At 53.2% G+C, this 115,343-nt stretch carries 88 protein-coding genes and 1 riboswitch (2 of these 89 running past the window's edge); of the genes, 38 read left to right on the forward strand and 50 right to left on the reverse strand.

Translation table 11 applies throughout. The annotated features are described in order from the left end of the window. The 3 genes from ACYVJM_RS10850 to ACYVJM_RS10860 all read right to left on the reverse strand — a co-directional run. Positions 1-552, reverse strand: the beginning of a protein-coding gene (locus ACYVJM_RS10850; protein WP_461148244.1) for a SusC/RagA family TonB-linked outer membrane protein. The gene continues 2,862 nt to the left of window position 1, outside the view; the window shows 552 of its 3,414 coding nt (coding positions 1-552); it begins with the start codon at positions 550-552; the stop codon falls past the left edge of the window. Positions 553-632: 80 nt separating this feature from the next. Next, positions 633-830: a hypothetical protein gene (locus tag ACYVJM_RS10855; RefSeq protein WP_461148245.1), complete on the reverse strand. Its 198-nt coding sequence runs from the start codon at positions 828-830 to the stop codon at positions 633-635. Positions 831-1,060: 230 nt separating this feature from the next. Continuing rightward, a complete protein-coding gene (locus tag ACYVJM_RS10860) occupies positions 1,061-1,603 on the reverse strand; it encodes an RNA polymerase sigma factor (protein ID WP_461148246.1) in 543 nt (180 codons plus the stop codon). Positions 1,604-2,100: 497 nt separating this feature from the next. Between ACYVJM_RS10860 and ACYVJM_RS10865 the strand changes: the two genes are divergently transcribed. From ACYVJM_RS10865 to ACYVJM_RS10890, 6 genes are all read left to right on the forward strand, one after another. Next, positions 2,101-4,332, forward strand: coding sequence for a hypothetical protein (locus ACYVJM_RS10865; protein WP_461148247.1), 2,232 nt, complete (start codon positions 2,101-2,103; stop codon positions 4,330-4,332). A 54-nt stretch (positions 4,333-4,386) separates the two neighbouring features. Further along, the gene (locus ACYVJM_RS10870; RefSeq protein WP_461148248.1) at positions 4,387-5,211 is read left to right on the forward strand and encodes an HpcH/HpaI aldolase family protein; all 825 of its coding nucleotides are present in this window, start codon (positions 4,387-4,389) and stop codon (positions 5,209-5,211) included. A gap of 9 nt (positions 5,212-5,220) precedes the next feature. Then, the gene (locus tag ACYVJM_RS10875) at positions 5,221-7,335 is read left to right on the forward strand and encodes a hypothetical protein (RefSeq protein ID WP_461148249.1); all 2,115 of its coding nucleotides are present in this window, start codon (positions 5,221-5,223) and stop codon (positions 7,333-7,335) included. After that, positions 7,332-8,201 (forward strand): glycerophosphodiester phosphodiesterase family protein, encoded by an 870-nt coding sequence (locus ACYVJM_RS10880; RefSeq protein WP_461148250.1) that lies wholly within the window; start codon positions 7,332-7,334, stop codon positions 8,199-8,201. The genes ACYVJM_RS10875 and ACYVJM_RS10880 overlap by 4 nt, the downstream gene beginning before the upstream one ends. Positions 8,202-8,221: 20 nt before the next feature. Next, entirely contained in the window at positions 8,222-9,604 is a 1,383-nt protein-coding gene (locus ACYVJM_RS10885; RefSeq protein WP_461148251.1) for a purple acid phosphatase family protein, read from the forward strand. A 62-nt stretch (positions 9,605-9,666) separates the two neighbouring features. Further along, positions 9,667-10,812, forward strand: coding sequence for an acyltransferase family protein (locus ACYVJM_RS10890; protein ID WP_461148252.1), 1,146 nt, complete (start codon positions 9,667-9,669; stop codon positions 10,810-10,812). 55 nt (positions 10,813-10,867) lie between these two features. Here the strand turns inward: ACYVJM_RS10890 and ACYVJM_RS10895 are convergent, their stop codons facing one another. The 3 genes from ACYVJM_RS10895 to ACYVJM_RS10905 all read right to left on the reverse strand — a co-directional run bounded on the left by ACYVJM_RS10895 (position 10,868) and on the right by ACYVJM_RS10905 (position 12,971). After that, complete coding sequence (locus ACYVJM_RS10895) at positions 10,868-11,008, reverse strand: hypothetical protein (protein ID WP_461148253.1); 141 nt, start codon at positions 11,006-11,008, stop codon at positions 10,868-10,870. Between the two features lie 50 nt (positions 11,009-11,058). Further along, positions 11,059-12,285, reverse strand: a complete 1,227-nt coding sequence (locus ACYVJM_RS10900; RefSeq protein ID WP_461148254.1) for an ice-binding family protein — start codon at positions 12,283-12,285, stop codon at positions 11,059-11,061. A 110-nt stretch (positions 12,286-12,395) separates the two neighbouring features. Then, positions 12,396-12,971, reverse strand: a complete 576-nt coding sequence (locus ACYVJM_RS10905; RefSeq protein ID WP_461148255.1) for a helix-turn-helix domain-containing protein — start codon at positions 12,969-12,971, stop codon at positions 12,396-12,398. A gap of 392 nt (positions 12,972-13,363) precedes the next feature. Between ACYVJM_RS10905 and ACYVJM_RS10910 the strand changes: the two genes are divergently transcribed. Beyond that, positions 13,364-15,793: a PAS domain-containing protein gene (locus tag ACYVJM_RS10910; RefSeq protein WP_461148647.1), complete on the forward strand. Its 2,430-nt coding sequence runs from the start codon at positions 13,364-13,366 to the stop codon at positions 15,791-15,793. Between the two features lie 204 nt (positions 15,794-15,997). Here ACYVJM_RS10910 and ACYVJM_RS10915 read toward each other — a convergent pair whose 3' ends face one another. From ACYVJM_RS10915 to ACYVJM_RS10935, 5 genes are all read right to left on the reverse strand, one after another. Further along, positions 15,998-16,828: a hypothetical protein gene (locus tag ACYVJM_RS10915; RefSeq protein ID WP_461148256.1), complete on the reverse strand. Its 831-nt coding sequence runs from the start codon at positions 16,826-16,828 to the stop codon at positions 15,998-16,000. 22 nt (positions 16,829-16,850) lie between these two features. Continuing rightward, positions 16,851-17,717, reverse strand: coding sequence for a hypothetical protein (locus ACYVJM_RS10920; RefSeq protein WP_461148257.1), 867 nt, complete (start codon positions 17,715-17,717; stop codon positions 16,851-16,853). A 4-nt stretch (positions 17,718-17,721) separates the two neighbouring features. Beyond that, on the reverse strand, positions 17,722-18,285 hold the full coding sequence (locus ACYVJM_RS10925; RefSeq protein WP_461148258.1) for a hypothetical protein: 564 nt from the start codon (positions 18,283-18,285) through the stop codon (positions 17,722-17,724). Positions 18,286-18,353: 68 nt separating this feature from the next. Then, a complete protein-coding gene (locus tag ACYVJM_RS10930) occupies positions 18,354-21,596 on the reverse strand; it encodes a cadherin-like domain-containing protein (protein WP_461148259.1) in 3,243 nt (1,080 codons plus the stop codon). 97 nt (positions 21,597-21,693) lie between these two features. Beyond that, positions 21,694-23,721, reverse strand: coding sequence for an Ig-like domain-containing protein (locus tag ACYVJM_RS10935; RefSeq protein ID WP_461148648.1), 2,028 nt, complete (start codon positions 23,719-23,721; stop codon positions 21,694-21,696). Between the two features lie 283 nt (positions 23,722-24,004). On the opposite strand from ACYVJM_RS10935, the gene ACYVJM_RS10940 reads away from it, so the two are divergent. Further along, positions 24,005-25,465, forward strand: a complete 1,461-nt coding sequence (locus ACYVJM_RS10940) for an ATP-binding protein (protein WP_461148260.1) — start codon at positions 24,005-24,007, stop codon at positions 25,463-25,465. Positions 25,466-25,511: 46 nt separating this feature from the next. Beyond that, a complete protein-coding gene (locus ACYVJM_RS10945; protein WP_461148261.1) occupies positions 25,512-26,858 on the forward strand; it encodes a sensor histidine kinase in 1,347 nt (448 codons plus the stop codon). A gap of 362 nt (positions 26,859-27,220) precedes the next feature. Here the strand turns inward: ACYVJM_RS10945 and ACYVJM_RS10950 are convergent, their stop codons facing one another. Beyond that, positions 27,221-27,685, reverse strand: a complete 465-nt coding sequence (locus tag ACYVJM_RS10950; RefSeq protein WP_461148262.1) for a hypothetical protein — start codon at positions 27,683-27,685, stop codon at positions 27,221-27,223. Positions 27,686-28,044: 359 nt separating this feature from the next. On the opposite strand from ACYVJM_RS10950, the gene ACYVJM_RS10955 reads away from it, so the two are divergent. Genes ACYVJM_RS10955 through ACYVJM_RS10965 form a run of 3 tightly spaced genes read left to right on the forward strand, consistent with a single transcriptional unit; the run spans position 28,045 to position 33,887 of the window. Beyond that, entirely contained in the window at positions 28,045-29,181 is a 1,137-nt protein-coding gene (locus tag ACYVJM_RS10955; protein WP_461148263.1) for an efflux RND transporter periplasmic adaptor subunit, read from the forward strand. Positions 29,182-29,236: 55 nt separating this feature from the next. After that, positions 29,237-32,455 carry an efflux RND transporter permease subunit gene (locus ACYVJM_RS10960; protein WP_461148264.1) on the forward strand — a complete coding sequence of 1,073 codons (3,219 nt, stop codon included), beginning with the start codon at positions 29,237-29,239 and terminating at the stop codon, positions 32,453-32,455. After that, positions 32,433-33,887: a TolC family protein gene (locus tag ACYVJM_RS10965; RefSeq protein WP_461148649.1), complete on the forward strand. Its 1,455-nt coding sequence runs from the start codon at positions 32,433-32,435 to the stop codon at positions 33,885-33,887. The genes ACYVJM_RS10960 and ACYVJM_RS10965 overlap by 23 nt, the downstream gene beginning before the upstream one ends. 6 nt (positions 33,888-33,893) lie before the next feature. On the opposite strand, the gene ACYVJM_RS10970 is transcribed toward ACYVJM_RS10965, so the two are convergent. The 3 genes from ACYVJM_RS10970 to ACYVJM_RS10980 form a co-directional block, all read right to left on the reverse strand. After that, a complete protein-coding gene (locus ACYVJM_RS10970) occupies positions 33,894-34,820 on the reverse strand; it encodes a dihydrodipicolinate synthase family protein (RefSeq protein ID WP_461148265.1) in 927 nt (308 codons plus the stop codon). Beyond that, the gene (locus ACYVJM_RS10975) at positions 34,817-36,406 is read right to left on the reverse strand and encodes a sodium:solute symporter family protein (protein ID WP_461148266.1); all 1,590 of its coding nucleotides are present in this window, start codon (positions 36,404-36,406) and stop codon (positions 34,817-34,819) included. Before ACYVJM_RS10975 ends, ACYVJM_RS10970 begins: the two co-directional genes overlap by 4 nt. 90 nt (positions 36,407-36,496) lie before the next feature. Further along, the gene (locus tag ACYVJM_RS10980) at positions 36,497-37,594 is read right to left on the reverse strand and encodes an acyltransferase family protein (RefSeq protein WP_461148267.1); all 1,098 of its coding nucleotides are present in this window, start codon (positions 37,592-37,594) and stop codon (positions 36,497-36,499) included. Between the two features lie 83 nt (positions 37,595-37,677). Between ACYVJM_RS10980 and ACYVJM_RS10985 the strand changes: the two genes are divergently transcribed. From ACYVJM_RS10985 to ACYVJM_RS11000, 4 genes are all read left to right on the forward strand, one after another. Then, positions 37,678-40,269 (forward strand): family 20 glycosylhydrolase, encoded by a 2,592-nt coding sequence (locus ACYVJM_RS10985; RefSeq protein WP_461148268.1) that lies wholly within the window; start codon positions 37,678-37,680, stop codon positions 40,267-40,269. Positions 40,270-40,311: 42 nt separating this feature from the next. Further along, positions 40,312-41,148 carry an ROK family protein gene (locus tag ACYVJM_RS10990; RefSeq protein ID WP_461148269.1) on the forward strand — a complete coding sequence of 279 codons (837 nt, stop codon included), beginning with the start codon at positions 40,312-40,314 and terminating at the stop codon, positions 41,146-41,148. Between the two features lie 85 nt (positions 41,149-41,233). Next, the gene (locus ACYVJM_RS10995; protein ID WP_461148270.1) at positions 41,234-42,487 is read left to right on the forward strand and encodes an MFS transporter; all 1,254 of its coding nucleotides are present in this window, start codon (positions 41,234-41,236) and stop codon (positions 42,485-42,487) included. 58 nt (positions 42,488-42,545) lie between these two features. Beyond that, a complete protein-coding gene (locus tag ACYVJM_RS11000) occupies positions 42,546-43,709 on the forward strand; it encodes a XylR family transcriptional regulator (RefSeq protein WP_461148271.1) in 1,164 nt (387 codons plus the stop codon). 28 nt (positions 43,710-43,737) lie between these two features. Here the strand turns inward: ACYVJM_RS11000 and ACYVJM_RS11005 are convergent, their stop codons facing one another. Together ACYVJM_RS11005 and ACYVJM_RS11010 are read right to left on the reverse strand one after the other, a co-directional pair. Further along, entirely contained in the window at positions 43,738-44,493 is a 756-nt protein-coding gene (locus ACYVJM_RS11005) for a LytR/AlgR family response regulator transcription factor (protein ID WP_461148272.1), read from the reverse strand. Then, positions 44,490-46,115, reverse strand: a complete 1,626-nt coding sequence (locus ACYVJM_RS11010) for a sensor histidine kinase (RefSeq protein WP_461148273.1) — start codon at positions 46,113-46,115, stop codon at positions 44,490-44,492. Before ACYVJM_RS11010 ends, ACYVJM_RS11005 begins: the two co-directional genes overlap by 4 nt. A gap of 330 nt (positions 46,116-46,445) precedes the next feature. On the opposite strand from ACYVJM_RS11010, the gene ACYVJM_RS11015 reads away from it, so the two are divergent. After that, positions 46,446-47,507, forward strand: coding sequence for a patatin-like phospholipase family protein (locus ACYVJM_RS11015; RefSeq protein WP_461148274.1), 1,062 nt, complete (start codon positions 46,446-46,448; stop codon positions 47,505-47,507). A 52-nt stretch (positions 47,508-47,559) separates the two neighbouring features. Next, a complete protein-coding gene (locus tag ACYVJM_RS11020) occupies positions 47,560-48,303 on the forward strand; it encodes a hypothetical protein (RefSeq protein WP_461148275.1) in 744 nt (247 codons plus the stop codon). 14 nt (positions 48,304-48,317) lie between these two features. On the opposite strand, the gene ACYVJM_RS11025 is transcribed toward ACYVJM_RS11020, so the two are convergent. The 4 genes from ACYVJM_RS11025 to ACYVJM_RS11040 form a co-directional block, all read right to left on the reverse strand. Further along, positions 48,318-49,046, reverse strand: a complete 729-nt coding sequence (locus ACYVJM_RS11025; RefSeq protein ID WP_461148276.1) for a DoxX family protein — start codon at positions 49,044-49,046, stop codon at positions 48,318-48,320. Positions 49,047-49,087: 41 nt separating this feature from the next. Beyond that, entirely contained in the window at positions 49,088-50,332 is a 1,245-nt protein-coding gene (locus ACYVJM_RS11030; RefSeq protein WP_461148277.1) for a hypothetical protein, read from the reverse strand. Between the two features lie 296 nt (positions 50,333-50,628). Beyond that, a complete protein-coding gene (locus tag ACYVJM_RS11035) occupies positions 50,629-52,995 on the reverse strand; it encodes a hypothetical protein (RefSeq protein WP_461148278.1) in 2,367 nt (788 codons plus the stop codon). A 22-nt stretch (positions 52,996-53,017) separates the two neighbouring features. After that, on the reverse strand, positions 53,018-54,238 hold the full coding sequence (locus ACYVJM_RS11040; RefSeq protein ID WP_461148279.1) for a DegT/DnrJ/EryC1/StrS family aminotransferase: 1,221 nt from the start codon (positions 54,236-54,238) through the stop codon (positions 53,018-53,020). Between the two features lie 126 nt (positions 54,239-54,364). On the opposite strand from ACYVJM_RS11040, the gene ACYVJM_RS11045 reads away from it, so the two are divergent. Further along, a complete protein-coding gene (locus ACYVJM_RS11045) occupies positions 54,365-54,961 on the forward strand; it encodes a thiamine phosphate synthase (protein ID WP_461148280.1) in 597 nt (198 codons plus the stop codon). Here ACYVJM_RS11045 and moeB read toward each other — a convergent pair. From moeB to ACYVJM_RS11120, 15 genes are all read right to left on the reverse strand, one after another. Then, entirely contained in the window at positions 54,958-56,004 is a 1,047-nt protein-coding gene (moeB, locus tag ACYVJM_RS11050; RefSeq protein WP_461148281.1) for a molybdopterin-synthase adenylyltransferase MoeB, read from the reverse strand. The two genes, ACYVJM_RS11045 and moeB, sit on opposite strands and share 4 nt — an antisense overlap. Then, positions 56,001-57,137 carry a 2-iminoacetate synthase ThiH gene (gene thiH / locus ACYVJM_RS11055; protein ID WP_461148282.1) on the reverse strand — a complete coding sequence of 379 codons (1,137 nt, stop codon included), beginning with the start codon at positions 57,135-57,137 and terminating at the stop codon, positions 56,001-56,003. The genes moeB and thiH overlap by 4 nt, the downstream gene beginning before the upstream one ends. Then, entirely contained in the window at positions 57,134-57,913 is a 780-nt protein-coding gene (locus ACYVJM_RS11060) for a thiazole synthase (protein WP_461148283.1), read from the reverse strand. Before ACYVJM_RS11060 ends, thiH begins: the two co-directional genes overlap by 4 nt. A gap of 5 nt (positions 57,914-57,918) precedes the next feature. Next, positions 57,919-58,542, reverse strand: a complete 624-nt coding sequence (locus ACYVJM_RS11065) for a thiamine phosphate synthase (RefSeq protein WP_461148284.1) — start codon at positions 58,540-58,542, stop codon at positions 57,919-57,921. A 57-nt stretch (positions 58,543-58,599) separates the two neighbouring features. Beyond that, entirely contained in the window at positions 58,600-60,477 is a 1,878-nt protein-coding gene (gene thiC, locus ACYVJM_RS11070; protein ID WP_461148285.1) for a phosphomethylpyrimidine synthase ThiC, read from the reverse strand. A 2-nt stretch (positions 60,478-60,479) separates the two neighbouring features. Then, positions 60,480-60,764 (reverse strand): sulfur carrier protein ThiS, encoded by a 285-nt coding sequence (gene thiS, locus ACYVJM_RS11075; RefSeq protein WP_461148286.1) that lies wholly within the window; start codon positions 60,762-60,764, stop codon positions 60,480-60,482. Positions 60,765-60,806: 42 nt separating this feature from the next. Continuing rightward, positions 60,807-60,899, reverse strand: a riboswitch (TPP riboswitch). 161 nt (positions 60,900-61,060) lie between these two features. Continuing rightward, the gene (locus ACYVJM_RS11080; protein WP_461148287.1) at positions 61,061-65,086 is read right to left on the reverse strand and encodes a putative Ig domain-containing protein; all 4,026 of its coding nucleotides are present in this window, start codon (positions 65,084-65,086) and stop codon (positions 61,061-61,063) included. 387 nt (positions 65,087-65,473) lie between these two features. Continuing rightward, positions 65,474-66,820: a Gfo/Idh/MocA family protein gene (locus tag ACYVJM_RS11085; protein ID WP_461148288.1), complete on the reverse strand. Its 1,347-nt coding sequence runs from the start codon at positions 66,818-66,820 to the stop codon at positions 65,474-65,476. Between the two features lie 9 nt (positions 66,821-66,829). Then, positions 66,830-67,546, reverse strand: a complete 717-nt coding sequence (locus tag ACYVJM_RS11090; protein WP_461148289.1) for a 3-keto-disaccharide hydrolase — start codon at positions 67,544-67,546, stop codon at positions 66,830-66,832. Positions 67,547-67,552: 6 nt separating this feature from the next. Then, the gene (locus ACYVJM_RS11095) at positions 67,553-69,091 is read right to left on the reverse strand and encodes a RagB/SusD family nutrient uptake outer membrane protein (RefSeq protein ID WP_461148290.1); all 1,539 of its coding nucleotides are present in this window, start codon (positions 69,089-69,091) and stop codon (positions 67,553-67,555) included. Between the two features lie 24 nt (positions 69,092-69,115). Then, positions 69,116-72,583 carry a SusC/RagA family TonB-linked outer membrane protein gene (locus tag ACYVJM_RS11100; protein WP_461148291.1) on the reverse strand — a complete coding sequence of 1,156 codons (3,468 nt, stop codon included), beginning with the start codon at positions 72,581-72,583 and terminating at the stop codon, positions 69,116-69,118. Positions 72,584-72,645: 62 nt separating this feature from the next. After that, positions 72,646-73,734: a FecR family protein gene (locus ACYVJM_RS11105; RefSeq protein ID WP_461148292.1), complete on the reverse strand. Its 1,089-nt coding sequence runs from the start codon at positions 73,732-73,734 to the stop codon at positions 72,646-72,648. Between the two features lie 15 nt (positions 73,735-73,749). Further along, positions 73,750-74,340, reverse strand: coding sequence for an RNA polymerase sigma factor (locus ACYVJM_RS11110; protein WP_461148293.1), 591 nt, complete (start codon positions 74,338-74,340; stop codon positions 73,750-73,752). A 256-nt stretch (positions 74,341-74,596) separates the two neighbouring features. Continuing rightward, positions 74,597-76,429 (reverse strand): RagB/SusD family nutrient uptake outer membrane protein, encoded by a 1,833-nt coding sequence (locus tag ACYVJM_RS11115; RefSeq protein ID WP_461148294.1) that lies wholly within the window; start codon positions 76,427-76,429, stop codon positions 74,597-74,599. Positions 76,430-76,449: 20 nt separating this feature from the next. Then, positions 76,450-79,590, reverse strand: coding sequence for a SusC/RagA family TonB-linked outer membrane protein (locus tag ACYVJM_RS11120; protein ID WP_461148295.1), 3,141 nt, complete (start codon positions 79,588-79,590; stop codon positions 76,450-76,452). Positions 79,591-79,980: 390 nt separating this feature from the next. Here ACYVJM_RS11120 and ACYVJM_RS11125 point away from each other — a divergent pair, with 390 nt between their 5' ends. The 3 genes from ACYVJM_RS11125 to ACYVJM_RS11135 all read left to right on the forward strand — a co-directional run bounded on the left by ACYVJM_RS11125 (position 79,981) and on the right by ACYVJM_RS11135 (position 83,584). Beyond that, on the forward strand, positions 79,981-80,541 hold the full coding sequence (locus ACYVJM_RS11125) for a gluconate 2-dehydrogenase subunit 3 family protein (RefSeq protein WP_461148296.1): 561 nt from the start codon (positions 79,981-79,983) through the stop codon (positions 80,539-80,541). 138 nt (positions 80,542-80,679) lie between these two features. After that, a complete protein-coding gene (locus ACYVJM_RS11130) occupies positions 80,680-82,389 on the forward strand; it encodes a GMC oxidoreductase (RefSeq protein WP_461148297.1) in 1,710 nt (569 codons plus the stop codon). A 163-nt stretch (positions 82,390-82,552) separates the two neighbouring features. Further along, positions 82,553-83,584 carry a YihY/virulence factor BrkB family protein gene (locus ACYVJM_RS11135; protein ID WP_461148298.1) on the forward strand — a complete coding sequence of 344 codons (1,032 nt, stop codon included), beginning with the start codon at positions 82,553-82,555 and terminating at the stop codon, positions 83,582-83,584. 35 nt (positions 83,585-83,619) lie between these two features. Here ACYVJM_RS11135 and ACYVJM_RS11140 read toward each other — a convergent pair whose 3' ends face one another. Beyond that, entirely contained in the window at positions 83,620-86,211 is a 2,592-nt protein-coding gene (locus tag ACYVJM_RS11140) for a hybrid sensor histidine kinase/response regulator (protein WP_461148299.1), read from the reverse strand. A gap of 312 nt (positions 86,212-86,523) precedes the next feature. Here ACYVJM_RS11140 and ACYVJM_RS11145 point away from each other — a divergent pair, with 312 nt between their 5' ends. Further along, positions 86,524-88,014 (forward strand): arabinose isomerase, encoded by a 1,491-nt coding sequence (locus ACYVJM_RS11145; RefSeq protein ID WP_461148300.1) that lies wholly within the window; start codon positions 86,524-86,526, stop codon positions 88,012-88,014. A gap of 15 nt (positions 88,015-88,029) precedes the next feature. Here the strand turns inward: ACYVJM_RS11145 and ACYVJM_RS11150 are convergent, their stop codons facing one another. Then, a complete protein-coding gene (locus ACYVJM_RS11150; protein ID WP_461148301.1) occupies positions 88,030-88,638 on the reverse strand; it encodes an NADPH-dependent F420 reductase in 609 nt (202 codons plus the stop codon). Positions 88,639-88,797: 159 nt separating this feature from the next. After that, a complete protein-coding gene (gene rocD / locus ACYVJM_RS11155; protein ID WP_461148302.1) occupies positions 88,798-90,051 on the reverse strand; it encodes an ornithine--oxo-acid transaminase in 1,254 nt (417 codons plus the stop codon). 116 nt (positions 90,052-90,167) lie between these two features. Here rocD and ACYVJM_RS11160 point away from each other — a divergent pair, with 116 nt between their 5' ends. From ACYVJM_RS11160 to ACYVJM_RS11170, 3 genes are all read left to right on the forward strand, one after another. Next, positions 90,168-90,338 carry a DUF5522 domain-containing protein gene (locus tag ACYVJM_RS11160; RefSeq protein WP_461148303.1) on the forward strand — a complete coding sequence of 57 codons (171 nt, stop codon included), beginning with the start codon at positions 90,168-90,170 and terminating at the stop codon, positions 90,336-90,338. Between the two features lie 61 nt (positions 90,339-90,399). Then, complete coding sequence (gene rpmB, locus ACYVJM_RS11165; RefSeq protein WP_461148650.1) at positions 90,400-90,639, forward strand: 50S ribosomal protein L28; 240 nt, start codon at positions 90,400-90,402, stop codon at positions 90,637-90,639. A gap of 112 nt (positions 90,640-90,751) precedes the next feature. Next, a complete protein-coding gene (locus tag ACYVJM_RS11170) occupies positions 90,752-91,474 on the forward strand; it encodes an RluA family pseudouridine synthase (RefSeq protein ID WP_461148304.1) in 723 nt (240 codons plus the stop codon). Positions 91,475-91,506: 32 nt separating this feature from the next. Here ACYVJM_RS11170 and ACYVJM_RS11175 read toward each other — a convergent pair whose 3' ends face one another. Then, positions 91,507-92,007: a DinB family protein gene (locus tag ACYVJM_RS11175; RefSeq protein ID WP_461148305.1), complete on the reverse strand. Its 501-nt coding sequence runs from the start codon at positions 92,005-92,007 to the stop codon at positions 91,507-91,509. A gap of 93 nt (positions 92,008-92,100) precedes the next feature. Between ACYVJM_RS11175 and ACYVJM_RS11180 the strand changes: the two genes are divergently transcribed. Next, a complete protein-coding gene (locus tag ACYVJM_RS11180; protein ID WP_461148306.1) occupies positions 92,101-93,072 on the forward strand; it encodes an NAD(P)H-quinone oxidoreductase in 972 nt (323 codons plus the stop codon). Here ACYVJM_RS11180 and ACYVJM_RS11185 read toward each other — a convergent pair. The 4 genes from ACYVJM_RS11185 to ACYVJM_RS11200 form a co-directional block, all read right to left on the reverse strand. Further along, a complete protein-coding gene (locus ACYVJM_RS11185; RefSeq protein WP_461148307.1) occupies positions 93,069-96,278 on the reverse strand; it encodes an efflux RND transporter permease subunit in 3,210 nt (1,069 codons plus the stop codon). The two genes, ACYVJM_RS11180 and ACYVJM_RS11185, sit on opposite strands and share 4 nt — an antisense overlap. 98 nt (positions 96,279-96,376) lie before the next feature. Further along, positions 96,377-97,336 (reverse strand): efflux RND transporter periplasmic adaptor subunit, encoded by a 960-nt coding sequence (locus ACYVJM_RS11190; protein ID WP_461148308.1) that lies wholly within the window; start codon positions 97,334-97,336, stop codon positions 96,377-96,379. 2 nt (positions 97,337-97,338) lie between these two features. Continuing rightward, the gene (locus tag ACYVJM_RS11195; protein WP_461148309.1) at positions 97,339-98,604 is read right to left on the reverse strand and encodes a TolC family protein; all 1,266 of its coding nucleotides are present in this window, start codon (positions 98,602-98,604) and stop codon (positions 97,339-97,341) included. 232 nt (positions 98,605-98,836) lie between these two features. Next, positions 98,837-100,492 (reverse strand): M28 family metallopeptidase, encoded by a 1,656-nt coding sequence (locus ACYVJM_RS11200; protein WP_461148310.1) that lies wholly within the window; start codon positions 100,490-100,492, stop codon positions 98,837-98,839. A gap of 177 nt (positions 100,493-100,669) precedes the next feature. Between ACYVJM_RS11200 and ACYVJM_RS11205 the strand changes: the two genes are divergently transcribed. Then, positions 100,670-101,608, forward strand: coding sequence for a nucleoside hydrolase (locus tag ACYVJM_RS11205; protein ID WP_461148311.1), 939 nt, complete (start codon positions 100,670-100,672; stop codon positions 101,606-101,608). 59 nt (positions 101,609-101,667) lie between these two features. Here ACYVJM_RS11205 and ACYVJM_RS11210 read toward each other — a convergent pair whose 3' ends face one another. Further along, positions 101,668-102,306 carry a hypothetical protein gene (locus ACYVJM_RS11210; protein ID WP_461148312.1) on the reverse strand — a complete coding sequence of 213 codons (639 nt, stop codon included), beginning with the start codon at positions 102,304-102,306 and terminating at the stop codon, positions 101,668-101,670. Between the two features lie 239 nt (positions 102,307-102,545). On the opposite strand from ACYVJM_RS11210, the gene ACYVJM_RS11215 reads away from it, so the two are divergent. The 8 genes from ACYVJM_RS11215 (at position 102,546) to ACYVJM_RS11250 (ending at position 109,362) form a co-directional block, all read left to right on the forward strand. Further along, complete coding sequence (locus tag ACYVJM_RS11215) at positions 102,546-103,811, forward strand: glucuronyl esterase domain-containing protein (RefSeq protein ID WP_461148313.1); 1,266 nt, start codon at positions 102,546-102,548, stop codon at positions 103,809-103,811. A gap of 19 nt (positions 103,812-103,830) precedes the next feature. Next, positions 103,831-104,403 carry an NUDIX hydrolase gene (locus ACYVJM_RS11220; protein ID WP_461148314.1) on the forward strand — a complete coding sequence of 191 codons (573 nt, stop codon included), beginning with the start codon at positions 103,831-103,833 and terminating at the stop codon, positions 104,401-104,403. A gap of 276 nt (positions 104,404-104,679) precedes the next feature. Continuing rightward, positions 104,680-105,852: a pyridoxal phosphate-dependent aminotransferase gene (locus ACYVJM_RS11225; RefSeq protein ID WP_461148315.1), complete on the forward strand. Its 1,173-nt coding sequence runs from the start codon at positions 104,680-104,682 to the stop codon at positions 105,850-105,852. 117 nt (positions 105,853-105,969) lie between these two features. Further along, positions 105,970-106,371 carry a GxxExxY protein gene (locus ACYVJM_RS11230; RefSeq protein ID WP_461148316.1) on the forward strand — a complete coding sequence of 134 codons (402 nt, stop codon included), beginning with the start codon at positions 105,970-105,972 and terminating at the stop codon, positions 106,369-106,371. A 70-nt stretch (positions 106,372-106,441) separates the two neighbouring features. Continuing rightward, entirely contained in the window at positions 106,442-107,299 is an 858-nt protein-coding gene (locus tag ACYVJM_RS11235; RefSeq protein WP_461148317.1) for a prephenate dehydrogenase, read from the forward strand. Positions 107,300-107,407: 108 nt separating this feature from the next. After that, positions 107,408-108,274, forward strand: a complete 867-nt coding sequence (locus tag ACYVJM_RS11240) for an aldo/keto reductase (protein WP_461148318.1) — start codon at positions 107,408-107,410, stop codon at positions 108,272-108,274. Between the two features lie 87 nt (positions 108,275-108,361). Then, a complete protein-coding gene (locus ACYVJM_RS11245) occupies positions 108,362-108,715 on the forward strand; it encodes a hypothetical protein (protein ID WP_461148319.1) in 354 nt (117 codons plus the stop codon). A gap of 116 nt (positions 108,716-108,831) precedes the next feature. Beyond that, complete coding sequence (locus ACYVJM_RS11250) at positions 108,832-109,362, forward strand: ferritin (RefSeq protein ID WP_012930978.1); 531 nt, start codon at positions 108,832-108,834, stop codon at positions 109,360-109,362. Between the two features lie 76 nt (positions 109,363-109,438). On the opposite strand, the gene ACYVJM_RS11255 is transcribed toward ACYVJM_RS11250, so the two are convergent. The 4 genes from ACYVJM_RS11255 to ACYVJM_RS11270 are packed head-to-tail and all read right to left on the reverse strand — an operon-like array spanning position 109,439 to position 112,821. Further along, a complete protein-coding gene (locus tag ACYVJM_RS11255; RefSeq protein ID WP_461148320.1) occupies positions 109,439-110,071 on the reverse strand; it encodes an HmuY family protein in 633 nt (210 codons plus the stop codon). Between the two features lie 28 nt (positions 110,072-110,099). Then, positions 110,100-110,306, reverse strand: coding sequence for a hypothetical protein (locus tag ACYVJM_RS11260; RefSeq protein ID WP_461148321.1), 207 nt, complete (start codon positions 110,304-110,306; stop codon positions 110,100-110,102). Positions 110,307-110,318: 12 nt separating this feature from the next. Further along, positions 110,319-110,693: a hypothetical protein gene (locus ACYVJM_RS11265; RefSeq protein WP_461148322.1), complete on the reverse strand. Its 375-nt coding sequence runs from the start codon at positions 110,691-110,693 to the stop codon at positions 110,319-110,321. Positions 110,694-110,736: 43 nt separating this feature from the next. Beyond that, a complete protein-coding gene (locus ACYVJM_RS11270; RefSeq protein ID WP_461148323.1) occupies positions 110,737-112,821 on the reverse strand; it encodes a TonB-dependent receptor plug domain-containing protein in 2,085 nt (694 codons plus the stop codon). Positions 112,822-112,998: 177 nt separating this feature from the next. On the opposite strand from ACYVJM_RS11270, the gene ACYVJM_RS11275 reads away from it, so the two are divergent. After that, positions 112,999-113,928 carry a DUF6607 family protein gene (locus tag ACYVJM_RS11275; RefSeq protein ID WP_461148324.1) on the forward strand — a complete coding sequence of 310 codons (930 nt, stop codon included), beginning with the start codon at positions 112,999-113,001 and terminating at the stop codon, positions 113,926-113,928. A gap of 156 nt (positions 113,929-114,084) precedes the next feature. Here ACYVJM_RS11275 and map read toward each other — a convergent pair whose 3' ends face one another. Beyond that, a complete protein-coding gene (map, locus tag ACYVJM_RS11280; RefSeq protein WP_461148325.1) occupies positions 114,085-114,846 on the reverse strand; it encodes a type I methionyl aminopeptidase in 762 nt (253 codons plus the stop codon). Positions 114,847-115,119: 273 nt separating this feature from the next. On the opposite strand from map, the gene ACYVJM_RS11285 reads away from it, so the two are divergent. Further along, positions 115,120-115,343, forward strand: partial view of a zinc-dependent alcohol dehydrogenase gene (locus ACYVJM_RS11285; protein ID WP_461148326.1) — the start only. 934 nt of this gene lie beyond the right edge of the window; 224 of the gene's 1,158 nt are visible here — the first part of the coding sequence; it begins with the start codon at positions 115,120-115,122; the stop codon falls past the right edge of the window.

Here is a 115,343-nt window from a genome sequence, read left to right on the forward strand (position 1 = left end):
GCGAATGATCATGCTCACCGACGAACCCGACGGCCCCGTTGAGCTGATCTGAACGCCCGGCACCCGGCCCGCCAGCGAGTTAAGTACGTTTTCCTGCGCTACCCGGCTCAGGTCTTTGCCTTGTACCTCCCCCACTGCGTAGCCTAATGAGCGGGCTTCCCGCTTGATACCCAGAGCGGTAACGACCACTTCGCCCAGCACTTCGTTATTCTCCACCAGCGCCACATCAATAACCGACCGGTTACCGACGGTAACCTCCTGCGTTTTGTAGCCGATAAACGAGTAGACGAGTACCGCATTATCGGTGTTTACGGTAATGGCATAATTACCCCGCTGGTCGGTAACGGTACCCAGTTGGGTACCTTTCACGAGGATGTTGACCCCCGCCACAGACTGGTTGTTGGTACCCAGGGTAACGTTTCCGGTGATTGTTCTGGGTGGTTTACCCGTAGCCGACCCAGCGGCCAGCGCATGCACAACGCAAACCCCCATCAGCATAGCGATGGCCAGAGTTTGCCTCAGAATCAACTGAAAAGTAGAAAATGGTTTCATGCGTGTTCAGTTATAAATAGTCAGTAAATACAAAGGGGTAGAAACGGATTTAGGCCAGGTACGAGTTGACGTGGTAGTTCTCAGTCCGTTGGCCGATCGGGTTCAGACGAGCAATCATGTTGTTTCAGTAGATCGATAAAGAAGGCTTCCAGCACCTCCGAATACACCCGGATGTCGTCTTCATTATGCAGCCCGGTCAGGAATTCGTCCAGTTCTGCTCTCGTCAGTTGGCTACGGAGCAGCTGTTGGATCAGATAGTTACTGTCAGCCGTTGACATTGTATCGTAACCGTTAGCGGGTTTGCCTATAATACGGGCGATGTCATATAAAGGACTATTCCTAAGCCACTTATTTTTTCAACAAGCAGACGGAGCCCCGGCATGTTCCGTTGGGCACACGCGGATTCGCCCTCAAAAAAGGGCTAACCCATCTCTATATAGGTCATTCAACCGGCGGGCTGATCGCGAATACAACTCATCCATTCGATCGAAACCTGACTGACTGGTCATCAGGAAAGGGAGAAATCGAGCTTTTCGCGCAGGAGCTGCTTGGCTTTTACGAGCTGATTTTTGACGGTGTTTTTGGAAATGCGCAGCATCTCTGCAATCTCCTGATAGGACTTCCCCCCCTCGATGTTCATGAGCAGAATCATCTTTCGTTTTTCGGAGAGGGAGTTGATGGCCAGTTCGAGCAACTGAATACGGGCTTCCTGATCGTCGGATTCTTCCGGGACGCCCTGCATCTGTTCCATATAGCGCTGCCGAAGGAGCTGGCTTTTTTCGACCTGCTTCAGGTAATCGAATGCCATGTTCCGAAGGCAGGTAAACAAGTAGGAGTTGAAGTTCAGGGTTGGATTGATTTGGGTACGTCGCTCCCAGATTTTTATGAACAGATCATGAATCATGTTCTCGGACTCTTCCTGGTCTTTTACCAGGTAAAAACAGAATTTGAGGGCCGGGTTGCGGTAATGCCGATAGAGTTTTGCGAAGGCAGCCTGATCGCCCTGAATGACGCGGTCGAGGATAGACTCAATGGGATAGTTACTGGTCATATGGAAGGGTTGCGGTAAGGATTTGGTAAACTAAGGACTACGAATCTTTCACTATGATTTCGGCATGAATCCACTTACAAGCTGACGCACACACCAAACAATTCTTATACGATCGACCAAAAAATAGCAACCTCTCCTCCACTCACCACCACACAACCAAATTATATTTGGCTCCCCCTCTAAATCTTCGAAACAAATATAGATTACGATATTTTAATTAATCTTCGCACTTTGCGTATTAATACCCTCTATTTACGCAAAGCGGCTCGATTTTATATTGGCATAATCTAAATCGGTCGGTGTTTCTCTTATACGCTTAGTATCAGCCCATTATTAACAGGCTTTTTTCGATGCAATGCCAGATAAAATAACGATTTATTCATCATTGGTTAACCGTCGGATTTAAATCCACAGGCCGGGCAAACGTAAAATTTACCCACTCATGGATAGTCCGATGGTGCCGCAGTGCCGTATAGTATTTGCACTACCCAATTCTTATGCAAAACCGCTATTTCGCCCGAATCATCGTTCTCTTTCTTGCCGTTCTCTCCCCCGATCCGGGTTTGTTCGCCCAGCCGGTTTACCAGGATAAACCGTTCGGACAGACGTACAGCATCAAATACTATTCGGAGAGACCAACCGGCAAACTCACCAGCCTGGCCTGCGACCGAAACGGGGTTATTCAGCTCATGAGTACCGATGGGCTGCAGCATCCCCACGGCGGGCAGTTCCTCATTCCCGGCACCCTGCAGCCCGACCGCACCTATCGTCCCATGCAGGATCGGAAACTGGCTGCAGTAAGCACGTATGATCAGCAACTCGTTTACCTCGACGATCAGGCTGTGCTGAGCAATGCGTGGGCCGGAAAACTCTACGCCCAGCACCAGTTGCCGCAGGCGCAGTTGTTTGTGGGTGGCGCTACCTTCACCTTCCTCGTTTCGGATGGGAAAGCTCTGCATCTGGTAGGCGAAAAAGCGGTACTGTGGAAAGGCGAACTGCCCGACGATCGGGTAATTGGAATGCGGTATCAACCCGCCACCGGCCTGTTCTGGGTGCTGGGCAAAAAGGGGTTGTACACGCTCGCAGAGAAGGGCTATAAACTCACCAACGTGCTGCACGGAGAAAATTTCACCGCTTTCGACCTGACCAGCCAGGGCAAAAAAGTGGTTATTGGCACCACCGATGGCTACCTCGAATTCGACCCGCTCACCAAAACCCAGCTCGGAGGCATTCACCGGAAACTGCCCTGGACCGAAGTCACAGCCGTGGCCGACATAAACGGGCAGCTCTGGTTCGGCTCAACTAAAGGCGCGTTTTGCCTGCGTCCGGATGGCAAATTCAACTATTACAACGGCGAACGCTGGTTGCCGGGCAATGAGGTCACCCAACTGGCGGCCGGACCCAAAAACAGCGTTCTGGTGCTTACCACGGCGGGTATGGCCGAACTGGCCACCAAATCAATGACCCTGCACGACAAAGCCGTTTTCTACGAACAACAGGTGCGGAGCCGCCACATCCGGAATGGCTTCAATGCGTCGCTGGATGGGCTGGAGAAAGGAAATCTGGCAACGGGCTATCTGGCCGATTCGGATAATGACGGTTTATGGACGTCGATGTATCTGGCGGGCGAAATTTTCCGCTATGCCGTCACAAAAGATAAAGATGCCCTGCAAAACTGCCGCGAATCGCTCGATGCCATGGAGCGGCTGTACACCATCAATCCCGTACCCGGCTTTCCGGCGCGGTCGTTTGAGCGGGCGGGCTACATTGCCCGGCTCAGCGACCCCGAACGCTGGCAGCATTCGCCCCAGCCCGGCTGGGACTGGAAATCGACTACCAGCAGCGATGAAGTGATCGGGCATATTTTCGCCTTCGGGGCTATGGCCGAGCTGGTCGACGACAAGCCGATGCAGCGCCGGGCCATTACCCTCATCGACACCGTCATGAGCCATATCCTGAGCCACGACCTGTACTTGATCGACTTCAACGGCAAGCCAACGCTCTGGGGTAAATGGAACCCGGACTACGTCAATGCCTTCCCCGTCAATGTAGGCGACCGCAAGCTGAACTCGTCCAACATCATCGCCATGCTGCAAACGGCCTACCAGTTCACCAAAAAGGAAAAGTATAAAAAGAAGGCATTTGAGTTGATGCAGAAGCACGGCTACCTGGAGAATATGATGCGCCCCATGCGGGTGATCGGAAAAGCGGCCGACGATGCCGATGAACACAGCAAGCACATGTCGGACGGCTGGAATCACTCCGACGATGAGATGTACTTTGTGGGCTACTGGGGCTTGTACCGCTATGCCCTCAATGATACCCTGAAGGCCAACTACAAAAAGGCGATCCTCGACCACTGGGAAATTGAACGGCCCGAAAAAGACGGCGCCTGGAATATTTTTACGGCCCTTACGGGCACCAAAACGTTCGACCTCAACGAAGCCGCCTGGTACCTGCGGGAGCACCCCCTCGACCTGATCGACTGGGAGATCCGGAACAGCCACCGGGAAGATATTGACATGCTGGCCGATAACTTCCGGGGGCAAACCACCAAAGAAGTGCTCTCACCCGCCGAACGGCCCATCCAACGGCACAACGGTAACACCTTTGCGCTGGACCGGACGCGGGGCAACGGCGCATCGGAACACAGCGCGGGCGACATCTGGCTGCTCCCCTACTGGATGGGGCGTTACCTCGGTGTGATCAGTGCCCCAGTGAGCCGATAACTAATTAATACGATGAGTATTAGCCGTTACCTATCCGTGTAATCCATAATCAATATGAAGGGGTCAGCCCACCACAGTCTCCGTCAGAAATTACAACAGGGCCAGCGTGTCTACGGTACCTGTATCACATCGACTGCGCCCATGTGGCCGAAAGCCATCAGTCAGGTCGGGCTGGACTTCGTCTTTCTGGACACCGAACACATTCCAGTGGATCGGGCTGAACTGGCGGCCCTCTGTCAGCAGTTCCGGGCCTACGGGATTACGCCCATCGTCCGGATACCGAGTCCCGACCCATTCCGGGCCTGTCAGGTGATTGATGGCGGGGCCATTGGGGTTGTGGCGCCGTACCTCGAATCGCCCGAGCAGGTGCGGGAGTTGGTGGGTGCCACCAAATACCGGCCGCTGAAAGGCGAACGCTTGGCTAACGTACTGAACGGCCGGGAAACCCTGTCGGCCGACATGCAGGCGTATATCGCGGCCTACAACGCCGATCAACTGTGCATTGCCAACATAGAAAGCGTACCCGCGCTGGATCGGCTGGACGAACTGCTGTCGGTGCCGGGCCTCGATGCCGTGTTCATCGGGCCGCACGATTTATCGGTTAGTCTGGGCTTGCCGGAGCAGTACGACCACCCCGATTTCGATGCGGCTGTTCGCACCATCATTCACACCGCTCGTTCGAAAGGGCTGGCCATCGGCATTCATTTTTCGCTGGAGCCCGAACGCCAGATCAAGTGGATAAACGAAGGGGCCAACATCATCGTGCACAGTTTCGACATTGCTCTCTTCAGCCAGCGTCTGCGCCACGACCTGGCCATCATCCGGGAAGCCGTAGGCGACAGCCAGGGATCGGAGTCGATTGATTCGTCCATTATCTAACGACAGCCCATGCGCCTTTCGACTACAAGATCGCCCATCTGGCGGGTCAGCGCCGTCCTGCTGGGCGGTCTGGCCCTGTCTATTGGCTGGGGCATTCGGGGTAATTTCGGCCACGAGTACGGGGCGGCCTTTGCCGGGTGCCTGGCGGCCATTGTCGTCCCCTTGCTGTCGGGGCGGGCCGACTGGCGGCAGCGTATTCTTTATTTTGCCTTTTTCGGGGCCATTGGCTGGGGGTTTGGCGGCTCCATCTCTTACATGCAGGTCATTGCCTATACCCAAAGCGGCCAGACGGCTACGCAGTGGTTCGGGTACGTTGGGCTGTTTTACATTGGCTTTTTATGGGCCGCACTGGGTGGAGCAGGAACGGCACTGGCAGCCGTGGCTGAGCGCGAACGACTCGTTCAGCTCGTCAAACCGATTTTGTTTCTTTTTGGCGGCTGGCTGCTTCAGGATTGGCTGGAAGACCCGCTGATAGAATGGCTGCAAGCGGGCCTTTCGGCCGATCATACCTGGTCGCGGCACAAGAGTCCGCTGTACTGGCTCGATGCCGATTACCTGGCGGCTCTGGTGGCGCTGCTGGCCATGGCGCTGTACGACCTGACCGACCGAAAGGAAAACAACAGCCTGCTTTTGCCCGTTTTTGCGGGCGTAGGTGCGCTGTTGGGCTGGTTTATTCAGCTAATGCTGCAAGTGGCCAATCTGGATCGGAAACTAGCTTCGCTGCTGACTTACCCGCTGGGCGACCCGGCTTACATTAATCCTGAAACAGGGAAATTAGCCTTCGAGCCAGTCAATTTTCTCAACAACTGGCCTCAGTGGTTCAGCGATTATCCGCAGCACATTGGCTGGATCATTGGGTTTCTGCTTGGCATAACGGCCTATTTTTGCCGGTTTGGCAAGTTCCGCCATGGGGCCTCACTCATTGTGTACATGGCCGTTGGCTGGCTGCTTTTCTTCCTGATCGTTCCGGTACTCGGCAGCGTCTTCTTCACCCATTTCGGAGGGCTCCGCATGACCCCGCCCCGCAGCGACGACTGGGCGGGCATTACGGGTGCGTTTATCGGTATGATTCGCTGGATGCGCCGAAATCAACTACTGCCCGTGGCAGTGGCGTCGCTCATCAGCGGCATCATTGGCGGACTGGGCTTTTTGGGAATTCAGTGGGTCAAGCAACTGATGATGGCGCCCGGAAATCCGCGTATTCTGATCGGCAAAGGGCTTTCACCCGAAAGTAACGCGTTCAAAACCATCATCGCCAGCTGGAGCAACTGGCAGCAGCAGAATTGGCACAGCTTTCTGGAGCAGAGTTACGGCTTCGTAAATGGCATTGCCATCGTGGTGGCGCTGGGCTTTCTGGCAACTCGAATCCCGATGCATACCGACTCATCGGTACGGGCTTCCCGAAATGGCAGATGGACATTAGGCGTCGCCATCGTTTTCGTCTGGCTGGCCCTTCCGTACGTCAATCTGGTCAAGAATGTTGAAGACTGGAGCGAGCAGTTGAACCCCGAAGTATGGACACAGGTCGTTTCTTCGCCGGATGGCACCTCCAAAACCACAGCCGCTTTGTGGGATGCCCCCTATCTGGGCCGACTGCCCGGCGTCGACTTCCTGCACATGACCCCCGAAGGCTGGTTCAAGCTCACCTGGCTGCTGGTTCTTTTCCTATTCATCCTGCTCATTCGTCGGCACAATCGCGAACCGCTGTCCCTTGTTCCGGTCAGCTGGCTCGGGCGAGGGCAGCTCATCTTTCTGGTGTTGCTCTGGCTGATGGTGATCGGCAATTTTGAACGGGCGCTGGTCGACTGGCGCCCCCAGCGGCTGCTTACGGAGTGGGTCATCACGGTCAATGCCATCCTGGCAACGTTGCTGGTACTCACCGTACCACACGAACAAGAAACGGTCAATATTCAGCCCCTCCCCTCTTTCGCGACGGTTTATCGACAACTCTGGCTGCGCCTGGTGCTTACCGTAACGATTTCCAGCGTATGTTTCCTGCTGACAAACCGGCTGATCTACCACTATCCGGCCTACGAAAAACCAGATAAGTCAACACATTTCCGGTTTGGCCCGGAAGCCGACTGGCGTGCCAAACCCAACCTCAAAAACGCACAGCATAAATGAAACGAGTGCTCAAACGCCTGACGCCGGGATTACTGCTCGGATGGCTCATTTCAGTCGGTCCTGTTTTGGGGCAGTTGCCGATAGCAGACTCAATCCGTTTTTACCGAACCCAACTCAAAACCTATCACCAAATGGGCGTTTCGGCGCACCGGGGCGCATCCGGGATCGCCCCTGAAAACACACTGGCCACGTTCAGGCTGGCTCTGCAACTGGCAGTCGATTACATCGAAATTGATGTGCGAACGACGAAAGACGGTAAGTTGGTGATTTTGCACGACGGCACGCTGAACCGCACGACCAGCGGCACCGGCCCGGTCAGGGAACAGACACTGGCTGAGCTGAAAAAACTATCGGCGGCAAACGGTATGTCCGATACGTTTAAAGCGGAACAGATTCCAACACTGGACGAAGTTTGCCAGTTGCTGGCCGACTGGAATGCGCGGCACCCGGCCAAAACCAACCTGTATGTCGACTGCAAGGACGTAGCCCCGGAGCCACTGGTGGCCGTTCTGACGCACTATGGGCTACTGACCGATGCGGTCTTTTACGGCTCCGACGAGAAACTAGTAGCCCTAAAAAACGCAGCACCGGGGGCCAAACTAATGCCTGGCCTGAAACGGGCCGACCAGATGGCCGCTAAAATCGCCGGTTTGCATCCGTATGCCTTCGACGTAAGCTGGTCCGCCCTGACCGAAGCCCTCGCCAGGCAAATTCATCAGCAAAACATAAAGGTTTTTTCCGATCTGCTGGATGCCTTCGATACGCCCGGTGAGTACGTAAAAGCAGCTCGCTTCGGCGTAGACGTCATTCAAACAGATCAGGTACCCGGGGTGTACAGAACCCTGGCTAACAAACCAACTCATTAAGCATACACTACCTTCACGTCATGACACGACAATTACTAACTCTTCTTTTCACCCTGAGCCTGTTACCGGTTCGGGCACAGCTCCACAAAGACTATTCGCCAACGCCTTATCCCGACCGGCTCATTTTGGGCTGGCAGGGCAATCCGGCTACGTCGCAATCCGTCAACTGGCGCACCGATTCGACCGTGACAACCGCTGTCGGGGCCATTGCCGAAGCCGACCCCTCGCCCGACTTTGTCAGCAGCGCATCGGTTGTAACGGCCACCACCGAACGCGTTATCCTCGACGGAAAATCGGTTCGGTACCATTCGGTCCATTTCAAAAACCTGAAACCGGGCACACAGTACAGCTACCGCGTGGGCGATGGCACCCACTGGAGCGAATGGTTTCACGTTAAAACGGCGCTGGCTGGTCCTGCGCCGTTTTCTTTTGTGTATTTCGGCGACGCGCAGAACGACATCCGGTCGCTTTGGTCACGGGCCATTCGGGGCGCTTACTCGACCCTCCCGAAAGCGAATCTGATGATTCATGCGGGCGACCTCATCACCACCTCCAACGCCGACTGGCAATGGGCGGAGTGGTTCGAAGCGGGGGGCTGGATTAACGGCATGGTACCCACGCTGGCTACGCCCGGCAACCACGAGTATTTTAAGGATGAACAGGGCAAGACTCAGGTATCCAGACATTGGCGTCCTTCGTTTGTACTGCCCGAAAACGGCCCAAAAGGGCTGGAAGAAACCACCTACTTTATTGACTATCAAGGCACCCGCTTTATCTCCCTGAATTCGCAGGCGGCCCTGCTGGATTCGACCGTACTGACGGCTCAGGCCAACTGGCTCAGGCAAGTGCTGACCAACAACCCCAACCGCTGGACGGTTGTGGTGCACCATCACCCGATTTATTCTACGAAGCAGGGGCGCGACAACGATGAGTGGCGCGAGCGGATGGAGCCGATTTACAAAAAAATGGGTGTCGATCTGGTTTTGCAGGGGCATGACCACACCTATGGCCGGGGCCTGAACATGCCCCTGGGCAAGAGCCGCAAACACCCCGACGGACCTATCTATGTGGTGTCGGTCAGCGGCCCGAAAATGTACGACATCGGCTTGCAGGACTGGATGGACCGGGCAGCTTCCAATACCCAGTTGTACCAGACAATCTCGATTGACGGCGACAAGCTGTCGTATCAGTCCTATACCGTGACGGGCGAGAAATACGATTCGTTCGAGCTGATCAAAAACAGCAAAGGGCAAACTACGCTGGCAGATCAGGCTCCGGCGCTGGCTCCCGAACGGCTCGACTTACCGGCAGAGTACCAGAAACGCTATAAACCCGACCAGCTGGAGGAATACAATAATCGTTTTAAAGCGTATAAAGCCCGAAAACAGGCAAAAAAAGACTAATTTAGGCTGTTGGTACACCACTCGCCTGCCAAACTCCTTTTTCATCCCTGGATTCTTTTCGAATGAGTACATTACAAACGCCCATTGAACCGGCTCTTGCTCAGCCAATACCCGTTAAACGACTTCTCTCGCTCGATACGCTGCGCGGTTTCGATATGTTCTGGATCATGGGCGGTGAGGAAATTTTTCATGTGCTCGCCAAAACCACCGGCTGGGCGGGCGCTATCCTGCTGGCCGATCAGTTTTCGCACCCCGCCTGGAACGGTTTTCGGGCCTATGACCTCATCTTTCCGCTCTTCATGTTTATGGCAGGCGTGTCGACTCCCTTTTCGGTCGGGTCGCGGCTGGACCAGGGAACGGACAAAGGCCGGATTGCCCGCAAGATCATCAGCCGGGGGCTTATTCTGGTTGTGCTGGGTATCGTTTATAATAACGGGCTATTCAACCGGGTTTTCGAAGATATGCGCTTCCCCAGTGTGCTGGGCCGCATTGGTCTGGCCGGGATGTTTGCGCAGCTGATCTACCTGTATTTTCGTCCACGCGCTCAGTATATCTGGTTCGTCGGACTATTGCTGGGTTACTGGGCGATGATGATGCTGATACCCGTACCCGGTTGTGGAGCGGGTGTGCTCACGATGGAATGTAATCTGGCCAGTTTTATCGACCGCATGGTGGTGCCGGGCCATCTGTACAAAACAATCCACGATCCGGAAGGGCTGTTCTCCACGCTCCCCGCCATCGACAACACCCTGCTTGGTATTTTTGCCGGTACATTCCTGCGCACACATGGCCGAACGGGCAGCCAGAAAGCCGTTGCGCTACTCGGTGCCGGAGCGATGCTTGTACTGCTCGGCTGGGGTTGGAATTTCGTTTTCCCCATCAACAAGAACCTGTGGACCAGTTCATTCGTGCTCGTTACGGGTGGCTTGAGCTTGGTGTTGCTGTCTGTATTTTACTGGATCATCGACGTAAAAGGCATCAACCGCTGGACGTTCTTCTTCACAGTCATCGGCATGAACTCCATCCTGATCTATCTGGCGGGCGAATTCATCGATTTCGAGTACGCAGCCCGGTTTTTCTTCGGTGGGTTACTCAAGCAGTCTTCTTCCGAAGTGGTAACGGCCGTTGGCGCTGTGCTGGCTTTTCTGGCCGTTAAATGGGTGTTCTTATACATCCTTTACAAGAAAAAAGTATTTCTGCGGGTATAAAATAGCCTGACTGGCATAACCAGTCAGGCGCACGAGTACGGTTTGGTTGAGACACTCAGCCAAACGAGCCAAACCCGTCTACGGCCGACCCAGTTTTTAACGTCAGTTGCCTGACACTGCCCAACGATTTGATCTTCGGGGCTTTATAGGCCTTTTTAGGCGAAGAGGCCGATATATGTATAGCTTTTTTGCTCATGAGTCTTGAAAAGTTGATAGGATAAATTTCAGCAGTTAAAACGTAAATCCTTACTCGACAACAATACGGTGCTGGCGGGACTGTCCTCGCTCTTCAACGGTTAGTAAATACACGCCGGTTGTGAGTTTGCTGCTCATTTTCAGAAGTAGATTGCCCGATTCAATGCCTGTTTTTTGAAGCGGTAACGCATGGCCATCTGTGCTATAAAACGTTATCGTTGCCGTTTCGGGCTCGTCCAGCCGAAGGCCAAACCGCCCCTCGCCCACTACCGGGTTAGGGTATACGCCATAGGCATCGTCCCGCAGCACAACCGAAACAGCCGGGTAAACGCTGGCTTTCCCGTTTAGATCGGTTTGGGTCAGGCGGTAATAACTAGTACCCGCGTAAGGCATCGCATCAACCAGATTGTACGTCTTCAGCGCATTACTCATAGGTGCCAGTTCGCTCACTATGCTTACTGTTTCAAAAACCCGGAGATCTTTGCTGCGTTCGATCAGGAAACTTTTATTGTTGGTTTCCAGCGACGTTGTCCAGTCTATCCTGACAGTATGATTGGCTTGTGCCCTGGCCGTAAAGGAGGTTAGCGAAACAGGTAGAGGAGACGGGGCCGCTACAGCCGTAATATTACTAGCATTCAGGGTGATCGCTCCGGTTGTCGACAGGGCTCTGCCTTCCAGAGCTGTGGTGTTCAGGGTGATCGCTCCCAGTGCCAGTATAGTTCCCTTGAATGTAGAACCGGTGCCTAATGTTGCGGCTCCTTCTATACGAAAAAATACATTATTGGCCGTGGCTCCATTTGTCAGCACGATGCTGGAGTTGGTGGCAGTAACTAAAGCACTGCTCAGTTTAATGATAAATGTGCCTGACCCGCTTAACGTTAACGTTCCATTCAAGGTAGTAGGTGAAGCCGTACTCTGGCAGGATATACCCGGCGATAGCGTCTGACCACCTAATTCTGAATTTATTTGCGTACCACAATTAAATGAACCGATCGAGTTATAGGCCGATACAACATCCAGGGCCGCCTGCATCGATTGGGCACTTCCAGCAGGTCGGGTATTACCCGTTACGGATGCGGCTTCAAAGCCACTAATGGCGCCCACATTCGTTCCGATATCACCTGAGACTACAGATGCCCCCGCATTGGTAAGTGCTCCATTAGCGGTAAAGAGCGAAAATCCGGAGGTAGTCCCCAAATCCAGTGTTTGACCAAACCCGACTTTCGGCATGGCTGACAGGGTTACCAGAATTAGCCAAAGTAGAAATTTTTGCATCATTTCGTTGATATTAATCGTTTAAGTATATATAAAGCAAACCTAAGCGCTTTAAAAATCATATACCTTACACTTTATTACATAATTGTTACAATATTCCCACATTGCTAACTTTACATGGATGACGTTCCTATCTTTTCAAGATTCATTCGTTTTTTAGACAAGAGTTGTTTATAAAAACGGGGCGTCAAACCTGTTACTTTTTTAAATTGGGTCGATAGATGCGCTACGCTGCTGTAATTTAGTTTACTAGCTATTTGGGTAAGCGTAAGTTCATCATACAGTAACAATTCCTTTACTTTTTCAATCTTATGGCTAATGATATATTTCTCAATAGTAAGGCCTACTGTTTCGGAAAATAGATTAGCCAAGTATGTATAATCATAATGAAGTTTTTCACTGATATAATCAGAGTTGTTGACTTTAGGCAGGTCGCTGGCATAATGCACCAGGTCAATGATGGCTGTCTTTATTCGTTCAATCAGTATAGCTTTTCGGTTGTCCATTAATTCGAGGCCAACTGTCGATAAAATACGGTTCAATTCGGCGCGTTGCTCACCTGTAATTTCCTCTTTGAGCTCTACCTCCCCTAACTCGACCCGCTCATGGTCTAGCCCGAGCTCATCCAGCGTTGCGTGTACGATCAGTTTGCAGCGCATACTAACCATGTATTTGATGTATAGTTTCATAAGGCAGGGTATTAGCTTTGCTAAGTTAACCGGGCAAAGACCGTAGCGGCAATACCAAATCCGGCTTGCAACGACTTTTGAAGTTGACAACAAGTTATACCTGTAATTGACGTATACTCTCCCTGTTATTAACGAACATCAAAAAATGAAGATAGTTTATTACCTTCACACGCAGACAGCTAAAAATAAAATAATTATTATTCCACCTACATTAAGTAGCCATCTCTACCAATAAGTTACTACAATAACTATAAATCAAACTTGTTCATTCTCACCTGGGTTGTTCACTTAATTGTTTTTGATTGGCTAACTTGCTGATACGTATAGACAGGAGTCGTTTGGAAACAGCTAATACCGCCCACTTGTACCCCTTCCTGGCCGATGGCGGGGAGATGGGGGCGCTTACCCGACAGTATGACTGGTCGAAGACATCACTGGGTACCCCCGACCAATGGCCTCAAAACCTGCGCGTTACGCTGAGCATTATTCTCAATGCCCGGTTTCCGATGATTTTGTGGTGGGGGCCGGAGCTGGTTCAGTTTTATAACGATGCCTACCGGCCCAGCCTGGGTAATACGGGCAAACATCCAACCGCCCTGGGCCAGAAAGCAGAAGACTGCTGGCCGGAAATCTGGCCAACGGTTTACTCCTTACTTAAGCAGGTAATGGACGGCGGCCCGGCCACCTGGAGCGAAGACCAGCTCATGCCCATTTACCGCAATGGGCAGCTTGACGATGTTTATTGGACATTTAGCTATAGCCCCATAAAAGACGAGTCTGGCCGGGTAGCTGGTGTGCTGGCTACCTGCCTTGAAACAACCCAGAAAGTACAAAGTTTCAACCGGCTGCGAACCTCTGAGCAACGCTTTCAGCAACTGGTGGATAAAGCTTCCGTAGGCATCGTGGTAGTAAGCGGCCCGGACATGAGGGTTGAAATTGTCAACGAGTCTTATGCCCAACTCATTAACCGACGACTGGACGACTTGCGGGGAAGCTGCTTATTTGATATTCTCGCCGAAGCGAAAGCGGACTTGTATCCGCTTATTGAACAGGTCAGACTAACGGGTAACCCACTTTACCTGTATGACCATCCCTACGCTGTACTGACAGATAGAACCAGAAAAGAAGGTTACTTTAATCTGGTAGCTCAGCCTTATAACGAGCTTGATGGTACCACCACCGGCGTCATTCTACTCTGCCAGGATGTAACAGGTCAGGTCGTGTCCCGACAGGAACTGGAAGCCAGCGAAGCCAAATTCCGCACTCTCATTGAGCAGGCTCCCGTGGCTACCTGCCTGTTCGTTGGGCCCGAAATGCGAATTGACCTTGCCAATGAGTCCATGATCAGCTGTTTTGGCCAGGGACCTTCCATTGTGGGCAAACCGATCCGGGATGTCTTAACCCGCTCCGTCGACACACCCGCCATCCAGCTTCTGGATAGCGTATTTACGACGGGGAATTCATTTGAGGCAAAGGAGGCCCCGGCAGATCTGGTGATCAACGGTGTACCGGGAACCTACTACTTCGACATTAGCCTAAAGCCCCTGGTCAATGCCAATGGTGAAGTCTATGCCGTTCTGGAAATGGCCGTCGAGGTAACCCAGGAGGTACTGGCCCGAAAACAACGGCTGGAAAGCGAAGCTTACTTTCGCCGACTGACGGATGCCGTACCCGCCATCATCTGGGAAACACAGCCCGACGGATACTGCACTTACCTCAACAAGCAGTGGCATAAAACCACCGGCCAGACTACCGACGAAGCCCAGGGGTTTGGCTGGCTCGATGCGACCCACCCTGACGATAAGGCCGAAACGGGTAGAATTTTTATAGAGGCCAACCAGAAACAGGCCGCTTTTCAGGCACTCTACCGATTGCGTCAGCGCGATGGGCAATACCGCTGGGCCATTGACCTGGGTAGTCCCCGCTTTGCGGCCGATGGCACCTATGCCGGTATGATTGGTACCGTGGTCGATGTTCATGACCAGCGGATAGCCCGCCAGGAACTGGCCGAAAGCGAAGCCCGATTACGGACTCTGTCGACCGAACTGGACTTGCAGGTTCAGCAACGGACCCAGCAACTACAGGCGTCGATCCAGGATTTACAACGCTCCAATGAGAACCTTGGGCAGTTCGCCTACGTAGCCTCTCACGACTTACAGGAACCCCTGCGCAAGATCCAGCAATTCGGCGATATCCTGAAAGACAGTTATGGTGCAGCCCTGGGCGAAGGGCTCGACCACCTGAACCGAATGCAGTCGGCCGCTTACCGAATGTCGGTGCTTATCCGGGATTTACTCACGTATTCCCGCATTTCCACCCGACAGGAGGCTACACAGACAATTTCTCTGGATGAAGTAGTTCATTGGGTGTTAAGCGATTTGGAGCTTCGAATAACAGAGACCGGGGCATTACTGGACGTTGCTCCCTTGCCTATGGTGCTGGGCGATGCATCGCAATTAAGCCAGCTCTTTCTGAACCTACTGAGTAATGCACTGAAGTTCCGTCGGTCCGATACAACACCCCACATTCAGATCAGGGTTAACACTGTACGCGCGGCTGATCTTCCCCTTTGGATCAGGCCCACACGGGCGGCTGCCGCTTACCACCGTATCGACGTGGTCGATAACGGCATTGGCTTCGAGGAAAAGTATACAGACCGCATTTTTCAAGTGTTTCAGCGCCTGCAGGGCAAAAACCAGTATGAAGGTACAGGTATTGGTTTAGCCATATGCGAAAAAGTAGCCGCCAATCACGGCGGAGCTATTAGTGCCACGAGCCAGCCCGGCAACGGTGCTACTTTCAGCGTGTATTTACCCGCCTGACACAAAAATTTCAAAGATGACCTGGTTATTCCAATCGCCAACGCGGACTAACACGGCGGGTTGGTCCACGTTGGCGATTGGCCTACTTCAAAGAATAAAAAACAGGAGTGCGCCGGGCAACAGAACGCAGCTGAAACAGGTGATCCCTCAATCCTGCATCCAAAGCTTACTCACTGGCGACGCGGGTGCAACGTCGGATTCAGTTTAGTCACGTGACCAGATTTTCTGGGTCAGCACTTCGTTCGTAGCCGCCCGTTCCAACGACAAAATCCAGTAAGGTGCCGAAGGGTCAGGCACCGTGATGGCCCGTCCGGTCAGGTTCATTACTTTATCCGTCAGCCGCTTCTGATCGACGCCCGTTATGCCGTAGAGACGAACGGTAACGGTTTCCTCCGGCGCAAATCCCTTCAGAAAGAGCCGGAAGGTTCCGCCCGAAGTTGGATTCGGGTAGGCGATCATCTGAACCTGCACCTCTTCCTGGGCAGCTTTGCCAAGAGCCGATGCATCCTGAATAGCGGATAAAGAAACGGGAGTACTCTGAACCACCAGATAATCGGCCCCTTTTTCATCGGACATGTAGCTTTTGAAATCTCCACCTTTCATACCAGCCTGCGCCGAATTGGGGTCAGTCATATTATTAAACAAACGAGCGTGTTCAACAAAGCCAGCCTGAAGGGTAAAATCAAATAACAGAAACTCCTCACCAGCGGTCATATTCAGCCTTGCTCCGGTCGACGTAATGCCATGAAACACAAACCCCGGAGCGACCTGGGGTTGGGCCACAATCGAGTTATCGGCCCAGACTCCCACCGACGTGCTCTTGATGGCCAATGGCTCAGGGGCTTTTGTTGCGGGTAAAACAACCGATACCTGAGAAGGTCCCCAGGTAAAATTTCGAGCGGAAAAGTTGGGCGTAGCAAAGACTTCATACCGGTTTTGCTCCGTATTGAACGCCATGCGTAACGAAACGCTGGGTTGCGCCCATACCGAAACGCACAGACATAAACTACTGATAATAAGAACAATTGCTTTCATATGCTTACTTATATTAAATCGTTCAACGAATACGAACCACCATAATAGGAATACATTGCGCTTGACAACCGCCACACAGGGTAAGCGGGTATGCAGATGATACTGCCAGACAACTCGCCGATACCTGTGCTAAGGTATTGCTACCATTGGCAACCAAATTGGTTATGCTCGCATCGTCGGAATAGGTTAGCGCATATGCTTTGTAGGCACCCGCTACCAACTCCGTTGTTGTAAAGGACGCAGTTGTACTAACCCGGATCAACTTGCCGGATGCATCGGTCAGCACATAACTGGTTTTCACACCCGTTCCGCTGCTTCCCCCTGCCGACCGCAACGTAATGACGTCACCCACCTGATAATCGCAGGTTGGAACAGGCGGCACGCAGGCTTTGAACATCAGGGCGTCTGACCAGTCCTGGCAGGAAGCCAGCACCGAACTCAGCGGATTTCCCACCGACAGGTTGCTGACCGTTCCATCGTAGGTCAAGGCCAGTGCCATATACGTGGCCGTACCCGTCAGGCCGGTGAAACTCGGCGTGGCACTTACCTGCAAAATAGTGCCGGTGTTGCTGGCCAGCACATAGCGGGTCGTTAGGGTACTCCCCGTACTGCCGCCTGCACTCTTCAGCGTTACCGTCGAGGTTGTATAATCGCAGGCAGCCAGGTCTAACGGGCAGCCGTATACGCTCACCGCCACACCCGCAGCCGTACCGGGGCACAAATCGACGGAGTCGTCGACACCATCCCGATCGGCATCCGCAACGAGCCAGTTGGTTGTTAACGAATGGGTGGGTTCGTCAGAAAGCGTAGCGGCCACGCTCTGGCTAAGGATAAGGGTTACGCCAACAGCAGAGCCCAGTATCCATGAACAAATTTGTTTCATATACATAGCACTACTTGCTTAACGTGGGAGCAATTAAATTACAGTTGGTACAAACCGTACCGGTGTTGGCATAATTCTGTACGTACAGATTGCTATTGCCGGAAATATCATTGGCCGAATACATGGTGTTGGAAAAATCGCCCCCCATCATTCCGGGCGCACTTGAATCGGGGTCGGTGCCATTGACGAACAGGCGTAAGCCCGGCAGGCAGATACCACCCGGCAGGGTAAAGGTAAACAGCAACGTTTCTACTCCCGCTGTCAGGTTCACCTTCAGTCCTGTGCTGCCTATGGCATGAAAATCAGACGACTGCACATCGAACACATCCGAGTTATCGGTCCAGCCACCGGCCGCAACACTTGTTACGGTAAAAGCCGCGTTGGCCAGCGACCCGGGTGTCACGACCGTTACCTGAGCACTGCCCCAGTTGTACTGAGGCTGCGTGAAATTAGGGCGTGCATACACCTCGTAGCGAGTCTGGGTCAGGTTGTACCGGATCGTGTAATCGACCGTTTGAGCCGTACCCATCAGGGCAGAACCCAGCAAACAGAGAATAAGTAATACCTTTTTCATAGTAGTAAGTAAGCACAAAGTGATTGAGGGATAAAGGGGCGCAGCCAGAAGCTGCGCCCCGGATTACATTATGGGATTTGTTCCAGCATAAAGTCAAAATTGTATAATTGACCGCTGTTCATCTGGGACGGAGTCTGGTAATTACTAATCACGTTGGTAAAGATCAGCGAGGTATCGTTAGTGGTACCCTGATACTTCACTTTACCATCCATATTAACATCGCCGAAGTAATAGCCCAGCGCATTGTCGTAATTATACAGCGGACTTGGATTACCCGGTTGAGCCGCAATCACTTCAGAGAATATGGTGATCAGATCATTATTAGCTCCCTGATATTTTACTTTCCCGTTATAGCTCGCATCGCCGGCCCACATCGCCTGCTTTGCGCCAACGGTGATCTGCTCCCATCCTTCGTAGTTAAAGGACCCAACGGTGGTGTTCCAAAGTTGGGCAGACGTCATCGTTGTAAAGTCGACCAGGGTACCCGTCGTTGACAGCGGAACAGCGGTTGCCGTCATGACACCCAGGTGATTCCGGTGTTTCACGCTCACGTAATAACTATTTGCCGTCAGACCGCTAAAGCTGAGTGGCGACACACCATCGCTGGCCAGTACCACATCACCATCCCGCTGCACCAGGGCCGAACGAGTCGTCACCACTGCCGACATATTGGCCGGATTTCGCAGTTCGACAAAGACCCAGTCGACTACGGCATCGCCGGTGCCCGCGTTGAGGGCGGTCACACTGGCGGGCATGGTCTCTCCCCCACCCCCGTTTACGTGGGTAAAGCGGGCACCTCCCATGGCACTATAGGGTTCACGCAAAGGCAGGAATTTTTTACTGCGTAAGTCATCGCGCATCAGTCCGCCCGTACTATTGACCAAAGCTCCCTGTAGCAGGACCTTCAGCCGAAGTGTGACAATCGGTAACGGACGGACGGTAATGTAAACCGTTGCCCGACTGCAAAAGCCTATGTTGCACACACTGTAGGTGAAACTATCCGGACCGGTATAGCCGTCGGCTGGGGTGTACGTATAGATGCCATTCGCGGCCATCACGACGACACCGTGCTGAGGCTGACCACTGCTGTAGATCATGGTCAGACTCTGGGGGTCGTAATCGTTTGGTGAAACATTGCTCGCCTTAGCCGTATTCTGGTTAGTCACCAGGCTGTCATCGACCGCCACCGGTGGTTTCAGACTCGACACTACTGTTACGCTGACCAGGGCCGTAGCGCACAGGGGCGCAGTAGCCTGGTCACAGATCCGGTAAGCAAAGCTCACCGCGCCAGTGAAACTCGTCGGAGGGATGTATGTAACGGTACCATTGGCGTTCACTAAAGCCGTACCCGATGCAGGTTGACTCAACAGTGTAGGTTTACCCAACTGTCCGTTACCGGTAGTAGGCGAATTCGGATCACTGTCGTTACTCAGGACGCCAATCACGACCGGCTGGTTCATTGGTGTCTGGGCCTGATCATTGAGAGCCACAGGGGGCAGGTTAACTTCAGGTGCCGCAACAACGGTGATACTCACGCAGGTACTGGCACTCAAACCCGCCGTATTGGTGGCCGAGTAGCAGAAGCTGGCTACCCCGGTAAAGTTGGCGGGGGGCGTGAAAGTATAGTTACCGGTTGACGACATCGTTACCGTACCGGCGGTTGGCAAGCCGATCAGACTGGCCGTCAGCGTACCACCCTGCGGATCGGTATCGTTTCCTACTACATTGCCTGAAACCGGAACGCCAACCAGGGTCGTGGCACTATCCGGCCGGACCAGCGGAGGTTGAGGAATCGCCACGGTGAAGTTAGTCACCGCCGGTGTACTCGTCACCCCGCTTAAGCTGGTGATGGCCGTTACCGAAGCCGGACCATTGACAAACGTCAGGCTCGTGCAGGTCCAGGTGCCGCTCGGAATAGCCGCCGTGGTGATGCAACTCTGCCCGTTGGGACCCGTCACCGTTACGCTGCTGCCGGGGGTAGCCGTACCCGATATAGGTGGATTCAGGCTGGCCACCGTCGTGCCCATCGCCGGACCCGTGATCACCACCGTTGGGGCGTTGATATTAGCTACGCTTACCGTGACTGAACAACTGCCCGTCGCCTGGGCCGAACTCACACTCAGGGTGCGAACCCCCGCCGGACCACTGCCGTCGTAACTAAGCGGAATCGAAATACTGGTCTGACCCGCCGTTAGCGTTAGATTAACCGGTGAAGTCACCGAGGCAAAACCCGTTCCCGACAAAGTCAGGCTTACCGGCCCGGCCGTGGCGTTGGTGATGCCGATCATTAAGGTCGCGCTGCTGGCGGTGCCCACTTTCACACTCCCCGACAGGCTCGAAGTCGTACAGTTGAAGGCAAAACTGCCCGGCACGTTAATTATAAAGTTATCTACTGCCGGTGTACCCGTCACCCCGCTCAGGCTGGTGATGGCTGTTACCGAAGCCGGACCATTGACAAACGTCAGGCTCGTGCAGGTCCAGGTGCCGCTCGGAATAGCCGCCGTGATGATGCAACTCTGCCCGTTGGGACCCGTCACCGTTACGCTGCTGCCGGGGGTAGCCGTACCCGATATAGGTGGGTTCAGGCTGGCCACCGTCGTGCCCATCGCCGGACCCGTGATCACCACCGTTGGGGTCTGGGGTGGCTGGCAATCTGCTGATGCACCACTGACCGCAATAAACTGCTCCAGCGGGTCCTGATTACCCCCGGAGGGTTGGCCCGAACTGGAATAAAAACTGTTAGGCACGTTATAGGAATACGTGTCATAAGCCGCCTGAATAAAGGGATCACCCGGTGGCATGATCTGGATAGGACCAGAACAGCCATTTCCGGAAAACGTAAACAAGGCCACGGGTACGCCCACCACAAAGGGGCCCAGATTGGACTCCGTAGGGGCTTTCCCAATAACATAGTAGGCGTAGTTGGGATCCAGCACAGCCGGGCTATAATCCTGCGTGAATACAGCCCCGGTAGTCGCCGTCAGGCTAAGACCCGGACCCAGTTTGGCAGGTGCTTTTTCCCACGACTGCGTACCACTGGCATCGAGAATATTCTGAATCACGAAGCCGATGGGTACCTTCAGCGTCACCTGGGCGGTGGAGGAGAACTCACTACTACCCCCATTATAGCTATTGGGAGTAGCATAGTCAGGCACCACCCAAACCGTGTAGCGTTGGGTAGTAGTACTGTAAGTCACCCGGTACTTGACCGTGTTCGACGATTGCTGTGCCAGTAGCCGCCCACTGCTCAACAGCAGGATGAGGCTAAAAACCCACAGCAGGTAACGACGTAGAGGGTAGTGGTTTTTCATTTTTCGTTTTAATTAACTCGGAAAATCAACGTAACACGGAGGTATGCAAGTGGTAAAATCAGTTAGGGAAGCCGGTTAAAACCGGCTTCCCAACGCCTTACGGCAATTGTTCACGGATGACAAAGAAGTTCTGGGCAGCGGCATTACCAGGGTGGTTTTTGGTCACGTTCAGGTAGATGTAGTTCACATCATTGCCCGTTCCCTGGTAGATCGTCCGACCGTCCAAATTCACATCGCCGGTATAATACCCGTTAAGAATGTAGCTGGGGTTACCGGCAATATTGAGCGGTCCTTTGACCTGATTCGAGATAGGCGACACATCGTTGCCCGTTCCCTGATAGATCACGGCCTTGTCGTATAAGACATTACCCGCCCACATAGCCACGCCCTGCATCACCGTTACCTGTGCCTGGTTGATGGCACTGGTTGTAGTGACCCGATACGTCGGTGTTGCCGGGTTGCGGAAGTCCACACTCGTACCCGTCAGACTTAATGGAATGGCACTGGCCGTCATCACCCCTAAGTGGTTGCGATGCCGGACGGCTACATAGTAGCTACCCTGAGAAGCATTGAAGGCCACGGGCGAAATACCGTCGATCTCGACAATGTCACCATCCCGTTGCACCAGCGCCGGACGACTGTCGACAACCAGGGAGAAATTCGACGGACTGCGTAGTTCGACAAAGACCCAGTCGACAATCGCATCGTTACCCGTTACTCCGAATACCACCGCCGTGTTACTTACCGGACCTATTGTGGTGATGGATGTCCAACTGGTATATGGACTTGCAGCAGGCAGGTATTTTTTCACACGCAGGTCGTCCCGCATCAGGCCGGTTGGCGAGGTCACCCCGAAGAGCGCACCCTGCAGCCATACATGCGGCAGCAGGAGTACTTTCGGTGCAGTCAGCACCGTAACTGGCATGATGACCGTGGTACATAGATTGTTCTGATCACACACCTGCACACAAAGTGTCGTGCTGACAGGCGTACTGCCCGGCGTGTAGGTTACGCACAAAGCATGCGTAACATTATCGACACTCACCGTAGCCGAACCACTGGAGGGCTGACCACAAATGGTCGCCGTGTGGATGTCGCCGATCGTATCGGTAATACCCGTGCAGACAACTATGGGCGTACCCGCTGGCGTTACAATCGGTGTCGGCGTTACCACGGGAGCAACCGGTGTTGTGCCCGGAGTAACCGGATCAACAATCGTAATCGGCACGATAACCTGCGTACACAGACCCGTAGAGTCACACACCACCAAACAAATGGCATCCGCTCCTACACTGCCCGATGCTGGGCTATAGGTGACACACAACTGGTGGGGCAATCCGGTATTCGTAACGATTGCCGTTGCCGAGCCTTTGGTTGGGCTGCTGCACACACTCACCGAGTGGATATCGCTGATATTGGGGTCAACGATAGTCATACATACCTGAGCGGGCGTGTCTTTCGGCGTTACGATGGGCACGACAATCACCATCGGTGACTGAGGTAGCGCCATCGTCTGGCTGGCGGGGTTCACCGTTATGGGAATAATTGTTGTGGTACAGGCTCCCGACGCATCACAAACCGTGATACAGGCGGTCGTCGATCCCGTGAAGGTGGGCGTTGGCGTATAAGTTACGCACACCTGATGAGTTGATCCGGTGCTGTTATTGACACTCGTACTAATTGTACCAGTACCCGTGCCGGGCTGACCACAAACAGTCACGCTGTGTACATCCGCCAGATCGGCATCAATGATGGGCATACAGACCGTAACGGGCTTGCCCATATCGGTCACGACAGGTTCGCCCACGACGACCGGTGGCTGGTTGGATGGTGACTGTACCAGCACACTCACCGTAGCCACATCACACTTGCCCGCGCTGTTGCAGACCGAGTAGGTGAAGCTGGCCGGACCCGTGTAACCCGGTGCCGGGGTGTAGGTATAAGAACCCGTCGGACTCATTACCACCGTTCCCGAAGTCGGTTGTCCCGTCGTGTAGGTCAAGGGCAAGCCCTGCGGATCGCTGTCATTGCTGGCTACCGTGCCTGCTTTCGGCGTGTCTTTCGGGGTAACTTGGACATTTCGGCGGGGTTGACCAGTCGATTTCGGATTCGGCTGACGGGTGATTTCACCTTAAACTGACCAGGTTAAATAACTGGCAATCTATTGGTTAGAGGTGTCAGGCTGATACAGGGTGAGTGGTCAGTTTGCTACGAAATCGGCTGGTCAACGGCCCCGAAATCTCCACGAAGCACTCCGGGACAGTGTTTATATGTGTCATTCATTACAGCTATTAACACTTGTTCACATAGACATAAATGAGCTTACGAAAGCACTTATTTATGCACAGAAACTAGACCAGTTGACCAGACAGGTAGCCGCTAAACATCTGGAAAATCATGAACTCCCAATGTCAGCTAATGACGTGCTGGCCATTATCTATGAGAAAAAAGGAGACTATGCACTGGCTTACCTATACCTAAAAAGATCACTTGACTACTTCATTGCACATCATGATGAGACACAAATAAATGAAGCAGCAATACGCGTGGGTAGCAACTTAATAAAACAGAAACGACCTATTGAGACCATTCGGTATATGAATGAGTCGTTTCGCCATAAGCTCATTGACTATCCTGTTTCTGATACCTATGAGATTTACGCACTGGCTTATCAGCAACTGGGGAAATTAGATTCGTCTTTTGTTTATGCCCAAAAGGCGTATAAACTGGCACTAAAAAAAGGGCATCTAAGCCAAATTCAGTCTACACTGAGCACATTGATTGCTATTGAAGAAGCACAGAAACGGTACCCGGCAACGCTGGCTCATCTACGGCAATTGAGCGCTATTAAGGATAGTCTATTCACGGCGGAGAAAGCCAAAGCCGTGGCCCAGGTCGAGGCACAGTATCAGGTCGCCCAAAAGCAGCAAACTATTGAGCTTCTGCAGAAAGATGCTGCGTTGCGCAGATTTATGCTGAAGCAAAGCCAGGAAGAATTTCAGGCGCAACAACGAAGCCAAAAGCTACTAATGCTGTTAGCGTCGGCGTTTATGCTACTGGCGCTTGGACTATTTATCGTTTTCCGTCGCGAACGAACGACTAAATGCCTGTTGGCTAGTCAAAAAGCCGAGATTGAAGAGAAAGCCAATCAGTTGCTGAAAATAAACAAATTAAAAGATAAACTTTTCGGTGTCATCGGTCACGACCTGCGCAGCCCAATGGCCGCCCTAAAAGTTCAACTTGCCAACCTGATTAATGCGTCGCCCGCTTTAACCGTAGGTAACGCCCGCCTGACCAGCGTTCAACACCTGGCCGATGGCCTGTACAACACGACCGACAACCTGCTGAACTGGTCGATGCTTCAGCGGGGAGGGCTCAGGGTTTGGCCCACCTCCTTCGATCTGAGTATTCTGGCCGAAACCGCCCTCGATCTGTTTAGCAGCCAGATCCAGCAGAAACAGCTCCTTGTAACCACCCGGCATGAGCCCGCACTTATTACGGCCGACGAATACCAACTCCAAATTGTAGTCCGCAATCTGCTCCATAATGCCATTAAGTTCACTCCGCCAGGGGGAAGCATTCGTTTCTACACCGGTCAGCAGCATGGCCGGGGCGTCGTACAGCTTATCGACTCCGGTATCGGTATGTCGGTTGATAAACTGCAGCGGGTGAGAAGTTCGTTGCTGGAACAGGCTACCGTCAGTGAAAACAGTTCGGGACTGGGGCTGGAAATCTGCCGCGAATTTATACGACTCAATCAGGGTGATTTCAGTATACAGAGTGAACTTGGCCAGGGAACAACCGTCAGGATTGAGTTTGACCTGACAATTCCCGGACAGCCATTCTCGTCACCCGTTAACCTAAACTGAACGTACAATCCGTTTCAGCGGGTAGTCATCCCTCTTTTACAGAAGCATGAACTGGCTAAATCTCAGCAAAAAACTATACCCGGCCGATCATCTTGACAGATTATCGGCCTTCGACCGGCTCCGGTTTGTAACCTTGATGAGTACCTGCTGGTTTAGTCTGCTGATCGTCTTAACGAGTGTAACGATCAACGTCTTCAACCATAAAGTAGACCGGGTGCCTGGTAATTTAACGTACCTGGTTGCAATAGTTCCAACGCTTTGGTTCATTTACCGGTATACTATTCAGCTGGCATTCTGGTACTTCGTAGGTGCTATCTACATCTTTACCAATGTTATCTTCTATCTCCGGCTCCTTGCTCATGTGGATGTGCATCTGGAGCTTAATTTTATAATGATAGGCATCTTCTGCATTATTTTTATAGAAAGCAGAATCACCCTGGTGGCCGTCATTTTTTTAGCCATTAACTACCTGGCAGCCAGACTCCTGATCTTTCACTACCTGCACCTCCCGTTTGAGATAGGACAGCTGATTTCCGGCGGTAGTATATTTTGCATAGTGTTCTATGTAGGGGACCTTTTCAGAGAATCGGCAGTCAACATTCACAACGTTATTCAACGTCAGAACAGCGAGTTACAACAGGCTAATGAGAAGCTGAACGAACTGAACCGGGTAAAAGATAAGCTCTTTGGTATCATCGGTCACGACCTGCGAAGCCCCATTGCCAGTTTAAAAACCCAGCTGATAGGCGTTCAGGAGGGTTACCTTTCCCCGGCCGATTTCAGGCAGCGCACGAACCAGTTGGCGCAACTGGTAGATAGTGTGTATGTAACGCTGGACAACCTGCTTCACTGGTCCATGTTTCAGCGAAGTAATCTGCGAGCCCATCCGGTTGAAACAGACCTGTCCGAACAGGCCGAAATGGTCGTCAGGCTCTTCATGGGGGACCGCCAGATGAAACAGTTGACGCTCACTACCCATTACGAGCCAGCCCTGGTCATTGTCGATGAACATCAAATTCAGATCGTAATTCGGAATCTGCTTCACAATGCCATTAAGTTTACCCCCGTTGGCGGTCGTATTGGTATAACCACAGGTTTGATCGATGGCTACATGGGACTGACTATTCAGGATTCGGGCGTTGGTATAGCATTTGAGAGGTTGAACCAGCTCACCAACCAGATCGGGTCGACTCCGGGAACAGCCGGCGAAAAAGGTACGGGTCTGGGACTCGCCATCTGCCGGGAGTTCGTTACGCTTAATAAAGGGCTATTGACGATCCAAAGTACCCAAGGCGAAGGAACGTCGGTAACCATTTGCTTCCCTCCGGCCAATGCCGGGAAATCTGCACCAAAGGTCAAAAACAAGATCCCCGCACAAGTCAAGGAGGTGTGACCGCCCCACAGTACTCTGGTGGATCGGCTTAGTCGTACCCGTTATTACGTACCTACGGCGCGTCGATAAACACCGGAACGACCTAACGGGCATATGGCTATTCCAAACGAAGAGTAACGCCAACACTCCCCTGCCCTCGTTGGTAAGTCAGCAGTTGAGTACGATCTGTCCAGGTTCGTTTGGCATCAGGCAACCCAGGCTTATTCACGCAAGTATTTACGAAGCGCTTGAATACCAAAAATTCCCAGCGTTATACCAACTACGTAAGCAATAAGGTGCAAAACCATAATCACTAAAGGCAGGGACTGGAAAAGGGGGCTATTCATAATTTCTGTTATTAGACAAAGAAACGGCATGTCAACTTATAAATTCAACTTGATCGCATACGTTACATTGTCCGCACTTCGACCAACTACCTGATCATTGAAGCGAACCTCGGTTAGGTGCATCCATCCATCGCATTTACTGTTATCTCGCTGGCTCTTTAACTCAAGGCTACCGAGTGCATTATTGTTCAACTCTACCGTAAACCGGTTCTGTTCGTTTTTATCAAACAGGCTGTACCCTACCTGGTAGACGAATTTATAGCGGTCATTGGAAGCGACCGGTCTAAAATCCACCGGTGAAAGTACAGTGCGTACGCCGGCAGACGAAATAGAACTTAAACGAAGTGTGGCCGCTTGTAAGGAGTCGTTAATGAACGCTTGCCCCTGAGCATTTGTAAAGGCCACCGTGTAAGCGGGAGGTGGATTCTGACAAGCCTGCCGTTGACAGGAAAGTGTAAAGATAAGGCCGGACAGGAAGAGAATACTATAAAGGAATTTCATGTAGATAACAGGTTGAGCAGGTAAGAGTCGGTTATCAGCCGAAGGGTTGTAAAATGGGTACGCTGTCACAAAACCAACATACGACAACCTGCCCCAAAAGGTAAACATAATTCGCGTTTCGCCATACAGATGGCTGGCCTATGCCCTGCCATTGTCCGCCCGATTCGGCGAAGTCAACTCCGTATTTGTGTTTTTTCAAGGCAAAAATCAACTTCCGGGACCTCTCTAATGAAATTCTAATATTTTTCTAATCTGTTCCTTAGTTGGGTGTGCCTACTTACCGATGGATTCAGCGTACCAATCCACAAACGGATCGTCGCTAACCTCGAAAACACCCCTTCTCAGATTAACTTTTCTTTATGTACTATTATTCCGGCATACTAGCCCTATTTGTCAGCGTCGTATTGACCAGCTGTTCGTCTCAACCCGAACAAAAGCAGGCAGAATCAGCCCCGACGCTCCCAACCATCCAACTCAGCAAACAGGAAGCCACCCTCGACCGCGACTACGCCAGCGAACTGGAAGCCGTTCAGAATGTGGAAGTTCGGGCCAGAGTTGCCGGGTATCTGGACAATATCCTGGTAGACGAAGGGCAGCCAGTTCATAAAGGACAACTGCTGTTTCAACTCAACGGAACCGAATACCAGGTTGAAGTGGCGAGGGCAATCGCTAATCTCGAAAGCGCCAGCGCGGAAGCACAATCGGCCGAGGTAGAAATGGACCGGGTAAAGTTGCTCGTGGAGAAAAAAATCATCTCTCCCTCCGAATCCAAACTCGCCCGCGCCAAGATGGAAACGGCCAAAGCCGCTATCGACGGGGCGAAAGCCGCCCTGAACAAGGCCCGCTTTCACGTATCGCTGACCAGCATCCGGGCACCGTTCGATGGCGTAATCAACCGGATACCGTTCAAGCGGGGGAGCCTGATTGAACAGGGGGCGCTGCTCACCAGCATCTCTGACCTCCGCCAGATGTACGCGTACTTCAACGTATCGGAGAAAGAGTACCTCGCCTTCATCAAAAAACGGCACGACCCCAACAAAGCAACCATCCGTGAAGTGGAGCTACTTCTGGCCGACGATTCGGTGTACCCATACAAAGGTAAAATTGAAACGACCGAGACAGTTTTTGAAGGCAACTCCGGCACCATTGCCTTCCGGGCCAGCTTCCCCAACCCCAAGCAGCTGCTGCGGCATGGCGCTACGGGTAAAATCCGAATGAGCAACGACGTAGACGATGCCCTTCTGGTACCCCAGAAAGCTGTCTTTGAAGTACAGGACAAAAACTTCGTATACGTGGTCGACGCCAATAATAAAATTAAAAGCAGAAGTTTTGTCCCCAGCAGCCGGGTCGACCAGTTCTATATCGTTCAATCGGGTCTCAAAGAGGGCGACCGCATTGTTTACGAAGGCATCCAGAGCCTGAAAGATGGAATGACCATTGTGCCCAAACCATTGGCGCCCAGTAGCCTGCAGGCACTCTATGCCGCTGCCCGCTAACGAAGGCCGACTGCTTCCCTCTCCCGTTTCTTCGTTTTTGTAGACTGACTCACTTATGTTTAACACCTTCATTAAAAGGCCATTACTCTCAACGGTCATCTCCGTATTGATCGTATTGCTGGGTGTACTGGCTCTTACCAGCCTGCCCGTTACGCAGTTTCCCGACATCGTTCCCCCGTCCGTAACGGTAACGACCAAATACACCGGGGCCAGCGCCGATGTGTGCGTGAAAGCGGTAGCCACCCCGCTCGAACGCGCCATCAACGGGGTGCCTAATATGACCTATATGACCTCTATTTCGGGGAACGACGGCTCCACCCTGATCCAGGTGTTTTTCAAGGTCGGAACGGACCCCGATCTGGCAGCCGTCAACGTGCAGAATCGGGTGACAACGGTGATGGACGAACTTCCCGAAGAGGTGATCAAAGCCGGTGTTGTGACCGAGAAAGAGGTGAATAGTATGCTCCTCTACCTCAACATTGTGAGCGACGACCCGAAGGTGGATGAAAAATTCATTTACAACTTCGCCGATATCAACGTGCTGGCCGAACTCAAACGCATCGACGGGGTTGGCTTTGCCGCTATTATGGGTAGTCGGGATTACTCCATGCGCGTGTGGCTCAAACCCGACCGCATGACGGCCTATGACATTTCGGCCGATGAAGTCATTGCCGGCATCCGGAAGCAGAACGTAGAAGCCGCCCCCGGCAAAGCGGGCGAAAGCGCCGACCGGACACCGCAGGAGCTCCAGTACGTACTCCGCTATACCGGTAAGTTTTTCGAACCGGCCCAGTACGAAAACATTGTGCTGCGGGCCAATGCAGACGGCTCGCTGCTGCGACTGAAAGACGTGGCTGATGTGGAATTTGGCTCGCTGGATTACGGCGTATTGTCCAAAAACGACGGTCGCCCCTCGGCGGCTATCATGCTTAAGCAGCGCCCCGGCTCCAACGCCAGCGACGTCATTGCCAACGTGAAAAAGCGCATGGCCGAGTTGAAGGAAACGTCGTTTCCGGCAGGAATGACCTACAACTACGCCTACGACGTTTCACGCTTTCTGGATGCGTCCATCCACGAGGTGATTCGCACCCTCATCGAGGCCTTCATTCTGGTATTCATCATCGTTTTCCTCTTTTTGCAGGACTGGCGCTCAACACTCATCTGCGCGCTGGCGGTGCCGGTGGCCCTGGTGGGCACGTTTGCCTTCATGAGCGCCATCGACTTTTCCATCAACCTGCTCACCCTGTTTGCGCTGGTACTGGCCATCGGTATCGTGGTCGACAATGCCATTGTGGTGGTGGAGGCCGTCCATGCCAAGATGGAAGAAGACGGCTTGACGCCCCGAGCCGCCACCTTTGCCGCTATGGGTGATATTGCCGGGGCCATTGTAGCTATTACGCTGGTGATGTCGGCGGTGTTCGTACCAGTCGCCTTTATGTCGGGACCAGTGGGTATTTTCTACCGGCAGTTCTCGCTTACGCTGGCAATTGCCATTGTTATTTCGGGGATCAATGCGCTCACGCTTACTCCCGCCCTTTGCGCCATTCTGCTCCGGCCGATGCACGGCGAAAAGACAGGGTTGCTGGGCCGCTTCTTTGTCAAATTCAACCGGGGGTACGAATCGCTGGCAAGCTGGTACCAGGGGCTGCTCCGCCGGGTCGTGAGTCGGGGAATCATCACATGGGGGCTGCTGCTGCTGTTCGTTGCGGCCACCTGGGGTATCAGCACCGTGTTGCCGGGGGGCTTCATCCCCACCGAAGACCAAGGGATGCTGTACGTTAACGTAACCACACCCGTAGGGGCCACCGTGAGCCGCACCGAGAAAGTACTGGACGCGATCGAAGCGGTTGCCTCGGAGCAGGAATCGGTCGATAACGTCTCGACACTGGCCGGGTTCAGTCTGCTTACCGACGGCGCCGGGGCTTCGTACGGCATGGCCATGATCAACCTCAAACCCTGGGAAGAGCGGAAAGAGTCGTTGCAGGAACTGATAACTACGCTCGAAGACAAAACCAAAGGCATCACCGACGCCAGCATTCAGTTCTTTCCTCCGCCTACGGTGCCGGGCTTCGGTAACTCAAGCGGCTTTGAACTGCGGATGCTGGACCGGGGACGCAGCGACGACCTGAACAAAACCGCCACGGTAGCGCGGGACTTTATCGACGCCCTGAAACGACGCCCCGAAATCGGAAATGCGTTTACCAGTTTTGACCCCAGCTTTCCGCAGTATATGCTGCACGTCGACCAGGAGAAAGCGTCCCAGAAAGGCGTGTCGATCGACAATGCCATGAGCACCCTGCAAACCCTGATGGGCAGTTACTACGCGTCGAACTTCATCCGGTTCGGGCAGATGTACAAAGTGATGGTGCAGGCGGCTCCCAGCTACCGAACCAAACCCGAAGATGTGCTGTCGATGCGCGTCAAGAACGACCAGGGCGAGATGGTGCCGTATTCCAACTTTGTTACGCTGGAGCGGGTGTACGGCCCGGAGCAGCTTACACGCTACAACATGTACACGTCGGCGATGATAAACGGAGATGCCGCCCCCGGCTATAGCAGTGGCGACGTCATTAAGGCCATTCAGGAAGTAGCCACCAAGGAATTACCCAAAGGATACGCCTACGAATGGTCGGGGATGTCGCGGGAGGAAGTGATGTCGGGCGATCAGGCGATCTACATTTTCGCCATCTGTCTGGTGTTCGTGTACCTGCTGCTGGTAGCCCAGTACGAAAGTCTGTTTCTGCCCCTGCCAGTACTTTTGTCGCTGCCGACGGGCGTTTTTGGCTCGTTTGCCTTTCTGCAACTGGCAGGTCTGCAAAACAACATTTACGCGCAGGTAGCCCTGGTTATGCTTATTGGTCTGCTCGGTAAAAACGCCATTCTGATCGTGGAGTTTGCCAACCAACGCCAGAAAGAAGGGCTTTCTATTATAGAAGCCGCGCTGGAGGGGGCCGTATCCCGACTGCGCCCTATTCTGATGACGTCCTTCGCCTTCATTGCCGGTCTGATTCCGCTCTGTATGGCATCCGGTGCCGGTGCTCTGGGTAACCGCTCCATCGGTACGGCAGCGGCTGGCGGCATGTTTACCGGCACCATTTTCGGACTGGTGATTATACCGGGCCTGTACGTCATTTTCGCCAAACTTTCAGAACGGTTCGCATCCAAAAACACGGAAGACAATGAACCGAATCCCCATCACCCAAAGCAAACCCATGCGGGTGTCGTTCCCGTGCCCACCCAACCTCACGTTAATGGAAAAGTCATTCAATCTTAAATTGACCCGAATCAGTTGTTATTTCGTAACTGGGCTGCTTCTGCTGAGCGGCTGTCAGGTGCCTCGTATCATGCAGCCGCCAAAGGCCCGGCAAACGCCCGTTTTGTTTGTGGGTAGTACCGATTCTGTCGGTATTGCCAGCCAGAACTGGCGGCAGTTCTTCGACGACCCGAATCTGGTGCAGCTCATCGACACGGCACTGGCCGATAATCTGGACTTACGCATTGCCACCCAGCGGATCGAAATGGCCAGAGCCTCCTTCGACTACAGCCGGGGGTTCTTGGCTCCGCAGGTAAACGCGGTGGGCTCGGCGGGACTTGACCGGTACGGACGAACCACCCTGAATGGGGTGGGTAACTTCGACACGAACCTGTCGGATAATATTCGGGGAAACCTGGTAATCCCCAACCCGACCCCCGATTATTTTCTGGGTGCTCGCTCTACCTGGGAAATTGATATATGGGGCAAGCTCCGCAACCGTAAAAAGGCCGCGTACGTCCGGTTTCTGGCATCCGAAAAAGGGCGTCACGCCGTCATAACAGCCCTGGTTGCCGAAGTGGCCCGTTACTACTATTCGTTGCTGGCGCTGGACGGCGAGCAGGAGATTATTCAGAAGAACATTGCTCTTCAGCAACGGGCGCTTGACCTGGTTCGGATTCAGAAGCAGGCCGGTCGGGTTACGGAGCTGGCCGTTCAGCAATTTGCGGCCCAACTTCTCAACACCCGGAGCCGGGAAAAACAGATTCAGCAGCAAATTATCGAAGCCGAAAACCAGTTGAACCGATTGCTGGGCCGGTATCCGCAAGCCATCGCCCGGGGCAAATCGCTTCGGGAACGGGCGTTGCCCGGCCAGGTACTCACGGGCCTGCCCGCCCGGATGCTCGCCCGCAGACCCGATATCCGGCAGGCCGAACTTGAACTGGCAGCCGCCAATATCGACGTGGAAGCCGTACGGGCAGAATTTTTGCCGAGCCTGAACCTGTCGGCCTACATGGGACTGAACTCCTTCCGGGCCGCATCGCTGTTCGACCCGGCGTCCATTGCGGCTGGTATACTGGGTGGTCTGGCAGGACCGGTCATCAACCGCCGTTTCGTAAAAGCCAACTTCCGGCAGTCCGAAGCGCAGAGCCGGGAGGCCTTCTACCGCTATCAGCAAACCATCGTGACCGGCTTCGGGGAAGTCGTTACCAGCCTGCGGGGAGTCGAAAACTTCCGCTCCGTAGTGGACCTACAGGAGCAGGAAGTCGATGTACTCGAAAATGCCGTTGCCACGTCGAACGACCTGTTTTCAGGCGGTTATGCCTCCTATCTGGAAGTCATTACGGCGCAGCGATCGGTGCTGGAAGCGGAACTGGCGGTCATCAATACGAAGCAGTCGCAGTTTCTGTCGCTCACCGACCTGTACAGGGCGCTGGGCGGGGGCTGGGAATAAGTCGGCTTAGGCTAATTCCTCCTGTAACCGGGTGTAGTCGGCCAGTAAACCATTGATCTGCCGGGCAATTTCCGGCGTAAACGTACCTACCTCCCGGCGGGTAAAGGTAGAAAGATCGAGCCCGCGCTGCTGCAGAAAATACTTCGACGTGATGGGGTATACCTGGTGCATCACATCCATTTTGTCGATTAGAAACTGCTGCACACGGGCTACTTTCCCGGGCTGTTCGGCATCGTCATAATGCTGACAAAGCCAGACGATCAGTTCGGGAAAGTAGTTGCCCTGAATGCACGAAAGCCCCGCCGAACCGGCTTTCAGCGACGCTACGGCATGGGCCATGTAGGCATCATACAGACCAAAGCCGGGGCGGGAAGCCAGCCGGAGTTTCTCCTCGATCTGGTGAATATCGAGGCAGGTATCTTTGTGATAAATGACCCGGCCTGTGTCGACAAACAACTTAAGATTTTCGGGCGAGATCAGGCGTTTGTAAGGAACCGGGCATTCGTAAAACCCGACCGGGATGCTTTCCGTATAATCCAGCAACTGAAAAACGTTTTCAGTAAACACAGCCTCCGAATCGGCTTCGTCGGCCAGTAAACCCGTTATCAGAATGACGGCCTCGGTGCCGGTGTCGTGGACCTGTTTAATAAAATCGGCCTGTTGCTCCATCGGCCCGCCAAAGGTGCCCGTTGCCACGACCGGCACCGCCCCGTTTACCACTTTGATGACGTGACGAATGAGCTGAAGCCGCTCCGATTCGCTCAGTTCGAACATCTCGCTCGACAGGCAATTAGCGAACATACCGGCCGCACCGGCTTCCAGGTAAAACTCGGTGAGCCGCGTCAGGGCGTCGAAATCAATAGAACCCGAATCGGTAAAGGGCGTGAGCATCACCGGAATGAAGCCTTTAGTCGCTGTTTTCATATCAATCATTTAACCAGAGCAGCCGTCTGCTCGCTGGGCGTTGAACGGCCATTTTTTAGTTTTGTCAGGAGTACACCGATGAGGAAAATGGTGAGCGTGCCTACCACGATAATCATGTTGCTGTGCAACGGATTCCGGAGGTAGCCATACTCGGCGGGCAGGCTGCCGGAGAAGGTCATCCAGAGAATGACCAGCACACCGATGACCGTGGCCGTCAGGGCTTCGTGACTGCTGGTGCGCCGACTGATCAGCCCCAGCAGGAACAAGCCCAGCATACCAGCCGCAAATATACCCGAAAGCGTCCACCAGGCATCCAGAATACTTTTCACCCCGATCATGGCCAAGCCCGCAGCCAGCCCCATTACCCCAACCGCCACCGTAGCCAGGTGTAGCAGCGCCAGTTGTTTTTTCGGGCTGGGATTGGGGTTGATGTAGCGCTTGTAAATATCTTCGGTAAAGACCGTCGCCGACGCATTCATGCCCGAGCTAATGGTGCTCATGGCCGCCGACAGAATAGCGGAAATAATCAGCCCCATCAGACCCGGTGGCACGTTGGTCACCATAAAATGCGGCATCACTTTATCGCCATAATCCGCGGGTTGCAGCGAAGTCACCAACCGCGACACCTCGGCCGCCGACGCCGTAGCGGGCAACCGGTCCAGCGCCACTTTCTGCTTGATGGCGTCGATGAATTCGGGGTGGATCTGGTAATAGGCGAACAGGCAGGAACCGATCACAAAAAAGAGCAGCGAAGCCGGAACATACAGCCATACGCAAAGCCAGAGCGATTTAGACGCTTCTTTGGCTGATGCCGTGGTGTGGTAGCGCTGGATATAATTCTGGTCCATCCCGAAATTATTGAGGTTGATGAAGAACCCATACAGCAGCACCACCCAGAATGACGACTGGGTAAAATCGGGCGAGAACGTACCCAGACTGAATTTATCGTGCGTGGTTCCAATGTCTACGATGCTGGTAACGCCCCCCGGCATGGCCTGCACGATGAGATACAGGATCAGTAAGGCGCCAAACGTTTTGACCACCGCCTGCACCACCTCAGTCCAGATAACCGCTTCCATGCCACCCAGAACGGTATAAATGATGATACAAACGCCCATGACGACCATGATCATCTGCATGGAAAAGCCCGTTAGCGCCTGCAAACTCAGGGCAATGCCGAGGAAGATCGAGCCCATTCGGGCCAGTTGTGTAAGCAGAAAACAGACTACGGCGTAGGTTCTGGCCCACGGCCCGAAGCGGTGTTCCAGATGCGTGTAGGCCGATATTTCGCCCGTTTGCCGGTAAAAGGGCACAAAAAAGCGAGAGGCCATATAAGCCGCCAGAGGCATGGACAGACTGAACACGAATGAGTTCCAATTGCCGCCGAAGGCTTTCCCCGGCACACCCAGAAAAGTGTTGCTGCTCAGAAACGTCGCGTAGATGGACAAACCGGTTGCCCAGCCCGGAATAAGCCCCGACGCTTTGGTAAACTGATCGGCGTTTTTGTTTTTCCGGGAGAAATAAACGCCCACCAGCACCATCGCGACGAGGTAGGCGGCAATAACGGCCAAATCAAAAAAGGGCAGGTTTTTCATGGAAGTACTATGAATGGATCAGGCAAGGATTAGATCAGGGTCGTTGTCATGCGTAAGGAAAATTGGGGGTGACCCCTACCCTATACAGGCTCAAAGTTTTATGAAAATCTGCCGCTGGTACAGCATATAAGCCGGGATAAAATTGATGCCCACGAACAGCAGGGCGTACAACAGACTCGCGAGTTCAGGCGGCACACCCGCGGCCGTCAGTCCCGTTACCGCCTGCTCATTCAATGCCTTTCCGCCAACGGTAAGCCGGTAGAAAACGAGCGCTGACAGGTCGGCCAGTACGTAGACCGCAATAGCGTTGGCTCCGAAAATAATCCCCGGTTTCGTGCCGGACGTGTACCCCAGCACATCGACCAGAAAATAAACGGCCCCGAGCACAAGAGCCGCAAAACCGGCGGTCACCAGCACGAACGAACTCGTCCAGAGGTTTTCGTTGACCGGGAATGTCAGCCCCCAGAAATACCCCAAAACCGCTGTAAATAGCCCCGCCGTCATGAGGTACGACACCTTTTCGGTCGGGCTGACGGAACTAGTCATCAGCCGACCGGCCAGCATACCCAGGATGCCCGTTACGATAGACGGAAACGTGCTGAGGATGCCCTCAGGGTCCCAGGTGCCCTGCCACATGCGGCCGGGCAGGTAGCGTCGGTCAAGCCAGGCGGCCAGATTCTGGCCCGGTTCCAGCACCACGCGACCCACATCGGGCGTGGGAATCCGGGTCATGGCCAGCCAGTAGGCCAGCAGTGTAAGGGCGGCAATTCCCAGTTGCTGCTTCCGGTTGGTGGTCAGAAAAAGCAGGGCACAGACCAGAAAGACAATGGCGATTCGATGGAGGGTACCCGTCCAGCGCAGATTGGCAAAGTCGAAATCGGGCATCAGGTTCAGGAACATGCCCACAGCAAAGATTTTCAGCGACCGAAAGACGATTTTCTGCATCAGCGGCCCTTTTGGAGGCCCATCGGCTCGCTTCCGGGCGTAGGCCAGCACAATGGAAACGCCCACGATGAACAGGAAAAACGGCGCAATGAGATCCGTGAACGACAGCCCGTTCCAGCGGGAATGCCGCAGCGTGAAATACACGAACTCTTCACTCCCCGGAAAATTGGCAACGATCATGGCGGCAATGGTAAATCCACGCATGGCATCCAGCGAAATCAGTCGGCTCGGTTGGGGTGTCATCTAAAAATAAAAAAGCACAGGTACGGCAATAGTATCTTTAGTACTGATTTGCGTACTATATAGGCTACTTAACCTGACTATTTATGCGTATTGGTTTTTTCGCCACCCTCCTTTTTCTGGTCCTGGCTGGCATTTCCGGCTGTCGGCAGTCACTCACGGCAGACGGCGAAGCGGGGCGTCAACTGGTGGTCTCCTGGGAGCTGGTCAGTAATTTCACAAACGTGAAAGATGGATTCGAAGCCCGTTTTACGATCAAAAACAACAGCGACCAAACGCTCACGGATGCCAACTGGGCGTTGTTCTTCAACATGTCCCCCCGCCCGATTATCACGCCAAAAACGCCCCAGCTGGCCACGGTTCGGCATATCAACGGCGACTGGTATACGCTCGTCCCGAACAAAGGATTTACACTTAAACCCGGTGCCTCGACCGAAATAAGCTATGAAGGCACCGAAGCCGTCACCAAACTTACCGATGCGCCCCTGGGCCTGTACGTTGTGTTGTACGACAAAGCGGGCAAGGAAGAAACCGTTGCCGAAATCGCCAACTATACCATCCGGCCGTTTACCCGAAAGGAGCAGGCACTGCGGGGCGTCAATGATCTGGAACCCCGCTACACCCCCGAAAATACCTACCAAAACAACCTGTCGGTTTCGCTGCTCCCGGCCGAACAGCTCCAGAAAATAATCCCCTCGCCCGTTAAATTGACGACCGGCACGGAAACGCTGGCTCTGACCGCGTCCATGCCGATCTACGCCGAAAAAGGGCTCGAAAGCGAAGCGAATTTTCTGAAGCAGAAACTGAAAGCCCTGACCGGGAAAGACATTTCAGTAACGACCGAAACACCCCCCAAAGCGGGTATTTTCCTGAAAACAGGCAATGTGAGCGTTAACGGCACGGCCAGCGAAGCGTACCGGCTTGGTATCGACGGAACCGGGGTTTCCATTACCGGAAGCAATGCCGCCGGGGTGTTTTATGGCATACAGAGCCTGCTGGCCCTCCTGCCCACCCAAGCCTACCTGACGCCCAGCGCGGCCGTTTCGCTACAGTATACCCAGATCGAAGATGCGCCCCGTTTCGCGTTTCGGGGGTTGCACCTGGACGTCAGCCGGAATTTCCAGACGAAAGAAACCATTCTGCGTATACTTGACCTGCTGGCCTTTTACAAAGTCAACCAGTTCCTGTTTTACACCACCGAAGACGAAGGCTGGCGACTCGAAATCGACGGTCTCCCCGAGCTAACCAACGTAGGTGCCCAACGGCAGCATACGTCCGGCAAAGAAACGCCGGTGCTGCACCCCGCCTATGGCTCCGGCCCCAAAGCATACGCCGACGGGAGATACGGCAGCGGCTATTATACCAAAGCTGATTTTGTCGAAATCCTGAAATACGCGAAGGAACGGCATATCAAAGTGATTCCTGAACTGAACTTTCCGGGGCACGCGCGGGCCGCCATCAAAGCCATGGAAGCCCGCTACGAACGGTTGATGAAGGAAGGTAACGAACGCGAAGCGAACGAATACCGGCTCATCGACCCCAACGACAAATCCGTCTACCTGTCCGCACAAGGGTACACCGACAACGTGGTGAGCGTTGGGCAGGAATCCACCTATCGTTTCTACGAAAAAGTGGTGGATGAGATCACCAAACTGTACAAAGAAGCCGGAGTACCCATGGATGTTATGCACGCCGGTGGCGACGAAGTACCGGAGGGTGCCTGGACCCAATCGCCCGTTGCGGCCAAACTGCTGAAAGAAAACCCAACTCTTGGCGACCCGAAGAATTTACAGGCCTATTTCTTTCAGAACCTGCTGAAACGGCTCAAAAAACGCAACCTGGAAGTTCACGGTTGGGAGGAAGTTGCCCTCACCAAATCGGCAGCGGGATCGTATGTACCCAACCCGGCCTTTGTGGGCCAGAAAGTCGTTCCGTACATTTGGAATAACCTGTTCGACCCCGACCTGGGCAACCGGCTGGCAAACGCCGGTTATCCGGTCGTGCTGTGTAACGTGTCGAACTTTTACTTCGATATGGCCTATACCAACGATCCGCGCGAGCCGGGACTTTATTGGGCGGGCTACGTCGATACCCGCAATAGTTGGGCGTTTGCCCCGTTCGATATGTTTAAGACAACCTATAAAACGTCTATGGGCAAACCCCTCGACTTTACCGGTCTGGAACGGATGAAGCCAGAAGCCCGGAAAAACATTCGGGGCCTTGAAGCTCAGCTTTGGAGCGAGACCGTCAAAGGCCGCGACATGGCCGAATACTATATGCTGCCTAAACTGATGGGTTTTGCCGAGAGTGCCTGGGCACCGGAACGCGCCTGGGAAACCATCGAGAATCGAGCGGCCCGCGAAAAAGCCATCAGCGCGGGCTGGAACGTGTTTGCCAATACGCTCGCGCAGAAAGACCTGCCCCGGCTGGCCCGCATCAACGGAGGGTATGCCTACCGGCTTCCACCACCGGGGGCCCGCATCGACAACGGGAAACTGTTCGCTAATGTCGAGTTGCCGGGTCTGTCGATCCGTTACACAACCGACGGCTCCGAACCAACCACCCAATCGACCTTATACAAAAATCCAGTACCTGTAACGGGGACCGTGAAGGTAAAAAGCTTTGACAGCGCCGGGCGATCGAGCCGGGCGGTGATCGTTACCAGTACAAATCTATAGTGTCTTACCAGCCGTATAGATTAAAACCAAAAACTGCTTTCTATGACTATCGGAGTTGACTTAGGCGGAACCAATGTGCGTGTTGGTCTGGTCGATAATGGCATAATTGTTCGCCAGCGGAGCATGGCGCTGGAACAAAAAGATTCCCTTTCGGCTACCCTGGCGCAGCTTATCGCGCTTATCCAGCCCTTTGCGGACGGTTCCGTAAACAGCATCGGCATCGGAGTGCCGTCGGTGGTAGATATTGACCGGGGAATTGTCTACAACGTCGCCAATATCCCTTCCTGGGAGGAGGTTGCCCTGCGCGATATTCTGGAGAAAGAGTTCGACCTTCCCGTTTTCGTTAATAACGATGTAAACTGCTTTATTCTCGGTGAACATCAGTTTGGACTCGCCAAAGGGTACCGGTCGGCGGTGGGCATGTCCATCGGAACGGGGCTGGGGTCGGGCATCATCATCGACAATCAGTTGTATGCGGGCAGCAACTGCGGGGCGGGCGAAATCGGGCTGCTGCCCTACCTCGACAAAAATATAGAGTCGTATGCTGCCACGCAGTTTTTCGAGTCCGTTCATGGCACAACGGCGCTGGAGGCCAGTTTGTCGGCTACCTTAGGCGATAAAAACGCGCTGAAGCTATGGGCTGATTTCGGCAACCATTTCGGGGTGGCCGTTAAAGCGGTGCTTTACACATACGATCCCGAAGTAATTGTGCTGGGCGGCTCCATTGCCAAAGCGTACCCATTTTTCCGGGCAACGATGTACGAGAGTATGGCCGACTTTGCGTATCCGGTAACGCTGCGTCGACTACAGATTTTCCAGTCGCAGAACGAGAACATTGCCCTGTTGGGCGCGGCTGCGCTGGTGCGCCAACTGGTATAAAACCCACCGGTTTTTGCTTTAGACAAACGCCATATCCTGAAGATATGGCGTTTGTCTAAAGCACCCTTCACTCTCCTGAAAAACTATGAAACGAAACCCGCTGCTGGTCGTCCTGATTCTGCTGATTTTCTTTGTCATTTCTTTCCTGACCAACATTCTGGGACCCATTATCCCCGATCTGGTTGACAGTTTTCAGCTCAGCATCGGATTAGCGGGTTTTCTTCCATTTGCTTTTTTTGTCGCGTACGGTGTGTCCATGCCATCGGGTATTCTGGTGGAGAAATACCACGAGAAACCAGTACTGATCGGCGCTTTTATACTGGCGTTGCTGGGGGCGCTGCTCTTCGCGCTGATTCCCCATTTTTCGGTGGCACTGGTCTCGCTCTTTTCCATTGGCATGGGTATGGCGATGTTACAGGTAGCCATCAACCCGCTGCTTCGGGTGGCGGGGGGCGAAGAGCATTTTGCGTTCAATTCGGTACTGGCGCAGCTTTTTACCGGGGCAGCTTCCTTTTTAAGCCCGCTGCTGTACAGCTATTTTGTTCGCACCGTGCATACCGATGATCCGTCTTTTATTATTCAGCTACTCAACCGGCTGGTGCCGCTGCACTTTGAATGGGTGTCTCTGTACTGGGTCTTCGCCGTCACTACCCTGCTCATGATCGTGGTGATGGGCCTGATCCGGTTTCCGGCGGTGGTTCTGCGCGACGACGAACGGATCGAGGTAGGCGGCACGCTCCGCGAACTGCTGCGTAACCGAACGGTTCTTCTTTTTTTTGCCGGAATTTTTGCGTACGTCGGCACGGAGCAGGGTATCGCCAACTGGATGTCAAAATTTCTGCAACTGTATCATGGCGTCGATCCGGCCACGACGGGTGCTACGGCCGTGGCTTATTTCTGGGGACTGATGACCGTTGGCTGTGTGCTGGGGCTGGTGCTGCTCAAATTCGCCGATAGCCGCAAAGTACTGATTGTCTTTACGATGGGTGCCATTTTGATGCTGATCATCGGGCTGTTTGGCACTAAAGAATGGGCCCTTTTTGCCTTACCGGCCACTGGTTTTTTTGCGTCGGTGATGTGGTCGATCATTTTTTCGCTGGCCCTCAATTCGGTGCCTCATCATCATGGCACCTTTTCGGGTATCCTGTGTACCGGCATCGTTGGGGGGGCGTTGACCCCGCTCCTCATCGGCGGAGTGGCCGAACTGGTGGGCTTGCGCTGGGCCATGCTGCTCATGCTCATCACGCTGGGTTACATTGTCAGTATCGGGTTCTGGGCAACGCCTTTGGTGAGTAATGCGACGATTAACTTAAAGAGCGAAAGCGTGAAAGATCGGTAAAACTCACCGGCGAGCCGCTCTTTCACTCATTCACGCTTTCGCTCTTTCACCATTCCCCATGCACAAGATTATTCTGTTAATCGACTTTTCGGAAGAGTACAGCAAGAGCCTGCTGAAAGGCATTACCAAATATTCGCGGGAACATGGCCCCTGGGTATTTTGCCGGATGCCGCTTTTTCATCGGGAAACGATGGGCATCGACGGCATCCTCGACTGGGCGCGGGAGTGGGAAGCCGACGGTATTGTGGGACAGTTGTACAATGATGTCAGTGTTGAGAAGATCGTGCAGGCGGGCATTCCCGTCATTGCGCAGGACTTTAAAGAGCGTTTTACGGATATTCCCAACATTACCGGGGCTTACCGCGAAACGGGCGCGATGGGTGCCGATTACTTCCTGAAAAAGGGGTTCCAGCACTTTGCTTTTTACGGCTTCAGCAACATCGTCTGGTCGCGGGAGCGGGCGGAAGGGTTTGAGGAACGGGTCACGCGGGCGGGGTACCAGGTCACGTATTTCGAACATAAAAAAGCCCGTTCCAGTGAGTTGTGGTACTACAAGCCCAGTTCACTGAGCGACTGGCTGGTCTCATTGCCCAAACCCATCGCGATCATGACCTGCGACGACCGGCTGGGGCAGCACATTACGGAGGCCTGTCGGCATTCGGGCATCCGCATTCCCGAAGAGGTGGCCGTACTGGGCGTCGACAATGACGAGATGTTCTGCGAACTCTCCGATCCGCCCCTGTCCAGCATCACCCTCGATGCCGAGAAAGGGGGTTACGATGCCGCCCACCTCCTCGACCGGCTAATCCGCAAAGAAATAACCGAGGGCTACGACATCGTTGTAGAGCCAACTCAGGTCATTACCCGCCAATCGACCGACATTTACGCCACCCCCGACGAATACATTGCCGTATCGCTCAAATACATCCACCAGAACATCGACAAGAACCTACAGGTCGACGATGTGGTGAAGCAGGTCCCCCTGTCGAGACGGTCGCTCGAAATGCGTTTCCAGCAGGTGATCGGCTACCCGATCTACAAGTACATCCAGAATTTACGCATCGAGAAATTCGCCAAAAAATTACTCGAAACCGATCAGGCGGTGTTTGAGATTGCCATGGATCTGGGCCTCAACGACACCCGGAACATTGCCCGTCAGTTCAAGCAGATCAAAGGGTGTACACCCCTCAAATACCGGCATCGGTACCTGGCCGGCAAGTAGGATAAGTTTCGGGGCTAGGCCTACTTAATCACCTTAAATTCAACGCTTTTTTAAGCTCGTCCTTCTTGCCGCGCGATATGGGCAGTTCGGTACCGTCTGTCAACAGCAGAAAGTCGCCAAACTCCTTTTTCCAGCTCCTGACAAACGCTTTATTGACCAGATGCGACTGGTGGCACCGTATAAAGTCGTGGCTTTTCAACAGGTCGTCGTACTCATAAATGGGTCTGCATACCAACAGCGATTCGCCATTATTCAGATAAAACGTGGTGTAGTTATTTGAAGACTGACACCGGATAATTTCACTCGTTTTCACGAATCGCGTCTCTTTGGCAGTCGCCAGAGCAATACGCTGTTCTTCATTCGTGTGGCCGGTTTTTAGCAAATCCAGCAGGTTTTCGAGTTGTTGATTCTGAACTTTCAGACGGCGCTGTTTACCGGCTCTGTCTACCGCGGCCTGTAACTCGCCAATGTCAACCGGCTTCAACAGGTAATCGACTGCGGCAAACCGCATGGCCTGTATGGCATACTGATCGTAGGCCGTCACGAAAATCACCTCAAAATTGTGGTCGGGCAGGCTGCGTAACAGATCGAATCCGTTTTGCTGAGGCATCTGTATGTCCAGAAACAGCAGGTCGGGTTGATGCGTATACACCAGCCGTTGAGCGGCCTCAGCGTTGAGGGCCGTACCGCAGATATGCACCTGCGGGCAATACGTACCGAGCAGCAGCTGCAGGTTATCCAAGTTAGGGGACTCGTCGTCGATCAAAAGGGCTTTCAGGATCATAGAAACCAGTCGGTAAACGTAAGCGTAACGAGCATACCCGTACCGCTGTTGTTGCTGGCAAAGGTGATCGGCTGTTTCGGGTGAAGTTCGTTCAATAACTTGATCCGGTCATGCACAAGCCGCAAACCGACGCCATTGGCCGACTTCATTTCGGTATAGCCTTTCCCGTTGTCGGTAATGGTGACCATCATGGTGTGGCCCGACCGACTAACTTTAACCTCTATACGGCCATTTTCCTGTAATGAAGCTACGCCATGTTTCACGGCGTTTTCGACCAGAGGTTGCAAAAGCAGCGCCGGCACATTGGTTTCGTACGCATTCACCGCCGGATCGACACTGAGATTGTACTGAAAATTAAACCGCAGTTGCTCCAGTTTCAAGTATGTGTCTAACGTTTGTATTTCTTCCTGAAGTGAAATTTCGTCTTTGTTACTGTGGTTAAGCGACTCCCGCAGAAGCCGCGCGAAATCCGACAAATAGCTATTGGCTCCTTTGATATCCTGCTTGTTGATAAGGCCCTGAATAGAGCTGAGCGCGTTGAACACAAAGTGTGGGTTTAACTGTGCGTAAATAGCCTTTAATTCGAGCTGTACCCTGGTTCTGTTCATTTGTTCCTGCAGGGTTTTCCGGCGTTGTCCGATAAACAACAGGATGAATAAGCAAGCCCCCAGTAGAGCCGCTATAAAAATACCGACCAAAATGCGGAACAGATTCGTTTGGTACCAGGCCGGTGCCACGTCGAAACGGTACTCGGCAATGTGCTGTGGCTGAGCAGAATACCGTATTGTGAGCACATAATTACCCGGCGGATACTGGTTGAGCCAGATAAAGCTGTTGTCATACGCATTGTACCGCCATGGGGTATACACACTGCCATTGCGGCTTAGTTTGTATTGAATTTGGTCTTTGGTAAAAATAGTCCCTCTGAGCACAAAAATAAGGTTGGTATTGGTCGAAGGCACGGTAAGTACGCGCGACTGCTGGCCGGTGGGCTCTTTGATTGGCGCCCAAGGGTACTGCAGCTTTTTGAGGAACTGGTCAACATTATCGGACGTGTACACATTCGTCACCACCGGCTTAATAGATTCCCAGGCAATCGCTGATGTAGCCATGATCCGATCACGTTCTGCGTGCCTTACATCTATGATCAGCATCCTGCCGAGGGTGGTTCGGTAACCGCCCAGGTAAGCCATTTCAGGCATTCCCGACTCCCGGATCAGGGTAGAATCGGTGAATTGGTCAATACCTCGCCAGGGCACCAGAATCCGGTTGCCGGGGTATTCCATAACCCGAAACTGAAACAAATAAGCATTCTTCCGCCCGACACCCGGCATGAAGAACTGGGCTCGGGCCGTATCAAACGTATTCCGGACCAGCAGTTCCTTTGATCGCAATTGCCGAAACGAAGTATCATTCAGTAAATGAAAATTTTTACTCGTTTCACGGATCGACCATAAGAAATCGTTGCCCTTACGTAGGGCTACCAGTAAACCAATGGCGGGTGATTTGCCCGTTGCGCCAGTCGTATAGCTCTGTGAATAGTCGCCCCACTTGATCTGGGCCTGTGCAGAAGCAAAAGTTAGTATGGCCCCCATCACCGCTAATAAGACTGCCTTTTTCATGTCCTCGACGTTTTGACATCAAAACAAGCTTCTTTTCCGATGATTAGTAAGCGTACTGTGAATTCGGCGGGTATGACTGTGCATTGGTACCCGAAATCCGGTTAATAAGGGTTTGCCCAACGCGTCATTAATCAGTATCCGGTACAACCAGCAAATAAATTCCTCATCTGCATGGGGGACGTACGGCAGTACGGCCATCAAAAAAGGGTGTTTTCCACGTTTTTCAATCTCAAAAAAGTACATACGTTTAATGAAATAAGTACAATAGTCTTCCTTGAGAAAAACGTAGCTCGTTGATAACGTCTGTTTTAAGGAAGTATACGAAAAGCGATGTACACAATTTTATCAATTGACGGTGGTGGTATCCGGGGCATTATCCCCGGCCAACTTATGGTTACCCTCGAAGCCAAACTAGCTGCCCGGGTTAACCAGATACCCTCATTAAAGTCGGCTTATCCCGACGGGGTCAGACTGGCTGATTTTTTTGACTTCTTTGCCGGAACCTCAACGGGAGGTATTCTAACCAGTCTTTACCTGTGCCCGGATAACCAGCAGCGTCCGCGCTTCAGCGCCCAGAATGCAGTGGATCTTTACCTGGAGTTTGGCGACGACATCTTCGAGATATCCGTTTGGAAAAAGGCCGCTTCCGGCGATGGTGTGCTGGATGAAAAGCATGATGCTGCGCAACTGGAACGAATCCTGAAACGCTATTTTGGCAGTACAAAGCTCAGTGAGCTACTCAGGCCGTGTTTGATTACCTCCTACGACATCCGTAAACGCAGAACACACTTCTTCAATAAGAACGACGCAGAAACGCTCGGAAACTCACATGACTTCCTGGTTCGGGACGTATGCCGGGCAACCTCGGCGGCTCCTACTTACTTCGAAACGGCCCTTATTCATTCGCTCGACGATGTTAGCTACCCGCTCATTGATGGGGGCGTATTTGCCAACAATCCGGCCTTATGCGCCTACTCGGAGGTACGCAACATGAAGCCCGAACTAACGGCAAAAGACATGCTAATCGTGTCGTTAGGCACGGGCAGCGAAAACGAACCGTACTCCTACAACGTAGCGCGCAACTGGGGTTCCATTGGCTGGGTACGGCCCGTTATCGACATTATGATGTCGGGAGCCGCTGAGGTTACCGACTACCATCTGACCAAGATGTATTCAGCAATAGGAAAACAGGGTCAGTATATGCGTTTCCAACCCGCTGACCTTAGAGATGCCGATATGGCCATGGATAATGCACAACCCAAAAATCTGAGGGCTCTTCTGGAAGTTGGAAAAACAACAGCTACTGCCTGTAATAAAGAGCTGGATTTGCTGGCAGACATGCTTATCAGCAATAAGCGAAAGAATGATTTGTCTGCGTCACAAGTCGACTGATAACCCGTTTCATTACCCGCCTTTACTCTCTAAACCCTACTCCTTCAACACCATGACAGTTGCCAGACCTATACCCGAAGAAGAACCTGTCCCTGAACCCCAACCAACAAACCCCCGTTTGCTGACTAAAGCCGGGAAGACCGAACGGAACATTATCGGCATCTTTCTCTTCCTGGGATGGCTTGCCTTATTTATCCTCGGCTTAAGTCTGGAGGCTTCAACGTTTCGGGATGCAATAATTTCTGACGACATTATTCGCTGGAATTACCTGGCCCTTTACGCGGTCAGCCTAACGCCAACAAACGTTGCTTTACTGGCTTCATTGGCCGGGGCTTTAGGCGGGATCTCCAGCAATTTGGCCGCCAGTAATAAGTTCTCCATTATTGACCCCACTTCGCTTAACCCAAACTCAACCGATTTTCAAAGTTATCTGTACATGACCGAAAGCCCCCTGGTTTCGCTTCTTCGGGGCTTTGTCACCTTCATGATCTTTATTGCCGGGTCGTACCTGACGAATTTTACGAGCTCGGTCGATGCCAGTAACACGGCAGAGTTTACCGGACTAACGGTGTCTTCGTACACTCGATTTGCCGTAACGGTATCGTTGCTTGCTTATTTGGCAGGTTATGATCCATCCCGTATTCAAAGTTTACTTAAGAGTTTTAATATGACAAGAAAGGACAGCGAACCGGCTATTGTTCAAGCCGATGTGCATAGTATCAAGGTTACTGACACCCACCTTACGGCCAATACCGCCAAAGCGGCCCAAAACATGCTACAGACAAAATCAACGTAGTGCCCTTACTTTTCTCAATGCAGCCGGTTGCCTTTCAGGGCGCTATGATAAGCATCCAGGCAGGTGTTAAGCGGTTTACCGTAGGTGTGGATGCAATCGCAGAAAGCACGGCAAGCCTTTGGGTTAGGGCTGTTCCTGCATTGTGTCATACAGTCGGGAAAGGTGTTGCGGGGTTTCATGTCGTAGACGTTAGTCACGAACAGCCCTACCAGAAAAACCGTCGTGACCACGCCGGCAAAGAACCGTTTTGGGAAGGTACTCATCAGGCTTTTCGGATTGGGTGGGGCCTCCAGGGGTGCCGAATGAGTGAACGGAAAAATGAATTTCAACTTGTCATAATCCCAGCATAACAGGTACAGATTTGCCAGCACCATCAGGGGCGACGTCAGCAGTGACCCATCAAAGCGCACCGAAAACGACAGGATCGCGATGTTCAGTATGATGGGAAAATAGAGGAGCGCACCCAGCGTGGCGGTACGGGGAATCAGCAACAGAATAGCCGCCAGCATCTGAGCAATACCTATAACAGTGTAGTAATAGCCGGTATGGTACAGCGCTTCCAGGTAATGCCCCATCGGGTGGTTGTTGGACAGATCGGTAAACCGCTCCCCCGCAACTTTCACATAGCCCGCCGGTAAAAACCCCATCGCCAGCACCACGCGGTTAAAGACCGCAAAATACCGCATCCAGCGATTCTGCTTTACCCGGGCATGAAACCGGTCGAGTGTGGCTGCTACGTTCATAACCTTCGACGTTTTGACTTTTGTAACCGCGGTTTAAACCCTTACTTAAAGCCAAACAGCAGCGGGAACAAGAAAACGACAATAGCGCTCCATGCACTGTAGATGGGCAGGAATAAAGCCATTGACCGGCCCACCAGCGAAAGGTCCGTTTTGCGGGTCATGGCCCCGAAGAGCCGAACGCCTACGTATAACAGGTGACTGAGCATCAATACATTTTCTCCCAGCACAGCGGCCCGGTTGGGCGTCAACCCCCACTCGGCAATCCGGAACAAAACCGCCGACAACGCAATGCCATTCACCACGACCGTTACCGCCGATAACAGGAAAAGAATCAGAATTTGGGCGGGCTTTTTCGTGGCTGACGTGGCCTCAGCCACCGAGAAGAAAATAAGCGCCATCACACCGATCAGCAGCGCATTGTATAGCAGCAAAAAATCGCGGTCATGGTACGGATCTTTCCCCGAGAAAATCGTAGCCGTCAGGTAAACGACCAGCATCACCAGCGCTACCGGGCTAAACAGGTTTGCGATAACAGGCGCCACTTTGTTGACCAGCGCGGGTTGTGCCTGGGTCAGAAAAGTGGCTACCAGGGGCACTGCGGCCAGTCCGCTAATTACAATGTAGTTGAAATAAAACGTTTCGATCTTCCAGCCGCTCAAGCCAAACAAGTTGATGGTCAGTGCCGTCGTTAGTCCGCCCGCGATCAACAGAAGGGGCGTCACAACCGCCAGCTCGCCATTATACCGCAGAAAGCCCAGCCAGTTTACCTCACCTTTCAGCCTTCCTCCGCCAAAAGTGAAGCCCAGCAGAGACCACAGCCACAGGGGTAAATGAATACAGGCCAGAATCAGCGTATTGCTCGTTTGATTTTTAGGGAGAAAGTTGATAAAGACTACGGCGAACAGGGTAAGTCCGCCCAGCCAGGCACCCGTTTTCCAGGAGATTTTGTTTTTCCAGGCAAAGTAAGCGATCAGTATTGGAAATACGATAAAGCCTACATTGCGGGAATAAAACAACTCCTGATCCAGCGACAACAGTTTCGGTAACTGGGCCAGCAGCGCGGCCAGCCCGGACGCTGCTACCACAAAAAGGCGCTCGCCAGGCGTACCCCAGCTCAGGTCATCGGCCCTGTAATTTAGTCGCTGGTACCATCCCTCCGCCAGCAGGTTGTCCTGCAGGTTTGGATAAAGGGCGTTAAAAGCCGCTTTGAATGTTGTCTTGTTAGTCCAGTACAACTTTTCCAGTTGCCGGGGATTGTTCAGGCTGGACAGAATCTCTTCGCGCATAGCAGTAGCAAATTAAAGGAAGGCTTTACCCGTCTGTAACCCTTATAACCGACATGATTCCCAGACAAGCTCAACTGTGATACATAAAGTACTTTGTGTTTCAAAGTTAACATTCTTTTTTATCACGCAAGAGGTACAGGCAAAAAAATTTAGCTCAATCCCGTGAGTGTTTTAGTCGCGCAACCTTGAACTGTTTGTAGGAAAAAGCGTCGTGTACGCTGTTGACGTGCCGTAGGCATGTAACAGCCCTTTTGCTACAAACAGTCGCTTTGCGACTTTAGAGTCAGCGGATCTGCTCATTCGGTTCCTTTTTCTTTCAGCAACCAGATGTCGGAAATGCGGGAATTTTGCCGCCAGTTCAGGTGCGACTCCTCCGGCTGATCGAAGGTGACGCTGATGCGCCCGTCCTGCGTGGCCGATAGCGGCACAATCCATTCTTTCACTGTATCGGCCTCCCGGTTATAGACCGTTGGTTCGAGACGCTGCCCATCAACGCGCAGCAAGGCTTCGCCAAACCCCACCACCCGAACAATATAGCGGGCACCGGGATCGAGGTTTTCGTAGGTGAGCGACGGGCTTCGCTGGTAGGTTTGCGACGACAGTCGGGCACGGCTGCGGCCATCCTGCCACCAGGCAATGTCGGTGGCATCGTCGGAGATGGTTTTCACGCGCGGGCCTTTGCTCACGCTCGACACATCGTCGTAAAAACTGCCCTTGCCGGGGTTTTCCCAGAGGCTGATTTCCCGCAAACGACTTACCTGTTCCGGCTTCGTTTTCAGAGACTTGACCTTTCCAAACTCATCGGCCAGCCACCATCGGTTGTTGAGTGGGTAATCAACAAAATCCAGCAAACAGCCGCGTTCGTAGCCTTTGGCTTTGTATTTCGGCACGCTGGTTTGCAGACCAACCGAGGCAAACAAATCGGCGCACAGGGTTTCGATCCGGCTGCGCAAATCGGACGAGACGGGACTTTTATCGGCCTGATTCACGACATCCAGCGCCTGACTCATGGCCGTTTCGGGGCCGGTCATATCGGCTCTGGCGAGCAGTTGATTGGCCGTCTTTTCGAGGCTCTGCTCATACAGCAACCGCCTACGGATATACGCATCGTACGTTGCCCGAAGCAGGAAAAGCTGCCACCGCCAGTTGGTTGCCAACACGGGCTGATCGGCTTCCAGTTTTTTCCAGAAGGCAAACGTAGCCTCTACCCCACCGTTTTCGGCCAGTGGCCCCTGCCAGTTTTGTTCGAGAGCCGCAATACCATTGGCGGTGGCGGCATCCAGCGTCGGGCCAAAGAAAAAGCGGCCATAATCGGCGAGTATGTCGTTGACATCGGCCTCCGGATTCCAGCCGCGCATACTCCAGACAACCTTATTTACATCATCATGACAACCATCCGAATACGACACGAAGCCATCGGTAAATGGGGCTGCGGCTGCCTGCGCTTTGGCGAAGAAATTCGGGCGCGGGTTAGCCGCTTCCCGGCCCAGCGTCAGCGCGTAGGCCTGATCCCAACGCTCAACCGGATATTCGCAGCGGACGTTGTGGGTAATGTCGGGGTACTGCCGAAGCTGGTATTGTTTCGGGAGCCGGAAGCGGGTTTCGGCGAGTGAGGGGCTCCCCGGCCCGTGAACCAGACCGGCCAGCCAGTCGGGTTTGTGCTGCGCGAGGTATCCGTAGAAATAATCGACCTGCTCAACACTGAACCCCTGCAACGAGAGCCATATTTTAGCCTTCGGATGGTGTTTTATCAGGCGCGTGTGCAGGTCTTTCAGGAAAGGCATCACCTCCCGGGGATGATTATCGCCCGGATCGCCCCCCGGCACAAAGATGTGGTCGAGCCGGGGACAGGCTTTGTAGAAAGCCTCGTGCAAATCGAGTTCGGCTGTCCGTTTGGCCGCGTCGGTCAGGGCAAAGGTGGCGGGGGTCCACACCCAGTAATCGAGGTCGTACTTCTGGCATATGGCGCTCATTTTTACGCGCATCTCAGGAGCGGGCAGCTTAAAATGGGGGCTTGGCTTTTCTTCTTCGTGAAACGGAATGCCCTCAATGGCGTTGGTCCCAAAAATGGCCAGCTCCCGAATGTACTGGTCGAACTGCGCCACCGACCAGGCATCGTAGGAATTGGCCGTTGACCGATATCCCAGCTGATGCCCCCGAATGGGGTAAGCGGGTGCCGTAGCGAGGTTAGCGGGCGCGGCCAGTTCGAGCCGCTTTCGGTCCATTATAAGAGTTCGCAGGAGCCAGCCCGTACCGTATAAAATACCCCGGGCGTCGGCACCAATGATCCAGATCGTCGTTCTTCCGGCGGTCACATCGCTGGCAACCCGAAACCCTTCCGGCAATGTTTCCGGGCGCTGCCTGTCCGAACTTACCGGCACTGGAACTCCCGCCAGATCCGTATCGCCAGCCAAGACAAACGCCACGCAAACGAGATTCGTTTTCGGCCAGTCGGTCACGCTTTTCAGGGTTATGCCGGTTCGTTTGGCAATCTCCTCTGTTAGCATTTGAGGGGCCGTTACGCGCATTGGTGCCGGAACTGAGGGTGATACAAGCACAACTGCCCGCTGTAGGTTAATGGGTTGAGCCAGCAGGACGCCCGTTCCGGCAACAATCAGAAGCGTAAGGAAAATGAGACGGGAAACAGAACGGGTTGGGTACATAGTTACGGTGGGTAGGAAAAGACTAGTTTACAACGGCATCCTGCACTTTACGAATGGCTTCGGCAAAGGCGTCCATATCGGCACGTGCTCCCAGCATGGCCTGCTGAAAAATCCACACGGCTTCGTCGGTGCAGGCGCGTTCGGCAACCGGGCAGTTCACATTTGTATAATCGACCGTGTCGGGCAGGGCGTAGCATAGCCAGTTTTTTTGCTGAAAAACGGGCTGTTTGTATAACGGATGCGGATACCCCGCCGAGCAGGGAACCCCTTCTGCCGCCAGCATCGCCACAAACTCGGGCTTCGGTACCTGACCAAACTTCGCTTTATCGTACCGAAAAATATAGAGGTGATACGGATGAACCAGCTGCGCTCCTACCCGGCTTAATGGGGTTATGCCTTCCACATCGGCCAGCAGGCTATCCAGGTAAAGCCCGTTTTCGTTGCGGATACGTGTCTGCTCATCCAGCCGCTTCAGTTGCTCGCTCAGCAAAACAGCCTGTAGCTGTGTGATTCGGTAGTTACAGCCCGGATTGAAATGATCGTACCACTGCCCGCCTGGCAGCCGTCCCACATTCCGCATGGAATTCATGGTCCGGTACAGGTCGTCGTCGCTGGTGATGACTATGCCGCCCTCACCCGAGGTCAGGTTTTTGGACGACTGAAAGCTGAAGCTGCCCGCGTCGCCGATGGACCCGAGTTTACGGCCCCGGTACTCACCGCCATGCGCGTGGGCCGCATCTTCAATAACCCGCAGCTTGTGCCGACGGGCAATGTCCAGAATAGCCTCCATATCGCAGGACAGTCCGGCAAAATGAACGGGAATGATCACTTTGGTACGCTCCGTGATGGCGGCCTCAATAGCCGCGGGGTCGAGGTTATACGTATCGGGATGAATATCGACAAAGACGGGAACACAGTTGACCTCCAGCACGACCGAAGCCGTGGCAATGAAGGTGTACGGCGGCACAATGACCTCATCGCCGGGCCGCACGCCACAGGCAATCAGCGCCAGCCGCAGGGAGACCGACCCATTAACGCAGCTTATGGCGTATTTACTGCCGCAATACCGGGCAAACTGCTGCTCAAAGTCGGCCACGGCCCCGGCGCAGTCGGGATTTCCCCATTGGCCGCTCCGCACCAGGTCAGCAACGGCCTGCACATCCTGCTCATCGTAAATGGGCCACGGAAAGGTGGTCTTGACGACTTTCTCGCCACCGTGTATGGCCAATGCTGTTTTAGTCACGTGATAAGAAAGTAAATTCTTCTACCTTATTTTACGTACTACTCATATACGCCAGTAGACCCGAATCGGGCTATTGGTCAATCAATTTGCTTATTTTTAAGCGAAAAATCTGGTGCAGTTTCTCAAGTGAACAAAAATCAGTTTCTACTACTGGGCATCACCGATGGCAGCCCGCAAAGTCTGGACATACCAACGATTCAGACACTGCTGACCGGCGGTCTTGATTTTCTGTACTGGCGCTCCCCCGCCGATAATGCCGTTTTAACGCAGCTTCCGGATAGTTTCCAGCCATCGATATTACTCCCGGCGACGCGAGGGAGTGCTGTACCCGCGTCGTTGCGCTGGCACCTGAAAGACACGGATCGTCAGGCGGCAACCTTCGTTGATGGTTTTCCTTTTTCGACGAGTATTCACGCCCTCTGCGAGTGGCCGAAGCTGGCCGGACAGGTTGACCTGGTTTTTTACAGCCCACTTTTCCCGAGCCTTAGCAAACCGGGCTATGGCCCGTCGAGTAGTCTGGAGGTTATCGAACAGGAGGTGTCGGCAATTCGGCGACGGCATAAGGACTTACCCCGGCTGATCGGGTTGGGGGGCATACAGGCAGAGAATGTCGCTCTCGTTCGTCGAGCCGGTTTTGACGGGGCCGCGCTCATGGGTGCCCTCTGGCAAGCCACCGACGCGGTGGATGCACTCAAATCAATCCGGAAAGTACTGGCTGATTAAAGACGCTTCAGGGCGTTCAGGCCACCCTGCAAACTGAGCACGTTCTGATACCCCCGCGCCCGCAAAAACGCTACGGCTTTCCGGCTCCGCGCCCCCGACTGGCAATGGATAACGACCGGCCGATCGCTCGGCACCTGCTCAGGATGCTGGTACAGCTCGGCCAGGGGCAGCAACTGCCCGCCCAGGTTCTCCCGCTCGTACTCGTGCGGCTCCCGCACATCGATCAATAATGGGCGATTGCTCTGCGACAGCCAGTCCGAAGCCGTTATTTCCGGGACGGGCAAAGCACAGTCGGGCTCTGCCAGTGGAAGCGCCGTGATCGATTTATTGACCGGATCAGCGGTAAACGAGAAGGTGTTAAAGGAGAGCGTAAGTGCGTTAAAAACCAGCAGCGTACCACTCAACAAATCACCAACGCCCGTTACCAGCTTTATCACTTCATTGGCCATCAGGCAACCCGTGAGGCCCGGCAATACACCCATTACCCCCACTTCGGCGCAGGCAGCCAGCTCACTGGGCTCGGGGTACAGGCACCGGTACGTGGGGCCATTCTCGTGATTGAACACACTCACCTGCCCGTCGAATTTGTAGATGGAACCGAATACCAGCGGTTTCCCCAACAGAACGCAGGCATCGTTGACCAGATAGCGCGTCGCAAAATTATCGGAGCCATCCACCACAAGGTCGTAGTCGCTCAGAATGGACAACGCATTGTCGCGGGTTAGAAAAACCGGGTGCGCAATCACCTGACTATACGGATTCTGCCGCGCCAGCAGATTGGCCGCTACCGTTGCTTTTGGCTGACCAATGTGCTCGGGCGAAAAGAGAATCTGCCGCTGTAAATTGCTTTCTTCCACTACATCGCCGTCGATGATCCCCAACGTGCCGATGCCCGCAGCCGTGAGGTATTGTCCCACCGGGCACCCTAATCCACCCGCGCCCACCAGGGCCACGCGCGCCTGTTTTAATCGCTGCTGCCCGGCCAGCCCAATTTCGGGCAGGCTGATATGGCGGCTGTAGCGGTTCAGTTCGCCATCGGTCATACGGCAGCGAGCGTTTTATCCCAGTCTTTCCAAACCGGCTGATACCCTTGTTTACGAATAACGTCGACCATCTCGGCGGGGCTGCGCTCGTCGGAAATGGCAAACTGCTCCAGCGACTGCGGTTCTACGGCATAGCCACCGGGATTGGTTTTCGACCCGGCACTCAGGCTGGTTACGCCCAGCTTGAGAACATGGTCGCGAAAGCGGGGTGTTTCGCGGGTCGACAGGGAGAGTTCGACCTCCTCATTGAACAACCGATAGGCGCAGATCAACTGGACCAGATCCCGATCAGACATGCACCGCTCGAAGGACTTGGAGGTGATGGTGTCATTTTGCAGTAAGTCGATGGGGCGCAGACGCGGGAAGGAGATGCTGTATTTGGTCTGCCAGTACATTCGTTCGAGGTAGTGCAGATGAGCCGCCGTGAAAAAGCTATCTGTCCGCCAATCATCCAGCCCCAGCAACGCGCCCAGTCCCATCTTATGCACGCCCGCCCGTCCGAGCCGGTCGGGGGTATCGAGCCGGTAGGCGAAATTTGATTTTTTACCCTTCGGGTGATGATTTTTATACGTTTCCTGATGGTATGTTTCCTGATACACCAGCACGGTGTTAAGCCCCTCAGCGATCAGTTCTTCATACTCGGGCTGATCGAGGGGCTGCACTTCCATGGAAATATGGGCGAAGTGCGGTTGCAGCAGCCGGATAGCGTTTTGAAGGTACGGGACCCCCACGGTCTGATTAGCCTCTCCGGTCACCAGCAGCACATGCTCGTAGCCCAATTGCTTTAGGGCAGCGGCCTCCCGCCCTATCTCGGCATCGGTAAGGGTTTTCCGAACGATCTTATTGTCGAGACTGAAGGCGCAGTACGTGCAGATGTTCTGGCATTCGTTGGACAGGTACAGCGGAGCATACAGCTGGATTGTTTTGCCGAACCGTTTCTGCGTTAGCTGGTGGCTAAGTTGGGCCATGGGTTCCAGATACGCCTGAGCAGCCGGTGAGATCAGGGCTTTAAAGTCATCGAGCGTCCGGCGGGTATTTTCCAGCGCTCGTTCCACCTGCCGGGGCGTGACGGCCTGAATATCCCGCTGAACGGTGTTCCAGTCGTGGGCGTCAAACCAGTTTGCTGTCCTCATAATTCGTCCAGAAAAGCGGTGAGCGGACTACTGGCGTGGGCGGTTACGGAAGGCCGGGCCAGCCGTGCTTCGTAGGCTAACCGACCCGCTTCGACGGCCAGTTTGAAGGCAACAGCCATGCGTACCGGGTCGTCCGAAACGGCAATGGCGGTGTTGACGAGTACGGCATCGGCTCCCAGTTCCATGGCAGCGGCTGCATGGGAGGGCGCGCCCAAACCGGCATCCACAACCACCGGCACCCGGCTCTGCTCAATGATGATCTCCAGAAAATCAATCGTTCGTAGGCCCTTGTTCGTGCCAATGGGCGCGCCCAGCGGCATGACGGCCGCCACTCCGACCTCTTCCAGCCGCTTGCACAGCACCGGATCGGCGTGGATGTACGGCAGCACTACAAAACCCAGTTTAACCAGCTCTTCGGCGGCTTTCAGCGTTTCGATGGGGTCAGGCAGCAGGTATTTGGGGTCGGGGTGAATTTCCAGTTTGAGCCAGTTCGTTTCCAGGGCTTCACGCGCCATCTGGGCCGCAAAGACGGCTTCTTTTGCCGTCCGCACACCGGACGTATTGGGCAACAGGTTGAACTGTGAATGAGTTAGGTGAGACAGCAGATCGTCCTGGCGATTAGTGGCCTCCACCCGTTTCAGGGCAACGGTTACCAGTTCTGTACCGGAAGCCAGCAGTGCTTCTTCCATAAGCTGTGCCGAGCCGAACTTGCCCGTTCCGGTAAACAGCCGCGAGGCAAACGATTTACCGGCAATGATCAATGATTGTGTATCCATATCAATCAAAAAGAAGGTGAGGTCGATAGTTGGCGGAGAAACAGCCGCGTTTGAGCCGCCGGGTCGGCCGATGCAGTAATGGCCGACGACAGGGCGATGCCGTACACGCCCGTTGCCAGCAAAGCGGGCACATCCGCCAAAGTAATTCCGCCAATGGCGATAATGGGCAGCGAAATCGCCTGATGCTTTAACGCCGACAGGACTTGCTCGTAGCCTTGCAGCCCCAGAATAGGACTTAGCTTCTCTTTGGTGGTCGTAAACCGAAAAGGTCCCAGCCCCACGTAGTTGACGCCGTCCCGCCGATGCGCCAGTACGGTTTCCAGCGTGTTGGCCGTTCCGCCGATAATAAATTTATCGCCTAACAGGGCACGTGCTTCCGGGACGGGCATATCCTCCTGACCCAGATGCACGCCATCCGCACCAATGTCGGCGGCCAGCAGTGGGTTATCATTGAGGATCAGTGTAGCGTTATACTGTCGGCAAACGGCCAGCGTTTCCAGCGCTACGGCCTTCCAGTCGGCATACGCCCGGTTCTTCAACCGGAGCTGAATCCAGTCGGCTCCGGCCCGGCAGGCAAGCTCGGCCTCTTCGGGGCGGGTCGTTATGTAGTGTAGTGAGCTAATCTTCATTGGACAAAGGCGTTAAACCGGTTAACCAGCCTGGCCGATGGCAACCAGGCTGGATACTTATAAATAGAGCTGGTTTCCCTGTTCCGCAAATTCCTTTGCTTTGGTCTGCATTGCCTTTTCGAGCACCTCGTCACTGGCCAGTCCGTTTTGTTCCGCGTAGTCGCGCACATCCTGCGTAATTTTCATGGAGCAGAAGTTCGGGCCGCACATGGAGCAGAAGTGAGCCGTTTTGGCGCCTTCGGCCGGTAAAGTTTCATCGTGAAACTCCCGCGCCGTATCCGGATCAAGGGAGAGGTTGAACTGGTCTTCCCACCGAAATTCGAACCTCGCTTTACTCAGCACATTGTCCCGATACTGAGCGCCGGGGTGTCCCTTTGCCAGATCGGCCGCGTGAGCGGCAATTTTATACGTAATGACACCATCCTTCACGTCTTTTTTGTTAGGCAGGCCCAGGTGTTCTTTGGGCGTAACGTAGCAGAGCATGGCCGTCCCGAACCAGCCGATCATGGCCGCTCCAATAGCCGATGTGATGTGGTCGTATCCGGGAGCAATATCCATAGTGAGGGGGCCAAGCGTGTAGAACGGTGCTTCATCGCAGTGCTGCAACTGCTTGTCCATATTCGCTTTGATCAGGTGCATGGGCACGTGCCCCGGCCCCTCAACCATAACCTGCACATCGTGCTTCCAGGCAATTTTGGTCAGTTCGCCCAGCGTTTCGAGTTCGGCGAACTGAGCGGCATCGTTGGCATCGGCGATCGAGCCGGGGCGTAGTCCATCCCCCAGCGAGAAGGAAACGTCGTAGGCTTTCATGATCGCGCAGATCTCCTCAAAATGCGTGTACAGAAAGTTTTCTTTATGATGCGCCAGGCACCACTTGGCCATGATACTGCCACCGCGCGACACGATTCCCGTAACCCGGCGGGCCGTGAGCGGAATGTAGCGCAGCAGTACCCCGGCATGAATGGTGAAATAATCCACGCCCTGCTCGGCCTGTTCGATGAGCGTATCGCGGAACAACTCCCAGGTCAGCGCTTCGGCTTTGCCATTCACTTTTTCGAGTGCCTGATAAAGCGGTACCGTGCCGACGGGTACGGGACAGTTTCGGATAATCCACTCGCGGGTTTCATGGATATTCTTACCCGTCGATAAATCCATGAGCGTATCGCCACCCCACCGACAACTCCATACGGCTTTCTCTACCTCTTCGTTAATACTCGATGAGACGACCGAGTTGCCGATATTGGTATTGACCTTGACGAGAAAATTACGGCCGATAATCATCGGTTCGCTCTCCGGATGATTGATGTTGGCGGGAATAATGGCCCGCCCGGCCGCTACCTCCTGTCGGACAAATTCGGGTGTGATAAAGTTTTTGGGGGTATTAGCGCCGAAACTGTTGCCCGGATGCTGCTGCCAGAGTGATGACTGGTCGTTGAGCGTATCGATACGCTGGTTTTCCCGAATGGCGATATATTCCATTTCGGGCGTGATGATGCCTTTGCGGGCGTAGTGCAGCTGCGTAACGTTCTGCCCCTCTCTGGCCCGATACGGATACCGTATATGCGCAAATCGCAACGAATCCAGGGTTGAATTAGCCAGTCGCTGGTTCGAATAGTCGGACGAAAAGGCGGTCTGCTGCTCAACATCGCCACGGCCCGCAATCCACGACTCCCGCAGGCGCGGAAGCCCCTGTTCCAGATTGATCTGAACAGCCGGGTCCGTGTAGGGGCCACTCGTATCGTACACCGTTACGGCAGCATTGCACTGCCGCTCCTTTTGATTCCCCACGTGCGAAACGGTATCCGAAAGGCTGATTTCGCGCATGGCCACACGGATGTCGTGGAGCTGACCCGGCACATAAATTTTGCGCGACCCCGTGAGTGGCTGGCGCGTAATCGTTTGCGCCGAAGGTAATTGTTCGGTTTTCTGGCTCATTGTTATCCGCCCTGAGTGGCCTGTAAAATGGTGATTTTCTCGTTTCCCGATAAAACAAACTGGTCCCAGGCAGCGCGGGGAACAATGGCATTGTTGACGGCCACCGCAATGCCTTTCCGGTTAGCGATGGCCAGTTGAGTGAGCAGGGCTCCCAGCGATGCGGAGTCTGCGATTTCGACGGATTGATGGTTGACCGTTAGCGTCATAATCGTGCACAGGTTATGCAGAAAAACAGCTATCGGAGCAACCTGATGAACAAACGAACGGGGGAAACGTAGAACGGCCACAGGCAAATCGTGCGGTTAACCGGCACGAAGCACTGGACGATGGCCTGTATTCTCGCTTTTCCCTCCGCAGGTATTATCCTGTTCAGGTTCAAAGGGTGATCTCTCAGCCCGACTTGGGCACCCCTAAAGCTTTGCTTTTTCAGCGAGGCAAAGGTAGCCCGGAATCAGAACAAATCTTCATATATCAGCAAACTTTATCACCCTGATAGCCGTAACCCCGGCCCCATTACAGAAGAATTCTGTAATGGGGCCGGGGTTACGGCTATTGAGATGAATTTACCGGGAGATCGTCTGCTTTACTGCGCTTTGATGATCTTGTATCGTTTTGTTTCGGCGCCTGTTCCTACCTGGAGCAGGTACACACCCGGCATGAATCCGCTGCTTACGTTAATGACCTCTTCAGGGGCCAGATCGTCCCGCTGTAACACCACCCGACCGTAGCTGTCGTACATCAGCAAAGGCAGTTTGGCCGATGTCTGGCCCTGCACCTGCACTGTAAACGACTCGGTAAAGGGATTTGGATAGTACTTGACCTGTAGGCCGTTCGACTCCTGCGGCTCGGTTGCGCCCAGGCGGCTGCCGGGTGCCTGATTGATTACCGAAAAACTAATCGTTAGCGCCGTACCCGCCGTACCGCCCCCTCCGCTGCCTGTGTAGGGCGTAGCCGTTAGGGTGTATTGGCCCAGGCTGGGCGTCCAGGCATTGTATTTCCCGGCATTATCACCAAACAGGGCGTAGGGTACTACTGACTCGACGAGGGTACTGACCCGGGCACCGGTGAGGTTAAACTTTACACTGCCTACCAGGCCAGGGTTGGTATTGGCCCGGATGTTCAGGTTACGTGTAGGCAGGGTAGCCAGGTTGAGCTGCTCACCCGGAGCAAGCACTTTAATTTCCTGCTGGTTATCGGCATTCATTACGCTCAGGCTCACCACGGCCTGTTGGGCAACAAGTGCCGGATTGACCGTGAGTTTGAAATCACCGGAAGCCTGCCCGCCCCGCCCATCGCTGGCGGTTACTCTGATCGTGAAGGAGCCACTGCCGGTGGGCACACCACTAAAGGTACGGCTGGTTGTATTAAAGGCTAACCAGCCGGGCAGTGCCGCCCCACTCGACAAACTGGCGGAGTAGATCAAATTATCGCCATCGGCATCGGTAAAGCTGCCAGCGGGGAAGGTATAGCTCATACTTTGCCCAACCGTACCCACCTGATCAGTCAGCGGACTCGACAATACGGGGGCCGACGAAGTAGAACTGGTTGATGTGCCGGCGTAAAAACGCAGGCGCTGGACATCGATGGTCCGCTCGTAGTTTCGACCGGAACTCCAGAAGAATAAGCGAATGGTTTTAGGGTTCGTCACATTACCGTTGCTATCGAAAGCAGGCACCGTAACGGGTGCATAATCGCGGTATTTTACGGTCAGCAATCCGCCGGACATGCTTATCTCAATAGGGTCAGACGTGGTGCCTGTAGACGTTGTGGGGTTAAAATACTCCGACTGCGCCATAACCTGCCGATTGGCCATTAACCGTACGGGCGTGTTGGTTTCACCGAAAAATACCTGATTAAAAATTCGACTCAGTACTTTCCCGTTACTATCCAATATCTCAAAATAACTGCCGCCCGAATCGGACTGCTCCGGTGTGCCATTATTGGGATTGGTTCCGTTGAACGTAATGACGCCTTTCAAAGTCCAACTCGACAGACTGGACGTTGTACCCAGATCACGAGTAACCGTATACGTTGCACCTTCTTTGGAAAAGTTGGCGTATATATCAGGACTGCTGAATCGGTCGTAACTCATGATATTGGTTTTGACCGTCCATTTGTCGTTATACGAATTATTAAAATCAGTAGTCGGATTCCGTTTCCATCCGGCGGTATTATCGGCAACTACTCCATGGACCGGCAGGCCACTCAACAGATCGACGCCCCCTAATACGGACGGTTCATCACCATAGCCATACGTGCCCAGATCCTGTAAGCTAATGGTTTGTTCCTGAATAGTATTAAGCCCGTCTATCCGCCACCGGTGTATACCCGACCAACCTGCTTCTTCGGCGTGGTAGAGGTAAACGTTACCATCCGGCCCCTTAACGACTGTACCGTAATACACATTACCAGCCATGCCGGGTACGGCCCCCCCATCGGGTGCTTCAATCCGGGCTTCCGGACCCGTTTTTCCAAATATACCGATCAGCAGGCCGTTATCGTAGACATGCTGCCATTTGTTGACCTGGCTATTTTTCCAGAACTCACCGTGGTAATTCCAGAAGATATTCCGCTCAAAAACGCTAATGTCCCCACCGCCGTACTCGACGTGGTTCCCCACATCATAGGCCCCATCGTTCGGATACGCTCCCAGATAGTCGACCGATGTAGCGTGGGCTGTTTTCCATAACCACTTGTTGTCATTAACCCGAATACCACCCAAATGAAACCCGCCCCCTCTGGCTCCGTCGACCTTACCGGCATCGAAGGTAACCATCACATTCGATGTGGTTGTTTCGCCCGTTCGTGACTGCCCACCCTGCCAGGTAATGGGTTCGCCCCCGGTAGATACGGGTGCCGTAGCGTAGGCAACGAGCGGTCCCCAAACGGGATTATTATTCGCGTCAAAGCCCGTTAATGGTCGATTTTTCCAGTTGACGGCGCCTACAGTACCGGAGACGCTAACAGCGGATTGCTTTAGGGAGCCATCGGCGCAGAGGTGATAGGTTAGGGGGTCCGTATCGAAGGCGACGCTGGTCATACGGACGGGACCCGTAGCGGGCAACTCCACAAGTATCCATTTATTGTCGGTGAAGCGACGCAGAAAGCCGTACGTCCGGCCGTTGGACAGGGTCGTTACATCGCGAAAAATATGGGTGATATAGGTGTGGTTGATGGAGATATTTTGGAAATAACTGGCCGGAATCGTAGCGCGCCAGTTCTTCACCAGTGTCCAGCCCGTACCCACAGGCTGGCTGTAATCGATGGCAAATTCCAGGAATTGCCCAAACACACGTCGCGGATTATTCTGGTCTACATAACAACTGTAGTTATTCTGCATATACTGAATCCGGTCAATGAACGAACGGTTGCTGGAATAATGTTGAGAGCGGTAGTTGCCGGAGTCCCCCACCCAGAATGAACCATCTTCATTATACGACAGAAACGTGCTGTTGATACTGCCACTCACATCCGAAAAGTAGAATTTATCATTCGTCACGTTAGGATCTACACTGTAGCCTCCTGGCTGGCCCAACTGCCAAAGAGCTTCGCCTGTTTGGTTATTGAAAGCCTTTACCTGCTGGCTGCCTCCGCCATCGGCCACCAGTAGGGTACTGTTATCGGGTGAAACCGCCAGCGCCATGGGAGATTCTACCCCGGACAGCATCAGTTGCGGATCAGTCAGGGTGCCGTCTGAACGTACGCCGAACTTGCCAACCGTTTTCCCATTGATGACCCACAAATTGTCGTCTCGGTCTATCGCCAAACCGGCGGCATCATTGAAAAACAGATTTTGTATCTGCGCTCCGCTGTTTTTATCGATTACCCGAATCAGGTGATTGGCCTTGTGCGATACAAACAAAAAGCGCCCCCGCTTTTGTACGGCCATCCCCGTTATGGTACCATTAGAGTCGTTGATCACATCGATACATGAGCTGTAGGTATCGCCCATGACCATCTTCACCGCCTGTCCATAGGGAAACTGCCGCTGGGCATTGTCGCTGGTATTGGTGCCATAAACAAACCAGTTTTTGCCGTTATTATAGCCATCGTAGCCTGCCCAATACACGGTTGTGCCATCGGTAGCGACAAACAGGGTCGCCTGGTCTGTACTGCCTTTGCGGGAAAACTCGATCCGCTGCTGAGGGTTACTTACATTGAACTTAGCCTGAGACGGGTGGCCTTCTGCATACCCCACTCCATAATAAACGGAACTACCGGCGGTGGCCATGGACTGAATACGGAGGAAACCCCGCTGAACTGCATTGCCCTGACTTTTACCAAAGGAGGAGTTACCAATAACACCCTCCCAGGTATAGGTTACGTTGTTCGAAATCAGTTTGATGTCGTAAGTAGCTACCGGAGCCGGCTGGCCCTCGTCATCAAGACCATCCCAGTATTTGGTGTACGAGCCAGATGTCATATTGACACCGCTCCAAAGCGTACGCAGGAGAATACCATCTTTGGTAAACACACCGGCACTGGTGCGCTTATTACCAGAGAGCGTGAACGAGAACGGGACAAGACGTTTGGATTGAGCCTGAGCGGGCCTGAGCGGACAAAGGGCAACCGAAAGTGCGAAAAAGAGGAAGAGAAATCTTGAAATCATTATTTACTTAAAGTTAAAATTAGTATACAGTTACGGTTTATCGACCGAAAAATAAATATTTTTTAATAGATGATTGTTATAGATTACGTATAAATGTTAGAGTTATTTGTAAGTTTCTAATAATCAGTAGATAAGTACAATTTTAAATTGTTTTATTTTTTTTTCAGGACACACAAACGGTGATTTGAGAACGTTTATTGATTATTCGGTATACCAGCTACTAACCGATTAATAAATAAACAAACAAGGTGCAATATAAAAGGTACTTTAAACACTAAATAGTAGCGTTATAAGTACCCTTTATATTGCACCTTGTAACAAAAAAAACGAATCAGTAAAGTAACGCGTACGGATAGCGTCTGTCAGGCATTACGCACCCCTATACGTTTAGACTTTAGGCTCCCACCCTTTCTCGTACTCACGTCCCCAGAGTTTCTGAGCCTCTTTGTCGTCCAGAATATGACCGTTTTTCGGGTCAATCTTCAGATCCCGGCCAACGCGCCAGGCAATGTTTCCCAACTGCATGGCCACCACACTTTTGTAACCCAGTTCGACATCGCAGTTAGGGCGACGGTTGTTCTTGATCGCGTCCAGGAAGTCGGCTACGTGCAAACTATCCATGCCTAGGCTGGGACTGGCCGTGTTACGTCCCTGCATGTCGCTTTCGGCTACGGCAGGTTTAACATCTTTCACCAGTTTGCCGTCCAGGTCATAGACTTTGTAGCTGTCCCCGCCCGTGTCCAGACTACCATTTTCACCATAAAAAATAATACCCCGATCCAGCCCTTCGATTTTCCGCCCGTTGGAGCTTCTGGACTCCCACATCAGCGACACCCGATTCGGATAATCCATGATGACGATCTGTGTGTCGGGCGTTTGCCAGTCATCTTTAAACTCGTACCGGCCGCCAACGGAGCTAACCCGTGTTGGAAAATCGACGCCAAGTCCCCAGCGGGCCACATCGACCTCGTGAGTGCCGTTATTGAGGGCTTCTCCGGTGCCCCAGTGCCAGAACCAGTGCCAGTCGTAGTGAATCAGGCCTTCCTGATACGGAACCCGTGGTGCAGGCCCCTGCCATAAGTCATAATCGAGCCAGGAGGGCACTGTACCCGGTTTGAGGTTAGTCGCTTTGCGTTTGTTGGTATACCATGTTTTGGCGAGATAGACCCGGCCAATGATGCCTTTGTGCAATTCTTCGATGCCCTGCGTTAAAGTAGGTGCCGAACGCCGTTGAGCGCCCATCTGAACCACCCGGTTGTATTTACGGGCGGCAGCTATAGCCATCTCGCCTTCCCGTGGATTATGGCTCAACGGCTTCTCCACGTACACATGCTTACCGGCCTGGCACCCCATAATGGCCAGCGGAGCGTGCCAGTGATCGGGGGTGGCGATGTAAATAGCATCGATGGACTTGTCTTCCATCACCCGGCGGCAGTCTTTTTCGGACTTGGGCTTCAGGGTTTGTTTGGTTTTCAGGATGGTTTGAATCGCCTTTGGAATGGCCCGTTCGTCCACGTCGCAGACGGTACCCACCTCGGCGAATTTCTGACCCGCAATGGTAGCCCCCATGCTGTTGCCCCGGCTGTTGACACCAATGGTGGCGACCCGCACCAGTTCGTTGGCCCCGATAATTCGGTTGTAGCTTTTGGCACTGAAGCCAAAGGCGGTTCCACCCACGGCCATGCCTACCGAACCGGCGGCTGCTTGCTTGATAAAATCACGTCTGTTCTGCATGAAATTGACTTATAACGCCTTTATTTTGATATTTCTGAACAAAACCTCACTCCCGTGCTCCTGCAAGAGAATATGGCCTTTCTCAACCATCCCGAAGGCAGGCACCGTCTTGTTGAACTTACTCAGGGCTACGGCCTCCGTGAACGGTGCGCTCCCGCGCGTAAATTCCAGAATTTTAACCCCGTTCAGCCAGTGTTCGACCTGACGGCCTTTGGCCACAATCCGTACGGTATTCCACTGCCCCGGCTCGTTTACTTTTTTGCGCGTTGCATCGGGCGGTATGGCATCGTAGAAGGAGCCCGTGAGGTGATTTTCCTTCTTGTTATCTTCGGCCAGCTTGTCGTCAAGTAGCTGGTACTCCATCCCCAGCCTGCCGCCCGTTTCGTAGTTCGTATAGAAATACTTGACCCCGCTATTGCCTGCCGCTTCAATGTTATAATCGAACTTCAGGTCGAAATCGGCATATTCACCGGCAGTCATAATGTCGCCCCCTTTGGCACCTTTCTTCGCCGTAAGGGTTCCGTTTTCAGCTACCCAGCCAGCCGGAACCGGCTTGCCGCCGGGAGTAGTCCAGCCCGCTGTGCTGGCACCGTCGAACAACAGAGCCCAGCCCTCTTTTTTCTCCTGACGCGTCAGCGTATTCGTCTGCTGCGCGACTACCGGGACTGAAACCATCATCCAAATGATCAGCCCGCCGAGCAGTATGTGCTTACTTTTCAGCTTCATATCGTTTTAATAGCCGGGGTTCTGCTTGATTTTTTCGGGGTTGGACTGGATAACCTGAAGCGGAATCGGGAACAGCAGCATGTTGTCGTTCCAGGCGGTCGGGTTGAATCCCGTCTGTTCCTTTTGTTCCTGCGTCATGACCGCTTTCGCTCGTTCGGTTCTGACCAGATCGAACCACCGATGGTTTTCAAAAGCCAGCTCAACGCGCCGTTCTTTCTCGATGGCCAGCAACAAGTCGGTGTCGGATGTAAAAGGCTGGTAGTCGGGCAATATACCCGGTGCCCCACTGGATGGTGCCCCACCGGATGGTGCCCCACCGGTGCTGTTCCTGGCACGCTGACGGATTTTGTTAAGGTACGTCAGCGCCACATCCTGTTGTTTACCCTGCCGCACCAGGGCTTCGGCGTACAGCAGATACACATCCGCCAGCCGGAGTTCAATCCAGTTGTTATCATTGTCCGAACCGCTGAACGACACGTCGTAATACTTCTTCACGTATTTTTCGTTAACAGGTTTGCCCGTGGCCGTAGACACGTAGCCATCACTCATCGAAATGGCTTTTCGCGGATCACCGGCTTCGTAGGCGTTCGATATGCTGGGGGTTGGCGCGTTAAATCCGCTCTTATCGCCCACCAGTACGACTTCCCTGTTCGAGAACCGGGGAGCAAAATCGTTGTTCCAGGGGCTTCCCGTGCTGGTGCCCCCTTTTTTATACTGCACTTCAAACAACGACTCGGAGCTATTTTTCTTCGTTACATCGAATAGGGTCTTGTAATCCGGGACGAGCGAATACTGCGAATTGCTGATCACTTCCAGCGCTTTCGTTTCTGCCAGGGCGTAATAAGCTGCGCCCTTCTTAAGCGGGTACCCGGCCATGGTCATGTACACTTTGGTCAGCAGCCCCTTGGCTCCGCCCAGGGTTACGCGCCCTTTATCCACGGCTGCGTAGGAAGCGGGCAGGTTGGCTTCGGCAAATTTGAGATCGGCCACAATCAGGTCATAGATTTCCTGCGTTGGTGCCCGGCCCAGGGTGTAGGCCTCATTCACCGTCAATTGCTTTTCGACTTTCGGCACATCCCCATACACGCGAACCAGCCAGAAATACATGAGGCTCCGAATGAATTTTGCCTCGGCTTTGTACTGCTCTTTCAGCTTGGGGTCTTTGAACGAAACGGCGTCGATCTTGTCCAGCACGAGGTTACAGCGCAGAATGGTGTTGTAGGCGTTGTTCCAGACGGTCAGCACATTGCCGTTGTCCGACAGCAGCACATCCCCGAAATTGTCGATGGAGGTCATGTCTTTGGAATTGCCCGGAACCCACGAGAAGGTCGTGTTGTCCGAACGGATTTCGCTCACGTAGATAAACGGCTGATTGTACAGAGCCCGCAGGGATGCATAGGGCGACATGACCGCCTGGTTCATGTCCTGTTCGGTCTTGTAAAATGTCCCCGCGTTCATTTCCGAAATGGGCTGGAGATCGATAAATTCCTTTCGGCAGGAAAGAAAGGCCGTGGTAAGCAGGGCCAATAGGATAAATCGCTTCATGAGTACTGGTTGAGCAGAAGGTGATTAAAACGTTACGTTAAGACCGGCTATGAGGGTGCGGGCCGAAGGATACCCCAGGTAATCGCCACCGCGCGACAGACTGCCGCCTTCGCTGCTTGTTTCCGGATCGAAACCGGGATACTTCGTGAAGGTGTACAGATTCTGCCCCGTTAGGTAAACCCGAACGCCTTTGAGCCGCAGCTGCTTGAGGAGCGTATTTGTGAAGGTATACCCGAGGGAGACATTCCGGACGCGGACAAACGAGCCATCTTCCACCCAGTAACTCGACGGTTCTTTCTGTAGTCCTTTGGGGTCGCGGTTGGCGCGGAGAATATCGCCCGAGCCGGGTTCCGATTCCGAACGCCAGCGGTCATTTAACTTCACCAGCCCATTCCGGTCGCCATGGTAGATACCCACCATCCGGTTGAAGAAGCTGAACAGTTTAGCCCCCTGCGATCCGGTCAGCTGGAGGTTGAGGTCGAAGCCTTTATAGGAAAAATCATTGCTGAAGCCAAAAATAAACTTGGGCTGGTTGTTTCCCAGAAAGGTTTTATCGTCGGCGTTGATGACTCCGTCTTTGTTCATGTCGATATACCGTGGGTCGCCGGGGTGGTCGTTGGCCAGGTGCGGAGCCGCATCCAGCTCGGCCTGATTTTTGAAAATGCCATCGTACTTATAGCCGAAAAACGTGGCAATGGGCTGACCGATCGTCGTAATAAAGGTATTGCCCGCATTGGCCGCTCCGGCATAAATAGGCCGTCTGTCGGGACCCAGCGCCAGTACTTTATTCTTGTTGAAAGAGATATTGAAATCCGTCGACCATTTGAACGCGCCCACCAGGTTGCGCGACCTGACCATATACTCCATGCCCTTGTTTTCCAACTGGCCGATGTTCTGCAACTGGGTGGCGTAGCCGGTGAGCGTGGGTACCGGTACGCTGAGCAGCAGATCGACGGATCGGCTGTTGTAGAAGTCGGCCTCCAGTCGGATACGTTCATTGAGCAGCCCCAGATCGAAGCCGATGTTCCACTGCCGGGTTTTCTCCCAGCCGAGGTCGGGGTTGGGGTAGTTGATCGGATCGACCGAATTGACCAGCACATTGTTCAGGACGTTATAACTGTTGCCGGTACGGGCAATGGCGTCGTAATCGCCAATACGGTTGTTGCCCACCAGGCCCCAGCTAGCCCGGATTTTTAGGTCGCTGATGGGACGAACGTCGCGCATGAACGATTCGCCACTCACCCGCCACCCTGCCGAAACCGACGGGAACGTCCCCCATTTGTTGTTGGACCCGAAGCGGGACGAGCCATCGGTTCGGATGCTGGCCGTCAGCAGGTACTTATCATCGTAGGCGTAGTTGAAGCGACCCAGGTACGAGATCAGCGAGTTCTGGTATTCCGTATTGGTCCCGCCCACGATCTGCCCGGCGCTCAGCGTGCGCACCACATCGTTGGGAAAATTCTGCGCATTGACCCGCGCATATTCGCCATACGACTTTTGGGCCGTGTAGCCCGCCAGCAGATTGATACTGTGTTTTGTGAACAGCGTTTTGTTGTAATTCAGCGTGTGTTCGATCAGCCAGTTGCGGTCGAGCCAGGTTTCGTTGCGGGCGTCAGCCGTTCGGGGCGCCCGCGAGCCGTCGAGATCCACATACGACGGGCGGTAGTATTTGAGCCGCCGGTTCTCCATGGTCCCATTCAGGCTTATCCGGTACTTCAGGCCCTCAATGATTTCATATTGTCCATAGGCAGAAGCGATAAAGCCGTTGCGGCTGGTGTAGTTCGTAATGGCGGTGGCAATACCGACCGGATTGGCGACGTCGCCCGCCCAGATTTCCGGGTTGCGTACCTGTGAGCCGTAAGTGCCATCGGGGTTGCGGAGGGGGTAGATCGGCGGCAGGTAGACGGAGTAGGCCAGCGGGCTGTCTTTCCCGTTATCGACATTATTGTTTTCCGAATAATAGCCGCTGATGGACACGCCCACTTCCAGCTTTTTGCTCAGGTTCGACGTGAGGTTCGTACGCAGATTGTACCGTTTGTAGTCGCTGTTGATCTGAATTCCCTGCTGGTTGGTGTAGCCGCCTGAAATGGCATACCGCGTTTTTTCGACACCGCCCGTTACCGATAGCTCATGCCGCTGGGTAGGTGCCGTTCGGAAAATCTGATCCTGCCAGTTGATATCCGCAAAATTATTGGGGTCGTTGAAGCTTTCGGGAATGACGTAAAAGCTGGAATTGGTATATTTTTCCCGGACAGAATTCGGGTCATTGATGGTGTGGGGCGCATCGCCGGGCATTGGCGCCCGGTCCAGCCAGGCCTGGTTGTGCCCATCCTTGAAAAACTGAAGGTATTCGCGGGTATTCATGACGTTCATTTTCCTGGCCACCTGCTGAATACCGTAGAAGGCATTGTAGGAAATGGTCGGTGCGCCAACGCTGCCCTTTTTGGTGGTCACGATCACAACGCCATTGGCCCCGCGCGAACCGTAAATGGCCGTCGACGAGGCATCTTTCAGGACCTGAATACTCTCAATATCCGACGGATTGACCAGCGAAAACGCGTTGCCGTCAATCGGGTAGCCATCAATCACATACAGGGGCGAGCTGGTAGCCGAAATGGAACCGGTACCCCGTACCCGAATCGTTAGCCCTTCGCCACCGGGCGCACCGTTGGTTTGCTGCACCTGTACCCCAGCCATCTGCCCGACCAGTGCTTCGCCATAAGACACCGCCGGCCGACTTTTCAGCTTCTCGGCCGATATGGTTGCAATAGCCCCGGTAAGATCGGCTTTCCTCTGCGTACCATACCCAACAACCACGACTTCATTGAGGGATTTGCTGTCAGCTTTCAGGGTGATTTTAAAAGCTGTCTGGTTACTAACGCCCACCTCCTGTGGCTCGTAGCCAACGTAGGAAAACACCAGCACGGCCTGCGCATCGGGTACTACGAGCCGAAACGCGCCATTGGCATCCGTCGACGTACCGCGGGTGGTGCCTTTTATGACCACACTCACCCCCGGCAGGGTTACGCCCGCTTCATCCGACACGGTGCCTGTAACGGCCTGCTCAGCCGTGACTAACAGGCTCGTTCGACCGTTGATGCCTTGCAGCGAAGCCTCCGGCTGGGCCGGTTGCGGAACCGGACTGATGATAATCTGACGGCCCACGACCTCATACCGAAGCCGGAGTGGTTTGACCACCTTGTTCAGCACATCGCCCAGCGGTTCATTTGACGCGATAATGGTCGTTTTCTGCTCAAAGGGAATCACCTGCGACCGAAAGGCAAATCGAATGTTGGTTTGCTGTTCGATTTCCTTGAACACCTTGCGTAAACCCTGGTTTTCGAGCCGGAAGCTTACCCGTTTCGTTAATATCTCCTGAGCTGTAACATCGAGTGCCAGCGAAACACCCGTGAACGTTATGGCCAGACATACCTGTACCACCGAGAGTTTCATAAAATAAAGCAGGGTTTGAACTGGTATTGGTTTTTTCATTGGCTTGACTGGTTTTTCGTTTATCGTTGAGAACAGAGGCCATGCAAGACCTCAGCATGTGATTAGTTGACCTTCGGGCACCCTTTGCTATAAATGACGATTTGGGCATCAATGAGCTTATACTGGGCATCGAGCACTTTACAGATGACGTCCAGCTTTTGAAAAAGGTCTTCGTCGTCCAGGCTCAGCGTCAGGGTGCAATGTTGCATCACCTCCTCATCGAAGATGATGTCCACCCCATAGGCTCGCTCGATAGCCCCGAAAATCCGGGCTATGGGCGCATCCTCGAAAACGAACATCTGTAGTTCCTTTTTGGAGATGAGCAGGCGGGGGCTAGCCACCAGTATTTTGTCGAGGGTAGCGGCCTCGCGGTGAAAAACCGCTTTCTGGTTGGGCGTCAGTACCATCCCTTTCGATTCAGGGTCCTGCACCCGGCTCGGTTGGTTCGCGTAGACCGACACACGCCCCGTTTTCACGTCAACCGTCACGGTTGAGGCATCGACAGGCGCATTGATTCGGAAGCTGGTTCCGAGTACTTTGGTCACCAGCCCGTTGGCGAACACGACGAAGGGTTTGGTTGGGTTCTTCCGGACCTGAAAGAAGGCTTCTCCCGTCAGGTACACTTCACGCACGGACCCGGCCAGTTCCTTTCGGTAGCGAAGCCGTCCACCCTGCTGTAGCATCACCAGACTGCCATCGGCAAGTTGGATCTGCATGCTCTGACTGGCTTCATTGAGCGTTTCGACCCAATCGTTACCCGCCTGCGCCAGTTTATTCTTTGACACTTCCCCGTTTTCTAACTGATTCATTCCCAACCAACCGGCACCCAGCGTCAGAAGGAGCAGTGCCGCCATTTGCCACGCCCACGCCCAGTTTACCCGGCGGATCAGGGAGACCGGCTGCGCTGGTTCCAATGTCTGGCCAATTCGTTGCCAAATGCGCTCGACGCTGGCATCCAGCCCCGGCTGGTGTTGAATTTCGCGAAGTCCCGCAACCAGTTGCCGAGCTTCTTCAAGCTGGTAATACCGCTCGGGATACTCGTGCAGGAACGTTTTCCAGAACGCATCGGTGTCGGGTGTGGGCGAACAGACCCATTCCTTGAAATAGTCGTCGGCTGCCAGGTCTTCCGCGTTGAATAGATAGTAATTCATGGTGTTATTGTCTCCTTAAAATCCCTCCAATCCCACCCAGAATAAGCCGACACCCAGAATACGAACAACTTCACGAAGCGTTTTGAGGGCTGCGTAAATGAACCGGCATGCCGACTGGTAATTGACACCCATGATCTGGGCGATTTCCTCGTTGCTGAAATGCTGGTAGAAACGGAGGTTGAGGGCCTCCTGCTGGCGGGGTGTGAGCAGCGCAAAGCTTTTAAGAAGCTGCTGATTGATACGTTGGACCTCTTCGCCTTCAATGAGGGTATTTTCAATGATATAGTCATCGACCGCCATGGGGGCGTCGTTGATATCGGCCGCCTGAAAGAACAAATCCCGGTTGCGCGTTTTGGTGATCTTGTTGCGCAGGGACCGAAACAGATAAAACCGAATTGAATCCGTATCGCTCAGATTGGCGCGGCTTTGCCAGAGTTCGATGAACAGATCGTGGATGCTGTCTTCAATGAGGGGTACATCGCGGGTTACCTTGTTGCCATAATTAAGCAGGTCGCGGGCGTACAACCCATAAATCTGTTGAAAAGCCGCCCGGTCCCCCTGTCGAAAGGCGTACCACAGGTCGGTATGGGGACGGGCAGATAACACTAGGCTCAGGAAGGGTTAAGTTGAGTATCAATAAAACAATCCGTGGATTTAGCTGGCTTAAACAAAGGCCGCTATATACTAATGTCCGCCCGGCTCGATTTTAATCCTTTTTTTTCTAAAAATATTTTTACCTGCTCCCCCGATGATCGGCTTATGCGCTGAAACGCTACAGAAACATACAAGCCCGGCTAACGCATCTGTTAACCGGGCTTGTGCATGCTGGATTACTGGGTATTAATTAGTAACCATTCCCTACCTACTTCGGTATTTCCGTCAGGGCGGGAATGTTGCGCTGGTAGCCGTCGTACCCTTTGTTCTGGTTGATTATCCCTTTCGAATTTCCATCGATGGCACTTTGCGGAACGGGCCACAACACATGATAGGGGCTCATTTTATATTCATCGCCGTGGCGAGTCTTTACGCCTTTGTTGTAGAAATTGTTCTTTTCCATCACCCGGTCGTAGAAGAAGTTGTTTTCCGAAAAATTGGCCAGGCTATACGTTTTGCCGTTATAAGCCGCTTTACCCGTTTGTGCCAGGATGTAGGCAATCCGGGTCAACTCCGTTTTCCGGGGCTCCTCGAAGTATAGCTCGCGGGCGCGCTCATCCAGAATGGTACCGATGTTTATAGCCGATGGGGCCAGCGGGGCAGCCCCGGCCCGCGCCCGTATCTCGTTCAGGTCTTTGGCGGCATTGGCCAGATCACCCTTCCAGAAATACGCTTCGGCCCGAAGCAGGTAGGTTTCGGCCAGACGGAACACATACCAGTCCGTATGCCCGCCTACGGGCTGAACCCGCTCCGGGTCCGGAACGAACAGTTTGTAAGCGGGCCAGTCGAACCAGCACCGGATTGTATCGATGGTCAGCAGCGCACCGGCATCGGTGCGCAGTTGCAGGTTTTTGCCATAATACGGGTCTTTGCCTTTGATAGCCGGATTGTTGTAGACGATATCCTGCATGCGCATCCAGTTGCCGGGAGCATGGCGCAAATCGTTCGGATCATCCCATACGCTGTTCGTTGAGTACCAGGTAGGCCGCACCCGTCCGATTCCACGGCCGAGTTTGTTGACCAGATCAATCTCGATGTTATAGGTGTCGATAGTCCCCCGGTTTCCGGCTGGCGTGTTGATGTTGTTGTGCCAGAAGGGCAGCGTATTCCGCATGATCTGGATGCCGCCGTCGAAGTTACCTTCAATCAGCAGCCGGTCGATCACGAGCATGAGCGCTTCGCGGTTGGCCGGAATGGATTTGTTTTCGGGGCGATGCAAATCCCAGACTACATTTCGCGTCGGGTCGGACTGGTTGATGCCAAACCGGGTTTTCATCAGGCTGTGCGTTCCCCCATTGATTACGTTGCTGGCGGAGGTAACGGCATCGTCAAACAAACCCAGCGACAGGTTCACTTTCGTCAGCAAGTGGCTGATCGACCCTTTGTTGACCGTCCCTTTGTCCATAATGGCGGGCACCCATTTTTCGGCAAATTCCAGGTCTTCCTTCATCTTTTTCAGAATGACCTCCCGTTTTGTGGATTGGTAATCCAGTTTGGGCGTGCTAACCTCATCCAGAATCAGCGGCACATCGCCGAACTGATGCACCAGCCGATAATACCGGTAAGCCCGGTGAAAGTAGGCCATGCCCAGAATGGTGTTTCGCTCCTGCTCCGAACTGTATTTCGGCTGGTCGATTCGGGTAATGGCCGCATTGGCGTACTTGATGCCTTTGTAGCCCTCGCTCCAGTACCAGCCAATTTTGTTGTAATCACCGCTGTTGAGCTGAGCGGTGGGCGTAATCTGGAGATCCATATTTTGAGCCGGGCCCGATTTGTCGGTGGTACCCTCTACCGCTATGTCCGAGAAAATGCTTTCCGTAACCAGCGGTGGCGCGTCGCCGTACCACTCGTAACGCATGTTCCGCTCACAGGCCACGAGCGTAGCCCGCAACCCATTTGGGTCATTAAAGGTATTTTCCGGGGCAAAAAAGGACAAGGGTTTGGGGGCCAGCCAGGATTTGTCGCAGCTGGTCAGCGTAACGAGCAGTAGCCAGGCCGCCAGTCGTATGCCTCGCTTGTTGCTGATATGAGTAAGTTTCATGGTATCGGAAAAGAAAAGGTTTATAACGAGATGTCGATGCCTGCCGTCAGGATACGCGGAACGGGCACATTATTGCCATCGCTGTCAGGTTCGGCATCCCAGTAATTCCACTGGGGCGCGTAGTACCCCACATTACGGACCGACGCAAAGAATTTCAGGTTCTGGATACTGGCCTTTTGTACCCAGGCTTTAGGCAGTGTGTACCCCACCGAAATGTTGTCGAGCCGGATGAACGAGCGATCGCGGTAGATGCTGAAACCCGTAGCCCCGCCTTCGCTGGAATACAGCCGGGCGTAGTCGTTGACGGGGTTCGACTCCGTCCAGTAGGGCGTAACGTAAGAACTGGTCCGGTCCAGGAACCCGTCGATGTTTTTCGCCTGATTGAAACCGGCTTTATGGCCCCAGTACGAATAGAGCACAAACGAAACATCCAGATTGTTGAACAGCTTGAACTCGTTGCGCAGCGTCCAGCGGAAACGGGGATTGGTATAGCCCTGAAATAGCTTGTCGGCGTTGGTGTACTTCCCATCGTTGTCGACATCGCGGATCTTGAAATCGCCGGGGCGAACGCCGTATTTGGCCGCCAGATCTTTTTCATTGGCCTGCCAGACACCATCGACCTTGAAGTTCCATATCTCGTCGATCGAGTGGCCAATGAACCACCGGTTCACCACATCGTCGATCTCCCGGCCGTTGGCGTCTACGTCGCCGTAGAGGTGAACGATCTTGTTGCGGTTTAGCTGGAACGTAGCCGAGCTGCGCCAAGAGAAATTAGGTTTATTGATATTCACCGAGTTGAGGCTGAACTCGACCCCGTGGTTCTGCACTTCGCCGAGGTTATCCATCACCCAATCGAAGCCAACGACGTTGGGCAGCGAACGCTGAACCAGCAGGTCTTTGGTGAACGACTTATACACTTCAACCGATCCGTCGATGCGGTTATTCAGTATCCCGAAGTCGAAACCCAGGTTTAGCGAAGAGGTCCGCTCCCACTTCAGGTTCGGGTTCTGCATCCGGTTCACGTACAGCTGATTAGCCTGATACACGGTCCCATCCTGCCGTACATACAGGTATTTGCCGGTGTTCAGGTCGGAGAGCGCCACGTAGCGACCAATGTCCCGGTTGCCATTGCTGCCCCACGAGAGCCGCAGTTTACCGTAGTTGAGCCAGCTGCTTTTCATGAACTTCTCGTCCGTAAACACCCAGCCCAGTGCCGCCGATGAGAACACCGCCCGCGGATTTTGCTGTCCAAAGGCCGAATAGCCATCCCGCCGGGTCGAGAGGGTAACCATATACCGATCTTTAAACGAGTAGAACAGGCGGCCCATCAGGCCATCGCCTGTACTGTATTCATCGGTACTACTGAGCGTTGGATTGGTGCCGGTGCTGATGCCGTGATAGCCTAAGGCATCGGTGGGCAGAAAGCCCTTGTTGGTCATGGTGTTATCCCACTTCTGGTATTTTTCGGCGTTGATCAGGGCCGTCGCATCGAAATTATGGGAGCCAATCGTTTTGTTCCATTTGAAGATGTTGTCGACCTGCCAGTAATACGTCTTCGCCATCTGTCGGCTGGCGCTGCCGCCAATGGCGGCATAGTCGGCGTGTTTCGACGATATGGCATCGTATCGTTCGTAGAACTCGTAGCGGGGGGTAAAGTTGACGCGATACGTAATACCCAGCGGCAGATTGACCGAAGCAAAGAGGGTGGTGTTCAGGGTCGTAAACTTCACCTTCCGATCAGTTAGACTTGGGGTGTAATATGGGTGAATGCCGCCACTCGCTTCGTTGTTCGGACGCCATTTATACGTTCCGTCGTCATTCAACGGCGAGCCCCAGGGCGAGAGCGTTCGTGCCAGATTGAAATCGACCGGAATAGCGCTTTCATCCCGATCCGAGAACTGTGTGGTAACGCCCACCGACAGAAACTTTGTCAGTTTGCTTTCCAGATTCAGGCGCCCGCGGACAGTCTTGAACTGGTCGCCGTGCAGAATGCCGTTATTGTCGAGGTAGCCTAAGGAGAAGTAGTAATTGGTGCCGCCATTCCGGCCCGAAACACTCACCGTATGGTCCTGCCGCATACCGTTCTGAAAAATCAGGTCGTACCAATTCGTACTTTTACCGGCCTTGTAATTCTCGATTTCGATGGGCTGCATGCCCAGACGTTGCAGCCAAATGGTGGTAGGGTCGCCTTTAGAGCCGTCGTAAGCCAGCCACTGGTCCTGCGTAACGCCCGATGGAAGATTCGCGGGGTTATCGAACTGGCCCGGCTTATAACTGGAGTTGATGTTCTTCATAACATCGCTGCGCCAGCTGACAAAGCCTTCGGGGCTGTAGACAGGCTGATTTCGGCTCAGGGTCGACATCCCGATATTCGTGTTGATATTGATAACCGGCTTGCCTTCCTTCCCCTTTTTGGTGGTGATCAAAATAACACCGCTGGCCGCTTTGGCCCCGAAAACAGCGGCTGAACTGGCATCTTTCAGTACGTCGATCGTTTCAATGTCGTTCGGGTTTATATCGGACAGTTCGCCGTAGTAGATGGCCCCATCCAGCACCAGCAGCGGGCTCGTAGCAGCATTGAGCGAATTACGCCCGCGCACCAGCAGGCTTCCACCACCCTTAGCCGACGGCGACATGCCCACACTCAAACCAGCCACGTTACCCCGCAGAATATCCTGCACGGAGTTCGGGTTTTCATTGTCGAGCTTGGTGGTGTTGATCTGCGAAACGGCCCCCGTCAAGTCCCGTTTCTTCTGCGTACCATAACCGACTACAACCACCTCATTCAGCATTTTCTGATCGCTGGCGAGGGTGATATTGATAGCGCTCTGGTTGCCAACGGGTACTTCCTGAGCCATGTAACCCACGGCCGAGAACACCAGAATAGCCTTGTCGTCGGGCACATTCAGTTTGTATTTCCCATCAATATCCGTGGTCGTGCCGTTCGTAGTATTTTTAACAACAACCGTTACGCCGGGTATCGGTGTGTTATCATCTTTGGATAAAACCTGACCGCTAACAGGTTTATCGACGAACCACCCAACAGCCGGGTGTGAATCGGTGCCGGGGATTGCCCGGACAGGCGTTCCGGGCAGCAGACAAGCTGCGAGCGTACCATGAACCAGTAGTTTTTGAAACGTTGAGGTAAAGAGTCTAAGCATACGTGTATGGGCTGAAAAAGCCCTTTAAGAAGTTTTCATGTGACGTTGCAGTGATTAAAAAGAAGTAAATCTATCGGCAAGAATCCTAGAATAACACAGCGAAAAGACAGCTTATTTATACAACTACTGGCATTTCTTACCTAAATATTAATAAAGGATTAAAGAAGCATATTCGTAACCGATGCCCCGTACAGACGTTTCCTGAGTATAAATCCGCATAAGAAAAGGGCAGAAAACAACTGCTTGATGCAGCTATCATCCGTTGCAATACGGTGTAAAAAAACGTGCTTCATAGAAATATTAACAGGTAAACTATAACTTAATCCGGGTAAGCAGCGATCATTCGACGCTTTAGTAGTCAGTGCCTTTTCATTCTGTCTGCTACGGATTATGCACACCACTCAATCACGAACCAATTCATCCATTCCCCGCCGGGAGGCTTTGCAGCGACTGGCGCTGCTGGTCGGGGGAACGCTTTCACTACCGGTGCAGGCAGCCTTGCGGGGCGAAATCATTAACCCGACTGCCGATCGGTTTTCGGCGGAGCAGCAAACCCTAATTGCCGATTTGGCCGATGTGATCATTCCCGCCACCGACACGCCCGGTGCCAAAGCCGCCGGTGTGGGGGAATTTATCGAATACATTATGGGGCATTGCAGCGCTACCAGCCAGCAGGATGCGTTTCGGCAGGGGCTACAGCAAACCGACGCACTGAGTCGGTCCGCATTCGGAAAGTCCTTTTCCGAGCTAAACCGCTCGCAGCAAACCGAAATCGTTACGCAACTGACCCAGCAACAAAAGTCATTTTTCCTGACCCTGCGTGAGCTGACCATCGTTGGTTACTTCACCTCCGAAACGGGCGCGACCAAAGCGCTCGACTACGTATCCATCCCCGGCCGTTTTCAGGGCGACATTCCCATGAAAGCAGGCCAGAAAACGTGGGCGGTGTAAATTTTTAGTAGTGAGAAGCGAGAAGTGAGGAGCCATCGGGCGGCATAAAAGCGTGCGTCTGCCTCCTAACTCCTACTATCAGCTCCTATTTACTACCTCCTATCTACTACCTCCTCGCTCCTAACTCCTAAAAAAAACATGCTCCTTACAATCGACGCCAAAAAAGAAATGACCTACGACGCCATCGTAATTGGATCGGGGGTTAGCGGAGGCTGGGCCGCTAAAGAATTGACCGAGAAAGGGTTACGGGTGCTCATGCTGGAGCGCGGCCGCCCATTGGAACACATAACGGGTTATGAAGATGCACTGAAAGGTCCCTGGCAAATGCCCGCAACGAGCCGTCTGGGCGATCTGGCACCTAAATACCCGCAGGCACCGCAGGATTCGACCCTGGCCAAAAGTGCCCAGAGTTACTGGATGCCCGGTGCCGATACCTCGTACCGGCAGGATAAACCCTTTCGCTGGCTGCGGCCCGGCATCGTGGGCGGAAAATCCATCATGTGGGGGCGCCAGTCGTACCGGTTCAGCGATATTGATTTTGAAGCCAATGCCCGCGAAGGCGTCGGCGTCGACTGGCCCATTCGTTACAAAGACATCGCACCCTGGTATTCGTATGTCGAGAGAATAGCGGGTATTTCGGGCGAGAAATTAGGGTTACCGCAGCTTCCCGACAGCGAGTTTCTGCCGCCAATGGACATGTTTCTGGTCGAAAAAGAAGTACGGAAACGAATCGAGAAGAACTTTCCAGGGCGGATCATGACCATTGGCCGAACCGCCAATTTATCCGAAGCCCGGAAAATACAACTCGACAATGGCCGGTCCTCCTGCCAGTACCGCAACCAGTGCATTCGGGGATGTCCTTACGGTGGTTACTTCAGTACTCAATCTTGTACGCTGCCCCCGGCGGTGCGAACGGGCCGACTGACACTCCGTCCAAATTCGGTTGTGACCGAGATCATGCACGACGCCCAGAAACAGCGGGCAACAGGTGTGCGGGTCGTCGACTCCGAAACGCTGGAACACCGGGAGTATTTCGCTAAGGTCATCTTCGTTTGTGCCAGTGCTATGGCCTCCACGGCTCTGCTCATGAATTCGGTGTCGGACCGCTACCCTAATGGCATGGGGAACGATTCGGGGCAGTTGGGGCATAACCTGATGGATCACCACTTCCGGATTGGCGCATCAGGCGTGTGGGAAGGCGGTGAGGACCGGTATTTTTACGGCCGCCGGGCCAACGGCATCTACATTCCCCGTTACCGAAACATCGGAAGCGACAAGCGCGACTACCTGCGCGGCTTCGGGTACCAGGGCGGAGGTGGGCGGCAGGGCTGGCAGCGTAGTGTTGCCGAACTGTCTTTTGGGGCTTCGCTGAAAGAAGAACTGACCCATCCCGGTCTGTGGACGATGGGCCTGATCGGATTTGGCGAGCAACTGCCCGAGTACCGAAACCGTATGTATCTGGATAAAACCCAGCCGGATAAATGGGGCATGCCCACCGTGGCGTTCGACGCCGAAATTGGCGAAAACGAGCGAAAGATGCGCAAAGACATGCTCAACGATGCGCAGGAGATGCTCGAATCCGCAGGGATAAGCAACGTAAAAGGCTATGATCAGGGATCGGTTGTGGGCGGGGCCGTTCATGAAATGGGCACCGCCCGGATGGGCCGCGACCCCAAGACGTCCGTGCTCAACGCTCACAATCAGATTCATACCGTCAAGAACGTATTTGTGCCCGATGGTGCCTGCATGACCTCGTCGGGCTGTGTCAATCCGTCGTTGACGTACATGGCCCTGTCGGCGCGCGCTGCCGACTTCGCCGTTCAGGAGTTGAAAGCCCGCCGACTTTAACCAAAGGGATTAAAGTCGGCGGGACCGGCACGTTACCTCTCAAACCGGTTCAGTTCAGCAACAACTCGTCGGCGTTTGAGTTACCCCTTAGTAAGTAAAAGCCGTTTGAACCGCTATGACATACTGTAGCGTACGCGTGCTTGACCACTAAATGGCTACGCTCATGACAAATATATTGACGGGGTTCTACAAGCGACTCTTTGCAGACTCAATCCCCCAGCCTGCTGCGCCCGCTGTGACGCCGAAGGGCTTTTTCGCCAATGCGTGGATCGTCTTACGCGATTCGTTCAACGGCTTTCTGGACGACCGCTGCCTGAAGCTAAGTGCGGCACTGGCTTATTACACCATTTTTTCGCTGGCTCCCCTGTTGGTGCTGGTCATGTCGCTGGCCAGTGTTTTTCTAGGTGAGGAGGCCATCCAGGGGCAGATTTTTGGCCAGATTAATGGCCTGGTGGGGAATGAGGCCGCCAAACAAATTCAGGATATGATCAAGAATGTGGAGCTTTCGGGCAAAACCAACACCGCTCTGATCATCGGAATAGTCACTTTGCTGCTTGGTGCCACCAGCCTTTTCGTGGAGATTCAAGATTCCGTCAATCTGATCTGGCGGGTAAAAGCCAAACCCAAAAAGGGCTGGCTCAAACTCATTAAAGATCGGCTGCTATCGTCTTCGTTGATCGTCAGTTTGGGATTCCTGCTGCTGGTTTCGCTTGTCGTTAACGGTATTGTTTTGGCGCTGAGCGATCAGCTAACCCGTTTTATGCCCGGCCTGGGTGTTTACGTGATCAGTGCGCTTAATTTTCTGATTAGTGCGGCCGTTGTCACCATCTTGTTCGGGGTTATTTTTAAGGTTCTTCCGGATGCTAAAATTGCCTGGAAAGATGTACGGTGGGGAGCCCTTTTTACCGCTTTACTTTTTATGCTGGGGCGGTACCTGATTGGCCTGTACATCGATACTACCGCGACCAGTTCGGCTTATGGAGCCGCCGGATCGCTCATCGTCATCCTGACCTGGATCTATTACACGGCCGCCATTCTGTATTTCGGAGCGGAGTTCACCCAGGCCTATGCCAATCATTTCGGCATTAAAATAGAACCGGCCGATAATGCCGTATACATTGAACAAACGGAACGGGAAAAGGAAACAGCAACTATACCAACCGAACAGAAAGTAGAACAGAGCCGACAGCGCTGACATGAGCCGGTAGTACCGGCCCCCTAACGTTCCGTTTACGCGACGCTGTGTTTTTTAGTCCGTATGTAATCGCCGATAAGGGGAAGGGTTGCTTTCACTTCCTGAATATACAGCTCCATGAGTGGAGTAACAGCCTCCATGCCATTACCGGCAATGATCAGCGCTTCGGTCTCCAGAATTAAACGGGTTGCTTCGTTCATACCCAGCATTTTTGTGTGTACTTTCTGGATATGAATCAGCCGCTTGACTTCTTTTATGTCCTGTTGATTCAGCGCCTGCTCCAGTTTTTCAATATCTTCCGGCGTGTCATTGAGGTAGGTTCCCAATATCTCAATCACGGCTTCCACGTTATTTCCCAGCATTTTCAGGATCGGTTCCGGGGAGAAACGACCGGAAACCGGGGCAGGTGGCACAGTGGGCTCCGGCGTTTTAGGTACCGGATTCTCCATTGGTAAAAATGGCCGAATAAGTTGCTGGAGTTCCTCGATCTGAAAGGGTTTGGACAGGAAGTCGTTCATCCCTGCTTTCAGACATTCTTCTTTCTCACTGGGCAGAGCATGAGCGGTCATGGCAATAATGGGTACCGTCGCATTAATGTCTGACCGGATATAGCGCGTCGTTTCGTATCCATCCATCACCGGCATCTGAAGGTCCATCAAAATGATGTCAAACGTGGTTTCCTGAAGTATATCAATTGCCTTTCGCCCGTTTTCGGCAACCTGCCCTTGATAGCCTAGATGCTTGAGTACCTGAAGGACCAGCTTTTGATTCATCAGGTTATCCTCTACAACCAGAACACGTACCGGCTTTTGGTTGCCTTTTGGGGTTAGGGTGTTCGGTTGATTAAAGTTGATTTGCTCCTTGGCTACTGTATACGGAATTTCAACCGTAAAGCGGGACCCTTCTCCCGGAGCACTCGTTACCGAAACAGCACCCTTCTGTAGTTCGGTCAGGGATTTCACAATATTCAGGCCGAGGCCCGTTCCACCATAGTACCGGGTTGTAAATTTATCGGCTTGCTGAAATCGCTCAAAAATTGTCGGCAGAACATCCATGGCCATCCCGATACCCGTGTCCTCTACAATGAAGCGCACCGGTACACAAGTGGGTGTTTTGCCTTCGCCCTGTTCAATACGAAGGCTCACACTGCCCTGCTTTGTAAACTTGATCGCATTGTTAATCAAATTGAGCAGAATCTGAGTCAGCCGGGTTGGGTCGCCCATAAAAACGGTGGGCAGGTCGGGGTCGACCTCCACAACGAGTTGTAATCCCTTGTCGGTGGCGGCCCCCTGACACATGGCCTTTATGGAGCCGGTAAGCATCTGGATACTGAATGGAATCGATTCCAGCCGAATCATGCCCGCTTCGATCTTGGAAATATCCAGAATGTCGTTGACGATGGTCAGCAGGTTTTTACCCGCCGTTCGAATCAACCGAATGAACTCTCTCTGATCATTATCCAGATTGGTTGTCTCGAGCAGTTCGGAAAAGCCAAGCATTGCATTCAGGGGCGTTCGAATTTCGTGGCTCATATTGGCCAGAAAGTCTTCCTTAAGCTTGGCGGCTTTCTCCGCTATGGTTCTGGCTTCCTGCAACCGCTGTTGTGATTGCACGCGATCGCTAATGTCAATGCTCGATGTAATGACATACTGCAAATTCCCGCTGGCATCATAAACTGGCGATGAGGAGCTGAGCAGTTGAAATCGCTTTCCGTCCATCCGCAACTCCATGTCATTAACCTGAGTTGCTTCGCCCTGTAAGGCCCGGTACGTAGGTCGTTGCTCGCGGGGATAGGGCACACCATCCGGATAGCGAAAGAACCGGTTTGAGTTGACCACATCGTCGTACGGGTCGTACTCAGCTATATTTTCAACCAGTTGACTGGCCGCCTGATTGGCATAATAGAATTTGCCCTCGTGATTGACGATAACGACCGGCACAGGAACAGCCTCCAGTAACTTTTTGGTTTGCTGTTCGCTATTGGCTAGTTTCTGATTGAGCAGGTTGCTTTTTTTCAGGGACCGGTAGAGCACATAGATGGCCCAAAGGATCATGACTAAAGCCGCAATCGCCCCAAGCAGATTACTGATCAACGCGTAGGAAGCGGATCGGTGGCTCTGAGCAATCCGGCTTTCGAGTAGCCGATTTTCATAGTCTACTGTCGCTTTTACCACTTGCTGAAAGTTTCCGCTCAGCGTCAGATAAAGTTCGAGCGAATCCAGCCGGGGCATCCCTGGCTGAACTTGTCCAGCTTCAAATAAAGCTTGGCTCCGGGCTATCTTTTTCTGAAAAAGTCTCGTTAGTGACTGTACCCTCTGTCGTTGAACCAGGTTATCGCTCGTTAGCTCCTGAATACCGGTAAGTTCGGTGCTCATCTTACGGCTGGTGTGCTCAAAATCAGATTTAAAATACGAGTTATTGCTAAGCAGGTAGCCTCGCATATCATTGTCCATATTAGTCAGCAGCGATTCAATACGCTGAGCATTACTAAGGACTTTGTAGGTATGCAACACCCAATTATTTGTTTCAACTAAACGATGAATGGTTTGACGGGCATTTATGCCAATAACTACTGTAATGAGTAGCCCCATCACGACTATTAAAGAGATCCGCTGGTTTTGATTCATGTTGAGAAAAGATTTCTAACGTCCGCTAATTTCTTCCATACCCAAAAGAAATAGCTTTAGAAATGCTCTGTAAATACTGCACCGGTAATGCATGGGTGTAAAATCATACTAATAAAGTTACTATTACAAACTATATGAATATAAACAGTTATATCAAATTCTTACTCAAGTTAGATAAGTTGTTGAAAATATTATTTTGTAAATATATACATACGAACTTCATCCAACTAACCCTAAAGGACAAAATAGACTGGATACTGTGTTCTGGTAAGCTTACTTTTACAGCATTGTCGTTTACCTTCCATTCTCAGTATGCAATCTACATCTCTAACGCAGCCAGCGGCCCGTTTTGACGCAACTATGACCTACGCCCTAAAAGTTGGTTTGTTTGGCATTGGGCTCGACGCCTACTGGCAGCAGTTCGATGGCCTGGAGGCTCGACTACAGGGCTATCTGAGTCAGTTGGCAACGACTATGCAGCGGCCCGGCATCGACATCGTTAACCTCGGCCTTATCGACACGCCCGAAAAAGCCATGCTGGCCGGGCACCAGTTCCGACAGGCCGACGTGGATATTATTTTCCTCTACGTAACTACCTACGCGCTATCGGCTACGGTATTGCCGGTGGTGCGCCGTGCCAACGTACCGGTCATTGTGCTTAATCTGGCTCCCGAACCAGCCATCGACTACACCTGGTTCAATGCCCTCGGCGACCGTACGCGCATGACCGGCGAATGGCTGGCCTACTGCTCGGCTTGTCCGGTACCTGAAATTGCGTCGGTTTTTAAGCGGTCAAAAATCCCTTTTTATCAGGTAACAGGTATGCTCCAAAACGACCCGCTGGCCCGGGCCGAAATCGACGAGTGGATCGAAGCCGCCCGCGTAGCCAACATCATGGCGCACAACCGTCTGGGCGTAATGGGCAACTATTACGGCGGTATGCTGGATATCTACTCCAACCTGACGCTGCACAGCGCCACCTTCGGCGGACATATCGAGATGATCGAGGTGGACCAGTTATCGGCTCTTCGCCAGATGGTATCCAATGAAGACATTCAACAACGGGTGGCTCTGTTTACCGAAACCTTCGAGGTGCAACCCGACTGCCCACCGGCCGAACTGGAACGGGCCGCCCGCACATCAATTGCGCTGGACCGGCTGGTAGCCGAGCTTGACCTGGGCTCTATGGCGTACTATTACAAAGGAACGGGCAATCCGAACACCGGTCCGACCCTGAATGAAGACACCATGAGTTCGATTATTCTGGGGAATTCATTATTGACGGCCCGGGGCATCCCCGTTGCGGGTGAGTACGAAGTAAAGAACGCGCAGGCTATGAAAATTATGGATTCCTTTGGCGCAGGCGGCTCCTTCACGGAGTATTACGCCATGGACTTCACGGATGATGTGGTATTGATGGGCCACGATGGACCGGGACATATCGCCATTGCCGAGGGTAAAACGAAGGTTCGCTCGCTTCAGGTTTATCACGGTAAAGTAGGAAGCGGTCTGTCGGTAGAAATGTCGGTGAAACAGGGGCCGGTAACCCTGCTTTCGGTTGTCGAAACCGTCGACGGCAAGATACAGCTGCTGCTGGCCGAAGGCGAATCGGTAGCGGGGCCAATTCTCGAAATCGGCAACACCAACAGCCGTTATCGGTTTCCGATCGGCGCACGTCAGTTTGTCAACGACTGGAACAGCCACGGACCCGCCCACCACTGCGCTGTGGGCGTGGGGCACATCTCGGGCAAGTTGAAAAAGCTGGGCAAGCTGCTGGATGTTGAGGTCATCCAGGTGTGTTGATTGGCCCTCCCCTGCTCACTTTGGCAACTTAATCAGGTTGTGCGTTGGCAGTGGCCCGCCAAACTGCTGAAACCGACCACCTGCTACCAGCCCGCCCAGGTCGATTGCGGCAAAGCCAATGGCTTCAATAAGCTGTTTGACAGTCGCTTTTGCATCGGCATCATCGCCCGACATGAAAATGACCCGCTGCCCGCCAGCCACCTGCGGATCGGCCGCCAGTATAGCCGCATCGAGGGTATTAAATGCCTTTACAACACGTGCACCCGGCACGTACCCGGCCACAACTTCGCTGGAGGTTTTATCACCCAGGTCAGCCGGTTTAAACTCCGGGAAAACGATAAAATTGGTGGCATCAATCACGATACGTCCCTCCCAGTCAGGCAGGTTCGCGAGCCCTTCGGCCAGGTGCGTCCAGGGCAGGGCCAGCAGAACGATAGATGCCTGTGCGGCTTCGGCAACGGTACCCGCTTTAGCGTCACTGCCCAGCGTTGCTACCAGTCCGGCCAGTGATTCCGGTCCCCGGCTGTTGCTGATAATAACCGGATAACCGGCTTTTGCTACGTGCCCGGCAAACGCCTTCCCGATGTTTCCGGCTCCGATAATGCCAATCGTTTTCGTATCCACGTTGTTTATCGCTTAGTCGTTAAGTTTGATTGAACACGTTGGACCGCCGAAGCGGAGACACAGAGAACACAGAGGTTAAATTTTGATTTTTAGCGATCAAAATCTGTATTATAGCCTCTGTGTTCTCTGTGTCTCCGTATTCAATTAATAAACAATTACTTAAAACTCCAGGATCGTCTTCTCAATAATGTCACAAGCTTCGTGCATCTGCTCTTCGTTGATCACGAGCGGGGGCGCAAAGCGAATTTTGTTGCCGTGGGTTGGCTTGGTGAGCAAGCCGTTATCTTTCAACTTCATACAAATTTCCCAGGCGGTTTCTCCGCCGAGGTCAGGGCGTTCGCTAATGACGATGGCGTTGAGCAATCCCTTACCCCGCACCGACTTCACCAACTCTGTCTTCTGACTCAGCGCCGTCATGCGGGCGCGGAAGACTTCGCCCATAGCGGCTGCATTCGCCGTTAAGCCCTCATCTTCCACCACCTGAAGGGCTTCCATCGTAACCACACAGGCCAGCGGATTGCCGCCGTAGGTTGAGCCGTGTTCACCGGGTTTGATGGTCAGCATCACTTCGTCGGAGGTCATCACTGCCGAAACGGGCATGGTCCCCCCCGAAAGAGCTTTGCCTAAAACGAGCAAATCGGGCTTTATGCCTTCATGATCGCAGGCCACGCGCTTGCCCGTCCGACCGATGCCCGTCTGGACTTCGTCGGCAATAAACAGTACGTTATATTTTGTGCATAACTCCCGCACACTGCGCAGATAACCTTCGTGCGGCACGACAACGCCCGCTTCGCCCTGAATGGGCTCGACCATAAACCCGGCAATGTTCGGGTCGCTTTTGAAGGTGTTCTCCAGAGCGGTAAGGTCATCGTAGGGAATAACGATATAGCCTGGCAGTAATGGGCCGAAATCGTTGGTGCTGCTGGGGTCCGTCGACGATGAGATAGCGGCCAATGTGCGTCCCCAGAAATTCCCGGCGGCAAAAACCACTTTAGCTTCGTTCTGCGGAATTCCTTTGACTTTATAGGCCCATTTGCGGGTTAATTTCAGCGCTGTTTCGCCCCCTTCGGCGCCTGAGTTCATGATCAGCGCCTTGTCGAAGCCGAAATACTCGCAAAGGTATTTTTCACACAACCCGGTTTTGTCGTTGTAAAAAGCCCGCGAGGTTAGTGTTAATCGCTGGGCCTGCTGTATCATGGCGTTGATGATACGCGGATGGCAATGTCCCTGGCTCACAGCGCTGTAGGCCGACAGAAAATCAAAATACCGTTTATCATCGACATCCCAAACGAAGATGCCTTCACCCCGAGACAACACCGCCGGTATGGGGTGATAATTATGCGCACCGTACTTCCATTCCAGTTGCATGGCCTTATCGGCGGATGAGATGGGCGTTGTTGGTTCGAGTATCATAGTGAAAAGCGGTTAAAATGAATTTGTTGACTAAGCCATGTGTAAGTTTGCAACTAACGGGCGTTACTGTCCGTTGGCTTTCAAAAATACGGCTTCTTCGACAGACGCCCAAAAGCATGCCGCTTCAACCACCTAAGAAAAAAATCCCCGGCTTAGCCGACGACGATTATTACTACACGCCCGAGGGATTTGTCGTTTTTACGGCCGCTTACCACCTTAAAAGGGGGTATTGCTGCAAAAGTGGTTGCCGCCATTGTCCCTACGGATTCAAAAAAAAGGGAGAATGACTTGCAGATTATGAATTATTTAGCCAATTTTGCGCCCTCAAAACGGATAACGAGTACGGTAATGGCCAGAGTTTGTCAAATAACAGGAAAGCGCACACGCACGGGAAACAACGTTTCTCACGCCAATAATAAAACCAAGCGTAAATTCTTCCCGAACCTGCAGAAGAAGCGGTTCTTCGTCGAATCAACCGGCGAATGGATAACACTACGAGTAGCTACGTCGGCTATCAAAACCATCAACAAAAATGGTTTGGAAGCGACGCTACAGAAAGCACACGAGCGTGGTACGCTGACGGTATAGTCTTTCGAAAAATATTTTCCTCTGAGCCTCTTCCGACTGGGAGGAGGCTTTTTGTGTTTGATTATAGTCAGGTCAGCCACTTACTGACTTACCGACTAAAAAACTTATCCCTGTGAAACTAAACTTCGAAGACCTCATTGTTTTTGAGAGTGAGGACTACATACTAATCAACAAACCACCCCACGTAGCCTCGCTCGACGAACGGACAACGGACCGGGGTGGGCAGAGTATTCTGCGGCTGGCTAAAGCCTACCATGCCGATGCGCAACTGGGTCACCGACTGGACAAGGAAACGTCGGGTATTCTGGCAATTGCCAAAAATCCGGAGGCTTACCGGCACCTGGCCATGCAGTTCGAACACCGCGAGGTAACAAAACGCTACCATGCCGTGACCAACGGAGTGCATAATTTTGAAGGCATATCGGTATACCTGCCTATCTCCCCTATTAAAGACGGTACGGCGGTTCGGATCGACCGCGAGAAGGGGAAAGTGGCCGAAACGATTTTCAATACACTCCAGGCCTACCGTACCACAACACTGGTCGAGTGCATGCCGGTTACCGGACGGATGCACCAGATTCGGGTGCATTTGATGTGCCTGAAAGCCCCGATCGTGAACGATGCGACCTATGGCGGAAAACCCGTTTTTCTCTCGGACGTAAAACGTAAATTCAACCTGAAGGAAGGCACCGAAGAGTTGCCCCTTATTCATCGCGTTGCCCTGCACGCCCACTCGCTCACGTTTGCCATGCTGGACGGTGAAGAACATACCTTCATAGCGCCCTACCCCAAGGATTTCAACGTGCTGGTGAAGCAGTTGGAGAAATTCGCCTAAACGTAACGTGGGTGGAAACCCGCGTTACGTAGTTATTTCCAGGCATCCAGCAGGCGCCGGATGATGATGATTTCTCCCACATGATAGGCCGTATGATCGGCGATGAGCAGCGCTTCACGGAGCAAATTCTGACCGTCGCCGTGTTCGAAAGGCGCGTACAGGTCACGGCTGGGGTCATTCAGTAAGTCTACAAACGTGTCCCGATCCTGCCTGATTTGATCCAAAGCTTGTTGCCAGGCTGCCTCGTCGGCTGGGGACTGGTCTTTAGACCAATAGCCCGTTGGCCAGGGTGGCGATTGATGACTGGCATCGCGGGAAAATTCGAGGATGTCCCATTGAGCAATCCGAATATGGTCGACCAGTTGCCAGATGGTGTACGGCAGTTTATCCGGCTTCACACTACGTAGCTCAGCCGGTAAGTCTTTTACGGCATCATCGAAGGACTGATGGGCGTTGCTGCCCGTCAGTAAAGCAATCAACTGCTTCCGTACAGCCAAATTTATATCGGTAACCGATTGGTTAGATGGTATCATGATCAGATTGGGTTTTATTAGCTAACTACCCGTTTTAGGGTAAAGTGGTTTTACTTTTTCTGACAAAAGATACCGGGATATAGTTATACCTGCATGAAAGCAATCAACATCACTCAGCCCGGCGATAGCTCGGTACTAGCCCTACAGGAGCAAGCCACCCCAACACCGGCCTCAGGACAGGTGCTCATTCGCGTGCGGGCTGCGGGTGTCAACCGAAGCGATATTCACCAGAGAACGGGTGGATACGGCATGAACCCGACCGGCCAGATTCCCGGGCTGGAAGTGGCCGGTATAATCGAAGCCTGTGGCCCGAATACCAATCGCTGGCAGATTGGTGATGCGGTCTGCGCCCTCATTAGCGGAGGGGGTTATGCCGAATACGTAGCCGTCGATGAACGTCACTGCCTGCCCGTACCCGCTAACCTCAGCTTCGTTGAAGCAGCCTCTTTACCCGAAACGATCCTGACGGTCTGGTCGACGGTTTTCCAGTGGGGGCATCTGTCAGAAGGCGAGAGTTTCCTCGTGCATGGCGGCAGCAGCGGCATTGGCGTAACCGCCATTCAACTCGCAAAAGCCTTCGGAGCCAAGGCCTACACCACGGCGGGCAGCGACGACAAGTGTGCCTTCTGCGAGCAACTCGGTGCCATCAAATGCATTAATTACAAAAAAGAAGACTTTGAGAAGGCACTGGCCGGAACAGACATCAACGTCGTCCTGGACATGGTTGGCGGTGACTATACGCCCAAAAACCTGCGTCTGCTGGCCCCCGACGGCCGGCTCATGTTTATCAACGCCATGCAGGGAGCCGACAGCCAGATTCACATACCGACCCTGATGCAGAAGCGGATCACCATCAGCGGCAGCATGCTCAAACCGCGTGACGCTGGTTTCAAAGCCACCCTCACCGCCGAGGTTGAGCAGCGGGTCTGGCCACTGGTAACGACCGGCCAGTTCAAACCGATTGTTCACCGGACCTTCCCACTCGCCGAAGCCGCCAAAGCGCAGGACCTGATGGCCAGCAGTGAGCACATCGGCAAGATTATACTGGAAGTACCAAACAGCTAGAAGCTGTTTGGTACATTGAGCTTAACATCCGTCCCTTCCTCAATCGGTTCGGGAACGGGGTGCCCGCTGGCATCCCGTGGTGTCGTCGGGCGGGGGCGTTTGCGATTGACGAGGTAGAACAGGGGCGGGATGATCAGCGGGGCGAAGAACAGCGTCGTGGTCAACCCGCCGATGATGACCGTCGCCAGAGGGCGCTGCACATCGGAGCCGATACCGCTGGAGATAGCCGCTGGCACCAGACCAATAATCGCTACCACCATGATTGCCATAATGGCCCGAAACTGCTCCTGCGCCGTTTCGATGGTAACCTCCTTCAATGACTTCGTGCTGTTCATCAGATTTCGGTTGAGGGCCGATACGAGCAGAACGCCCGCCATCACCGAAATACCGAAAATCGACACGAAACCCACACCCGCCGATACGTTGAAGTTGTACCCCCGCAACAGCAGCGCACCAATACCGCCTGCCAGCGCAAACAGCAGACAGGTGAGCGTCAGCAGGGTGTCGCGGACGTTGCCGTAGAGCATGAACAGAAAGAGGAACACAACGACAATGGTCAGCGGAATCGAGATAGCCAGTTGACCGCCCGCCCGTTCGAGGTTTTCGTACTGACCGCCGTAAATGACGCTGTAGCCTTCGGGAATTTTCACATGATCCCGCACTTTCTGGCTGATCTCCTTCACAAAGCCACCCTGGTCGCGGCCCCGAATGTTGGTTCTGACCGTCACCATCCGTTTGCCGTTGATCCGGTAAATGTTCGTCTGGCCCTGTACATAATGAATGTCGGCAAGTTCGCTCATGGGAATCAGCGCACCCGTCGCTGAAGGCACCTGCAATAACCGAATCGCGTCGATACTGCCCCGGCTTTCAGGGGTGAAGCGCACCACAATGTCATAGCGTTTTGCTTCATCGTAAATATTCCCGATGGCTTTACCACCAATGGCCGCTTCGATCATGTTCTCGATTTCGGCTACGTTGATGCCATAGCGAGCTGCCGCCGGCCGGTTGATGTTGATCGCCAGTTGGTCCTGCGGTCCCTCTTGCTCGATGTTTACCGATACGGCTCCGTTCATGCCTTTCACCAGGGCAGCAATGCTGTCGGCTTTGGCCCGCATCAGTGTGAGGTCGTTCCCGACAACCGAAATTGCCAGGTCGGCCGCGCTGCCCGTCACGATCTCCATAACCTGGTCAATAATGGGCTGACCCGATGAAAAGAACGCGCCCGGAAAGGCTTCCTGCAACTTCGTCTGCATGGACCGGACAATCTCTTTCTTCGAAATCGTGTCCGACCAGGTGCTGTAATCTTTCAGACCTACCAGAATTTCGGTTCGGTCGGTGGGAAAGGGGTCGGTGCCGTCGTCGTTGCGCCCTGACTGGGTAATGACAAAACTAACCGGCTTATAGCTGCTGATGATTTCCCGAATCTTGGGCGCAATCTTTGCATTTTCCTGAATCGTAATGCCCGACGGCATGAAGGCCCGCATGAAAATAGACCCTTCGTCCAGCTCAGGCAGGAACTCCGTGCCCAGCTTCAGACCAAAGCCAATCATGACCAGTACAACCGTCATGCCCACGCCCACTACCACCGCCGGTGCTTTGAACAGCGTCGATCTGAGTAACCATTGGTAGCCACGTTCCAAAGGCGACAGCAGGAAGTTTTTATGTTCTTTCAGCGGCTTGCCATCCGGCGCCAATGCCTTTCGGAAAGCGAATGAGATCAGAACCGGAATGAGCGTCAGCGCGCAAACCAGCGAACCGATTACGGCGAACGACAGGGTTAGGGCCATTGGACTGAACAGCTTCCCTTCAACCCGCTGCATCAGCAGAATGGGCATATAGGCCAGAATAATGATGGTGACGGAGAAGAAAATCTCCCGCGCTACTTCGCCCGCCGAACGGGCCGTTACGTTTACGATGCCCTGAGTTCGATCGGCGGAACCGGAGGATCGGTATCGCCTGATGAGGTGCTCGGCCATCACGCTGGCTCCATCTACGATGATCCCGAAGTCGATAGCGCCCAATGACAGGAGGTTGGCCGGAATGCCCACCAGTTTCATCAGAATGAACGCAAACAGCAGCGAAAACGGAATAGTGACCGTTACGACCAGTGCCGCCCGCAGGCTACCCAGGAACAGCACAAGTAAAATGGCCACGATAGAAATACCTTCAATGAGCGTATGCGCCACCGCTTCGAGCGAGTGATCGATCAGGAAGCCCCGGTCATACAGTATGCGCAGGTGAACACCTTTGGGCAGTTCGCGGGCTTCGAGGTCGGCGATCTTTTCTTTGAGCAACTCCAGCACTTCGCTGGGATTCTCGCCCCGGCGAAGCAGAACGATACCCTCGGTTGCGCCAACCACGTCCAGTTTCTCATCCGGAATCCGGTACCCCAGAATGCCCGATGGCGAGGGTGGATTGATTTCAACGCTGGCCACATCGCGCACCAGAACGGGTACGCCTTCGTTGGCTTTCAGAACAATGTTCTGCACATCGTCGGGCGATTTAAGCGCACCCAACCCCCGCACGGCAAAGCCCTGTCCACCGCGCGAAATGACGTTACCGCCGGTATTCTGGTTGTTTTTCTGAACCGCTTCAATCACATCCTGCAAGGTCAGGCTGAACTTACGGAGCTTGGCCGGGTCGGGTATGACCTGATATTGTTTGATAGGGCCACCAAAAGTCGTTACATCGGCCAGACCGGGCACCTGAAGCAGTTGCGGAATGATGACCCAGTCCTGCAAATCGCGCAGTTGCATAGGCGTCATGCTGGCCGGAGCCTCAATGACATAGCGGTAAATTTCACCAACAGCCGTAGTCAGCGGGGCCAGTTCGGGCGCGACGCCATCCGGCAGTTGCGCCCCCGTGAGCCGTTCCATAACCTGCTGACGCGCAAAATAGTCGGTAACAGTTTCATCAAAATTCAACTGCACGACAGACAACCCAAAGATGGTCCTCGACCGGCGATCCGTTACGTGCGGTACGCTATTCAGTACCCGCTCAATGGGGATCGTCACCTGTTGTTCCACTTCCTCGGCCGCCCGGCCATCGTATTTGGCAATCACGATAACGTTGGTATCGGCAATATCGGGGTACGCTTCAATCTTAAGCAGTTTGAAGCACCACAACCCCAGCCCCATAATCGCCACCGCAAGGCCAACGATGACCCAGCGGTTTTTGAGGGAAAATATTATTAGTTTCTGAATCATAATTTAAAAAGGAGAAAAGGAAAAGAGGGAGGCCGAATATGTACAGTTGGGTCCTTGACTTCCCTCATCCCCTTCCTCCCTTTTCTCCTTATTACCTATCAATACCCAAAACTCAATCCTTTCAATTGCAGGACGTTGGCCGTAACGACCTGGTCGCTTTCTTTCAAGCCATTTTGCACGACCACCCGGTCTTCCCGTTGCTGGCCGAGTTCGACAGGGCGTCGTTCGATCACCTGCGGGGCGGTACGAACAAAGACGTAATCGCGTCCCTGTACCGTTACAATGGCATCGCGCGTGACGGTTATGTATTGTCCGGCCTCTTTAATTCCGAACTCAGCGGTGGCAAACATGCCCGCTTTCAGTCGTCCGTCGGGGTTGGCCACCGAAATGCGCAGTTTTATCTGGCGGGTGGTGTTATCCACATAGTCGTTCACATTGTCGATCCGACCGGCAAATCGCTCGTTAGGGAAAGCCGTAAAATTGAGCGTACAGTTGAGCCCTCGCCGAATGCTGCCGAACTGATTCTCCGGAATTTCGCAGACAACCAGAATCGTATTGGGACGGGCCGTCCGTAAGGCTTCAGGGTCGAACCCGGCCAGTTTGAGCGTTGCCTCATCCGAAATAATAGCGGCTTCTTCATTGGCCAACTGGGTTTGCGCTTCGATAACCTCTTTGCCCGAAGCGGCTCCGTGTGCTTGTAAATCCTTCACCCGTTCCAGATTACCGCGCTCCGTCTGAATATTAATCCGGTGCTGCAAGATGGCCGTGTAGTTGTCGGACAAACCCGGATCATCGAACAAAACAAGCCGTTCCGCCGGGTTCTCGCCGGAGCGCACTACCATAGCGGCCACGTGGCCGGGAGCCGAAAAATCAGTATGGATAGCTCCCGAACGGGCAGGTTGCGTAGTGAATGCCCGCATCATTACCGAATCCGGGAAGCTGATACGGCTGCCATCGGTACTGATGGTTGGTCGGGGCGGAGCCGTTACAACTGGCTTCGGCTTGTCTTTGCAGGCAATTGTCAGGAGCGCCAGTAAGACTAAAGGATGGAATTTCATGCTCAGTACGTGTTGATTTGTCCCGTTGCGTACAGCAGCCGGACGTAGTTTTGGCGGTGTGTATAAAGAGCCTGGTAGTAGGCGGTTTGGGTATCGAACCACGACGTTTGCGCCTGTAGCAGGTCAATCAGGGTGGTTGCTCCACGCAGGTAGGCGTACCGAACGGAGGCCAGTACGCGGTCGGCATCGCGCCGGATACCCACGTAGCGGTCGATGTTCTGCCGGCTGGTGGCAAACGACTGATAGGCGGTTACTACTTCCGAGCGTATTCGTGCCTGTACCAGCGCAGCGGCCTGCCCGGCCTGTTCCTGTAATACCCGCGATTTCTGGATTTCGCCCTGATTGCGGCTGTAAACCGGCAATTCGAGGGTCAGGAAAACGCCCGCGTAGGGAACGGCATTTTGTGGGTTCCAGATCAGACCCGCTTCGTTACGAGGTTTGGCCAGTACCTGTTGGAGGTCGACGTTACGACGGGCCGTTTCCAGATTAGCCTCGGCCACGCGCACATCCGTTCGGGACGCAGCGGCTACTTGCAGGAGGCTGTCGGCACTGGCGGTTACCGTAGGGTACAAGCTTAGCGGGTTTGTGAAAGCCGGATTGATGATCGAGTCATTCAGCGCTACATTGATGCTGTCGGCTACGCCCACCACCAGCCGCAGTTCGCTCAGGCGGTTGCGTACGTCCTGAAGAGCCGTGCGGGTTTGAATGTCGTATTGATCCGATATGAGTTGTGTCCGGGTAAGGTCGGTCTCGGTAATGACCAGATTTTTAAGCCGCACCTTATTCAGTTGAACCAGCGTATCGACGTTAGCCTTAGCCCGCTGGAGAAGAGCCAGTTGCACCCGGGCATACCACGCATCGAGGTACCGGTTGGCCGCGTCGAACAGGACTCCCCGTTCGGTTTCGGCTACACTCTGCACCGCCAGGTTTGTACTGGCTTCGGCAAAGCGGTTTCGGTACAACCGCTTGTTATGAATATCGAACTCTTTTGTGGCCTGGAGCCAGAATTGCCGTCGCTGGCGGTTCAACACGCCCACACCCTCGGCACCCGGCAGTGGAACTGCGGCCCCCGTCGGCTGAGCCAGTTGAACGAGTGTCTGATTATTCAACACGGGGTTCGGCCGTAAATTAGCCGTTGTCTGGTCAGCCTGAGCGGCATTGATGTTCAACCGTTCTACGCGCAGGGCCGGACTATTTTCACGTACCTGCTGCAGGGTTTGCCGCAGGGTTAACGTAGTCTGAGCAGAGGCCGTAAATCCGGCACTCATACACCAAAGATATAAGGTTATTTTTCGCAGATTCATCCGTCATCAGGGCCTCAGCAAGCTAACACGTTAGGTGCCCGAAAACGGTAAATTTGCGATTAAAACATTGTAAAATAGCAATTAAAAAATAGTTAAATATACTCAGTAAGGTGATAAGGTCCCCATCTAACCTGCTTGTTTTAAAGCGATTAATAGCATGGTAAACAGATTGTTTACACCAGAAACAGCCTGGTAACTACTTACTCTCTCCACCCTTTCCGAACATCGTTCCGAAAAAATCTCCCTTATTCCAGACAGGGCGCTGGTCGGCCTGAGCGGTTAGATAGCCGACAAGAAACTGCAGTTGCGCATGTTTACCCGCTGCGTTGAAGTCGAACGGCTGGTTCATGTCATCCTGTGGTGTGTGGTAAATAGTGGCCCGCCAGTCGAGGTTGAGCTTGGTGCCGTTGAGGTCGGGATTACCCGTTTGCGAACCACTCTTAATGAACAGGGCCGGAATTCCCTGCCGGACAAAGCTAAAGTGGTCACTCCGCATAAATACGGTTTGCTCAGGAATCGGGTCGGGACTGATGCCAACGCCTAGAAATTCGGCGGCTTGTCTGACCGGCGTATTCAGGCTCGAATGCTCCGCACCGTAGGGCACAATATCGAGTAGCGGGTGGAAGAAGAAGGGCATATCCAGCGTCGAGTTGGCAACGATCTTCTCTTTCGGCACGGTCGGGTTGCTGGCGAAATAATCGGAGCCCAGCAGTCCCATTTCTTCCCCGGTAACACCCACGAACAGAATCGAGCGACGGGGTGCTTTGGGCAGCGATGCAAATAAACGAGCCGTTTCGAGGTTGATAGCCACGCCCGATGCGTTGTCGTGCGCTCCGTTATTGATCGAGTCTCCTTTTACGGGTCGGGTAATGCCCAGGTGATCGAGGTGAGCGACGAATACGACGTACTCGCTTTTCAGTACCGGGTCGGAGCCGGGGAGCATCGCTACCAGATTCAGTCCGGCAACGTCCTCCACCACATCGGTCTGCGCTTTCATATGCACCGATACATTGAGCGGAAACGCCTGCGGCATGTTCTTCTGCGCTTTGGTGAACATCTCCCGAATGGGCGTACCCGCATTGGCAAAGAGCAGCCGGGCGGTTGAGTCACTCAGCGAGGCAGCGGCCTGTATGCCCGGATAGGTGCGTTGCGGATGCCCCTGCCTGTCTACCCAGCGGTACACACCCTGCCGGGCACGGGGAGCGGCTGTTTCGATGCGGTTACGCAGGTCGGTGGGCAGGTTGAACGCGAGCGTACCAATGGCCCCGTGCGCTACGGCGTTTTCGGCTTTCGCCGACGAGTAATAGGCCCGCTGGTTGGATGGAAACGTAGACGGAGCCCCGTTGAGAAAGGCCACAATTTTCCCTTTCACGTCGATACCGGTATAATCATCGTATCCCAATTCAGGCGCGGTAACGCCGAAACCCACAAACACGACCGGTGCGGTGATATCGCTGGTGGCATGGTCGGGGGTGGGGCTGTAAATGAACTGCTGCCCATAAGTGAGCGGTTGCTCTTTCCCGTTCGAGATCAGGGTCAAGCCGCTTTTATCTTCCCGCACCGCCCACCGCCGAAGCGGTACGTTTTGTTTGTAGGTGTTATTTTCTCCGGCGGGTTTCAGGCCAAGGGCTTTAAACTGGGCCATCACATACTCAGCGGCCATGGCAAAACCGGGTGTACCGGGCTTACGTCCTTTAAGCGAGTCGTTTGCCAGAATACGCATGTGGTTCCGAATGGCGTCGGGCCGTACCGTCTGAACAACGCGCCGGGCCTCATTAGAAATATCGCTGGATTGAGCCAGTAATGGGTTTACAGCACTTAGGGTGAAGAAAATAGCAAGAGTAAAACGCATATCAGCGAAGTATTAAGAGCAAAACGAATAGCTAAAATAAGGGACAGCTTACCCAGATCAAACTTTACCTTCACGTCAACAGTATATAGTGATTTAAGTACGCAACGAAGCAAACGATGGTATCTTCGCCACCCTAAACGAACATGGGCGTGTACTTATGTATTTCAACTGACCGACATGAAGAAAATACCCGTACTTATCGACTGCGACCCCGGCCACGATGATGCCGTGATGCTATTGCTGGCTTTCGGCAGCGGCCTGTTCGACATTAAAGCCATTACCAGTTCGGCGGGTAACCAGACGCAGGAAAAGACGCTCAAGAATACCATGCGGATCATGGAGTTGATAGGCGCTGATGTTCCTGTGTATAGAGGCAGCGACAAACCCCTGTTTCGTAAGCTGATCATTGCCGATAATGTTCACGGCGAAATGGGTATGGACGGCCCGGTACTACCCGAACCCATCCTGCAACATCATCCACTGGCGGCCGTTGAAGCGATGGCGCAGATTCTGGCCGAAAGTGATGACAAGATAACGATTGTACCAACCGGCCCATTAACGAATGTGGCCACGTTTCTGCTGGCTTACCCGCACTTAAAAGCAAAGATCGAACGCATTTCGCTGATGGGTGGCGGGGTTTTTCGGGGAAACATAACGCCCACAGCCGAATTCAACATCTATGTCGATCCCGAAGCGGCTGCCATCGTGTTCAAGTCGGGGGTTCCGATTACTATGTGCGGACTGGATGTGACGCATAAAGCACTGGTCTTTCAGGAAGACATTGACCGGTTCAGGGCCATTGGTAATAAGTCGGGCAAGGTGGTGGCCGAACTGATGGATTTCTTCTCGATTTATTACCGGCGCGAACGTCCGGAATTGGAAGGTGGTGCCGCCCTGCACGACCCCTGCGCCATTGCCTGGCTGATCGACCCGTCGATGTTCACGTCAAAACCCTGTTATGTGGACGTTGAAGTGGCTGGTACATTAACAGCCGGCACGACAGTTGTCGATTTTTTTGACGTGCTGAAACAAACGCCAAACGCCGAAGTGGTGTACGACATCGACCGGGAGAAGTACATTCAGCTAATTTACGACGCCGTGAAAGTACTGCCGTGAGTGGTGAAAGTGCTGCCGTTCCGTGATGTCAGGTTTTTAAACCCGACAAGGGAGGTTTCTCAAAACCAGGGCCTGCGTACTTTAAATGATCGTTTCAGTCCGCTGATCAGCAGGAACGCCCCTACTATTCCGAAGATAATGGCCAGCACTGTGATGTGTAAAATGGCGAAGACAACGGCCACCAGAATAACGAACACCGACGCTTTTAACTTCCAGCTAATACGCTGCCACCAGTTCAGTTCGGGGCGAAGTTTCATGCCCAAGCTCTGGCGGATCTGATTTCCCAGCTTTAGTTTTTTCTTGGGCTTTGGCCCCGGCTGCTGATCAGTTGTTTGCGTTTCGGGTAACGATAGCAGGGCATTGACCCGCTGTATCCGGTGTTCAAGACGGCTGGCCGTCGTTTGACCGGATCGGGCTGTTCGGCTGGCAACGGCCGGGCTGGCAAATGCGGCTAGTTCAGTCGTTCGATTTGCGTTCTCCTGAGGTACATTCATTGCCGGACTATCTTGCTGAACGGACGACTCCGGATCTATTTTTCCAACAACATCGGGGGTTTCTAATGATACCTTTCCAACTTTTTCCGTCGATAGCCGGGCGGCTGCCGGGTGCGCTGTTGGTTGAAAATACGCCACGGGGCGCTGGCACGACGAAAAGAAAAGACAGGATGCAGCAGCAAACAGGGCAATGGTATTCCTCATCAGGTTAAGGGTTGTACGAACGAAATCGGCAAAGCGTAAAATCCTCTCTACAACGAATTGAAAAGGGCGGTTAATATGATTTGCTCGAAATCTTTGTCATGTAGTACCGACCGTCCCGGTCAGGTGATATACCTATAACCCTCACCCGACCGGGACGGTCGGTACTACATAATTGCCACTACAAGTATGAAGTACAGACCATTTGCCTTTCCGGACTTAGACTATTTACACGCCTGTTTATGACTCGACTCCTCTTTTTGGCAACGCTAATTCTTTTCGGTGGCTCTATGGCCAATGGGCAAGGCCCTGAAGGCTATAATTATGACGAAGCGAAAGTGGGTACCTATACCCTGCCCGATCCGTTGGTGAATATAAACGGTAAAGCAATCAGGACGAAAGCAGAATGGCGCAACCGACGGGCCGAACTGCTGAAACTTTTTGCCGAAAACGTATATGGTCAAACCCCTGCCAAGGCGGTCAAGCTGCGTTTCCAGACGACTTCCGTGGATAAATCGGCGCTAAATGGGCTGGCTATCCGCAAACAGGTATCTATCTTCTTTGTCGATTACCCACAGTTAGCTCCCATCGATGTCCTTATTTATTTACCCAAAGCCAGCAAAAAGCCCGTTCCGGTATTTCTGGGACTGAATTTTTGCGGCAATCACTGCGTCACGACAGAAGCGGATATTCCGCTGTCGACACGCTGGGTGACGGGTGGAACCAGCGACGTTTCGGCCAACAGCCGGGCCACCGAGAAAGCCCGCGGGATGCAGGCCCGGCGCTGGCCCCTTGAGATGATTGTAAAGCGCGGGTATGCGCTGGCTACCGCCTACTATGGCGACATTGAACCTGATTATCCGCAGGGGTGGCATGCCGGCATCCGGTCGGTGCTGGGCGATACGACGAAAGCTAATAATTGGGGAGCCATCGGTGCCTGGGCCTGGGGCATGAGCCGTATTCTCGACTACCTGCAAACCGACCCCGCCATCGATGCTAAACGCGTTATTTCCATTGGCCACTCACGGATCGGCAAAGCGGCTATATGGGCCGGGGCGCAGGATGAACGATTTGCCGCCGTTATTGCCAACGAATCGGGCGAAGGCGGAGCGGCTCTGGCCCGGCGCTGGTACGGCGAAACCGTTGAGCGGCTGAACACCAGTTTTCCGCACTGGTTCTGTGCCCGATACAGCACGTACAACAAACGGGTGGCCGACTTACCCGTCGATCAGCACGAACTCCTGGCGCTGGTTGCCCCGCGTCCGCTGTACGTAGCCAGTGCCGACGGCGATCAATGGTCGGACCCTAAAGGTGAGTTTCTCGGTGCCCTTCATACCGAACCGGTTTATCAGCTTTACGGAAAAACGGGGCTGGGTACAACGACCTTTCCGGCCATTGATCAACCTGTTGGCCAAACCGTTCGCTACCACGACCGAACCGGCAAACATGATGTAATGGACTACGATTGGCAGCAATACCTGCGCTTTGCCGATGAATTAGTCCGCTAGCTGTGCCTACCTTTGCGGCATGACTCATGAAAATGACCCACGACCCTGGCAGGTCGAACAATCGGAATATATCCATAATTTACCGTGGTTCACCGTTCGGAAAGACGCCATTCGCATGGAAAACGGGGGTACCATTCCAAACTACTTTGTCTTTGAATACCCGAGTTGGATTAACGTTGTGGCCGTCACAACCGATAATCAGCTGGTGCTGATCCGGCAGTACCGTCATGCCATTGCGGGGGTACACTACGAACTCTGCGCGGGCGTGGTCGACCCGAATGAAGAGCCGCTGGTAGCCGCCCAGCGCGAATTACTGGAAGAAACGGGTTTTGGGGGCGGTCAGTGGGAATTGCTCATGACGCTCTCGGCCAATCCGGGTACGCATTCCAACGCAACCTACGCTTATTTAGCCACGGGTGTGGAGCTGAAACAGGCGCAGCATCTCGAATCGACGGAGGAAATTACGGTGCATATCGTCTCCCATGAGCGAGCGCTGGAAATTATCAATACGGGCGAAATGATGCAGTCGCTGCACCTGGCTCCGCTGCTGAAATACCTCTTGGACCGCACGGGCGGCCCTGCGGGATTCTAGCAAGATTTGACCGGGATTCTAACAAGATTTAAAGGATTAAACAAGATTGATGATGTAAACGATCAAGTAGAAGATAATGTAATACAGCAGATGATACGGACATTCATATAATCTATTGATAGCTCTTAGCGTCGACAAATTGATTACACCCGTATCTTTGTTGTCCCAAACTTCATCAGCACCTACTATCCTAAATGCATTACTTAATGATATTGCTCTGGATGGGTTATTGTCATTAATCTTGAAAATCCTTCAAATCTCGTTAAAATCCCGGTTGTGATTATCCCCCTCGCCCAACGCGCTGACCAAACGCAGGAGTATTATTTTTCCGTTAAGCTGGCCGAAGTTCGTCGCCTTCAGGCGGCTGGTCATGATGTGATTAATTTAGGCATCGGCAACCCCGACCTGATGCCGTCAGACAATACCATTGAGGCACTCATCAAGTCGGTGCAGCAGCCTGCCTCGCACGGCTATCAACCCTATAAAGGCACGCCGGGATTGCGGCAGGCCATTGCCCGTTTCTATCAGCATACGTATGGTGTTGCTCTTGAGCCGGATACCGAAATCTTGCCGCTGATCGGCTCGAAGGAAGGCATTACGCATATTTCCCTGACCTTTCTGAATGAGGGCGACGGTGTGCTGGTGCCCGAACTGGGCTATCCGGCCTACCGGGCCGTGAGTGCGATGGTGGGCGCAAATGTGCGCGAATACCCCTTACTCGAACATGGCGGCTGGCAACCCGACTGGGAGGTTCTGACCGATTTGGTGGCGGACAACGCATCGGCAAATCCGACGAAAATCCTCTGGATGAACTACCCGCACATGCCCACCGGTGCCCCGGCTACCCGTGCCCTGTTTGAGCGGGCGGTTCGCTTTGCCCACGACCATAAACTTCTGCTCGGCCACGACAACCCGTACAGCTTGATCCTCAACAAAAAAGCACCCATCAGCCTGCTCTCTATTGATGGCGCCAAAGACGTCGCGATTGAGCTGAACTCTTTGAGCAAGTCGCATAACATGGCGGGCTGGCGCATTGGCTGGATGGCGGGCGCCAAAGCGTACGTGGATGCCGTGCTGACCATAAAAAGTAATGTCGACTCGGGGCAGTTCAAGCCTCTGATGGACGCAGCTACCGAAGCGCTCACCAACTCCGACGAATGGCACCGGGAACGCAATGCCGTGTATCAGGGTCGACTGGACGCCATCCATGCCTTTCTGGATGCGCTGGGCTGTACGTATTCAACTGATCAGGAGGGGCTGTTCATCTGGGCCAAACTCCCCGACTCGGTGGCATCGGCCGAAGACCTGGTCAACGATTTACTTGTGTCAAAGCATGTCTTCATTGCCCCCGGCTTCATCTTCGGACCAAAAGGAAACCGGTACGTACGGGTGTCGCTGTGCATGCCGAAGGAGCGTATCCGAACCGCGATTGAACGGATTATGGGATAAAACAGATTTTGAACTATTTGTTCAAGACGTTTTTTTGATTGGAGACAACTATTCTCCCAACAAGTTATTTTTCAATAGATTATTGGTAATTATGCGGTTTGCTTAACTACCGTAACTATGCAGCATGATTACAAATATGGCGACCTGACTCACCGTATCATTGGTTGCTCGATGGAAGTTCACCGCGTATTAGGAAATGGCTTTCAGGAGGTTATTTACCAGCGAGCATTGGCGTTTGAATTAGAGCAACACACCATTGGGTTTGCGAGAGAAGTCGATATGCCTATCTTCTACAAAAGTATGCTGATGGGTACACGTCGCGCAGACTTTTTGATCGAGGAGAAGGTAATGGTTGAGCTAAAAGCCATTATTAAATTAGAAGAAGTGCATTTAGCTCAAGCTATTAACTATCTAGAAGCTTATAATCTCGAAATCGGTTTACTGATTAATTTTGGCGCATCTAGTCTTGAGTTTAAGCGTGTCTTAAATCCGCATTTTCGTCGCTTCAATAGAAAGTAGCGATATACAGAAAAGCGTAAAACGGGACGACAAAATCTGTTTCATCCCAAAATCTGTTAAATCCCGGTTCATGACAGTTACCATCATTGGAATAGGCTTACTCGGCGGCTCGTTTGCGTTGGCCGTGCGAGAGAAATACCCGAAGATGCGGTTCATCGGCGTCGACACATCGGCCGTAAATGGCCAATTGGCGATGGCAAAAGGCATTGTAGACGACGTGCTCCCCTTACCTGACGCCATTGCCCAGAGTACACTGGTGGTGCTGGCGACACCCGTCAATGTCATCATCGACATGCTGCCCACCGTCCTCGACCACCTGCCAGCGGGGGCAACCGTCCTGGATCTGGGTTCTACCAAAGGGCTCATCTGCGACGTGGCTGACGCCCATTCCAAACGGGCGCAGTTCGTTGCTGCTCACCCCATGGCCGGTACCGAAAACTCGGGGCCGGGGGCTGCCTTTAAAGAACTGCTGGTCGGTAAAAACCTCATCATCTGCGACCGGGAGAAAAGCCATCCCGACAGCCTGACCCTGGCTGAAAGCTTATTTCGGGATGTGGGCATGAAGTTGTTTTACATGAATCCGCAGGAGCATGATTTGCACCTCGCCTACGTGTCCCATCTGAGTCATGTGAGCGCATTTGCCCTTGGCCTGACGGTGCTGGAAAAAGAAAAAGACGAGCAGGCCATCTTCGACATGGCCAGTACCGGTTTCAGTTCCACGGTGCGGCTGGCCAAAAGCTCTCCCGCCATGTGGGCACCCATCTTCGACCAGAACCGGCAGAACGTGTCGCAAGCCCTGGCCGATTACATCGACTTTTTGCAGCAATTCAAGCAGATCATCGACGATCAGGACGTAAAAAACTCCCTCGATTTCATGCAGCGGGCCAACGTAATCCGGCGCGTGCTGGACGGTATTGAGAAGCGGTAAGTCATAAAAACTTGATCCTGCAACTTATCCAAAACATGTTTCTGTTAGTTACTATACAATAACCAGGAATCTGTGTCCTGGCTGACTAGTCAACAACAAGAAACAATCATGCAAGCAACTGATCAACAACCCGCTGTACAGGCAGGTACAATTACCATTGGCGGAGATTTGACCGTAAACAGAATGGCTTACGGGGCCATGCGCATCACGGGTGACGGTATCTGGGGACCGCCCAAAGACCATGACGAGTGTATTCGGGTACTGAAGCGTACACTCGAACTCGGCATCAACTTTATCGACACCGCCGACAGCTACGGCCCGCACGTGTCGGAAGAGCTCATTGCTGAAGCGCTTCACCCCTACCCGGATGGACTGGTTATTGGCACCAAAGGCGGTTTGCTTCGCACAGGCCCTAACCAGTGGCCGGTTGATGGAAGCCGTAAACACCTTGAAGAAGCCCTTAATGGCAGCCTTAAACGCCTGAAACTAGACCGGATCGACTTGTACCAGCTTCACCGGTTCGATGACAAAGTACCCTCGAAAGAATTCCTCGGCTTTTTGAAAGAAGCCCAGCAGCAGGGTAAAATCCGGCATATTGGCCTGTCGGAGGTTAGTGTGGATCAAATTGAAGAAGCCAAACAATACTTCGAGGTTGTGTCGGTACAGAACATGTACAACTTCGGTCAGCAACGCTGGAACGACGTGCTGAAATACTGTGAGCAAAACAACATTGCTTTTATCCCCTGGTACCCATTGAACGCCGGTGATGTAGCAGCCGAGAACGCAATTAAAAAGGTAGCGGAACGCCACGGGGCTACTGATTACCAGATTGCTTTGGCCTGGTTACTGGCTGCGTCGCCTGTCATGTTGCCCATAGCCGGAACTTCATCTGTAAAACACCTGGAGGAAAATGTTAAGGCGGCTACCATCAAGCTGACGGACGAAGATTTGCAGGATATGCCTTTGCCTAAGTAAGGACCACTCCTGAACTAAAAAATGTTGTTTAGAAACTATCTAAACTAAATTGCGCGTTGTATCTTTGTTCATTCATATACAACAACAGTGAGTAAGGACGTAACGACAACATTGCAGGAAGTATTTCGAACCGACAAAGGGGCTGTTTATCAGTGCGATGCAAGCAATCGATTGGTACTGGAATTTTGGGACACCCATACCTATCTATCAGCGCGTGACTTTGCGCAGTTTCGACGCATGGTTGAAACAGTCGATATCCGGCAGATGGCGTTAAGCACAGCCGCAGCCGATGATGTTGAGATCCTGGCGCTACCCCGCTCTGAACGGTGTTATGTGCTTACGCTTTGTGAAGTTGTCCACCTGCGGGAGCTGCTTGCGGGTACCCAGCTCATGCTGGATCTGAATACCATGTTGCGCGAATGTGGCTGTTCTGTAGCCTGATAAATTTCTATAGTGTTAATTTTAGGTTTTCTATAATTAAACCGGCTGCTTAACAACAGTCGGTTTTTTTTCGTTGTTTTGTTACATAAACTTCTCACCGCAAACGGTCACTCGTCATGAAAGACTTGGCACGATTACGCAGTTCCGTGAAGGAAAGCGTTGAGCTGGCATTGAACCAGCAGATACAGATGGAAATGATTTCATCGTCGAAATACCTGGCTATGGCTGGCTGGTGCGACCGTAATGGTCTCGATCATTGCGCGGGCTTCTTCTACAACCAGTCGGAAGAGGAGCGGAAGCACGGCATGAAGCTCTTTCATTATCTCTGCGACCAGGGTGGCACGGCTTTTTCGCCCGAGATTCCAGCCGTCAGTCAGGAATTCGATACGCTTCGTTCGGTGTTTGAAGGTGCGCTGGATCAGGAGATTGCTGTAACGGACTCCATTAACCGGATCATTGGCATCTGCCGTCGGGAAGGGGACTACGCAACGGAAGAGCTGCTGAAATGGTACGTGAAAGAGCAGATGGAAGAAGAATACATTGCCCGTCGCTGCCTCGAACTCATCGACCAGATTCCATCCGATCAGGTTTATTACCTCGATAAAAAACTCGCCAGCGTTACCTACGATGGCAACCCTTTTGAGTAAATAAGACTGAAGTAAAAGAGCCGGGTCAGATAAACGCCATATTTTAGAGATATGGCGTTTATCTGACCCGGCTCTTTTACTTCAAAACCTGGCTTCCTTCCGGTTGATACAGGTACCGAAACGTATAATACCGGGCTACATTAGCCGATGTTGGCGTTGTTGGCGCTCCCTGATAGTAGCTCAGTATTTCCATTTTGGCGTATTTCCCATCACCCGTACGAATGATCAGCACTTTTCCGGGTATGGACGAAATGATATTCGTCGTTGGTTCATAGTTGTACCAGCCTTTACCCGAACTTGCCGTAATAGCCAGTTGCGTAGCGCTCTGGTCCTGTGCAAACGTAGCCATCGCGGGCACCGTAGTCGTTTCGTCAAATGTTCCCGTGTGCACGTAAGCGCCCCCCTGTCCGGTACGAATCGCACCACCGTTTACAATAATCATTGTTCCCCGAAAGCCAACATCCCATTTGTTCGTTGCGGAATCGGTGTTGGCAATCTGCTTGTTTTCTTTAAAACTAAACAGCGTGAATTTCCCCGTTGCGGCAATCGGCTGCTGGCCGCTGGTCGATGTCATGCTGGTTGGATCGGCGGCTAAATCCCTGACGGTCGTGGCGGCCAAAGGTTGCACAGTGGCCTGATTGTCATCACTGTTGCAGGAAACAAAAGCGGGACCCAGGCAAACCGCCAGTAGTACATGGTAAATACGCATAATTGATTGAGTTGGTTGTTAGTAGGTGTTAAGTCAAAACATCACAGTGCAATCCGGCCTTCGCTAGCAGGCGAATGACATCTGTTTCGGTGAGTGATTCGGATTCGACCCGGAGCACACAGTCTTCCAGGTCAATGCTCCAGCGGCAGATGGCCCGGAGCTTGCACAGGCGGCAGGCCGCCCGATGCACCCGTTCATCGGTGTTGATGTTGGTTCGAAAGACGAGGACGTTCATAACAGAGTGGAGTTAGTTCCGGGCGTTTCGAAGTACCTCGAACCAATGCAGCCGGGCTACGGCCTTACTCAGCATTTTTCGTAGTTCGAGCAGTTCATGAACCCGAAAGCTGAATGTCAGAAAACGCGATGGGGTACTTAGGTGGATTCGTTCTTCGTACGGATGCGCTTCGAAAAAGGCCGATGTATCGATGCTGCGCACGTTCCACTCCAGTGCCAGAAAATCCTCGTAACACAGCCACTGGGTGATGTTATTAAACTCCAGTGTTATGTTGTACTCATCCTGACCCGGAGGTGAAACCGGGGCGGCAGGGCCGGACGTCAGCCGGTCGTACAGGGTGATACGCCCGTGGGCTGAATCCGATAAAAGGTGGCATTGCCCGTTCATAATCATTGAGCGTTTGAGGTTTACAGTAGCGTTAAAAGGTAAATCAGGATTTCCAGGCCCACCGCAGACTTGTGTACCAGAGTCGACCCGCCAGATTAGGAATATAGGACGGATCGGTATAGCCCGTCAGGTTGTCGACACCGGCTTGCAGCGTCATCGACTTCCATGTTTTGGCCGCCGACAGGTTGTAGAGCATATAGCCCCGCACATACTCGGCATCGGAATCCAGAATCAGGTTGCCATCACGATCGGCAAAGCCATACCGCCCCCGGTAAATAGCTCGAAATGAAGCGGATAGGCCTTTTTCGCGCTGTTCGTAAAATAGCTTGGCGTTCGCCATGTGTCGGGAGCGATTGAACAGACCACCGTATTCGGCCGACTTTACCCGTTCACTCGCCAGCGTTTCGGGGTTACGCCGGTACACCGTTCCGGCCTTAATACCGTCTACAACCGCTTTGTCTTTGGCAACGAGATACTGATAGCCGCCACTCAGAGTCAGGTAGCGGGTACCAACGGCCCACCGCCAGCTGCTTTCCAGTTCGGCGCCCTGCGTAAATACCCGGTTCAGGTTGTTGTAGCTGAAAACATTCTGGCCATTCGTTTTGCGGGCAATCACCTGCGTTTCGATCAGATCACGAACGTCGTTGCGGAACAGGTTCACACTTACCGTAAGGGGCAGCACCGGCGATTTAAGGTGTGCGCCCAGGTTGTACGCCACCGAACGTTCGGCACGAATAGCCGATAGGCGAGCGGGGTCAAGTATAACCGCTGCAATCTGCCCCTGCTGCGTTAGGCGGGCGATTCCGGCAGCGGCTTCCTGCGTACCGAAGACACTATATCCCGCTACAGCATTGTCGAAGTTGAGGTACAATTGCCGAAAATCAGGGGCTTTGAACCCAACACCTATGCTGCCCCGTAGCGCCACTACCGGACTCAGCGCATAACGCGCCGATAGCTTGGGACTGAACTGACTGGCATACTGGCTATGGGCATCGTAACGGCCACCGGCAATGACCGTCCAGTGCAGTGTCGGCATCCATTCGTACTGCGCGAAACCATAAGTGGTGTTGAACTGCTTCCGGTCGGTATAGCGGGTTGCTTCAACAGTTTCGGCAATGAAGCCTGCGCCGGCGGTTAGTATGTTTTTCGGGTTGAAGATTCGCTCGGCTACAATTTCCGGACGGCTGAACGACTGTCGGAAAAAGCTGGCATCATAGGTTTCCTGCGTAGCTTTGTAGCGCAGATTCGTCTCGGTGAAATACCCGGTTCGATAAAATCGGTAAGTCATTTTCCAGCCCGGTGACAGCTGATGGGTGAGCACCGGGTTCAGGAAATAATCGCGCACCGTACCGGGTCCAGTCACCTGTAAATCCGGACTGACAATGAATGAATTATCCTGATTCTCTGTAAAAAAACGACCCGATACGGCCAGTTTTATCCGGGCAGAAAGGGTATACGTCAGCCGACCGTTACCCGTATAGTTGGTAAACGGGGCTACGGTCTGGTTCTCCTTAATTAGCGAATACCCTGCCGACTGATAGCGATTACCAAACGCATAAACGCCCAGCTTACCGGCCTGACCAACAGTCCATTGCTTTGTAATATCGCCCGAGAAATCGCTGGTTTTGTTCGCTCCATAGCGGGCCGACAAACTGCCTTTTGTCTGTGTGTTTGTTTCGCCGGGCGTTTGCGTAATAATATTCACCACGCCCGCCAGTGCTTCGGAGCCGTATAAACTTGAGGATGGCCCTTTGACTACTTCTATCTGTTTGATATTACCAACGGCCAGACGCGCCAGATCAAGCGTACCCGCCGTCCGGCCCACAATGGGTTCACCATCGACTAGAATCAGGGTATAATCGGGTCCGAAGCCCTGTACTTGAATCCCTTGTCCGTGATCCGTTACTACGGCAAGCCCCGTCTGTTCCCGTAACACATCGTTGAGTCGAAGGCTGCCCATCTGCTGAATCTGCTTCCCGCTAATCACCGTAACCGGCAAGGGCAGCGCCCCCATCGGTCGTTCAGTACGCGTTGCCGTAACCACAACCTCATCGATTGATCGGGTTTTGAGGGTGTCTTTTGGCCCCGGTTGTATAAGCGATAAGGTAAGGAGTATAAACAAAGGCATGGTAACGTTGGTAAAGCCTCGCAGTGCAGAGTCACTCGGCTGGCATCGGCTGAATTGATTCCACAAACGTATGCGCTATTTAGAATCTGTCCAAACAAATCAGAAAATAATTTGTAAAGATTCTAAATAAGCTATACGTTTGTTCCATTATTACACCACTATTTGTTTCCTGTATCTATGCGCTCCTCGTTTCTACTACCCCTCTTTTTAATGACAACGGGTCTGCTTCATGCTCAACAGAGTCCGAAAGCAGAAGACATTGCCGCGATCAAAGGACAATGTGGCTGTCATGATGTTAGCTTCTTATACGCCGAGACCTTTGCCCCGAACAAAGGTTATGTCTTTAAAGATCGTTATACGGCCAAAGGCACCGAACTGGTGTTTGTCGATGAAGAAGTCGGCCCGGCAAATCGGCCAACCAGGCTGGTCATTCAGCATTTACTGGTCGTAGGCGATTCGATGGTCATTAAACACTGGCGCGAGGACTGGGAATTTCAGAATACCAGTCTGCTCAAGTTCGACCAGAGCGCGACCTGGAAACGGGTGAAGCTAACTCCCGAACAGGTAAAAGGACAGTGGACGCAGAAAGTCTTTGAAGTCGATGACAGCCCTCGATACGAAGGCTCGGCCACCTGGGTGCATGTCGATGGACGCACCTATTGGGAGAGCACGGTCGATGCGCCCCTCCCCCGCCGTGAATACACCAAACGGACCGATTACAATGTGATGCGTCGAACCAATCACCACGAAATTCGTCCGGACGGCTATATCCACGAGCAGGACAATGATAAAGTCATTCGTTCCGAAGCGGGTGATCAGTTGCTGGCGTCCGAGAAGGGGTTGAATACCTACCAGCGCACCGATGCCGCTAAATGTCAGGCCGCAAAAGCATGGTGGGCGAAAAACCGGGCCTACTGGGCCGATGTGCGAAACGTTTGGAGCGAGGTACTGGCTAACCGAAGTACCGTAGCGCTAAAGGGGCAGGTTAAAGGGCAGGTACTCGGCCGGGAACTGGACGAACTGGCTGCCACGACACAGAAATCAACGTATAACTCAGCCGCCAGTCGTCAGCTCATCCGGCAAACGATCGAGAAATATCTAAAATAGGACCACCATAGCGGTAAGACATGTGGGGAAGTTACCTGACCTTCACCCAGGCAGGTTGATCAAACAGTAGACGACTAAAAACCAACTGGATAGCAGGAGTAATCGAGGTAAAATCGATTTTGATTTACCTCAGATAAAGGTCGGAGCTTCGAGAGGCTACCCCCACAATTGGTTGGCAGCAGTCAGGACGATTGGCTCCTTATCGGTAACGACAATTGTCTGCTCATGCTGCACCGCAAAACTATCCCTGGCGATCAATGTCCATCCATCCCCTTTTTCCTGGGCATAGGTGGCTTTGGTGGATAAAAACGTTTCGATAGCCACAACAGAATTCTTTCTGAAACGCGTTTTGTTGGACCGATCATAATAGCAAAGAATCTCGTGCGGTTCTTCGTGTAAGCTCCGGCCGATTCCGTGCCCAGCCAGATTTTTGATAACGCGGTAGCCGCTTCGCCGGGCTTCCGTTTCAATTAAACGGCCAATTTCGGCGAGTTGCACCCCGCCCCGGATATGACTGATGGCTTTGGCCAGAATTCGCTTCGAGGCCTCTACCAAGTCACTATGCTGATGAATATCCTGCCCTAAAACGAACGACCCACCGTTGTCTGACCAATAGCCATTCAGTTCAGCAGACACATCAATGTTAATCAAATCCCCTTCTTTGAGCAGCCGTTTTACCGATGGAATGCCGTGACAGACTTCTTCATTTAAACTGATACAGGTCCAGCCCGGAAAACCATAGGTGAGTTTAGGAGCCGATCGGGCACCGTGTAGCTCCAGCAGTTGTCGCCCGTATTGGTCCAGCTCAAACGTCGACATACCCGGCCGGGCATATTCCTGCATGCGCTTAAGGGTGGAGCCAACAATATGGCTGATCTGCTGCATACCCATCAGGTCTTCCTCCGATTTCAATGACATAACGTTGTGCTTTTGGCTTTGTAATATAGCCTATACTTTACAAATAAACATAAGTAAATAATACCGAAAGAAAACCAGTCAGGGCATCTGCAGATGCTATTCGTTGCGACTAGTGCTGCCCGACTCCCCTACCTGAAAGTCCCTTGCCAGACAGGTTTTGCCCGGCAAAACCTGTCTGGTAACTCCGGAACAAATTAACAAAACTAAATCTATAGACTTTAGTTCTTTATCGAAACCGGTTACCGGCATCTACTACTTACTCAACAGATACAAATGAAAGCAGCCGTATTTCACAAAATTGGCGACATTCAGGTCGACACCGTCGATGATCCACGCATCGAACAGTCGCGGGATGCCATTATCCGGGTCACGTCGACAGCCATCTGCGGGTCCGACCTGCACATCTACGACGGGTTTATTCCCCAACTCAAGAATGAAGTCCTCGGCCATGAATTCATGGGCATCGTGGAAGATGTGGGCTCCGAAGTAACGAACCT

Source organism: Spirosoma pulveris (genome assembly GCF_054781875.1).

Bases quoted from the DNA above. Each gene is read 5' to 3' on its own strand.
- ACYVJM_RS10855 (WP_461148245.1), bottom strand. From the start codon at position 830: ATGTCAACGGCTGACAGTAACTATCTGATCCAACAGCTGCTCCGTAGC.
- ACYVJM_RS10860 (WP_461148246.1), bottom strand. From the start codon at position 1,603: ATGACCAGTAACTATCCCATTGAGTCTATCCTCGACCGCGTCATTCAG.
- ACYVJM_RS10865 (WP_461148247.1), top strand. From the start codon at position 2,101: ATGCAAAACCGCTATTTCGCCCGAATCATCGTTCTCTTTCTTGCCGTT.
- ACYVJM_RS10870 (WP_461148248.1), top strand. From the start codon at position 4,387: ATGAAGGGGTCAGCCCACCACAGTCTCCGTCAGAAATTACAACAGGGC.
- ACYVJM_RS10875 (WP_461148249.1), top strand. From the start codon at position 5,221: ATGCGCCTTTCGACTACAAGATCGCCCATCTGGCGGGTCAGCGCCGTC.
- ACYVJM_RS10880 (WP_461148250.1), top strand. From the start codon at position 7,332: ATGAAACGAGTGCTCAAACGCCTGACGCCGGGATTACTGCTCGGATGG.
- ACYVJM_RS10885 (WP_461148251.1), top strand. From the start codon at position 8,222: ATGACACGACAATTACTAACTCTTCTTTTCACCCTGAGCCTGTTACCG.
- ACYVJM_RS10890 (WP_461148252.1), top strand. From the start codon at position 9,667: ATGAGTACATTACAAACGCCCATTGAACCGGCTCTTGCTCAGCCAATA.
- ACYVJM_RS10895 (WP_461148253.1), bottom strand. From the start codon at position 11,008: ATGAGCAAAAAAGCTATACATATATCGGCCTCTTCGCCTAAAAAGGCC.
- ACYVJM_RS10900 (WP_461148254.1), bottom strand. From the start codon at position 12,285: ATGATGCAAAAATTTCTACTTTGGCTAATTCTGGTAACCCTGTCAGCC.
- ACYVJM_RS10905 (WP_461148255.1), bottom strand. From the start codon at position 12,971: ATGAAACTATACATCAAATACATGGTTAGTATGCGCTGCAAACTGATC.
- ACYVJM_RS10910 (WP_461148647.1), top strand. From the start codon at position 13,364: ATGGGGGCGCTTACCCGACAGTATGACTGGTCGAAGACATCACTGGGT.
- ACYVJM_RS10915 (WP_461148256.1), bottom strand. From the start codon at position 16,828: ATGAAAGCAATTGTTCTTATTATCAGTAGTTTATGTCTGTGCGTTTCG.
- ACYVJM_RS10920 (WP_461148257.1), bottom strand. From the start codon at position 17,717: ATGTATATGAAACAAATTTGTTCATGGATACTGGGCTCTGCTGTTGGC.
- ACYVJM_RS10925 (WP_461148258.1), bottom strand. From the start codon at position 18,285: ATGAAAAAGGTATTACTTATTCTCTGTTTGCTGGGTTCTGCCCTGATG.
- ACYVJM_RS10930 (WP_461148259.1), bottom strand. From the start codon at position 21,596: ATGAAAAACCACTACCCTCTACGTCGTTACCTGCTGTGGGTTTTTAGC.
- ACYVJM_RS10940 (WP_461148260.1), top strand. From the start codon at position 24,005: ATGTCAGCTAATGACGTGCTGGCCATTATCTATGAGAAAAAAGGAGAC.
- ACYVJM_RS10945 (WP_461148261.1), top strand. From the start codon at position 25,512: ATGAACTGGCTAAATCTCAGCAAAAAACTATACCCGGCCGATCATCTT.
- ACYVJM_RS10950 (WP_461148262.1), bottom strand. From the start codon at position 27,685: ATGAAATTCCTTTATAGTATTCTCTTCCTGTCCGGCCTTATCTTTACA.
- ACYVJM_RS10955 (WP_461148263.1), top strand. From the start codon at position 28,045: ATGTACTATTATTCCGGCATACTAGCCCTATTTGTCAGCGTCGTATTG.
- ACYVJM_RS10960 (WP_461148264.1), top strand. From the start codon at position 29,237: ATGTTTAACACCTTCATTAAAAGGCCATTACTCTCAACGGTCATCTCC.
- ACYVJM_RS10965 (WP_461148649.1), top strand. From the start codon at position 32,433: ATGGAAAAGTCATTCAATCTTAAATTGACCCGAATCAGTTGTTATTTC.
- ACYVJM_RS10970 (WP_461148265.1), bottom strand. From the start codon at position 34,820: ATGATTGATATGAAAACAGCGACTAAAGGCTTCATTCCGGTGATGCTC.
- ACYVJM_RS10975 (WP_461148266.1), bottom strand. From the start codon at position 36,406: ATGAAAAACCTGCCCTTTTTTGATTTGGCCGTTATTGCCGCCTACCTC.
- ACYVJM_RS10980 (WP_461148267.1), bottom strand. From the start codon at position 37,594: ATGACACCCCAACCGAGCCGACTGATTTCGCTGGATGCCATGCGTGGA.
- ACYVJM_RS10985 (WP_461148268.1), top strand. From the start codon at position 37,678: ATGCGTATTGGTTTTTTCGCCACCCTCCTTTTTCTGGTCCTGGCTGGC.
- ACYVJM_RS10990 (WP_461148269.1), top strand. From the start codon at position 40,312: ATGACTATCGGAGTTGACTTAGGCGGAACCAATGTGCGTGTTGGTCTG.
- ACYVJM_RS10995 (WP_461148270.1), top strand. From the start codon at position 41,234: ATGAAACGAAACCCGCTGCTGGTCGTCCTGATTCTGCTGATTTTCTTT.
- ACYVJM_RS11000 (WP_461148271.1), top strand. From the start codon at position 42,546: ATGCACAAGATTATTCTGTTAATCGACTTTTCGGAAGAGTACAGCAAG.
- ACYVJM_RS11005 (WP_461148272.1), bottom strand. From the start codon at position 44,493: ATGATCCTGAAAGCCCTTTTGATCGACGACGAGTCCCCTAACTTGGAT.
- ACYVJM_RS11010 (WP_461148273.1), bottom strand. From the start codon at position 46,115: ATGAAAAAGGCAGTCTTATTAGCGGTGATGGGGGCCATACTAACTTTT.
- ACYVJM_RS11015 (WP_461148274.1), top strand. From the start codon at position 46,446: ATGTACACAATTTTATCAATTGACGGTGGTGGTATCCGGGGCATTATC.
- ACYVJM_RS11020 (WP_461148275.1), top strand. From the start codon at position 47,560: ATGACAGTTGCCAGACCTATACCCGAAGAAGAACCTGTCCCTGAACCC.
- ACYVJM_RS11025 (WP_461148276.1), bottom strand. From the start codon at position 49,046: ATGAACGTAGCAGCCACACTCGACCGGTTTCATGCCCGGGTAAAGCAG.
- ACYVJM_RS11030 (WP_461148277.1), bottom strand. From the start codon at position 50,332: ATGCGCGAAGAGATTCTGTCCAGCCTGAACAATCCCCGGCAACTGGAA.
- ACYVJM_RS11035 (WP_461148278.1), bottom strand. From the start codon at position 52,995: ATGTACCCAACCCGTTCTGTTTCCCGTCTCATTTTCCTTACGCTTCTG.
- moeB (WP_461148281.1), bottom strand. From the start codon at position 56,004: ATGACCGATGGCGAACTGAACCGCTACAGCCGCCATATCAGCCTGCCC.
- thiH (WP_461148282.1), bottom strand. From the start codon at position 57,137: ATGAGGACAGCAAACTGGTTTGACGCCCACGACTGGAACACCGTTCAG.
- ACYVJM_RS11060 (WP_461148283.1), bottom strand. From the start codon at position 57,913: ATGGATACACAATCATTGATCATTGCCGGTAAATCGTTTGCCTCGCGG.
- ACYVJM_RS11065 (WP_461148284.1), bottom strand. From the start codon at position 58,542: ATGAAGATTAGCTCACTACACTACATAACGACCCGCCCCGAAGAGGCC.
- thiC (WP_461148285.1), bottom strand. From the start codon at position 60,477: ATGAGCCAGAAAACCGAACAATTACCTTCGGCGCAAACGATTACGCGC.
- ACYVJM_RS11080 (WP_461148287.1), bottom strand. From the start codon at position 65,086: ATGATTTCAAGATTTCTCTTCCTCTTTTTCGCACTTTCGGTTGCCCTT.
- ACYVJM_RS11085 (WP_461148288.1), bottom strand. From the start codon at position 66,820: ATGCAGAACAGACGTGATTTTATCAAGCAAGCAGCCGCCGGTTCGGTA.
- ACYVJM_RS11090 (WP_461148289.1), bottom strand. From the start codon at position 67,546: ATGAAGCTGAAAAGTAAGCACATACTGCTCGGCGGGCTGATCATTTGG.
- ACYVJM_RS11095 (WP_461148290.1), bottom strand. From the start codon at position 69,091: ATGAAGCGATTTATCCTATTGGCCCTGCTTACCACGGCCTTTCTTTCC.
- ACYVJM_RS11100 (WP_461148291.1), bottom strand. From the start codon at position 72,583: ATGAAAAAACCAATACCAGTTCAAACCCTGCTTTATTTTATGAAACTC.
- ACYVJM_RS11105 (WP_461148292.1), bottom strand. From the start codon at position 73,734: ATGAATTACTATCTATTCAACGCGGAAGACCTGGCAGCCGACGACTAT.
- ACYVJM_RS11115 (WP_461148294.1), bottom strand. From the start codon at position 76,429: ATGAAACTTACTCATATCAGCAACAAGCGAGGCATACGACTGGCGGCC.
- ACYVJM_RS11120 (WP_461148295.1), bottom strand. From the start codon at position 79,590: ATGCTTAGACTCTTTACCTCAACGTTTCAAAAACTACTGGTTCATGGT.
- ACYVJM_RS11125 (WP_461148296.1), top strand. From the start codon at position 79,981: ATGCACACCACTCAATCACGAACCAATTCATCCATTCCCCGCCGGGAG.
- ACYVJM_RS11130 (WP_461148297.1), top strand. From the start codon at position 80,680: ATGCTCCTTACAATCGACGCCAAAAAAGAAATGACCTACGACGCCATC.
- ACYVJM_RS11135 (WP_461148298.1), top strand. From the start codon at position 82,553: ATGACAAATATATTGACGGGGTTCTACAAGCGACTCTTTGCAGACTCA.
- ACYVJM_RS11140 (WP_461148299.1), bottom strand. From the start codon at position 86,211: ATGAATCAAAACCAGCGGATCTCTTTAATAGTCGTGATGGGGCTACTC.
- ACYVJM_RS11145 (WP_461148300.1), top strand. From the start codon at position 86,524: ATGCAATCTACATCTCTAACGCAGCCAGCGGCCCGTTTTGACGCAACT.
- rocD (WP_461148302.1), bottom strand. From the start codon at position 90,051: ATGATACTCGAACCAACAACGCCCATCTCATCCGCCGATAAGGCCATG.
- ACYVJM_RS11160 (WP_461148303.1), top strand. From the start codon at position 90,168: ATGCCGCTTCAACCACCTAAGAAAAAAATCCCCGGCTTAGCCGACGAC.
- rpmB (WP_461148650.1), top strand. From the start codon at position 90,400: ATGGCCAGAGTTTGTCAAATAACAGGAAAGCGCACACGCACGGGAAAC.
- ACYVJM_RS11175 (WP_461148305.1), bottom strand. From the start codon at position 92,007: ATGATACCATCTAACCAATCGGTTACCGATATAAATTTGGCTGTACGG.
- ACYVJM_RS11180 (WP_461148306.1), top strand. From the start codon at position 92,101: ATGAAAGCAATCAACATCACTCAGCCCGGCGATAGCTCGGTACTAGCC.
- ACYVJM_RS11185 (WP_461148307.1), bottom strand. From the start codon at position 96,278: ATGATTCAGAAACTAATAATATTTTCCCTCAAAAACCGCTGGGTCATC.
- ACYVJM_RS11190 (WP_461148308.1), bottom strand. From the start codon at position 97,336: ATGAAATTCCATCCTTTAGTCTTACTGGCGCTCCTGACAATTGCCTGC.
- ACYVJM_RS11195 (WP_461148309.1), bottom strand. From the start codon at position 98,604: ATGAGTGCCGGATTTACGGCCTCTGCTCAGACTACGTTAACCCTGCGG.
- ACYVJM_RS11200 (WP_461148310.1), bottom strand. From the start codon at position 100,492: ATGCGTTTTACTCTTGCTATTTTCTTCACCCTAAGTGCTGTAAACCCA.
- ACYVJM_RS11205 (WP_461148311.1), top strand. From the start codon at position 100,670: ATGAAGAAAATACCCGTACTTATCGACTGCGACCCCGGCCACGATGAT.
- ACYVJM_RS11210 (WP_461148312.1), bottom strand. From the start codon at position 102,306: ATGAGGAATACCATTGCCCTGTTTGCTGCTGCATCCTGTCTTTTCTTT.
- ACYVJM_RS11215 (WP_461148313.1), top strand. From the start codon at position 102,546: ATGACTCGACTCCTCTTTTTGGCAACGCTAATTCTTTTCGGTGGCTCT.
- ACYVJM_RS11220 (WP_461148314.1), top strand. From the start codon at position 103,831: ATGACTCATGAAAATGACCCACGACCCTGGCAGGTCGAACAATCGGAA.
- ACYVJM_RS11230 (WP_461148316.1), top strand. From the start codon at position 105,970: ATGCAGCATGATTACAAATATGGCGACCTGACTCACCGTATCATTGGT.
- ACYVJM_RS11235 (WP_461148317.1), top strand. From the start codon at position 106,442: ATGACAGTTACCATCATTGGAATAGGCTTACTCGGCGGCTCGTTTGCG.
- ACYVJM_RS11240 (WP_461148318.1), top strand. From the start codon at position 107,408: ATGCAAGCAACTGATCAACAACCCGCTGTACAGGCAGGTACAATTACC.
- ACYVJM_RS11250 (WP_012930978.1), top strand. From the start codon at position 108,832: ATGAAAGACTTGGCACGATTACGCAGTTCCGTGAAGGAAAGCGTTGAG.
- ACYVJM_RS11255 (WP_461148320.1), bottom strand. From the start codon at position 110,071: ATGCGTATTTACCATGTACTACTGGCGGTTTGCCTGGGTCCCGCTTTT.
- ACYVJM_RS11260 (WP_461148321.1), bottom strand. From the start codon at position 110,306: ATGAACGTCCTCGTCTTTCGAACCAACATCAACACCGATGAACGGGTG.
- ACYVJM_RS11265 (WP_461148322.1), bottom strand. From the start codon at position 110,693: ATGAACGGGCAATGCCACCTTTTATCGGATTCAGCCCACGGGCGTATC.
- ACYVJM_RS11270 (WP_461148323.1), bottom strand. From the start codon at position 112,821: ATGCCTTTGTTTATACTCCTTACCTTATCGCTTATACAACCGGGGCCA.
- ACYVJM_RS11275 (WP_461148324.1), top strand. From the start codon at position 112,999: ATGCGCTCCTCGTTTCTACTACCCCTCTTTTTAATGACAACGGGTCTG.
- map (WP_461148325.1), bottom strand. From the start codon at position 114,846: ATGTCATTGAAATCGGAGGAAGACCTGATGGGTATGCAGCAGATCAGC.